Here is a 114,557-nt window from a genome sequence, read left to right on the forward strand (position 1 = left end):
CTGGGCTGGATCAACGACCACGACCTCAAAGCCCGCGCCCGCAAATTCGGCAAAAACGAATACGGAAAATACCTCAAAAACCTGCTCAACCAATAGGTTTAGCCAGCGGCATCTGCTTCGGGAAGGCGATCCCAGAAAACTTCATAAATTGAATTAATCGGATTTCGTTCCTGATCCCGCAATTGAGCATTATGCCTTTCACTGGTGGTAAGGTGTCTTGCACGCTCTCCTGCACTTGCCGGCGGATCGTCAATCATGATCTGTCGAAAAAACGCATTAAAGTCAAACTGATCGGCAGAAGAGAACGGCGGCTAAAAATAACTGATCCTATTCAGTTTTCGTGGAGCGGCTCAGTCTTGCTTTGCCCAGTTACAGCCGGAATCCAGAAGCCTGTTTTACTTCACTGTAAATGGGTTTCCGCGTCTTGGCGTACTATTCTGGATGCTTCTTGTTGAATGTCCTGGCCCACCGGTCCTTGGATTCGGGAAATAATTGCCAACATCAACCCAGCCCCCTTCGGAGATAGCCACAGCGGAGACTTTTTGAGAAACTGAAAACCACGATGAGACAGAGTGTAGGCTGGCAGGCAATACGCACAGGCGTATCGCGACACAGTTGTCAGGATAAACGCAATACGATCGGAACGCCCAGCTGCGCTGAGTGCATCAAGGCTCAAAACTTGTTCTTTTACTGCATCCAAGGCAACGTCGCCGGGAATGATGAGTTCCCGCGCAACCCTATCGACTTCCGTGTCCGTCAGGGCTTCCAATTCGCGGTCAAGCGCATCAACCTCGCATGTGGCACGATGCGTATATCCATGCTTCAAAACCCATTGTGACAACCCAATTTCGCCACGGCGTACCGTTCTTGTTTTGTCATTTCGAATTTCGAGTTTGCGCCAGTACTTTACAAATTCTGGGTTTCTTAAGATGGCCGGACCAATACCAAGTGCATAAGAAGCATAATGGAAATTTCGGTGCGTCACTCGAAACTTCCACGTAATTTCCCGAAAATTCGCCGGATCGACCCGAGGCATCGCAAAGTTGGAGGTAGCTGCTGCGAAATCCACATTTAAATCGCGCGCGTCATCAAACCAAGTGCGTTTTTGTGGGACCAACCATGCGGAATCATTTAAGAGCCAAAGCCGAGTCAACTCTGGGAAACGGTTGGCCACTTCCAGTACGCCATCCCGATACCCGCCAAAGTCATATCCGAAGTTTGGACGTTCTATAATCAGTGAAGCGTGCGGGCTAAGTTCAGCAAAATCTGTCCGGCTGAGCGGCAGATTGGATACGACGATTGGGGAAATGCCTGCCTGAACCATCTGCTCCAAAGCATACAGATGGGAAGGCAAGACACCCGTTTTAGGAAAGATAAGAAATATACCGATTTCTGAACCAAATGAAACAGCACCTGGTATGCGCTTCACCTGGCGAGACAACACCCAATCGTAATACCGGCGGAGATATACATGCCGCAGAAGTTCAGCGGGTAGGTGCATGAGCTTGCGGCCCGCGCGCGCCAATTCTCGCTGAATTTTCCATAACGGTGGTAAATTCATTCACACTCATCCAAATGTCGTTTCGATTTCAGTTTCTAAGCTGACTAGGTCGTCACAAATGGGCCGAACTCTTAATCTAAGTATCAACTGATACTAAATGGTTCGAAACGCCTCTAGCACAGGCCCTTGGGTTTCAAAACCCAAAACTAGAAGGTGGATGAAGCCAACTGTGAATCAAGCCTATTACCCGGCTTTCTGACCGGTTGAGTGAAGTGGTCCCGGAAAACTGGACAGTCGGCTAAGGTGTATCCCAAACTTTTGAAGGGATGCGAGAATGGCGAAGCGCCGGAAGTTTACAGACCAGTTTAAGGCCAAGGTGGCGTTGGAGGCGCTGCGTAGCAGACAAACTCCGCAGCAATGTCGGGCTGCTCTGAAACCCATTTTCCGGCCATTTTTGTCTAGAGTTTTCCGCAACGAGTCCTTGGCTGGGAGAAGGGCGGAGGCGATGAAAGCAGCGAGAATTACAGGCGCGCAGAAGGCGTTTGTTTTGAAGCAGGTTGAAGACGGCAAGACGGTTTCTGAAGTGTGCCGTGAGGCCGGGATCAGCTCTGCGACCTGCTTCAACTGGAAGAAAAGTATGCGGGTATGTTGCCATCTGACATGCGTCGCCTGCGTGAACTGGAAGACGAGAACAGCCGTTTGAAACGGATCGTGGCCGATTTGACCCTGGACCGTGAGATGTTGCAGGACGTTATCAAGCGAAAGCTCTTAGGTTGGATCGGAAGCGCGAGCTTATCGACGGTGTTCGGGAAGACTGGCGGGTGTCTGTCAGGCGCGCCTGCAAGGTGTTGCGGTTCGACAGATCGGCCGACCAGTATGTTTCCCGCCGCACCTATCCGGCCGTCTTGAAACGGCGCATCAAAGAGATTTGCGTGACCCGTGCGCTCCTCGACCGGCTCACACATCTCTGCGACATTGTCGAGACCGGCAATGAAAGCTGACGCTTTCAAAACCGCAAATAGCGCGGGCCCAAAAACCTACGCAAACCCAACGCAGCTGCTTGAAATGGAGACTGTGCTGAGCTGGGCCCGCTCAGAACCGAAGGGGTCAATTTAGGATGTTGATTGAAAGAATCGCTGAGTTAGATCTTGTTTAGAATGCCGAAGCACTCCTCACTTGGGGTGACCGCGTTTTGCGGGTCTAGCGTGACGCGTCAAGACTATTCAATTAGAGAGGGCAAGGCCATAGACGTCTTGGTGGTTGTCCCACGCGTGGTTTTTGAACCGCACCACCTGCAAACCAACTTCCTCAACCGCAGCTCGCACCCAAGCTTCCGAGCAGATTGAAATGCCGTAGCTGGTCGCATTTGGATAGTCACGATAGCCGTAACCGGTCGCAAAATAATCCATACACATGGCGTTCTCTTCCTCTGCCTCAATTCCGTAAACAGACGCGCCGCGTCGCATGACGCGACCCGCTACCAAAGCTCCATGCGTCGTGACAACCGCCCGACCCCTTGCAGTAAGGTGGCGCGCGACAAAGCCGAAAAAGGCCTTGGTGGTATCGGCATCCAAATGGGTTATCAGAGACCCCACCCAAATCAGGTCGAACGCCATTCCAAAATTCAGTGTGGAAAAGTCAGTCGATGACAGGAGCATCTTTGTTCCGAAATTTGCCTTACAGAAGCGTGCGCCGTCCTCATTTAGATCTGCGACAAAAACCTCACTAGAAGGATAGTTCGCCACTAGGTATCGCGTGACACGACCGTGACCGCAAGGTAAATCAAGTATCTTTTCAGGTTGCAATTCGCCCAAAGTGACCTGAATTTCATTGAATGCGTTTGCGCCACAGGAAAAGTAGTGGGCATTGTCGCCTAGATACATTTCATCATTTTTGGAAATCTCTTGTGAAACAGTGGCCATGTGGTCTTTCCGCATTACATCCGAAGATTGAGTTCAAAGAGGTTCGGATTACATTCCAAGAAATGCTTCAGTTAAGAGTTGAGTGCCAAAAACTCTCTAGAATGTAAAGGCGCGCGCAGAGGTTTGGCAAATTGCATCAATCGAATGGCAAGGTTTCGATGAAGCCATTTGTCATCCGTAAAGTTAGAAGTGCGGTCGTCGGTGCCACTTAGTGTCGGTAAGTATGATCGCGTGCAAAAAACAGACCTTTTGACCCAGCCCCCGGCAGTCAGGCCATTGAGGTGTTAGAAATCCATCCAAGAAAAGGATGGACCATGAAACGAAGATTTAGTGATGAGCAGATCATTGGGATGATCAAAGAGTATGAGGCAGGCGTGAAAGCGCAGGAGCTTTGTCGCAGATACGGCATCAGTGATGCGACCTTCTATAAGTACAAAGCAAAGTTTGGCGGCATGAACGTGTCTGATGCCTAGAAGCTGCAGGCGCTGGCAGAAGAGAGCAACAAGCTGAAGCGCATGTTGGCGGATGCGATGCTGGACAATGCAGCCCTAAGGGATCTCGCGACAAAAAACTACTGACGCCTGATGTGATGCGACGAGCCGTGCGCGATGTGATGGATCGGTATGGCTTGTCTGAGCGTTGGGCGTGTGAATTGGCTGATATGCATAGGTCAGTCTTTCAGTATCAGAAGCGGGATCAGGGCGATGGTGCGATACGCAAAAGGCTGCACGAACTGGCGAATGAACGTCGTCGGTTCGGCTATCGTCGTTTGGGCATCTTGTTGGCCAGGGAAGGTTTTGAGGTGAACCACAAGAAGCTGTTCCGGCTCTATCGCGAAGAAGGGTTGGCTGTGCGTCGTAGACGGTCTCCTCTGCAGGGTGGTTTGTCGCAAAATCACGTAGAGACCTGAGAACCGACTATGATCACCTGCTGTGCTATTTGATGGCCGCGCAGGCAATCATAGCCTCTTTATCAACATCATTCCTAATGTGTTACGGGACCGAATTCATTGCGCAGATGGTATGGGGCTGGATCGCGGCGGTCGGGGCGAATACGGCCTACATCAAACCGGGATCACCATAGGAGAACGAATACTGCGAAAGCTTCAACGCACGGTTCCGCTACAAGCTGTTGACTGGTGAAATCTTCTACAGCTTGTAGGAAACCCAAATCCTGATCGAGCATTGGCACGTCCACTACAACACCGTCAGGCCGCATAGCGCATTGAGGTATCGTCCGCCTGCGCCGAAAAGCACCTTACTGATGGACCAAAGGCCAACATTGCACTAACAATCAAACCGGACCACCCGGTGGAGGCACGCCAGGTTATGCTTCGCGATCATCTGATAATTTGGCGATATCCAGCTGACCAGTTCAGTTTGGGAGGACACAGACCTCAAAAAGCTTGATCCAGAGGAACAATCAAGTATGACAACCGTGGATCAGCGACCACATGAAGGAAGTTGTTTGAATATCCAACGTGGTCGTAACCACTTCGGACGAACTGGATAACCAAAAGTTGAGGTAGTCATAAGTGTTCAGGGCTGGCTCCACCATTTAGGGGACACAGCTGGCCAACTTACACTCTATTGCATAAGCAGATCTCTGAATGTCAAAAAATAAATCCAGTGAAACAAGCGGTCCCCACACTTTGCGGGATTTGGATGCCGAGAATGCACAAGCTTCGCGCAATGAGATTCTCGCAGAACTGTCGCGAACAGCTGCGGAACTTGAATACCTGCGCACTACGTCTAAGGAAAGCCAACATCTTTTTTATGAATTGGCCGAGGCACGGGACAAGCCCTGGGAATCGCTGAAGCATAAACAAGTAAGCAAGTTTCTTTATTGGCTTGCCAGACAGGAGTCTTTGTTTTCCGAACGCCGCCGAGAGCGTTTTTTGTCCTCGGCCAAAAAACGCGATCCCAAGCGCTCAATACATCATTTGGTTGAGATGGGCGCACTCGAAAGTTCAGACGGAGGCGGCAGCTTTGCACGCACCAAAAACCAAGATAGCCCTTCGAGGGGTTCGACCCTAGCTAAAGTGACCAATCGGAAACATGACAGCACCGTTATGGTTGTGAGCCATGATGCCACTCGGACAGGTGCTCCAATACTTGCTTTGAACCTCGTTAAAGAGCTTGGCAAAAACCACAATGTTATATCCGTCACCCTTGGTGGTGGCGAACTTGCTAATGAGTTTCGAGCCGAGAGCGTCGAGTTTTTCGAACTTAACCGTAGGTCCATAAAACAAGCTGAAATTACAAAGAGGATTGTAGAGATTTGCGCTAAGAATGGTGTAAGGGCCGGATTCGTCAACAGTGTTGAATCCAGATCCACCCTTCCCGGTCTCAGGGCGGCAGGCATTCCGTCGGTCGCCCTACTGCATGAATTTGCCACCTACATTCGGCCTACAACCGCATTCTCTGATGTCCTCGTCAACGCGGACCATGTCGTGTTCTCCGCGGACATAACTTTGGACAATGTGCTTTCCGAACTTGGGGTGGAAAGGCCGGTGAATGTCCATATTTTGCCTCAGGGCAAGTGTAGTAGCCAATCGGCCGACGAAGCGCCCAACAAGATCGAAACGGCCTGGTTAGACAGTGTGCTTAGACCTGGCGGAGCAGCGGACGAAACCTTTGTCGTTATCGGTGCGGGTACGATTGAAACGCGCAAGGGGATTGATCTGTTCGTTGAAGTGGCCAATAGGGTCATTCGGGGTCCCGGAGGTGGACGCTTCCGGTTCGTTTGGTTCGGACACGGCTACGATCCGGTTCTTGACACACAGCGTTCGGCCTACTTGGCGGATCAGATCGAACGGGCAGGGATTCAATCGCAAGTGCAAATCGTGCGCTCAACGACAGAGATTGAACACGTCTACAAAACCGCGGATCTGTTGTTGCTTTCGTCACGTCTCGACCCACTTCCGAACGTGGCTATCGATATGCTTGTTGCGAACAAGCCTATGGTTTGCTTTGAGCGCACGACGGGCATAGCCGACCTGTTAGAGTCCGCGGGCTTGAAAGAGGCCTGTATAGCTAGCTTCCTTGACACGACAGAGATGGCCGAAAAGATTGTTGCGTTGGCTCATGATGCTGACCTTCTTGCGGACGTACTGGCACGAAGCCAGAAGTTGGCGCGCGAAACCTTCGATTTTGCGGCATACACCCATCGGCTGGAGAACCTAGTCGTTAGGGGGGGGTGTAAATCGGAAAACATTATCAGGGATGCGAAGCGGTTGAAAACGTCGGGCGCGTTCCGACAGGACTTCTTCAGTAATCCACTTAAAGAGAAGACGACCGAGGATCAGGACATTAAGAACTACCTGAATTCAAATGTGAGCGGTGCACCTTCACGGAAACCTGTGCCAGGCTTCAATCCTCTGATCTACGCGGAGGAACACGGATGGAAATTGTCCAACGACCCCTTCATTTCCTATATTGACGAAGGCTGTCCGGAAGGGCGCTGGAAGTCCGAAGTCATAAATGAGACTAGCGGCATCGACCCGGATGTGTTGCGTACGACAAAAGTGGCCCTTCACATCCACGCATTTTTCCCAGATGAAGTCGGAAACATCTTAACGCGCTTGTCTGCGAACCAAGTAAAACCCAGCTTGTTCGTAAGCGCACCGCAAAGCCAGTTAGAGCTGGTTAAAGACGTTATAAGCCCTTACAACGAGCAGGTTGTCGCTCTGCGAGCTGTCCCGAATAGAGGTCGAGATATTGCGCCGTTTCTTACTGAATTCGGTCAGGAGATGGCGGCGGATTTCGACATTATTGGGCATCTGCACACGAAAAAATCTGGGGATGTTCAGGATCGAAAGGTCGTTGCGAACTGGGTCGAATTCCTAATGCAAAATACCGTAGGCGGTAAGATCGACCCGACAATGCTCGACCGGATTGTGACGACTATGGCAAAGCAGCCGGAGGTCGGCATAGTTTATCCTGACGATCCCAATCTTCTCGGTTGGGCGAAAAACAAGGCTATTGCCGGTCACATCGCACAACGACTAGGGATAACAAAACTTCCGCAGCATATTAACTACCCGATGGGTACTATGTTCTGGGCGCGCGCGGATTTGATCGAACGATTTCTTGAGCTAAACTTGGGGTGGAACGATTATCCGGCAGAACCCTTGCCTTACGACGGCTCGTCCTTGCACGCGATTGAGCGGCTCTTTGGTGTGGCGCCAGCGAGTTTCGGTTATCGCACCGGTGTGACTAATGTGCGCGGGCTAACTCGATGAGACGCAGTTCAAAATGGATTTGGCGGGACAACCCATGAAGATCTTAGTGCTTGGTGGTTGTGGATTCATCGGCTCTCACGTGGTCGATGCCCTTCTTCGAGACGGCCATGAAATTCGAATATTCGACCGGAACGAGGAAAGCTTCCGACTGGCCTTGCCATCGGTGGAATACCGGCTCGGCGATTTCACTGACCAGGCTGCCGTGCGCGATGCCGTGGAGGGGATGGAGGCCGTGTTTCACCTCGTCTCCACCACGTTTCCGAGCACCGCGGCTCTCGATCCCAAACGGGACGTACGCGAGAATCTTCTAGGAACGCAACAACTTGTCGAAGCGATGCTGGATGCAAACGTCTCGCGACTTCTGTTCCTTTCCTCTGGCGGTACCGTTTACGGGATCACGGAAACCGTTCCCATAGACGAAACGCACCCACTTCGCCCCATCAACTCCTACGGTATCACTAAAGTCGCAATTGAAAGCTATTTGGAAATGTACCGGCGCACTCGGGGATTGTCGCCCATCATCATACGGGCGTCGAATCCGTTCGGACCTCGACAGGGCCACACTGGTGTTCAGGGCGTAGTCGCGACGTTCCTCAACCAGATCGTCAATGGCGCAGCGGTGGAGGTCTGGGGCGACGGTTCAGTAGTGCGAGACTACGTATTCGTTCGCGATCTGGCGCGCTTTTGCGCCCTTGCTGGCGCCTCCAGGAAAGAAGGTGTCTACAACGCCGGCAGCGGCCGCGGTACGTCACTTGTAGAATTGTTGGCAGCCATGGAGGATGTGACGGGACGCGCCTTCGAACGTCGCTTTAAACCGGCGCCTGCTACCGATGTGCCAGTTTCCGTCCTTGACTGTTCGGCGGCGCTTGAAACCTTCAATTGGTCTGCTGAAACAGACATGCTTACCGGACTGCAAGAGACATGGGACTGGATTATGGGCCTCAATCTAGGTTCCAAAAATTGAGAGAGCACTTCGATACATCTGCGGGTGATTGCAGGATCTCTTGTTTGCGACAGCAGTTTTTTGTTAAGGAACGCACTGTGGTTATTCACACGCCAAGACGGCACACATGAAGGAGAAGCGGAATGCCACCCAAGACTGATTTCTCCAACATCGGGTTTGCCGACTTTCAGCGTATGGCTAGTGACAGTAAACTTTCGCGCTATGAAAAAATTGGATTTCCGGACACCTATCGCGAGGGCCAAGAAGAAGAGATTTTTTTGGATATCTGCGCCAAGCTGACGAATCTTTCGGGAAAAGCCCGGAGGGTCGTTGACATAGGTCCCGGTTGCAGCGATCTGCCTTTCTTGCTTATTGACTTGTGCGCACGTAACCAACACGCCCTTTCGCTGCTGGATGGCAAAGAGATGCTTTCCCAACTACCCGACAGTGAAGATATTCAAAAAATCGATACACTCTTCCCCAACTGCCCAAGCTTTCTTGCGGAGGAAAAAGGGCGAATCGACGCGATCCTGTGTTACAGTGTTCTTCATTATGTATTCGAAGAAGGGTCCGTTTTTAGGTTCCTGGATGAGGCCCTCAGTCTGCTGGCGCCGGGTGGTCAACTGCTGATCGGTGACATTCCTAACATCTCGAAGCGCAAGAGGTTCTTTGCAAGCGACACCGGTGCAGACTTTCACCGGGCTTTCATGAAAACGGACGATGCACCTGATGTTCGGTTCAACGTGTCGAACCCTGGACAAATTGACGATGCTGCCATCTTTGGCTTGCTCCAGCGGGCAAGGAGCGCTGGTTTTGACGCCTATGTCGTGCCGCAGAGCCCAAAACTCCCTATGGCAAACCGGCGTGAAGACATCTTAATTGTGCGGCCTTAGAAGCGGGAGAGTGCGAGCATGGACAAGACATCGGAAGTGGTTATTCTGGGCGACCATGCCTTCGCGGAAGTCGCCTATGAATGCTTTACACACGATTCGGAATTTGAGGTGAAAGGTTTCGCAGTTGAAGAGGCATACCTTACTTCAGAAACAAAGTTCGGGCTACCCGTGGTTCCTATCGAGAAGATCGAAGATTATTTCGACCCCGAGCGCGTGCATTTCTACGCTGCGCTGGTTTACACGCAGCTCAATCGCCTCAGAACGCGCCTTTACGAGGTCGCAAAGGCAAAGCACTTCAAACCCGCGTCCTATATCTCGAGCCGTGCATCGGTTTGGCACAACGTTACTCTCGGTGAACACTGCTTCGTTTTCGAAGACAACACGATCCAGCCATTCGTACAGATCGGCGACAATGTCGTGTTGTGGAGCGGCAACCACATTGGGCATCACAGCAGGATCCGCGACAATTGCTTCGTGTCTTCCCACGTTGTGATCTCTGGATTCTGCGACATCGGTGAAAACTCATTCCTCGGCGTGAACGCTTCGCTTGCGAACAATCTCACGATTGGCGAGGATAATTGGATCGGTCCGGGTGTCACACTTCTTCAGAACACAGAATCAAACCAGCTTTTCAAGGGTGAACAGCCGGACCCCTCACGTGTAACGCCTAAGCGTATGTTTAAGGTGCGGTCTTGATTTGGAACAAACGTGGCATCGTCTGGGCCCCCACTAAACAGCTTGGTGGCTACACTCACGGGATGGGTCCATCGCCTTTCCGAATAGACGAAGACACACTGCGTGTCTTCGTCACTGTGCTCGATTCCAAAGGCCGCGGGCACATTCAATATGTCGATGTTTTGGCGGAGGACCCTACCCGCGTGGTTGCGCAATCGGACGGCCCGGTCCTCGGTCCCGGTATTCCCGGATCTTTCGACGACAACGGCATCATGGCGCTAAGTCCGGTGCGTGCGCCATGCGGCCGTATCTTTCTCTACTACGCCGGGTTTGAGATCTGCCATCACATCCGCTATCGCATCATGACCGGCCTCGCTATAAGCGAAGACAATGGAAAGACGTTTCAGCGTTATTCGAACACACCCATCCTCGATCGCTCGGATGAGGAGCTGTACTTTCGCGGCGGTCCGTTCGTGCTTCTGAACGATGGAAAATTTCGCATGTGGTATGTCGCGGGAAGCCGTTGGATCGACGTGGCTGGAAAACAGATGCCGGTCTACGACTTGCGCTATGCGGAGTCGGACGACGGCATGACCTGGCCCTCTCGGGGCTACGTGTCGATGGCACTGACCAACGTCGACGAACACGGGTTCGGCCGTCCTTGGGTGGTTAAGCGCGGGCCAGACGACTATCAGCTCTTCTATTCAATTCGCCGTACTTCGCTTGGCGCCTACCGCCTTGGCTATGCGGAATCCAGCGACGGACTTTCGTGGACGCGCAAAGATACGGAGATGGGTCTTGATGTCACGCCGGGTGGTTTCGACGGAAAAGCAATCATGTATTCGGCTGTGGTCGAAGCGCAGGGCCGGACCTGGTGTTTCTACAACGGCGACGGCTTCGGTGCCGCTGGTTTTGCGGTAGCGGAACTTGCTGAATGACCCTAGTGATTAAACCCTTTTCATTGGATGATAGCCCACTTTGGGACGCATTTTGCCATGTTGCTGTTAACGCGACGCTGCTGCACAGCCGTCGCTTCTTGTCCTACCACGGCGACAGGTTCGAGGATCTTTCGCTCCTCCTTTATGACAAAGACCAGCTTCGCGCGATACTTCCCGCGGCACGCGCACCGAACGATGCGACGCTTGTGGTCAGTCATCCCGGCGCAACTTATGGCGGGTTCGTTCACGCCGGACAACTTGCTGGAGAAAACGCGATTGACGCTTTTCATGCAGTTGCGGCACACTACCGAAGCGTCGGATGTGACCGATTGCTCTACAAGCCGGTGCCTCACATCTATGCCCAGTCACCCGCGGCAGACGATCTCTATGCGCTGTTCCGTCTAGGGGCGGAACGCCAGCGCTGCGATCTCTCCAGCACTATTGACCTATCGTTTCGTAGACCCGTCTCCAGTCGACGCAAAAGGTCCTTAGAAAAGGCGCGACGCGTCGTGAGTGTCAGTGCAGATATTGCGAAGCTGGACGCGTTATGGGATGTGGTAGAAGACAATCTCGCACGCAAACACAAGACGCGACCGGTGCACTCCCGTACCGAGATCAAGGATCTCGCGACACGGTTCCCGGATGAAATTAAGCTACGAACAGCACACATAGGCGACAAAATCGTCGCAGGAACCCTTTTGTTCGCTTCGCGACAGGTCTGGCACGCGCAATATATCGCCTCGAGCGAAGACGGATATGCTGTGTCCGCTCTCGATGCGGTATTCGATACCTCCATCAAAGATGCCAAATCGGCTGGCGTGCGATACTTCGATTTCGGTTCAAGCAACGAGGACCATGGTCGTGTCCTTAACGCCGGACTTTACCGATTCAAGACAGAATTCGGTGGCGGAGGGGTTGCTCATGAGTTCTACATGGTTCAACTAGACTCCCTATGAAGCCAAACGTCTCTGACCTAAAAATTCTAGAACTGCCTAAGCGTTCCGATGTCCGAGGCAATCTGACCTTTATTGAATCCGAAAGGCATGTGCCTTTCGACATCCGGCGCGTCTTCTATCTCTACGACGTACCCACTGCTGAAAGTCGTGGTGCACATGCTCATCGCGCACTGCATCAGTTTCTTATTTGCCTCTCGGGAAGTTTTGATGTTGAAGCCGATGACGGTGTTACAAAACGAACCATTCACTTGAATAGGCCATGGCTTGGCCTGCATGTCCCACCGATGATCTGGGCCTCCGAGGTGAATTTCGATGCGGGGTCCGTCTGTCTTGTGCTCACTTCAGACTATTACGACGAGGCTGATTACATCCGGGACTACGACACATTCCTTGCCCTCAAAAGAGCTTTGCAATGAAGGTTCCTTTCCTCGACCTCGGCGAGGCCTATCGCACCTTGCAGTCGGACATCAATGAAGCTGTCACTCGTGTTCTGGCATCAGGTTGGTATGTCCTTGGCGAAGAAGTTGATCACTTCGAAACCGCCTTTGCAGCTTACTGCGGTTCGGCGCATGCCGTCGGTCTAGCAAGTGGTCTGGACGCCTTACATCTTGGGTTGCGCGCACTGGGTATCGGTGAAGGCGACGAGGTGATCGTGCCTTCAAATGGGTACATCGCGACGTGGCTTGGCGTCAGCATTGCTGGCGCTACACCTGTACCGGTGGAGCCAGACATGGCAACACACAATATCGACCCAAGCCGTATTGAAGCAGCGATCACGCCCCGTACACGCGCTATCGTGGCGTTGCACCTTTACGGCCTACCTGCCGACCTCGAGCAGATAATGGGTATTGCGCGCCGATACAATCTGAGCGTTGTTGAAGATGCCGCGCAGGCACACGGTGCGCGATATCGAGGAGAAAAGATCGGACAACACGGCGACGTTGTCGCGTGGAGCTTCTATCCAAGCAAAAATCTTGGCGCTCTGGGCGATGCTGGGGCGGTAACGACAAATGACGCCGATGTTGCTGAACGCATCCGTATTCTACGCAATTACGGGTCGCAAGAGCGATACGTGAACAAGGTCCGCGGCATCAACAGCCGGCTCGACCCGATCCAGGCGGCTGTTCTGAAAGTCAAACTTGATCACCTTGACGCCTGGAATGCGCATCGCTCCAAGATTGCAGCACTCTACCGGGAGCGGCTTGCCAATGTACCCGGTGTGATCCTGCCGATTGAGCCCGAGGGTTGCCAATCGGCTTGGCACCTTTTTGTAGTGCGGGTCCAGCAGCGACAGCGGCTGAAAGAGGCGCTGAACAAGACAGGCATCGGCACACAAGTCCATTACCCGATTCCGCCGCATATGCAGGAGGCCTATGCTGATCTGGGATTTACACCAGACAACTTTCCAGTCGCGCGTCGGCTAGCCGACGAAGTGCTAAGCCTTCCTTGTGGCCCACAGATGCCCCTTGAGGCAGTCGACATGGTTTCCGAACGAATTCTTAAGGTTATCAAGTCATCATGAGAGGTACGGCTCTGCCAGAATTGGCCACGCTGCAAAATCAGATTCGCAACGCGCTCGCCATCAGAGATATTGCTTCTGCGCTCGACAGTGTTCGATGGTTCGTCGATTCAATTCTAACTAATCCACGCGCAATAACCCGTGTATTGGGAAGTGAAGAACTGGATGCGCTCTGCCAGGACATCGCGGAAGAAATCAAATGCAGCGTCCCGCGAAATGCGGCAGATCGTTCGGGCACGGTTATCATCGCCTCCGAGCTTTCTAGGGCCGGCGGCCACGAACAGGTTATGGCGGACATCGTGAATCTAAACCTGTTCGACTCGCCGGTCACAATATTGCTGACGGACTGCTTTGACCGGGCCGATGCCGCAATTGCGGAGGAATTCGCGGCATTCAACCAGGTGGAGGTGACTACTGTGCAGGGCGTGGATAGTGCCGCGCGCTTGGATAGTGTTTGTAAATACCTTTGTGACAAGGCCCCGGAAAATCTTCTTCTCTTCTTCCATCATCAGGATACCATCGGGTTTTGCGCCGCATTGGCTGCTGGTATCCCCAATACCATCTTCGTCCACCATGCAGATCATCACCTCAGTCTTGGTGTGACTTGCAAGCAGTTTCGACACGTCGATCTCGCTAATATGGCATTTGAGAATTGTCACCACGATTTTGGGATCACAGATAATATCTACTGGCCCCTGATCCTGCGCAATGATGTAGGTGTGCAAAATAGGGAGTTCAACAAAAACCATTGCTGGAGAAGTTGTTCCGTCGGACGAGCGGACAAATTTGCAGCAAATGGCTACGCCTTCGACTACGCATCGCTTCTGCCAAAAATCCTCAAGGCCACGGGCGGAACCCACGTTCATATCGGACCCTTGTCAACCAATCTCAGTAGCTCCATCGAAAAGAGTTTTGTAGAGAATGGTGTGCCACTTGATCGGGTAAAGTTTATTTCCTACGCGCCTTCTGTCGCGCAGGCTTTGATCGACGAAAATGTCGACGTTTTTCTTGGTTCTTTTCCAACAGGTGGCGGGAAATCAACAATTGAGGCTATGGCCGCAGGCATCCCCCTATTGATGCATCAGAATTATCGCCACCGCATGTTTTGCGGAGCTGACGTGGCCTATCCAGGCGCACTGACTTGGCAAACGGAAGAAGAGCTTTTTGAGGTACTCGCTGGCCTATCTCCAGAAATTCTATCGGATCATGCCAGTCGGTCACGTGCGTGTTTCGAACGAAACCATTCCAGTGATGCACTCGTTTCTGCTATTAAGAGCCAGAATTGTGTGCCGCCGCCCCTGATTGAACACCCTGTGAATCAATTGTTCTTTTTTCTAGACGAAGAGCGTGATTGGCGTGCGTCTGAGGAGAGCAGGCTCGTTGCCGAAAACAAGGTGTTGGCCCTTGAAGCAGAGGTTGCCGAACTTGAAGCAGAGGTTGCCGAACTTGAGGGCAGACTTGCAGGTCTTGAAGAGAAGCTCACGTCACCCCGTAAACTGAGTCGAGAACTGGCTCGTCAGCTCAATCGGCGGCTGCATGGCAAGAGACTGAGGTGAAGTTTGATCTGACTAGGGGTGGGGAATGACCTGCGCCCCGAAGCTTCCCTCGTTCTGATGTAGAGTTTCCCGCATTTTCTCTGCATGACGGGCTGGTATCGTCATGTGAGTTTGCCAGCGTTGCCGGTGGGATGTTCCCGATGACGCTGTACGGTCGTTCTTCGTTGTAGTATCTACGCCATTCCTCCATCTTTTCGCAAGCATCCGACAGCGACAGGAACCAATGCGTTTTCAGGCATTCGGCCCTAAACTTTAAGTTGAACGCTTCGATGAAGGCATTGTCGGTCGGTTTGCCAGGGCGGGAGAAGTCGAGCGTGACGCCGTTATGGTAAGCCCACAAGTCCATGAACTCGCTGCCGTAGCACCTTCGGAATGTCGTTGATTTAGAGGCTATGATCGCCTGCGCAGCCCTCAAATAGCGCAGCAGGTGATCATAGCCGGGTCTCAGGTCCCTACAGTGGTTTTGCACAACCACACCGCAAGGGAGACCGACTATGACCAAGAACACTATTGCACAGGCTGAGCCTGTTTTGGTGGCGTTTGATATCGCAAAGGCGCGCCATGAAGTTTTGATCGCCGTTCCAGGCAAGAAGCGCCGCCGCCGATTGACCGTGTTGAACCAGCTCGACGACTTCAACCGATTGATCGCCACACTGTCGGAGTATGACCATCCTGTCCGCGCAGCTTTTGAGGCCACGGGTAATTACCATCGCGCCTTAGCATACCGGCTCGGCGCTGCTGGTTTCGACGTGAAGTTGGTTTCGTCAGTTGCATTGGCCCGCACCCGGGAGGCTCTGAACAACAGTTGGGACAAGAACGACCCGAAGGATGCGCAGGTCATCTTGCACATGATGCAAATCGGGAACGAGCAGTTCTATCACGATCCACTGTTGTGCGGCACAAACGATCTTCAGGAACTGTCCAAAACGCACGACATCGTTTCCCGCTCGAAGACCGAGTTGTGGCATCGCATCTTGACCCACTATCTGCCTTTGTATTGGCCCGAGGCTGAACGCTTTCACCGCAGTTCGCGCAGTGATTGGTTCTTTGCCTTCCTGGAGCGTTATCCATCACCACACTTCATCTCAGCTATAGATCAAGAGACATTCATTGCCGATGCATGGGAGGTTGTCGGCCGCAAGGTCTCAAAAGAGCGTTTGCTTGCAGATATTTATAAGACGGCCAAGTCCTCTGTGGGCCTGCCCATTGCACCGGACTCTGATGCCGCTCGGATGTTCAGGCTCGTTCTCGCTGAGGGGCGCAACCTGATTGCCCAGCGTAATGAGATCGAGGGCCGCGCTGTCGAACTACTCAAGGACAACAAGGACTATCTGCTGCTGACATCCATCCCGGGAATCGGGCCGATCAATGCGCTGACTATCCTGGCAGAAGCTGGTGATCTGCGACGCTTTCAACATCACCGACAATTCTTGAAGTTCTGCGGTATGGACCTTGCAACCGTCCAGTCCGGGACCTTCCGAGGCCAAACCAAGCTGTCAAAGTATGGCAATGCCCGGCTACGACGGACACTCTGGATAGCTGGCCAGGTGGCCATCATGCAAAATACCAACAGCTTCCGTGATAAGTTTGAGCGTTACATCGCCAAGGATCGGCAAAATACCCATTTACGCCGCAAGGCGTATACCGCAATCGCCGCAAAGATGGCCCGCACCGTGCATGGGATCATCAAACGCGGCGAACCCTATCGTCCCTTCTTTGAGGGATGATCGACGGCAGAAGGACCTTTCTCTGTGCGTGCCGTAGAGGCGGGCTTTCGACCTCGTAGATAATGTTCAGGCCTTCTGCTCAACGACCCGAAGATCTCGTCTTAAGGACGGTGAGAGCCGCAAAAGCGTACTCTGTGTTTGTTATGGGAGAGACATGTTGTTGACCAAAATGCCGAACTGACACACATTCAAACGTGCTGGAACGTTTCAGCATGCCAATGACTTGATGCCAAATCAGCCAATCATTCCGAACATAGGACGTTATCCACTCGTACCGTCGCTGGGAAGCCAATCTGCCGACACACCCGATCCAGTGTGGCAACAACGTCTTCACCCTTGTAGCTGAACCTTGGGTCGATTACGGGTGAGGCGCGCGAGAATGTATCGACCACGGTCAGGACGCGAAGTTTACGGCCAGTCGCAAGCTGGTCATGGACGAAGTCCACGGCCCAGACATCATTGGGCCTCACGGCATCCGAGCGATCCTCCCTCAGTTTTGCCTTCACCCGCCGTTTTGGCGATTTGTTCCGCAATTGCAGCCCCATCTCGCGGTAAATCCTGTAGACCTTCTTGACGTTGATCGGCCAACCCTCGCAGCGCAACACCTTGCAGGCGCGCCTGACAGACACCCGCCAGTCTTCCCGAACACCGTCGATAAGCTCGCGCTTCCGATCCAACCTAAGAGCTTTCGCTTGATAACGTCCTGCAACATCTCACGGTCCAGGGTCAAATCGGCCACGATCCGTTTCAAACGGTTGTTCTCGTCTTCCAGTTCACGCAGGCGACGCATGTCAGATGGCAACATACCCGCATACTTTTCTTCCAGTTGAAGCAGGTCGCAGAGCTGATCCCGGCCTCACGGCACACTTCAGCAACCGTCTTGCCGTCTTCAACCTGCTTCAAAACAAACGCCTTCTGCGCGCCTGTAATTCTCGCTGCTTTCATCGCCTCCGCCCTTCTCCCAGCCAAGGACTCGTTGCGGAAAACTCTAATCAAAAATGGCCGGAAAATGGGTTTCAGAGCAAAAGGTCTATCCCGGTTGGTGGGCCACTTTCAGGAGGCTACTCCAAACCCTGACGACGGACACGGCACGAAAATTGATGGAATACGGAACGCGAAAATGCCTTAGGCGAGGTCGGGGAATCTACTGATCATCACCCAGCGCATTGGCCAATTTGGATTGCAAACAATAACTTGACGATGCCTATTGGACCACTTAGGTGAGGCAGATCTGGCTTGCTAGAAAAGTCTTTCCAGGGAAAGACGAATTAAAACTAGTTCAATATCATCGATTTTGTGAACTGACGACGAACGGACAAGCATTGGAACCGCAAGTTACAATTATCAGTGTAACCTACAACAGCGTCAGCACTCTTCCTCAGATGCTGGCGTCGGTTCCCGATGGTGTTCCCATAGTGTTAGTCGATAATGGCTCGGACGATTTAGAAGAGCTAGAGCGGCTCGCACAACTCAAGAACGCCAAACTCATTCTAAACGACCAGAACGTGGGGTTTGGGGTAGGGTGTAACCAGGGTGCGGCCGGGGTCGAGACCGAGTTCTTGTTGTTTTTGAACCCAGATGCGCGCTTGTTGAAGGGAAGCTTGGAGAAGTTGCTGGCGGGTGCAGACCGGCACAAAACTGCCTCAGCGTTCAATCCGGCATTTACCCAAAAGTCTGGCAAAGGGTTGCTGAAACGATCCAGCGTATTGCTACCACGTAAAAAATGGTTGCGCAGTATTGAAGCCGACACTGATCTGCAGGTTCCTATATTGTCCGGCGCAGCATTGCTTGTGCGCCGGTCTGCTTTCGAGAAGGTCGGTGGATTCGACGCAAATATCTTTTTATACCATGAAGATGACGACATCTGTCTGCGCTTGGATGAACAAGTGGGGCCTTTGTTTTTCCTTCCCGAAGCTGAAGTAACCCATATTGGGGGCGAGTCTTCTCCTAGAAGCCCAAAGGTTGCCGCCATCAAAGCCTGGCACATGGGGCGCTCGCGTGTTTACGCTGCACGCAAACACAAACGTCCAGCTCCTTTTTTGCATGCGTTTTTGAGCGCCTTGCTGCAGGCAGTTTCACCTTTGGTTTTGTTTTCAGAACGAAAACGCGCCAAACAAATGGCTTTCTTGCGAGCTGTATGGTCGACGCGGTACACGTCTTCATAGAATTTGGGCAAACAGCACGAGTGAAAATGAGCGGCTTTGTTTCATGCCTTCCAACCCCAAATTGACCTCTGGCCTTTGGGCTAGATTTTTTTGCAAACAACCAACATAAATCTGCAAAAAGCGTAAGCCGCGCCATTTTCAAAGCCCACATATTCACCACGGTTTTAAGGAAATATGAGATTTTACTGTTGTTTTTGGTTGATTTTGTGGAATAATGTGGAATTTATGACAATACTTGAGAGCAGATGCAGCAAGGCTCATTCCGGACAAAAAACGAATACCGAAGTACTTGTGTTTGGGTTACTCGCATGCCGATATCTCCAAGGATTTTCTAAACTGTCGCTCCCCAGATCTACACCTCATCACGACACAGGATAGAATCGAATGCTGAATCCAAGGACCTCACAGGCTGACGAAAGCACCGACCTGCTGTCTCATGCGGTAAAGATAGCCGACTTGGCCAGCGAAGCGGCGCGGGGGTATTTTCGTGGCGCGCTGGGGGTTGAGTTCAAATCGGATGAAAGCCCGGTGACACAGGCCGACAGGGGTGTTGAAGCGCAGGTACGCTCCTATCTTGGGCAGCATTTCCCCGATCACGGCATTTTTGGCGAAGAACATGGGTTCGAGGGGAAGGATTGCCGCGAGGTTTGGATCATCGACCCGATTGATGGAACCCGGTCATTTCTGTCAGGGCATCCGTTGTTTGGGTTTCTGTTGGGTCATCTGGTTGACGGCAAACCGGATATCGGCGTGATCGGCATGCCAGCGATAAATGAAGTATTTACCGGCGCCGTTGGTCAGGGCGCCACGTTGAATGGCCGTGAGATCACGACTTCGGCCCAGACGCGGCTGGATCAGTCCATTCTTTTCGTAAACGAAGGGGACAAGATCTATCGCGATCATCCGACGTTATTCGACAGGCTGATGCATTCTGGACAGACCAGACGGTTCGCCTATGATTGCTACCCCCATGCCCTGCTGGCGGCGGGCCATGTGGATGCTGTGATCGACTATGATCTACAGCCCTATGATTACCTGCCAGTGCTGGCCGTGGTTGAAGCTGCGGGTGGGGTGATGACAGATTGGCAGGGTCGGCCGCTTGACCTGAGTTCGGACGGCGGGGTGATTTCAGCGGCTACACCCGAGCTGCACGGGGAAATGCTGGACATGGTAAACGGGTAAGATCATGGCGATTGTAAGCTTTCTCATCAGCCTGGCCGGAGCCACGATGCTACTGCTTTATGCAGTGCGGATGGTCCGCACGGGGATCGAGCGCAGCTATGGGGCTTCGTTCCAGCGCCTCATGACGGGCCAAAGCCATTACGCGCAGGCGTCAATGGTCGGCGTTTTAATGGCGGTGGTTCTACAAAGCTCGGCGGCAGTTGCCCTTTTGACATCGGGTTTTGCTGCCGGAGGGTTCCTGACCTTTCCCACCGGTCTTGCAATCGTGCTGGGCGCTGATCTCGGTTCGGCGCTGATCATTCAGGTTTTGTCATTCCAGCTGGGTTGGCTGATACCGTTGCTACTGGCGGTTGGCGGGTATCTCTTTGTCAAGACCGAGGCCAAGAAGCCCCGGCAATTGGGGCGCATCCTGATGGGGATTGCGTTCATCCTGATCTCATTGCGCTTTTTGCGCGAAGCCATGGACCCGATCCGGGACAGTGCCTTCTTGCCTGCCGTCGCCGAGTATCTGGCGCGCGACTATATTACAGCGTTTCTGGTTGGCGGCGCGCTGGCCTTTGTCATGCATTCCTCGGTCGCGGCGATCCTGATGTGTGTGACGCTGGTTCAGATCGGCGCAATCCCGTTTGCCGCCGGGCTCTCGCTGGTATTGGGGGCCAACTTCGGTTCAGCCTTTATACCTGTTTGGCTGAGCAGGGGGATGGAAATGCCTGCCAGGCGCATACCCTTTGCCAACCTGGCCTTGCGCGGCAGCTGGGCGATAATCACCCTTTTCGCGGTGACTGCGGCACTGCGTGCCGGTGTTCTGGGGGATTTGCAGGGCGGGCAGATGCTGGTCAATGCGCATCTTGCGTTCAATGCCTCGTTGCTGCTGCTGGCACTGCCGTTCTGCGGGCGTTTGCGCGCGCCTTTCGAGCAGTTTTTTCCGGATCCGAAATCTGCGAACGCGCTGGCCCAGCCAGGTCGCCCGGCCAGCGCGCTGGACGTGCGCACTGCCGGCAGCCCGTCTCAGGCGCTGTCCAGTCTCAAGCGTGAACTGCTGCGGATGAGCGATCTGGTCGAGTCGATGTTCCGCCCGTCACTGGAATTGTATCGCAGCGGAGACAAGGACCAGATACGCGCCGTAAGGGACATGGACGAGGAGGTGAACGACTGCCTGTCGGGTATTCGAAAATTCGTGGCCGCCATTCCCGAAGAGACGTTCGGAAAGCGGAACGCAAAAGTGGCGCGCGACCTGATGGAATACGCAATCCGGCTGGAAACCGCGGGCGACGTTGTTGCCAAGCGGCTGACTGTCCTGGCGGGCGACATGCGGAAGAAAGGCGCTTCATTTTCGAAAGAGGGTTGGTCGGAACTGGTTGAGATGCACGAAGGCATCCTCGCCAACCTCAAACTGGCCTCAAACGTTCTGATCTCGGATGATCTGGAAAGCGCCCGCCTGCTGAGCCTTGAGAAAACCGAAATCAAACGGGCTGAGCGCGACAGCCGCAAACGCCACCTCAGACGTTTGCAGCATGGCAGTACGGAAAGCTTTGAGACCAGCGACATCCACCTCGAAACTTTGCGCGCTTTCCGGGAATTCAACAGCCACATCGCCGCTGTGGCCTATCCGATCCTCTATCGGAACGGGCAATTGCTTGAAACCCGACTGATCGAAGAAATGCCACGCAAAGAGCAGGGCGAGGACACAGAGGTCTAGGCTAACAGCACCGGCAAAGGTCGGTTTCGTACGGATACGGTCTGTTACAGATTGTAACCGCTCGGGCTGGTTCTTGCCGCTTTTGCGTATGGCCACGCTGGACGCGAGATTAGAATAGGGTAGCGTGTCGGCAATTGGTTCCGGGGGCTGTCCGTGTTGCGTTTCTTAATCTTCATTCTGTGCCTGGTCTTGCTGGCGGCATGTGTTGATCGCACCGTATCCGAAACGCTTCCATCCGCCTTGGAAATCGGAACTCCGGAAACAGTTTTTGCCGCCACGACACGTGCACGCGAGCCCGATGGCGCGTATGGATTCCGCCGCGCAGAACGCCTGCAGTTTCTGGAAACCACCGTTTCGATACCACCGCGACGTTCACCGGGAAGCCTTAAATTCTCATACGCAAACCCTGACCCGAGAAAGCAGTTCGTACTGGCAGAGATAAATCAGCTAAGCGGGCCGCAACAGCTAAAGGACAGGCTGATTGGAGCTGACGAAGTCACGATTTTTGTGCATGGCTATAACTCCACTCAGACAGAGACATTGTTCCGGGCCGCTCAGCTGTCGCACGATATCGGTATACCCGGTCAGATCCTTGTCTATTCATGGCCCAGCCGCGCGACGGGCTATGGTTATGCCTATGATCTGGACAGCATGTTGTTTGCCCGTGATGGGCTGGAAGAAACCATTCGTCTTCTCAAGTCGATGGGCATCAGGCGGGTGGCCCTTGTGGCGCATTCAATGGGCGGCGCGCTGGCTATGGAGATGATACGGCAAACCGAACTGAAACAGCCGGGCTGGGCAAAGCGAAATCTGGAAGGCCTTATTCTGATCTCGCCCGATCTGGATGTGGATGTTTTTCGGTCGCAGATGAACAGTATTAAAAATCCTCCTGATCCTTTTGTCCTGATGGTGTCCAAGAAAGACAAGGTCCTGAACGTCTCCGGCCGCCTGAGGGGAACCGCAGATGGCGAAAGGTTGGGCAATATCGGATCGGCCGAGAAGCTGTCTGAATATCCGATAGAAATCGTGGATACGACCGCCTTCAACGGCGATGCGGAATCTTCCCATTTTGTGGCCGCCACGTCGCCAGCGCTGTTGACAATCCTTCGCTCCGTGCGCCGGGTCAGCGAAACCTTTGGGCGCGAAGACCGGCGCGGGATTGACATCCTCGTACCACCGAACCAGCGCAATCCGGTTGGCGCCACAGAAATCGTGCTGACTGAAACCGGTCAGGCCCAGGTAAGCAATCCGTGACGCGGGTTTCCCTGCACCGGTTTCTTGTGGACAACGCGACTTGGCTTGCGACCGGCGTTTTGCTGACATTTTTGTCCAGCTTCGGGCAAACCTTTTTCATCTCGGTCTTTGCTGGTGAAATCCGCTCTGAATTTGGCCTCAGCCACGGCGCATGGGGCGGGCTGTACACGTTGGGCACGACCCTGTCTGCAATCGTGATGATCTGGGCCGGAGGGTTGACGGATATCTTCCGCGTACGGGTTTTGGGCCCAATGGTGCTGGCGGGGCTTGCATTGGCCGCCATTGCAATGGCGCTGAACACCTGGCTGCTGCTGTTGCCATTGGTGATCTTTCTGCTGCGGTTATTTGGGCAGGGGATGAGCACGCATCTTGCCGTGGTCGCAATGGCGCGCTGGTTCACGGTTACGCGGGGCAAAGCGCTTTCCATCGCGTCCACCGGCTATGCGCTTGGCGAGGCGTTGCTGCCGCTGATCTTTGTTGGTGCCATGGTCTATCTGGACTGGCGTTGGCTGTGGGTTGCCGCGGCGGGCATCACGGCGCTGGGTATTCCGATCCTGATGCGGCTGCTGCGCGAGGAGAGAACCCCGCAAAGCCTTGCCAACGCGTTTTCAGCATCGGGAATGCAGGGAAAACACTGGACCCGCCGGGACGCTCTGTTCCATCCTCTTTTCTGGCTCATGGTGCCATCAGTGCTTGGGCCATCCGCATTCATCACCGCATTTTTCTTCCATCAGGTTTATCTGGCTGATGTGAAGGGGTGGCAGCATATCCAACTGGTGGCCCTGTTCCCGATCTTTACCGGAATATCTCTGTTTTCCATGTTTGTCGCAGGATGGGCGCTGGATAAATGGGGAACCGCCCGGATCATGCCCTACTACCAGCTTCCGATCGCACTTGGGTTCGTCATTCTGGGCATGACAAACTCGATCAGCGGCGCAACCCTAGGGCTGGTCTTCCTGGCTTTGACCGTTGGGGCAAACAGCACATTGCCCAGCGCATTCTGGGCCGAATTCTACGGAACCCGACATATCGGTGCGATCAAGGCGATGGCCGCGGCTGTCATGGTTCTTGGATCAGCCATAGGTCCCGGCCTGACTGGCGTCCTGATTGACCTTGGCATTTCGCTGAATACGCAGTTCATCTGGATTGGCGTATTCTTTGTGCTGGTATGCATTCTGGTCCAAACCGGCATTTCCCGCTCCCGGCGGGATCTTTAGCGCACTCGCCTGAGATAGACGTAATAGGCGCCGTCGCCGCCATGGCTGATATGCGCGGGTGTGATCTGCATCACCGCCTGCGCCAACGGCGGTATGGACAGCCAGTGCGGCACCTGATTGCGTAGAACGCCGCGCGGGGTGGGGATCGGGCCAGGTTCGTCGCGGTCCTTGCCTTTGCCAGTTACCACCAGAACCAGTCGCTTACCTTGTGCCTGTGCGTTCAGGATAAAACGGATCAACGCAGGATGGGCCGTATCAACCCGCATACCGTGAAGGTCCAGCTTGCCTTCGGGCTTAAGCTTACCGCGCTTCATCCGGCCAAAAGCCTTGATATCCATCTGAACAGGCGCGGCGCGCAGCGCATCCGTCACCGATGGCTTCAGATCTTTTGGATTTGGTTTCGGTTGAAGGTTCTGACCAAGCTCAAACACCTCAAACCGGGGTTTTGGTGTTTTTCTGGGTCTGGGTTTCGGCAGTGTGGTCGGATGGACGGTCTGCGGACTGTCCGGATGCAGCCGCTCGGCCTGTTTGGTGACCTTGCGCCAAAGCTCGATCTCATCGGTTGTCAGTTTGCGCCGGGTCATCAGAATTCATCCGGCAACAGGGCATAGGCGCGTTGAATGGGCAGCAACAGAACCATCCGACCCGGATCTTTCAGTTTGCCCGCAGCCTGCCCGGCCTCTTCACCGGTTCCGAAAAAGATGTCGGCCCGTTGCGCACCTTTGATCGCCGCGCCTGTGTCCTGCGCAATCATAAGCCGTCGCAACGGTTTTTCACCGTCCTTTTCCACCCAAACAGGTGCGCCCAATGGTGTATAGGCGGGGTCCGCCGCAATCGAGCGCATCGTCGTGATCGACCGGTTCATTGCCCCCAAAGGTCCAAATTCAGGAGCAACGCGTGAGACTTCGCGAAAGAAAACGTATGACGGGTTGTGAAGCAGCAACTCGGCACCGGCCTCGGGGTTCTTGCGCACCCAGGCGCGGATCATCTGGGCGCTGACCTCATGCGCACCCAGAACCCCACGTCGCACCAGTTCAACACCGATCGACCGATAGGGGTGACCATTCGCGCCACCATATCCAACCCGCAGCGCACCGCCATCCGACAATCGAATACGGCCCGAGCCCTGAATTTGCAGAAAGAACAGCTCGACAGGGTCGTCGACCCAGGCGATCTCTAGCCCGCGGCCCTGCATCACATCACCGGTGAGGATGTCACGACGGCTCAGCCATGGTCCTTCGGCACGGGCTTCGGGCGGCATCTTGTAGATCGGGTATTTGAAACGATCTGTCCGGGTGCGCGCGCCGTCAAGCTCGGGTTCAAAATAGCCGGTAAAAAGGCCTTCTTTGTCATCTTCGACCAGAACAGGGCGGAAGAATAACTCGAAAAAGGCGCGGGCGGCATCCGGTTCATATGTTCTGGCCACACCACACAAGGCGCGCCAATCCGGATCATCCAGATCACCGCACGTGTTCAGAAAAACGGAAAGGGCCGCGCCGTGATCATCTTCGGCCCAGCCCCGCAGATCGTCAAACGACAGTATGGATCGCGTTGCCTCGGCTTCGGCAGCGCTGGCGATGGTCATTGCACCCACCAGAAAAAGCGACCGAAGCGTTGCAATCATGCGTCCGTGGCGACAAGCAGCCAGTTCGGATCGTCCTTGCCCATGACCCGAGCAAAGGTCCAGCTGTCTTTCTGGCGCTTCACGGAATTCGGGTTGCCTTCGACGATATCGCCTCCGCGATCCCGAACGACCGAGGTCAGCTCCCCCACGAACTTCATTGTGATTTCGGCCTGGTTCGTATCCTTGTCGAATTTCACATCCGTCAGGGTGGTTTCCCGTACGCCGATGAATTCAGCCTCGATGGTCAGGCCCTGATCTTCGCGCGCTGCCACGACCGAAACGAAAGTCTCGAACACTTCTTCCGACAGGAAAGGCTGGATTTCATCCAGATTACCCCTTTCAAACCCCATCACAATCATCTCATACGCACCGCGCGCACCCTGAACGAACTCACTGACCGAAAAACCGGGCTCGACCCGTTTCATCGCAGCCAGTGTTTGCGCCTGTTCGCTGTCTTCGGCGACATGGTCGGTAATGTCATGATCCGGGCCGCCATCGATCACCTCGAAACCGCGGCGCGATTTATGGGCTTCAGGCTGTTGCTGCACAGGCGGTTTTTCAAATCCTTCACGCGTGCCCAATACGCTTTTGAGGCGCAGGATCAGGAAAATGGCAATTCCGGCCAGGACCAGGAGCTGGATCATAGGGTTGTCGCTCATTTCATTCTCTTTTCAACGCCGCGACTTTGTATACACGGCCTCATGCCACTATGTAGGTGACAGTGAGTGGCAAGTCCACAGCCCGGCCTAAGGGAAAGGATAACGCAAATGTATCTGTTCTTGGCATTTTTGTTGGTGCCCATAATCGAAATCGCGCTGTTTATTCAGATTGGTGGTTTGATTGGGTTGTGGCCGACACTTGCCATCGTAGTGCTGACCGCGGTTCTGGGCACGGTTTTGGTGCGGACACAAGGTCGCATGGCGCTTGGACAGCTGCAACGGTCCTTTGCCGAATTGGACGATCCAACCGAACCGCTGGCCCATGGGGCAATGATCCTGTTGTCGGGCGCTTTGTTGCTGACACCAGGCTTTTTCACTGATGCCGTTGGTTTTGCGTTGTTAGTTCCCGGTGTCCGCATCGCCGTGTTCCGGTATCTGAAATCCAAGGTTACCGTGACCCAGTTCCAGATGGGGCCGGGCCCCGGATATCAAACCCGGGGGAACCCGTTCGATCAGGGCGATATCATCGATGGGGAATTTACCGAAGTTCGGCCAAAAAAAGACCCCTCGAAGCCTTCGAAATGGGTGGAAGGCCCCCACCAGCATTGAGGTGCCGCGCCCAACTTGCTAAGCAGTGGCGAATTTCATTTTTGGAGTAGATCCATGGCCGAAGAAAACGCTGCAGAAAACACTGCGGCCCAAGCCGCCCCGCAGGTTCAGATGCGTGTTCTGGGGCAGTTCATCCGCGATATGTCCTTTGAAAACGTGATGGCGCAAAAGGGCGTTTCCGGAGACGTACAACCCGAAATCGCCGTTCAGGTGAATCTGGACGCCAAAAAACGCGCGGCGGACCATCAGTTCGAAGTTTCGATCAAGTTGAACCTGACATCCAAAGCCAAAGGCATGGATGACATTCTGTTCCTGTGCGAACTGGACTATTGCGGCATGTTCCATGTGGAAGGTGTGCCAGAAGATCAGCTGCACCCGTTCCTGATGATCGAATGCCCGCGCATGTTGTTCCCGTTCCTGCGCCGCATCGTCAGCGACATCACCCGCGATGGCGGCTTCCCGCCGGTCAACCTGGACAATATCGATTTCGTTGCGCTCTATCGCAATGAATTGATGCGCCGTCAGGCCGAACAGGCCCAAAAAGCCGACGCGTAAGGTTTTAACCCGCGCCTGTCCGGATCAGGCGCGGGTCCACAAGGCGTTCTCGCCCAGTTTTTCCACGAAAGCTTCATGTGCTGCGCGCTCATCCTCGGTGATCCGGGATGGCAATGGTGTGCTGCGCGGTGTGGCTCGCCAATCATCGCTGCCACCATCCACAGAAGATGCGGATGTCGACAGTCCAAAATCAGGCTGCCGTCCACCGATCAATTCCAGGTAAACCTCGGCCAGAATTTCCGAGTCGAGCAACGCGCCGTGCAGCACACGGTTCGAGTTGTCGATATTGAATCGACGGCACAGCGCATCCAGTGATGCTGGCGAACCGGGGAACCGTTTACGGGCAATTGCCAGTGTATCCAACGCCTGCTCCATCGGGATAAGCGGGGCGCCCATCCATTTCAGCTCGGCATTCAGGAACTTCATGTCGAATGAGGCGTTGTGGATTACCAACCGCGCATCGCCAACAAATTCGCGAAACCCGTGGCCAACCTTTGCAAAGACCGGCTTGTCTTTCAGCGTCACTTCGCCTTTTTCCGGCGGGCGCGGGGTTTCCAGCAGATCGGGACCTATACCATGCACGCCAAACGCTTCTTCCGGCATCGAGCGTTCGGGGTTGATATAGACGTGATAGGTTTCACCGGTGGCAACGTGGTTCCACAGCTCAACGGCGCCGATTTCCACGATCCGATCCCCGCTTTCGGGGTCAAACCCGGTGGTTTCGGTATCCAGTACAATCTCACGCATGTGCCATCCCCGCCCGTATCTGCCTGACTACATCCTGCACCTGCGCGCGGGCGTGGTCCAGAGTATCGGTCACGATCACAAAATCCGACCGTGCGCATTTTTCGTCGTTCGGCATCTGCTTGGCGCGGATTTGCTCGAACTGCGCCTCGGTCATTGTTCCGCGTTCCATGACGCGCCGTTTTTGGTCTTCGGCCGGGATAGAAACACAGGCCACCGCATCCATTGCTGCATCGCCGCCCGTTTCAAACAAAAGTGGAATATCGAACACCAAAATGTCGCTTGTTGCGCTTTCGCGAAATTCTGCGCGGTCAGCAGCGACAAGTGGATGCACAATCGCCTCAATCGTTTTCAAGGTGACCGGGTCATCCGCGATGATCCGTTTCAACGCGTCTCGGCTAACCACCCTATCTCGTATCGCATCGGGAAAGGCTGCCCGCATTGGTTCAACCGCTGCTCCACCAAGGGCATACAGCCGATGCACCGCCGCATCCGCATCCCACAATGCGCACCCTTCTTCAACGAACATTTGCGCTGTGGTACTTTTCCCCATACCGATTGAGCCTGTCAGGCCAAGCGCAAAACTCATGCCAGGGCCGCCGCGCGCGTATCTGCGTCTACCTCGGGGCGGACACCAAACCAGCGTTCAAATCCGGGAACGGCCTGATGCAGCAACATCCCCAGACCATCGACCGTGGTGCATCCGGCCTCCTCGGCGGTTTGCAGCAAGCGGGTTTTCAACGGGGCATAAACCAGGTCCGTTACCACGGCACCGGGCTGCAACCCGTCCAACGGCACGCGAAGCTCTGGCTGGCCCTGCATCCCCAATGAAGTTGTGTTGACCACCAGTTCAGCATTTTCAATGACATTCCCCGCCTGAACCCAATCGATAACTCGAATGCGTTGGCCGAATTCTTCCTTCAGATGATCCGCGCGGGCGCGTGTCCGGTTGGTCAACAGGATTTCCGGCACCCCGGCATCAGACAAAGCCTGCAATACGGCACGGGCAGCACCCCCGGCACCAAACACAACCGCCGGGCCATCTTTCGCATTCCAGTCAGGCGCGCCGCTGCGCAGGTTTTCCATAAACCCGTACCCGTCGGTGTTATCTGCGTGGATCGAACCATCAGTTCGGAACACCAGCGTATTTGCAGCACCGATCACGGTTGCACGGTCAGAAACGTGATCTGCGATCTTCAACGCGGCTTCTTTGTGCGGAACGGTCACGTTGGCCCCGACAAAGCCTGCTTTGGGCAGGGTTCGCAGCACAGTCTCCAGATCCGCAGAGGCGACGTCCATCGGGATATAATGCCCGGCAAGCCCATAGGTCTTTAACCAATGGCCGTGCAGCTTGGGTGAGCGCGAATGCCCGATGGGATGCCCAATCACTCCGGCCAAAGGAACCCGGTTGTCTGTCATTGCTCGATCACCCCTTTGACAGCCAGAAAGTTGAGAAGCTCTAACAGGGGCATACCCAAAACGTTAAAATAGTCGCCGTCAATGGTGGCGAACAGGCGGACGCCTTCTTCTTCCAGCTTGTAGCCTCCGACGGCATGGCGAATGCTGTCCCAGTTCCGCACAACATAGTCTTTCAGATATGCATCAGAACTGGCCCGCATCCGCAAACGCACCTGCCCTACATGCCGCCAGATCGGTTCACCATCCTGATAGATCACAGCTGCTGACAAAAGCATGTGCCGCTTGCCGCGCATGGCTTTCAGTTGGGCCAGCGCCTGATCCGGGGTTTCGGGCTTTGACAGCAGCTGCCCTTCGAAATCCAGCACCTGATCACACCCGATCACCATGGCACCGGGGTTCTTGTCACTGACCTTACGCGCTTTGATCTCGGCCAGCGTATCGGCAATATCGCGTGGTGAGGCATTTTCCGCCAGCAACGCCCGTTTGACCGCCTCCTCATCCACGCGCGCCGTTTGAACTGCAAACTGCACACCTGCGTTCTTGAGCAATTGCGCGCGAATAACAGATCCCGAAGCCAGAAGAATGGGGACAGACATGTGGAAAACCCCGTGTGCAAATCGATAAGAGTTCTGGGGTGTTTTGTATGGTTTTCCGGTTGACACGCAACCCCGGGAATTTTGTGGCAAAGATCCCCGAGTCGCTCAAATCTCATCCTGTCAGGACAAGGATAACTCCAACTCTTGGGATAACAGATGTATCCAGTGATACCCATCGGTTTATCCACAGATCAGATTTACCTGATCCATCTTAAATTAATGATTTATAACAATTTTTCGTACTATCAACAGAATCACTGGCGATCTCAGATATTCTGTCCCCCTGGGGAAAACGCTAGGGTAAAAAAGTAATCCACGGATTTCTGGCACCCTACAAAACCATCATCCTTTTTCTTTTCTTATTTTTTTATTAGGGAGGGTTCCGAACAACGTTCGGAGCCGGCATGACAGACCTTCTTTTCACGATTTACCCGTGGGTGAAGTCATTACATATCATGGCCGTGATCTCATGGATGGCGGGCTTGTTCTATTTGCCCAGACTGTTTGTCTATCACGTCGAAAAAGCGCAGGCTGTAGAGGGAGCGCAAGACATCTTCTTTGAAATGGAAGACAAGTTGCTGCGGGTGATCATGCGCCCCGCGATGGTCGTAACCTGGGTATGCGGGCTGATCATGGTGTTCACACCGGGGATCGTCGGATGGGATTTTGCATGGCCCTGGGTAAAAGGCGCGGGCGTGATCGCGATGACCTGGTTCCACCATTGGCTTATGGCCCGAAGGAAGGATTTTCTGGCAGGCCAGAATAAGCTCACTGGGCGGCAGTATCGCATGATGAACGAGGTTCCGACCATTCTGATGGTAGCTATCGTTCTGGCGGTCATTCTGAAGTTCTGAACGCCTGTTTGACTCCGAACGGCGCTGCGCTTATGTAGATCACAACACGCCCGTCCGGGCGGCGTATTTTCCGTACTGAAATTCCACTTCAAGCCGCGTTCTCAGCGGTGAAGGTATGTATCATGTCCAATGAATCCCTGAATCTGGCCGACCTGAAAGCCAAAAGTCCCAAAGACCTTCTGGCAATGGCCGAAGAGCTGGAGATCGAAAACGCCTCGACCATGCGTAAGGGCGAGATGATGTTCCAGATTCTGCGCGAACGTGCCGATGATGGCTGGACCGTCGGCGGTGATGGCGTACTGGAAGTACTACAAGACGGGTTCGGCTTTCTGCGCTCGCCCGAAGCGAACTATCTGCCGGGTCCCGATGATATTTATGTCTCGCCCGATATGATCCGTCTGCACTCATTGCGGACCGGGGACACGGTTGAGGGTGAGATCAAGGCGCCGGACGAGAATGAGCGTTATTTCGCACTGACCAAAGTCACCATGATCAACTTTGAAGATCCCGAAAAGGCCAAGCACAAGATCCTGTTCGACAACCTGACGCCTCTGTACCCGGATGAGCGTCTGAAGATGGAAATCGAAGACCCCACCATCAAGGACAAGTCGGCGCGTGTGATCGATCTGGTTGCGCCGATCGGTAAAGGTCAGCGTTCACTGATCGTGGCACCGCCGCGGACCGGTAAAACCGTGATCCTGCAGAACATCGCGCATTCGATCGAACAGAACCATCCGGAGTGTTACCTGATCGTCCTGCTGATCGACGAACGCCCGGAAGAAGTGACCGACATGCAGCGCTCGGTTAAGGGTGAAGTTGTGTCGTCTACCTTCGATGAGCCCGCGACGCGTCACGTGGCCGTGTCGGAGATGGTCATCGAAAAAGCCAAGCGTTTGGTCGAACATAAACGAGATGTTGTTATTCTTCTCGACTCGATCACAAGACTTGGTAGGGCCTTTAACACAGTGGTCCCGTCCTCGGGTAAAGTTCTGACCGGTGGTGTGGACGCAAACGCTCTGCAACGGCCCAAGCGATTCTTCGGTGCGGCGCGGAACATTGAAGAAGGTGGTTCGCTGACCATCATCGCTACCGCACTGATCGATACCGGCAGCCGGATGGACGAGGTAATCTTCGAAGAATTCAAAGGTACTGGTAACTCGGAAATCGTTCTGGACCGTAAGATTGCAGACAAACGCGTGTTCCCGGCGATCGACATCCTCAAATCGGGAACTCGGAAAGAGGACCTGCTGGTCGAAAAGGGCGATCTGGCCAAGACCTTTGTTCTGCGCCGTATCCTCAATCCGATGGGCACCACCGACGCAATCGAGTTCCTGTTGTCGAAGTTGAAACAGACGAAGACAAATGGTGAGTTCTTCGATTCGATGAACGCCTGACACAGGTCTTAGACCCCAGCGAGGCCTTCGAATGGATACGATATTCGCCTTGGCCAGCGCGCAAGGCAAAGCAGGGGTGGCGGTCATTCGCCTCTCTGGCCCCGAAGCACATTCCGCAGCCGCATGTCTGAGCGGCGCGGAACTGCCCAAACGTGGAATGGTCTTGCGCACTCTGCGGGACCAAGATGGATCACGACTGGATGATGGTCTGGTTCTGACCTTTCAGGCACCGGCAAGTTTCACCGGTGAAGACGTGGCAGAACTTCAGATCCACGGCAGCACGGCCTCGGTCAATGCGGTTCTGCGCTGTTTGTCGAACACCGATGGGCTGCGACTGGCGGACCCGGGTGAGTTCACACGCCGGGCCCTTGAAAATGGCAAGATGGATCTGACACAGGTCGAAGGCCTGGCAGATCTAATTGACGCGGAAACCGAGGCGCAGCGTAAGCAGGCCCAGACCATTCTGGCTGGTGAGCTTGGCACGCTGGCCGAGCGGTGGCGGCGCGATTTGATCCGCGCGGCATCGTTGCTGGAAGCTGTCATAGATTTCGCTGATGAAGACGTCCCCACCGACGTCACACCGGAAGTCCGCACTTTGACAAGCGGAGTTCTGGCAGATCTTCTTCGAGAAGCAGACGGGGTGAGGATCGCCGAGCGTATTCGTACCGGATTTGAAGTGGCTATTGTCGGTCTTCCCAATGCAGGAAAATCAACACTGCTGAACGCGCTTGCGGGGCGCGAGGCTGCGATTACCTCGGAATACGCAGGCACAACCCGGGACGTGATCGAGGTTCGAATGGATTTGGCGGGCTTGCCCGTGACATTACTGGATACGGCCGGGTTGCGGGATACTGAAGATCACGTCGAAAACCTAGGGATCGAGCTGGCTCGAAAACGGGCAGATGCAGCCGACCTGCGTGTTTTTCTGGCCGAAGCACCGGAAGATCTGGGTGTGGCCATGCAGGATGGCGATATCCATGTTTTGCCTAAAGCAGACCTGAGGGAAGGTAGGACTGAGGGTGTTTCGGGAAAGACAGGACAGGGGATTGATGCGCTTGTCGACCAGATTTCGTGGGTATTAAGAGAAAGAACCACTACAAATGGTATAGCCACGCGTGAGCGCCATCGTGCTGCGATGAACAAGGCATCGGATTCACTTACTGCTGCGACCACGGTTCTGGAATCAGGCCCGGACCTGTATGATATCGCTGCGGAGGAGTTAAGAACCGCTATACGGGCGCTTGAATCTCTGGTCGGCAGAATAGATGTCGAGACACTGTTGGATGAAATCTTCTCCAGCTTTTGTTTGGGAAAATAAGGATTGTTTCACGTGAAACATTCAAACTTTGATGTCATCGTGGTTGGGGCCGGCCATGCCGGTACGGAAGCCGCGCATGCTGCTGCCAGGATGGGTGTGAAAACCGCTTTGGTGACTTTATCTGCGACTGATATCGGCGTCATGTCCTGCAACCCGGCCATCGGTGGGTTGGGAAAAGGACATCTGGTACGAGAGATTGACGCGCTAGATGGCGTAATGGGCCGTGTTGCTGACCAGGCTGGTATTCAGTTTCGACTGTTAAACCGGCGAAAAGGTCCGGCTGTTCAGGGTCCCAGAACGCAGGCTGATCGCGCCTTGTACCGGGCGGCGATGCAAAACGAAATCAGCAATCAGGAAAACCTGTCCGTTATAGTTGGGGAGGTTGTAGACTTTCTGATGAACGGACACCGTGTCGCCGGTGTCGTGCTCGGAGATGGGTCGGAAATTCACGCGAAAGCCGTTGTTCTGACTTCCGGAACCTTTCTGCGCGGCGTCATCCATATCGGCGACGTGTCACAGGCTGGCGGACGGATGGGAGATCGCCCGTCCATAAAACTGGCCGAGAGGTTGGATAGCTATAACCTTCCGTTGGGACGCTTGAAAACCGGCACACCGCCGCGTCTGGATGGGCGCACGATCGACTGGTCGGGTTTGGGAAAACAGAACGGGGATGAGGATCCGACCTTGTTTTCTTTCCTGTCAATATCGGTTGTCGCGCCTCAGATCTCCTGCGGTATTACACATACCAATGCAAAGACGCATGAAATCATCGAAGCAAACCTCTCAAAATCGGCGATGTATGGCGGCCATATCGATGGCATAGGTCCAAGATACTGCCCTTCGATCGAAGACAAGATTGTGCGCTTTGCAGATAAGGACTCGCATCAGGTTTTCCTTGAGCCCGAAGGCGTAAATGACCACACGATTTATCCCAACGGTATTTCAACGTCACTGCCTCAGGACGTGCAATTGGAATATGTTCGGTCGATCAAAGGGCTTGAAAAAGCGGATATTCTGCAACCGGGCTATGCGATTGAATATGATTATGTGGACCCACGTGTCTTAACTGCGTCCTTGTCACTACCCGACGTTCCGGGACTATATCTGGCAGGGCAGATCAACGGGACCACAGGATATGAGGAGGCAGCGGCACAAGGGATGGTTGCTGGTCTCAACGCGGCGCTGGACGTTCAGGGCCGCGAACCGGTCTTTTTCACAAGATCAGACAGCTATATTGGCGTAATGATAGACGACCTGACGACTCGTGGTGTGGCAGAGCCCTATCGAATGTTTACCTCTAGGGCTGAATTCCGTCTGTCTTTGCGCGCAGACAATGCCGATCAACGGTTGACGCCGATTGGGTTGGAACTTGGCTGCGTCGGAGAGAAGCGTCAGGCGCATTTTGAAAAGAAAATGAGCCAGCTTGATGCGGCGAAATCCAAGCTGACCGCACGCACATACACACCAAAGGAAGTTCTTTCAGCCGGGATCAACGTCAACCAGGATGGAAACCGCCGAGATGGAATGGCGATTCTGGCATTTCCGGATACATCCTTCGAGGACTTGATCCCTCTGATACCTGATCTACAAGATGTAGACTTGGCGATCCGGCTTCAAATCGAACGCGACGCGCTTTACGCAAACTATATCGATCGGCAAAAGCGCGATGTCGAGGCCATGAAGCGGGATGAATCCTATGTTATCCCACGTGAGTTTGACTATTTTAGCTTGGACGGGCTGTCTTCTGAGATGAAGCAAAAACTGTCGCAGGCCAAGCCATCAAACATAGCGCAAGCAAGCCGTGTCGAAGGCGTTACTCCTGCTGCGCTGACCCTTGTCCTGGCGAAATTGCGCCGGGATCAACGAGCACGCCAGGCATGACGGTCGATTATTCCAAGTTTGATGGCTTGAATGTTTCACGTGAAACATTTGAGCGTCTGAAAATCTATGTTGATCTGATGAACCGCTGGAACCCCAGGATAAATCTTGTTTCACGCAATAGTCTGGAATTCATCTGGGACCGACATATTCTGGATTCTGTCCAGGTTTTTCGATGCGCTGAAACGTTTGACACCTGGGTGGACCTTGGCAGTGGCGGCGGGTTCCCCGGAATGGTGTGCGCCATCATTTCTGCCGAGGAGGTTCCGGCCGCCAGTTTCTCTCTTGTGGAGAGCGACCAGAGAAAATCGGCTTTTCTTCGTAACGTCGCCCGTGAATGTGGCGTGTCGTGTAAAGTGATTACCAAGCGGATCGAGGAGGTTGACCCCCTGGGCGCAAACATCGTTTCGGCGCGTGCGCTGGCGGATCTGCGTACACTGTTATCATTTTGTGACAGGCATTTAGGTGAAAATGGGACCGCGCTGTTGCCCAAAGGTGCAAGCTGGAAAAAAGAGCTGGAAGAGGCGCGTGAGGAATGGAATTTCGATGCTGAGGCCATTACAAGTTTAACTGAACCTCAAGCCGTTATCCTTAAGATCAAAGGAGTATCACGTGGTTGATCTGTCTCGACCGTCCGGACCCCGGATAATAGCGGTTGCCAATCAGAAGGGCGGAGTAGGGAAAACAACCACAGCAATCAACTTGGCGGCAGGGTTAGCCGAAGCTGGTTGCAGGGTATTGGTGGTTGACCTTGATCCACAGGGGAATGCATCCACCGGATTAGGGGTCGAAGATCGGGATTGGACCACTTATGACCTCATCCTGGACGACGCGCCTTTGGAGGCAGTGGTTCAGGAGACGGAGATTGAAAACCTTTTGGTTGTCCCTGCAACGGTTGACCTGAGTTCGGCGGATATCGAGCTGATTTCCAACGAAAAACGCAGCTATTTACTGCACGACGCGCTGCGTCAGACGGCGGTAGATGCGTTTGAACTGGATTTCATCCTGATTGATTGCCCGCCGTCACTGAACCTCTTGACGGTAAATGCGATGGTTGCCGCCCATTCTGTCCTTGTGCCGCTGCAAAGTGAGTTCTTTGCATTGGAGGGTCTTTCGCAATTGATGTTGACGATCCGGGAGGTCCGGCAAACTGCGAATCCAGACCTGAGAATCGAAGGTGTTGTGTTGACCATGTATGACAACCGCAACAACTTGTCCCGTCAGGTCGAAAAGGATGCGCGTGACAATTTGGGCGAGATGGTTTTTAAGACGAAGATACCCAGGAATGTGCGGGTCAGCGAGGCGCCATCCTATGCGCTGCCGGTATTGCAGTATGACTCGGGATCACTTGGTGCGATGGCGTATCGGCATCTGGCCCGTGAGATTATGCATAAGAACAACAAGACCGCAGCATGAGCGGTGGTGAGGAGGCCGACATGAGCACCAGGAAAGCGAAATCCAGAGGGTTGGGCCGGGGATTATCCGCACTCATGGCGGACGTTAATCCAGAGGCGGGTAACCGGGTATCATCTGACGCGCGCAGACCTGACCTTAAAGTTCCGATTGAAAAGCTGAAGGCAAACCCCAATCAGCCGCGACGTACGTTCCAGCCCGAACAACTGGATGAGCTTGCCGCGTCGGTCCGGGAAAAAGGTATTATCCAACCATTGATCGTACGTCCAACAGGGGCCGGAGAATACGAGATTGTCGCTGGTGAACGCCGGTGGCGGGCGGCTCAGATGGCGCAGCTGCACGAGATCCCGGTGATTGTGCGCGAATTCGATGATACCGAGGTACTGGAAGTTGCGATCATCGAAAACATCCAGCGCGCTGATCTGAACGCGGTGGAAGAGGCCGCCGGCTACAGGCAGTTGATGGATCGTTTTGGGCACACGCAGGAAAAGCTTGCCGAGGCATTGGGGAAAAGCCGCAGCCATATTGCGAACCTGTTGCGGCTTTTGTCTCTGCCAATTGACGTGCAAACTCTTGTTATTGAAGGGAAATTGTCGGCTGGTCATGCGCGCGCACTGATTACGGCGGAAAATCCCTCGGAATTGGCAAAGCAGATCGTCAAGGATGGCCTGTCTGTGCGCGCGACCGAGGCGTTGGTCAAGAAACAGCAGCAGGGCGACACTGCACGACCTGCTCCCAGATCCAGGAATCTGGATGCCGGTAAAGATGCTGATACGCGCGCGCTGGAAAAAGACCTGTCCGCTATTTTGGCCATGAAAGTCTCAATCAACCACAAGGCGGGAACGGAATCCGGTCAGGTTGTTCTGACATATGAAAACCTGGATCAGCTTGACGATCTTTGTGCAAAGCTCAGCCGCTAGGGCGTGTCCAGATAAATATAAGGACGCCGCCCAGAACAATGACCTGAAGGATCAGCACGAAGGGCGGAACGGATAAGAGCAAAGACACTCCGAAAACGGCGGCGATCGATAAGGTTGCTGCCTTTTTTGCGGCCGGACGTATTGCACCCGAACTCTGCCAATCCAGTATCATTGGCCCGAAAATCCGGTGCGACAGAAGCCAGTTGTGCAACCGTGAGGAGGATCGCGCAAAGAAAAACGCTGCCAGCAACAAAAATGGAACTGTTGGAAGAAGAGGCAGTACAACCCCAATTGCGGCCATCGCAACGCAAAGCAATCCCAGCCCCGCCCAAAGATACTGCATATCTAGCCCATCAATTCCCGGATTACAGCATTCAGCACGGCGCGCCCCGCTGGTGTTGCTCTGAGTCTGTTGTTATCACGTTCAATCATGTTAATGCCGACCAGATGGTCTACGGATTCGTCTGAAAGTGGACGGCCTGACAAGGCTGCCCACCTACCTATATCTAGTCCTTCTGAAATCCTCATACCCATCATAAGGTATTCGTTCGCCTGTTCTTTAGGTGAAAGGACATAGCGCTTCTTTTCTCCGTCACCCTTCGTGGCGGCGTCAAGCCAACGTTGCGGATTCAATTGAGTCTCGGTCGCGTGTTTTTGACCATCCACAGTAATCCGCCCATGAGCGCCGGGGCCAATGCCGACATAATCTCCGTAACGCCAATAGACCAGATTGTGCTGCGACTCTGCACCGGGGCGGGCGTGATTGGACACCTCATAGGCGGGCAGGCCGTGTTTCTCGCAAATCTCTTGTGTTGCAAGGTACATGTCGGCCGCACTGTCATCCTCGGGCAAGCCGCGCAGTTTTCCGACAGCATAACGATCGGCAAAAGCGGTGCCATCTTCGATTGTCAGTTGATACAGCGACAAGTGATCCACGGCCATGGACAAAGCGTCGTTCAACTCGGCCCGCCAGGCATCCAGCGTTTGGTGCTGTCTGGCATAGATCAGGTCAAAGCTGACCCGTTCAAAACAATCACGGGCGATGTCAAAGGCGGCGCGTGCCTCGGCCACAGTGTGAATCCGCCCCAAGCGGCGCAGGTCTTCGTCGTTGAGCGCCTGCACGCCCATCGATATCCGGTTGACACCTGCATCACGATAGGCCGCGAACCGCCCGGCCTCGACCGATCCGGGATTTGCCTCCAGCGTGATTTCCATGGTGTTGGAGGGGCGCCAGAGCGCACGGGCCTCACCGATCACGGCAGCAACGGTTTCCGGGTCCATCAGCGACGGGGTTCCACCGCCGAAAAAGATCGTGTTCAGCACCCGATCCGGGGTTTCGACGGCCGAGCGCCGCAATTCGCTCAGATAGGCGGTAAGCCATTGTTTTTGATCAATATTATTGGAAACGTGGCTGTTGAAGTCGCAATAGGGGCATTTGGCCTCGCAAAAGGGCCAATGCACGTACAGGCCAAAGCCCCCGCTGCGCCAATCATCCGCCAAAGCAGCCTTTCACGAACTTCTCAACCGCGCGACCGCGATGGCTGATCTTGTTCTTTTCCCAGCGATCCATCTCGGCAAAGGTAATGTCGTATCCTTCGGGAACAAACATCGGATCGTAACCGAATCCACCTGCGCCGCGGATGGGCCAGACCAAATGACCGGGGGCAACGCCCTCAAACACCTCATCATGCCCATCAGGCCAGGCCAGTACCAGTGTGCTTCGGAATTGCGCTGTGCGGGGATGGGGGGCGTTCTTTGCCTCAAGCTCAGAATGGGCGCGGGTCATCGCCATCAGGAAGTCGCGCCCATTGGCGGTTTCGGCCCAATCAGCGGTATAAATGCCCGGCGCGCCATTCAGGGCGTCGATGGTGATTCCGGAATCGTCTGACAGGGCAGGCAGCCCGGTTGCTTTTGCAGCGGCGTGGGCCTTGATCCGGGCGTTGCCGACAAAGGTGTCCTCGGTCTCTTCCGGTTCGGGCAGGCCCATGTCCGCCGCACCCACAACCGTCACGCCAAAAGGCTCGAGGAGATGCGCCATCTCCTCAAGCTTGCCTTTGTTGTGGGTCGCGACCAACAGCCTGTCGCTGTCAAACTTACGGGTCATGTGGTGGCGGCTTTCTGGGCTGCGGCCAGCTCGGCAACGCCTTTTTCCGCCAGATCCATCAGCTGATCCATCTGGGCGCGGCTGAATACAGAACCTTCGGCACTCATCTGAACCTCGATCAGTTTGCCTGACCCGGTCATGATAAAGTTGCCGTCGACACCGGCCTCGCTGTCTTCCGGATAGTCAAGGTCCAGCACAGGCTGGCCCGCATAAATACCGCATGACACGGCGGCGACCGGATCAACCAGCGGATCTGAAATCACGTCACCTGCCTTCATCAGCTTGTTGACGGCCAATCGCAGCGCAACCCAGCCGCCGGTGATCGAGGCACAGCGGGTGCCGCCATCAGCCTGGATCACATCGCAATCAACGGTGATCTGCCGTTCGCCAAGTGCAACCCGGTCGACGCCTGCCCGCAGGGCGCGGCCGATCAGGCGTTGGATTTCCACTGTCCGCCCGCCTTGCTTGCCCGAGGCCGCTTCACGCCGCATCCGGGTGTTGGTGGCGCGGGGCAGCATACCGTATTCGGCGGTGACCCAGCCTAGCCCCGAACCCTTGATGAAAGGGGGTACCCGATCTTCGATCGTGGCGGTGCACAGCACATGGGTGTCGCCCATCTTGATCAGGCAGGAACCTTCGGCATGTTTGGTGAACCCCGTTTCAATTGAAACGGCGCGCATTTCACTTAAGTCTCTTCCAGAGGGTCGCATGGGAAATCCTTTGTTTGCTGGGTTGGGGATACCGCCCCGCAGCGTTACGATGCAACCCCGATTGACCTTTCATTTGCCTGCTATTTAATGATGAACCAGCAGGGGAAAACGCATGAGTGAAGCGAGCAAAATTCTGGACGAGATGAACGACCGGTCACGCGAGGTGTTCCGGTTGATCGTCGAAAGTTATCTGGAAAGCGGAGAGCCGGTTGGAAGCCGCACCCTGACACGTACCCTGTCTGAAAAAGTCAGTGCCGCAACCGTGCGCAACGTGATGCAGGACCTGGAGTTTCTGGGCCTTCTGGACAGCCCGCATATCAGCGCGGGCCGGGTACCGACGCAGCAAGGTTTGCGGATGTTCGTGGACGGTTTGCTTGAGGTTGGCGATCTGGGCGTCGACGACAAGCAAAAACTGGAAGAGACTTTAGGCTCTAACACGGGTGATGTTGGCGGAATGTTGGATCGGGTCGGGTCAGCTCTGTCACACGTGACACAAGGTGCGTCGCTGGTTCTTACGCCTAAGCATGAAGCCGAAATAAAACATATCGAATTTGTCTCTTTGGGGCATGACAAGGCTTTGGTGGTGCTGGTTTTTTCTGACGGCCATGTCGAAAACCGCCTGTTCACACCACCGCCCGGCCAGACGCCCAGTTCGATGCGCGAGGCTGCGAATTTTCTGAATGCGCTGATTGAGGGGCGCACACTCAGTGAAGTGCGCCGTCAGATGCAGAAACAGATTCAGGCACGCAAGCAGGAAATAGATGCGCTGGCGCGCGAGCTGGTCGAAAGCGGGCTGGCGGCCTGGGACGGAGACGGAGCCGACTCGGCCCGTTTGATCGTGCGGGGGCGGGCGAATCTGTTGAACGAACCCGGTCAGGCCGGAGAGTTGGAGCGTATTCGCAGCCTGTTTGATGATCTGGAGCGCAAGCGCGACATCGCGGATTTCCTCGAATTGACGGAAGGTGGCGAGGGTGTGCGCATTTTTATTGGGTCTGAGAACAAACTTTTCTCACTTTCGGGTTCCTCTTTGGTGGTGTCTCCATATATGAACGCTGATCGAAAGATAATCGGTGCGGTCGGGGTCATCGGGCCCACGCGTCTGAATTATGGACGGATCGTGCCGATCGTGGATTATACGGCGCAACTGGTCGGCAAGCTGATATCCGACCGGAGCTAGAGGGTAAGAGATGGCAGAGCCCAAGAACGAAGATTTTCTGGACGATATCATGGCGGCAGAAGCGGAAGAGCTGGCCGAGGAGTTTGCTGAGATCAGCGACGAGGCGTTGGAGCTGGACGAGCTGCGCGCTGAGCGGGATGCGTATAAAGACAAATTCATGCGCGCGCTTGCCGACGCCGAGAACGCGCGCAAACGCGGCGACAAAGCGCGCCGCGATGCCGAACAGTATGGCGGCTCTAAGCTGGCCCGCGATATGCTGCCTGTATACGACAACATGAAGCGCGCGCTTGAGGCCGCGACCGACGAGCAGAAAGAAGTTGCCGCCGGACTGCTGGAAGGCGTCGAACTGACCATGCGTGCCCTCAAGGACGTCTTCCAGAAGCACGGGATCGAAGTGATTACACCCGAGGTTGGCGACCGGTTTGATCCGAATGTGCATGAGGCAATGTTCGAGGCCCCGGTGCCGGGCACACGGGCAGGGGACATTATTCAGGTATCCGCCGAAGGATTCATGCTGCACGACCGCCTGTTGCGTCCGGCTCAGGTCGGGGTCTCTTCAACGCCAGCAAGCTGATTGGCTTTTCAAAGCCAAGCCTTCGGCGAGAGTATTTTTGAAAAGATGAAGGGCGGTCAGGATCTGGCCGCCTCTTTCAGTTTGTAGATGAGATCCAGCGCCTCACGCGGGGTCAGTTCGTCGGGCAGGACACCCTCAAGCATCTGGGTTACCGGCGAGGTTTTTGGTGCGGGCGGGGGTGGCGGCGCGGCTGCCGAGAACAGCGGCAGGTCGTCAATCAGCGCTTTTTGCTTGCCGCCTTCGCGTTCGGTTTTTTCAAGCTGCTCCAGAACCACCCGGGCACGTTCAACGACAGAAGCCGGCAAACCGGCCAGTTGCGCAACCTGCACCCCATATGACCGGTCAGCTGCGCCCTTGTGAACCTCGTGCAGGAAGATGACTTCGCCTTCCCACTCTTTGACCGCTACGGTGGCGTTATCGACACCTTCGAGTTTGCCGGCCAAAGCCGTAAGCTCATGATAATGCGTGGCAAACAATGCGCGACATTTGTTGGTCGCGTGCAGGTGTTCCAATGTGGCCCAGGCGATGGACAGGCCGTCATAGGTGGCGGTACCGCGACCGATTTCGTCCAGGATCACCAATGCACGGTCATCGGCCTGATTCAGAATGGCGGCGGTTTCGACCATCTCGACCATAAAGGTCGACCGCCCCCGCGCCAGATCGTCCGAGGCTCCGACGCGGCTGAACAGCTGGCTGACGACGCCAATATGCGCCTCTTCGGCCGGAACGTAGCTGCCCATTTGGGCAAGCAGTGCAATCAGGGCGTTCTGGCGCAGAAAGGTTGATTTACCGGCCATGTTCGGACCGGTCAATAACCATATCGCCGCGCCGTCTTGGACACTCAGGTCGCAATCATTGGAAATGAACGCATCGCTGCTTTGCTGTCGGAGGGCGTGTTCCACAACTGGGTGTCGACCGCCCTGCACATTGAATGCGCGAGAGGCGTCAACCCTTGGATGGCACCAGTTTTCACCCCGTGCAAGATCAGCTAAAGCGGTCGACAGGTCCAGTTCGGCAAGCCCGCGGGCGGCTTGATTCAATCGGGCAGCAAGGTCCAGTATCGCGCCAGAAAGCCTTTGATAGAGCCGCTTTTCAATATCCAGCGCTAGATTCCCTGCGTTCAGGATACGGGTTTCGATCTCAGACAGTTCGACGGTTGTAAACCGCACCTGATTGGCTGTCGTCTGGCGATGGATATAGGTTTCGCTAAAGGGTGGGTTCAGCATCTTTTCGGCATGGGTTGCCGTGGTTTCGATGAAATAGCCCAGCACGTTGTTATGCTTGATTTTCAGCGAGGTGATGCCGGTGTGTTCGACGTATTTCTGCTGAAACCCGGCAATGACCGAGCGACCTTCGTCACGCAGGGTGCGGGCCTCGTCCAGTTCAGCGTCAAAACCTGGCGCGATAAAGCCTCCGTCGCGAGTCAGAAGCGGGGGTTCGGCCACCAGCGCCTCGTCCAGTAAAGTCAGCAAGTCATCGAAACCAACGAGGTTCTGAAGCGCGGTTGCCAGCAACACCGGCAAATCCTGATCCGCGCAGATTTCGGCAATCGTGACTGCCTGTGTCAAACCATTGCGAATGGCTGTCAGATCACGAGGTCCGCCGCGCTCGAGCGACAAACGCGACAGGGCGCGGTCCAGATCCGGGGTTTTGCGCAAGGCTTCGCGCAGATCAGACGCGATCAGGCTGTCACCAGCGGCGAAACTGACGGCGTCAAGCCGGGCATGGATCACATCCAGATTACGAGAAGGGCTTGAAAGCCGCTGTTCCAGCAATCGGGCGCCACCGGGGGTAACGGTTCGGTCAACGACAGAAAGAAGCGATCCTGCGCGCCCGCCGGACAGGGAGCGGGTCAGCTCCAGATTGCGACGTGTGGCGGCGTCGATCTGAACGACGCGATCCTCAAATTCTTTCAGCGGCGTTTGCAGCAGGGGCAGTTTGCCCTTTTGCGTAATCTCCAGATAGTCGATCAGCGCGCCCATTGCGGACACTTCGGCGCGGCCGAAATTTCCGAACGCGTCCAAGGCGCCCACGTGAAACAGCCCGCAGATGCGCTTTTCCGCCGCCGTGCTGTCGAAGCTGGCGCGCCCGACCGGGGTCAGTGAAATCCCCAGATCAAGCAGCGTTTCGTTCAGATTTTCCTGCGCGCCATCGGCCACGATCAGTTCGGAGGGCGCAAGTCGGGCAAGCTCAGGACTGAGCCGGACCGAGGTCAGGGGCATCACGTGAAACGCGCCCGTCGAAATATCAGCCCAGGCAATCGCGGCCTCGTCCCGGACCTCGGCATAGGCAGCCAGAAAGTTGTGCCGGCGCGCCTCAAGCAATGCGTCCTCGGTCAGTGTTCCGGGCGTAACCAGTCGCACGACATCGCGCTTTACGACCGATTTAGAGCCTCGTTTCTTTGCTTCAGCCGGGCTTTCCATCTGTTCGCAGACCGCAACGCGAAAACCCTTGCGGATCAGGGTCAGAAGGTATCCTTCGGCCGAATGCACCGGCACGCCGCACATCGGGATGTCTTCGTCATTGTGCTTGCCGCGCTTGGTCAGGGCGATGTCCAACGCCTCGGCAGCGTTGACGGCATCCTCGAAGAACATCTCATAGAAATCACCCATGCGATAAAACAGCAGGGCATCCGCGTGGGCCTCTTTGATTTCGAGGTATTGCGCCATCATTGGCGTGACTGTGGACAAAAGCGGCCCCCTTCTGGCGTTTTCCGGTCGTGACCTTACAAACCCGGCCCCTGCAGCGAAAGGCGAAAAGTATTCCCGTTGAGGCGCGCGCCCGCCTGCGCTATGAGGCGTCAGCCCTGAAGTCATGGAACCGACATTTAAGATGCCCAAAGCGAAGATCACCAAAGAAGAGGCATTGGCCTTTCACCTGGACCCCACCCCCGGCAAGTGGGAGGTGCAGGCCACCGTCCCCATGACAACGCAGCGTGATCTGTCGCTGGCCTACAGTCCGGGTGTGGCCGTTCCCTGCGAGGCTATCGCAGAAAACCCGGAAACGGCTTATGACTATACCAACAAGGGCAACCTGGTGGCCGTAATCTCGAACGGAACCGCAGTGCTGGGCCTTGGTAACCTTGGCGCGCTGGGCTCGAAACCGGTCATGGAAGGCAAATCGGTCCTGTTCAAACGGTTCGCCGACGTGAACTCGATCGATATCGAGCTGGACACCGAAGACCCGGATGAATTCTGCCGCGCGGTGCGCCTGATGGGGCCGACCTTTGGTGGCATCAATCTGGAAGACATCAAGGCGCCCGAGTGTTTCATCATCGAACAGCGCCTGAAGGAAGAGATGGACATCCCCGTCTTTCACGATGACCAGCACGGTACGGCTGTGATCTGCGCGGCCGGGCTGATCAACGCGCTGCATATCTCGGGCAAGAAGATCGAGGACGTGAAAATCGTTCTGAATGGCGCGGGTGCGGCGGGAATTGCCTGTATCGAACTGCTCAAGGCAATGGGTGCGCGGCACGAAAACTGCATCGTCTGCGATACAAAGGGCGTGATCTATCAGGGCCGGACCGAAGGCATGAACCAGTGGAAATCAGCCCACGCGATCACAACCGACCTGCGCACATTGGAAGACGCGATGAAGGGTGCCGATGTGTTCCTGGGTGTTTCGGTGAAAGGCGCCGTGACGCAGGATATGGTTGCCAGCATGGCCGACAATCCTGTCATCTTTGCGATGGCCAACCCCGACCCCGAGATCACTCCGGAAGAAGCGCACGAGGTTCGCGTGGATGCGATCGTTGCCACCGGACGCAGCGATTACCCAAACCAGGTGAATAACGTTCTGGGCTTCCCCTACCTGTTCCGTGGTGCGTTGGACATTCATGCCCGCGCCATCAATGATGAGATGAAGATCGCCTGTGCCCACGCACTTGCCAATCTGGCGCGCGAGGATGTGCCGGATGAGGTCGCCATGGCCTATGGCAAGTCGCTGACCTTTGGGCGGGACTATATCATTCCCACCCCATTCGACCCGCGTTTGATCCATCGCATCCCACCGGCCGTTGCAAGGGCGGGGATGGACACCGGTGCCGCGCGCCGTCCGATCATCGATATGGACGCGTATGAGCTGAGCCTGAAATCCCGGATGGACCCGACCGCCAGTATCCTGCGCGGTTTGAATGCCCGTGCGCGTCAGGCGCAAAGCCGGATGATTTTCGCCGAAGGCGACGATCCCCGGGTATTGCGCGCTGCGGTCATGTATCAGCGGTCAGGTTTCGGTAAGGCGCTTGTGGTGGGTCGGCCAGACGATGTTAAGACCAAACTGGAAGCCACGGGCCTGGGCGACGCTGTGCGTGAAATCGAGGTCGTGAATGCCGCCAATACCACGCATCTCGAAACCTATTCGAACTTCCTGTATCAGCGCCTGCAGCGTAAGGGGTTTGACCGCAAAGACATTCACCGTTTGGCTGCACGGGACCGCCATGTGTTTTCTTCGCTGATGCTGGCCCATGGGCATGGTGATGGTCTGGTCACTGGCGCAACCCGCAAGTCCGCGCATGTGCTCGACCGGATCAACCATGTGTTTGATGCAGATGCGGCTAACGGTGCCGCCGGTGTGACAGCTTTGCTGCATAAAGGCCGGATTGTCCTGATTGGCGACACTTTGGTACATGAATGGCCCGACGAAAACGATCTGGCGAATATTGCCGAGCGTTCGGCCGCAGTTGCCCGGCATATGGGGCTGGAGCCGCGCGTGGCTTTTGTCAGCTTCTCAACCTTTGGCTATCCGGTGTCAGAACGTGCTGAAAAGATGCACCGTGCCCCGGCTGTTCTGGATCGGCGCGGCGTCGACTTTGAATACGAGGGTGAAATGACGGTGGACGTCGCCCTGAACGTCGAACAACAAGCGGCCTATCCGTTCTCGCGCCTGACCGGTCCGGCGAATATCCTGATCGTTCCGGCCCGGCATTCGGCATCAATCTCGACCAAGCTGATGCAGGAAATGGGTGGAGCGACCGTGATCGGCCCGATCCTGTCAGGCATCGACAAGCCGATCCAGATCTGCTCGACCGTATCGACTGCGAACGATATTCTGAACATGGCCATTCTGGCCTCTTGCGACATCGGATAAGTCATGACGATCTGGAATCTCGGCTCGATCAACGCGGATATGGTCTATGACCTGCCGCATTTGCCTGCGCCGGGGGAAACTCTGGCCGCCCGCGGGCTGGATCGGTTCCTGGGCGGCAAGGGGGCCAACATGTCGGTGGCCGCTGCGCGTGCGGGATCGCGCGTCAGCCATATTGGTGCCGTGGGGCCCGATGGGCGCTGGGCCAAGGATCGACTGACAGAATATGGTGTGGATACGCGCCATATCTCTGAGGTGGATGTTCCCACGGGCCACGCCATCATTGCGGTGGATGCCGAGGGTGAAAACCTGATTATCCTGTATCCAGGGGCCAATCATGCATTGAAACCCGCCCATCTGGGGCAGGCGCTGGCCTCGGCAAACACCGGTGATCTTCTGATCTTGCAGAATGAAACCAATGCCCAGGTCGAAGCGGCGCAGCTGGGGCGCAAGCTTGGCTTGACCGTCTGTTATGCCGCAGCCCCGTTTCAGGCACAGGCTGTGCAGGGCGTTCTGCCCTATCTGGATTTCCTGATCCTGAATGAGGTGGAGGCCGAGCAACTGCGTCAGGAAACCGGTCTGAGCATCGCTGATCTGCCCGTTCGGCATGTCATTGTTACCCTCGGCTCAAAAGGCGCGAGGTACTTGCAGCAGGGCAACGATCCGGTCGAGTTTCCCGCGCATAAGGTGCGGGCGGTGGATACCACAGGGGCAGGCGACACCTTCACCGGCTACGTGCTGGCAGGCATGGATCGCGGAATGCCAATGGAACAGGCCATATTGCAGGCAAACCGCGCCGCAGCCCTGATGGTCATGCGGCACGGAACGGCGGATGTCATTCCCGATCTGAAAGAAGTACGTGAGGCATCCTTTGACTAGGAGCCTGCAAATGGCGCATCCCCACCCCAAAGCTGCTTGACGCGCGCGTCACGACCACAGGCTTTGCGATACGCCTTGTAGGCGTTGTGCTGGCGCTTTGGTCCAAAACGGGTAAGGACCAGTTTGTTGCCTTTGTAATAATCCTGATGATACGCCTCGGCGGGGTAAAAGGGTCCTGCGCTTAGAACCGGGGTGACAATGGTCTGCCCCAGCGCTTGCTGCGCGTCTACTTTGGCTTGTTCTGCCAACACCTTTTCGCCTTTGTTAGAGACGAAAATCGCAGTTCGATAGCTGTCGCCCCGGTCGCAGAACTGGCCACCTGCGTCTGTCGGGTCAACCGAGCGGAAAAACATGTTCAGAAGTGACGCGCGAGAGACGCGCGCCGGATCGAACGTGATCTGAACCGCCTCGTAGTGTCCGGTTCCCCCTTTTGAAACCTGATCATATGTCGGGTCCGCAGATGTACCGCCGGTGTACCCCGACACCGCCCCGATTACGCCGGGCACGGATTCGAAATCGGATTCCACGCACCAGAAACACCCGCCAGCCACCGTCAGCGTTTCGGTTCCCGCAGCCGGGGCAGGCAGTGCGCGCAACAGTGCGGCCAATGCAATCAGTGTAAACAGAAGGGCTGGTCTGACGGTTTCGAAATAAGCAGTCCGCATCATGACAGGTCTCCTTTTTAGGTGAGATTGACGCGGGTTCGACCCCCTTGCAATTGCCTGTCATGCAATGTCACGCGCTGGTGAGACGAGTTTATCGTCTGCGATCACGTGTAGACGGCCCACTTGAAGGGTGGGCGAAACCACAGTTCATTTGCCCCAGATCATGCGCGACAGGTATCCCGATGCGGAATCGCGGTACACCGCGGGGGAACCGCTGGTCTGGCTGGACTCGGGCCAAAGGCCAACTTTGAGGCAAATTCAGCCCAGCAGTTGCCCCAGCTTCATCGCAACACCGATATTGCCCGAGATCTTGAGCTTGCCCAAAGCAACGCCAGTCATCGGGTTCAGCTTTCCGGTCAACAGCTTGGTCAGGTTCTCCTGCGAAATACGGATTGTGCAATCCGTGTCCCGATCCTGCGTCGTTGCCCGGTTTTCTGCCAGAACAATCACACCGTCCGCGCCGCAATCGAATTTGAGCGAGCCATCAAAGCTTTTGCCGCTCAGCCCTTTTTGAATTCCATCGGCGATGTCCTGAAGCATTCGGGTTCCTTTCACGGTTTCAGAATGCGTAATGCGTCAGGTGCCGAACAGGCAAGGCTGACCCAACTAGAACTTCTGATCACGATGCGCCGAGGATCTGAACCGTCCGGTCACAAGGCTTGCCGCCATAAAAGGCATCCAGAACAGCACGAAACTCGGGCGGAGCATCTGCCACAGACGAAAACAATGTCATCGAAGATCGCAGCTTTTTCGCGTCAATCCCACCCAGAATGTCGCGGGCATCGCGCCCTGTGTGCAGCAACATCAACGAGGCCGTCTGCCTAAGTCGGTCACGCAGTTCCGGGTGGTTCAGATAGCGTGTCGCCTCGTCCAGATCTTCAATGCCGTAAAGCTGCGCCATATGGGACTGGCCCAGCGCGGCCAGTTGCGGAAACACGAACCACATCCAGTGGCTGGATTTCTGCCCCTGTTCAAGTTCGCGCAGGACATCGGCCCAAACCGTGTCCTGCGCCTCGATGAACATATCGAGCTCGTCGTCGGTATCGTCTTCGTCGATCACTTGGACAGGCGCTTGTTCCGAGCAGCCAGCAGTTTCAGACGCAACGCATTCAGCTGGATAAAGCCTGCCGCATCTTTCTGATCGTACGCACCTGCATCCTCTTCGAAGGTCACATGTGCCTCAGAATACAACGAATGATCCGACCAGCGGCCCACGGTCGACGCCAGACCTTTGTACAGTTTCACACGAACGGTGCCGGTAACATGCTCTTGCGATCTGTCGATGGCGGCTTGCAGCATCTCGCGCTCGGGGCTGTACCAGAAACCGTTATAGATGAGTTCCGCATATTGCGGCATCAGCTGGTCTTTCAGGTGCATCGCGCCGCGGTCCATTGTGATGGATTCAATGCCACGATGCGCTTCCAGCAGGATGGTGCCGCCGGGTGTCTCGTAGATGCCGCGCGACTTCATGCCCACGAACCGGCCTTCGACCAGGTCCAGACGGCCAATACCGTGCTTGCCGCCATATTCGTTCAGCTTGGTCAGGATCGTGGCCGGGCTCATCGCCTCACCGTTGATGCTGACCGCGTCGCCTTTTTCAAAGCCGATCTCGATGAACTCAGGCTCATTCGGGGCGTCTTCGGGGTGGACGGTGCGCTGATAGACATAGTCGGGCGCCATATCGGCGGGGTCTTCCAGAACCTTGCCCTCGGACGAGGTATGCAGCAGGTTGGCATCAACCGAGAACGGCGCCTCACCACGCTTGTCCTTGGCAATCGGAATCTGGTTCTGCTCGGCAAATTCCAGCAGCTTGGTGCGGCTTGTCAGATCCCATTCGCGCCAGGGGGCGATCACCTTGATGTCTGGGTTCAGTGCATAGGCTGCCAGTTCGAACCGGACCTGGTCATTGCCTTTGCCGGTTGCACCATGGGCGACAGCATCAGCACCGGTTTCAGCAGCGATCTCAATCAAGCGTTTCGAGATCAGTGGCCGCGCGATAGACGTGCCCAGCAGGTACAGGCCTTCGTACTGAGCGTTGGCGCGGAACATCGGGAAGACAAAATCGCGGACAAATTCCTCGCGGATGTCTTCGATATAGATATTTTCGGGCTTGATCCCCAGCAGCTCGGCCTTTTGGCGCGCAGGCTCCAGCTCTTCGCCCTGACCCAGATCGGCGGTGAAGGTCACGACCTCACAACCATACTCGGTCTGCAGCCATTTCAGAATGATCGAGGTATCAAGGCCACCGGAATAGGCCAGAACAACTTTCTTGGGCGCGGACATCTGACTTCCCTTTATGCGTAGAACGATTGGCCCCTAGCGGGTTTTGGACGCGGGGGCAAGTTGTGAGGATTGACGCAGTACCTGAATTGGGGTGAAACGGGTGCAGAGAATAACAAGCATTGGTTGAAGGGGCGGATTCATATGTTGGGATGGCAAATATTTGTGCATTCGGTGCGGATGGTATTTGGAAACATCAAGCAGGTGCTACAGATTACGGTTGGCCCTGCTCTAATTGCGACAATCATCATCGTGGGCGTGTTCTTGGCGCTTGGTATTCCGCTTGAGGCGCTTGAAGACAACGCAGGCGCGTTGTCGCCAAGTGCAACCGCAGGTTCAGCCTTTGTCTTTGTGGTCGTTTTACTGGCGGTAATGTCCGTTACCATGTTCTGGATCGCGGTGTCATGGCACCGCTTCATCCTGTTGGAAGAGTATCCCACGGGAATACTCCCGACATTCCGTTTCGACAGGATTCTTGCCTATTTCGGTCGTTTTCTGATGTTGGGGATTTTGATGGCCATTGCGTTCCTTCCGATGGGCTTTGTTATGTCAGCACTGAGTGGCGGCTCAATCGGATTCGCGCTTGTCGCTGTTTACGCCATCTTTCTGGTCGTCTGCTATTATCGCCTGTCAATTATTCTGCCCGCGGCGGCAATAGGAAATCCCATATCGATCGGTGAGGCATGGAACAACACATCCGGGGTCAGCGGTGCAATCTTGTTGCTGCTACTCGTCGCCCTCCTGTTCCAGATTCTGGTGCAGCTGGCTCTCACCCTTCTGGCACTTATACCGGTGCTTGGCGTATTGCTGACCGTGTTCTTTGGCACGCTCATTCTGCCACTGATCAACGTCAGCATCCTGACCACGATGTACGGCGTCTTTATCGAAAAACGCCAACTCTCCTGAGCGGCGTACACATATGTATTCCTTGCCCTTATCACGCTGATGGGGCAGGGAAGCGGGCATGACCGACTTCATGACCCGCGCCCGCGCCGCCGAAGAGGCGATGCGCTCTGTCTTCCCGGCAACTCCGTTGCAGCGCAATGTCCACCTGTCCGACCGTTATGGGGCGGATATCTGGCTCAAGCGCGAAGACCTGAGCCCGGTGCGCTCCTACAAGATTCGCGGTGCGTTCAACGCAATGCGCAAGCAACAGGGGCAGGACCTGTTCGTCTGTGCCAGCGCGGGCAATCACGCGCAGGGCGTGGCCTATATGTGCCAGCATATGGGGGTCAAAGGCGTGATCTTCATGCCGGTCACGACGCCTCAGCAGAAGATCCAGAAAACGCGGATCTTTGGCGGGGATAACGTCGAGATTCATTTGATCGGTGACTATTTCGATGACACGCTCGTCGCCGCTCAGGCGTGGTGTGTACAGCAGGGCGGGTATTTCCTGTCGCCTTTTGACGATGCCGATGTGATCGAAGGACAGGCCTCGCTGGCGGTTGAAATCGAAAGGCAGATGGGCGGTGCGCCCGATCACGTTGTGCTTCCCGTTGGCGGAGGTGGAATGTCCGCCGGCGTGGCCACATGGTTCGGGGACCGCACCCATTGCCTGTTCGTCGAGCCGGCCGGAGGGGCCTGTCTGCGCGCAGCTCTGGCGGCAGGACACCCTGTTTCGCTGGACCATGTGGATACCTTTGTCGATGGCGCGGCTGTCGGGCGGATCGGTGAAAAGCCGTTCGAGTTGTTGAAATCACGTAACCTGTCGGACGTTCTGGTCCTGTCCGAGGATCGTATCTGCACCACCATGATCGAGATGCTGAATGTCGAAGGCATCGTGCTGGAACCTGCGGGGGCGCTGGCGATCGAGGCAGTCGGCGATATCCAAAGCTTTGTTCGTGGAAAGACCGTGGTCTGCCTGACATCCGGCGGCAATTTCGATTTCGAACGCCTGCCCGAGGTCAAGGAACGTGCGCAGCGGTATTCCGGTGTGAAAAAGTACTTCATCCTGCGCCTGCCGCAGCGACCCGGCGCCCTGAAGGAATTCCTGAATATTCTCGGCCCCGAGGATGATATCGCGCGGTTCGAATACATGAAGAAATCGGCGCGCAATTTCGGCTCGGTTCTGATCGGGATCGAAACCCGCAAGCCCGAAAACTTCATGCGCCTGTTTGCCCATCTGGACGACGCCGGGTTCACCTATACCGACATCACCGAGGACGAGACGCTGGCACAGTTCGTGATCTAGTTCAGGTTCTCATTCAGCTCGGCTTCAAACATGGTTTTCGAGCTGTCGAAAGCGGCCAAAAGCGCTGGCAGATCAACCTCGGCCCCTTGCCCTGCTGCGGCCTGCCGTTCCCCATCCTGGCAGAGTTTCGAGAATTGATCGAACCCCAGGCTCAATGCGCTGCCTTTCAGGAAATGCAGGTTCTGCTCCAACTCGGCCCGGTTGGTGTCGCGGCGCAGGCGGGTGATCACGTCCTGCACTTCTTCCAGAAATATCTCGACCACCTCATCGAATTCCTCGGGGCCGACTTCATCCCGCAATTGTCTGACTCTGGCCCAGTGGATCATGATGTACACCAGCTAATGAATGGTCATGGGTCTTAATAGACGCGCCCTGTAAAAAGCAGGTTAACGGGGCCACTCTTCGGCAATCGCCACTCTTCACCGGATGTTAAATCTGTCGGCGATAGGGTCGTCAAATGTGACGAAACTCATCAGAGCAAAGGGTAAATGGTGCCGGGGGCGAGTCTTGAGGAAACCAGACCTGATCTGGATTTCGGCGCGATCCGCACGGTGCTGGTCGTGGATGACAGCCGCCTGCAACGGCGCATTCTGGTGGCCTCGCTCAGGAAATGGGGGTTCGAGGTGATCGAGGCCGATACAGGCCATGCCGCTTTGGCGCTTTGCGTCGATAATCCGCCCGATCTTGTGCTGAGCGACTGGGTCATGCCGGGGATGAGCGGGCTTGAATTCTGCTGTGCCTTTCGGGCTTTGGAAACGGATCAATACAGCTATTTCATCCTTTTGACATCCAAAAGCGAAAAGCAGGAGGTCGCGCGCGGTCTGGATGCCGGGGCCGACGATTTTCTGATCAAGCCGCTTGAGGCGGACGAATTGCGCGCGCGGATTTCAGCTGGTGCGCGCATTCTGGACATGCAGCGCGAGCTCTCACAGAAGAACCGCCTGATCGAATCCGCGCTCGAGGAACTCAGGCTGGCGCATGACGCGATCGACAAGGACCTGATGCAGGCGCGGAAAATTCAGGAATCGCTGGTTCCCGAACTGACCCGGACATTCGGCAAATCGCGGGTCAGTCTGTTGCTGAAACCTTGTGGTCATATCGGCGGTGATCTGGTGGGGATGTTCTCGCCCGGGGTGAACCGGCTTGGGTTCTACAGCATCGACGTATCCGGGCATGGGATCACCTCGGCCATGATGACGGCGCGATTGGGGGGGTATCTGTCCAGCAAGCATTTCGATCAGAACGTCGCAATGGAGCGGAGGTTCGACAAGTTTTACGCACTTCTGCCACCGAAACATGTGGCTGAAACGCTCAATTCTCGGCTGATGGCCGATGAAGGTATCGAAGAGTATTTTACGATGATCTACGCCATCGTCGACCTGCGCAACGGGCATCTGAAAATGGTGCAGGCCGGGCATCCGCACCCGCTGCTGCTGCGGCAGGATGGCCGCGCCGAGTTTCTTGGTGACGGAGGCTTGCCCATAGGATTGATCGAAGATGCGCGCTTTCAACAAATCGAGACGCAGATGCAGCCCGGCGACAAGCTGCTGTTGTACTCGGACGGGTTTACCGAATGCCAACTGGCTGGCGGCGGTTTGCTGGAAGAAGACGGTTTGCGTCAGATGGCGCAACAGAGCATGTCGGAAAGGGGCGGGTCAGAGTTTCTGGACGATATGTTCTGGCGTTTGACGCAAGTGATGTCACCCAAAGACGGTATCGGAGATGATGTCTCGGCCGTCTTTTTTGAGTATAACGGACCTTAAAGCGAGCCGAGGTGTATTTCGGCAAAGTGCCGGTCACCGCCATTTCCCAGTAAACAGACGGCGTCGGCGGTTTCCATCCACAGCGCTTCGTGAAACGCTTCGGTCGGCGGGCCTATGCGGCGCACGGGGCGGGCGCGATAGATCAGGCAGACCTTCTCGGCCCACAGGTCATATTCCGGCATAAAGGTGAAGCGCCGAAAGGCGCCGATCCGTCGGGGGGCCGCAATAAGCCACCCGGTCTCTTCAAAGACTTCGCGGTGCAGGGCGGTAATTGGTGATTCGCCCGGATCAATACCTCCGCCGGGCAATTGCAGGTCGGGTCCTGGCTCGGTCTGGCAGGTCAGCAAAAGGTGACTTCTGCGGGGCAAAAGTGCGTACACACCGACACGTCGCGTGTATTTCCGCCCCGGCTCTGGGGTTTCACCGAACCGCCTGATCATGTATGGCCCCTTACAACCCAATCTGTTCGACCTATATGGTGCCGGTATGCCAACCTGTGGCGCGTAAGGAAACCCCATGTCTCTTGGAACGAAAATCGCGTGGGACGATACAGTCCTGCCCTTTCAACTCGATGTATCGGATATGCGTGGCCGTGTGGCTCGTCTGGATGGTGTGCTGGATGGCATCCTCAAGCAGCATGACTACCCCGAACAGGTCGAGGCGCTGGTGGCCGAGATGGCCCTGCTGACCGCATTGATCGGGCAGACGGTTGCGCTGCGCTGGAAACTGTCGTTGCAGGTGCAATCCAAGGGGCCTGTGCGCATGATTGCGACCGACTATTACGCACCCAAGGCCGAAGGCCAGCCGGCGCAGATCCGGGCCTATGCCAGCTTTGACCGTGACCGGCTGACAGATGCGACACCCTTCGATCAGGTGGGCGAGGGCTATTTTGCCATCATGATAGATCAGGGCGAAGGCACACAGCCATATCAGGGCATCACTCCGCTGACCGGGGCCTCTCTCAGCGCCTGCGCCGAGGCCTATTTTGCACAGTCTGAACAGCTGCCTACCCGGTTCTCGCTGAGCTTTGGCAAATCGACCGAGCCCGGCGTGGATGAACACTGGCGTGCCGGGGGCATCATGTTGCAGCATATGCCCAAAGCCTCGCCATTTGCCGCCTCGGGGGAAGGCAGCGGCGAGATTCTGACTGCCAGCGATCTGGTCGACGGTGAAGAGGGCGAGAATTGGGGGCGGGTCAATATCCTGCTGGACACGGTCGAGGATCTTGAGCTGATTGGTCCCTCGATTGCGCCGACTGATTTGTTGATCCGGCTGTTCCACGAAGAACAGCCACGGGTCTATGATGCGCAGTCCGTGCAGTTTGGTTGCACCTGCTCCGAAGACCGGGTACGGCAGAGCTTGTCGATCTATTCGGCAAAGGACCTCGAAAAGATGACGACGCCCGAAGGTCAGGTCACCGCAGATTGCCAGTTCTGCGGCGCACATTATGTGCTTGATCCGTCAACGGTTGGCTTTGAAGCCGAAGACCGCAAGGGTGCTTGACCCGATTGAACAGATCCGGGCGGCGCTGCGCCGTCCCGGTCACGGGTCCAGCGACTTTGACCTGAACCCGGATACCGCCCTGCCGCCCGGGCGTCGCCTGCGCCCGGCGGGGGTTCTTGTCGCAATCTCGCTTGCAGATGACACCCCTCGGGTGATCCTGACGAAACGGTCCTCAGCCCTCAAACACCATCCGGGTCAGATCGCGTTTCCAGGCGGCAAACAGGATGAAGGGGATGCGGATGTCACGGCAACGGCCCTGCGCGAAGCACAGGAAGAGATCGGCCTGCCCGCGGACCTTCCCGAAATCCTTGGTTACCTGCCGACGCATGAAACAGTCACCTCTTTCACGGTCACACCCGTGGTGGCCGTTCTTCGAAAGGGATTTCAACCTGTTCCGGAACCCGGCGAAGTCGACGAAGTCTTTTCGACCCCCCTTGCGCATCTTTTGAATCCCAAGAATTATCTGGTTGAATCGCGCCTCTGGCGCGGTCAAAAACGCAGATATTACACAGTTCCGTACGGCCCTTATTACATATGGGGCGCGACGGCCCGCATATTGCGCGGGCTTGCAGCACGGGTGGATGAATGATGCAGATTGAGGAACTTTGGGTCAGCGAACCGGCGACCCAAAAGGTATGCGCCGCCCTGACCTCATCCGGGGCGCAGGCGCTTTTTGTGGGCGGGTGCGTGCGCAATGCGCTGCTGGGCGCGCCGGTGTCGGATATCGACATTGCCACTGACGCCCGGCCTGAACAGGTTGTCGATATGGCGCAGGCTGCGGGCCTCAAGGCTATCCCTACCGGTATCGACCATGGCACGATTACAGTGGTCAGCGCCGGTATCCCGCACGAGATCACCACTTTCCGGCGTGACGTCGAAACCGATGGTCGCCGCGCGGTCATCGCCTTTTCCGATTACGTCGAAGAAGATGCTGCGCGGCGCGACTTTACCATGAATGCACTTTATGCAAAGCCCGATGGCACTGTGTTAGACCCGCTTGGCGGGCTCCCCGACCTTCAGGCCCGGCGCGTTCGGTTCATCGGTGAGGCCGAGGACCGCATTCGCGAAGACTATCTGCGGTCACTGCGCTATTTCCGGTTTCACGCCTGGTATGGTGACCCGGATGCCGGTTTCGACCCGGATGCTCTGGCTGCCATTGGAGCCAATTTGGAAGGGCTGGCCTTGTTGTCGCGGGAACGCGTCGGGGCCGAACTGCTGAAACTGCTGGGCGCACCCGATCCGGCCCCGGCTATTGCGACGATGCGCAGCACAGGCGTATTAGCGCAATTGCTGCCGGGCGCGGATGACCGGTCACTGGCACCTCTGATCGCTTTGGAACATGCGGCAGGTGCCGAGTCGAACCCCCTGCGCCGTCTGGCGGCAATCGCGACACCCGATGACGCCGCAACCCTGCGCCTGAGCCGTTCGCAACTGCAACGCCTGACCAGAATGCGGAGCGAAGCGCAGTCAACCACCAGCGTGGCTGAACTGGGCTATCGGTATGGTGACGAAGGCGGTTTGAACAAAACCCTTTTACGGTGCGCCTTTTTTGAACAGCCCTGGTCCGAAAGCTTCAGACAGGACTTGCACGCAGGTGCAGCCGCGCGTTTCCCGATACAGGCCAGGGACCTGATCCCCGGGTATACCGGCCCGGCGCTGGGCCAGAAACTGGCCGAGCTTGAAAGCCGCTGGATCGCGTCGGGTTTTGCGCTGTCACGTGAAGACTTGCTTGCAAGCTGATGTTTAGTCTCAAAAGGGGATGACAACTTTGGCCCATTGTGGTTAGGTGCGCCCGTCACATGGATGGAGGAATGCGAATGTATTACGGGATCTGGTTCGGCTAAAGCCGGGACACTTGCCCCGTAAAGGGTGGTGTTCAGGCGCCATCTGTCTTCGCACGTCTTTTTCTTTGCTCAATCGGAGCACACTCCATGTTTCGCTATTTCGAAAACCTTGTTGACCCTTTTGTCGCCTATCATGAGGCCGACACGCCGCCGACCCGGCTATGGCCGTTCCTGCTGGACTATTCGCGCCCGTTCTACCGGGTCTTTGTCTGGGCTGCGCTGATTTCCATCATCGTCGCCGGTGTCGAAATCGGGTTGATCTATTATATGGGTCGCGTCGTCGACCTGTTGGGCGGTACCCCGACCGAGGTGTGGCAGAACCACGGGACCGAGCTGCTGTTGATCGCGGCCTTTGTCCTGTTTCTGCGCCCTTTGTTGCATCTGGTCGACGTACTGATCCTGAACAACACGATCCTACCGAACTTTGGCACTCTGATCCGCTGGCGCGCCCATAAGCACGTTCTGCGTCAGTCGGTTGGCTGGTTCGAGAATGATTTTGCCGGACGGATTGCCAACCGGATCATGCAGACACCGCCCGCGGCGGGTGAAGTGATCTTTCAGGTCTTTGACGCGATTTCCTTTTCACTTGCCTACCTAATCGGGGCGGCGATCCTGCTTTATGCTGCGGATGCGCGCCTGCTGATCCCGCTGCTGGTCTGGTTTGCGTTCTACGCGATGCTGGTGCGCTGGACTGTTCACCGTGTCGGGCCGGCGTCCAAGGCGGCATCCGATGCGCGGTCAACCGTCACGGGCCGCGTCGTGGACAGCTATACCAACATTCATTCCGTCAAGATGTTCGCCCATGGCCCGCAAGAGCTGGACTATGCCCGTGAAGCGATCGAGGAAACCCGCCGGACATTCCAGATCGAGATGCGGATTTTCACCATCATGGATGCGGTTCTGGTTACCCTGAACGGGGTGCTGATCGTAGGTGTCGTGGGCTGGGCAATTGCCCTGTGGATGCAGGGTTCCGCTTCGGTTGGCGTCGTTGCGGCAGCAACCGCGCTGACCCTGCGCCTGAACGCCATGACCGGATGGATCATGTGGGCGCTGACCAGCTTTTTCCGCCAGCTTGGTATAGTGGCCGAGGGGATGGAGACCATCGCGCAACCCATCGACCTGCTTGACGCGCGCGAAGCCAAACCCCTGCGCTTGACCAGGGGTGAGATCCGGATCCGCGATCTCTCGCACCATTACGGGCGCGAGGCCGGTGGGCTTGACCACATCAACCTGACCATTCAGCCCGGCGAAAAGGTCGGTCTCATTGGGCGGTCGGGTGCCGGGAAATCGACCCTGGTAAAGTTGCTTTTGCGGTTTTATGACGTCGAACGCGGTGCCATTCTGATCGATGATCAGAACATTGCGGGTGTCACACAGGACAGCCTGCGCAGCCATATCGGCATGGTCCAGCAAGACAGTGCGCTGCTGCACCGGTCTGTGCGTGACAACATCCTTTACGGTCGCCCGGATGCGACCGAGGCGCAGATGATTGCCGCAGCCAAACAGGCCGAAGCGCACGCGTTCATCCTTGACCTGCAAGACCCGCAGGGGCGCACCGGGTACGACGCGCATGTGGGTGAGCGGGGCGTAAAGCTGTCCGGTGGTCAGCGGCAGCGGATAACGCTGGCCCGCGTGATCCTGAAGGACGCACCAATCCTCTTGCTGGACGAGGCGACATCGGCGTTGGATTCCGAGGTCGAAGCGTCAATTCAGGAAACGCTCTACGGAATGATGCAGGGCAAGACCGTGATTGCCATCGCGCACCGGCTCAGCACCATTGCGCAAATGGACCGCATTCTGGTGATGGACGGGGGCTGCATCGTCGAAGAGGGCGCGCATTCTGATCTTCTGGCACAGGGTGGCCTTTACGCGCAGTTCTGGGCGCGGCAATCTGGCGGCTTCATGAACCCGGAGGCCGCTGAATGAAGATCGCCGATCTCATCTATCCGTTCAGGACCACTGAAACGCCCCCGCCACAGACATTGGGGGCGTTCATTCGCTGGAGCCTTTCGGGCGCCTGGCCCATGCTGTTTGTCGCCGCGTTCTTTTCGGCCCTGGCAGGCGCGATGGAGGCTGGAACAGCGTGGATTCTGGGGCGTGTGATTGATGTGGCAACATCCAGCGGGCCCGAGCACTTCATGACCGCCGGGAATATGTGGATGATCTTTGGGGCGGTGGTGTTTTTCGTGTTGCTGCGCCCGATCCTGTTTGGGCTGTCTTCGATTTCCAACAACTATATCGTGATGCCCAACATCACGCCTTTGGTGCTGGCCAAGCTGAACCGCTGGACGTTGGGCCAGTCTGTCACCTATTTCGACGATGATTTCGCCGGGCGCATTGCCCAGAAACAGATGCAGACGTCGAACGCCATGGCCTCGGTCGTGTCCGAAACGATCAGTGCGATTGTGTTTGCCTTGGCGTCACTGGTGGGCTCTTTGCTTTTGTTAGGGTCTATTCATCCTTTGGTGATGCTGCCTTTTGCGGCCTGGCTGGTGGTCTATTTCCTGCTTGTGCGCTGGTACCTGCCGCGTATTCGTATGCGCTCGGCCGCACGTGCGGGCGCGCGGGCGATGGTTTCCGGGCAGGTGGTCGACACGATCACCAACATCAAAACCGTCAAGCTATTTGCACACTCGGATTTCGAAGATCAGGCCGCGCGGCATTCAATGGTCGAGTTGCGGAAAAAATCGCTGGCATTCGGCAAGCTGTCGGCCAGTTTCCGGTTCGTCCTGATGGCGCTTGCCGGTATTCTGCCTGTTCTTCTGCTGGGGGCGACGCTGTGGTTGTGGCAGTTCGGAACGGCGACCGCCGGTGACATCGTTGCCGCTGGTGCGGTGTCGGTCCGGATTTCGCAGATGACCGGATGGGTCAGCTTCACGTTGATGGGCCTCTACGCCAATGTGGGCGAGATTGAAAACGGAATGAAGGCGCTGGCCAAACGGGACAGGGTCGAAGATGCGCGCAGCGCGAAAGATCTTGATGTGACCGAAGGGGCCATCGCGTTCGAAGATGTCAGTTTTGCATACGGCCGGGACGTCGGCGGTGTTACGGACCTGACGCTAAGTGTGAAACCGGGCGAGAAGTTGGGAATTGTCGGTGCCTCAGGGGCGGGCAAATCAACACTCGTTTCGCTTCTTCTTCGGCTCTATGACAGGGAAAACGGCGCCATTAGCATCGATGGGCAGGACGTGTCGCAAGTCACCCAAGACAGTTTGCGCCGCCAGATCGGCATGGTCACGCAGGAAACGGCGATGTTCAACCGGTCTGCCCGCGAAAACATCCTCTATGGCCGCCCGGACGCGTCCGAGGCCGAGTTGATCGAAGCGGCAATCAAGGCCGAAGCGCATGACTTCATCCTGAGCCTCAAGGACGCCCAGGGCCGCACCGGCTATGACGCTCATTTGGGCGAGCGCGGCGTAAAGCTCAGCGGCGGCCAAAGGCAACGGATCGCCCTGGCTCGCGCCATTCTCAAGGATGCGCCCATTCTGGTTCTGGACGAAGCAACTTCGGCCCTTGATTCCGAGGTCGAGGCGTCGATTCAGTCGGCGCTTCATCGGGTGATGCAGGGAAAAACCGTTCTGGCCATCGCTCACAGATTGTCGACACTCAGCGAGATGGACCGGATCATCGTTCTGGATCAGGGGCAAATCGTGGAAACCGGAACTCACGAGGATCTTTTGGATCAGGGGGGGCTTTATGCCCGGTTCTGGCATCGGCAATCTGGTGGCTTCATTCAGGCGGAAGCTGCCGAATAAGGGTTTTGTTGCACCCAAAGCCCGGATATCAGGCCCCTCATGACGCAGAAATACACAATCACCCGGCTTGGCCATCAGGGCGACGGCATCGCTGATGGGCCCGTTTACGCTCCGCGCACCCTTCCGGGTGAGATCGTTAGCGGCACCCTTGTTGATCAGGTGCTGACCGATATCCGTGTCGAAGTACCGTCTGATGACCGGGTAAAGGCCCCGTGTCGCCATTACAAAGCTTGCGGCGGCTGCCAGCTGCAACACGCCTCTGATGCGTTTGTCGCCGACTGGAAACTGAGCATTGTCCGCAACGCCCTGTCCGCGCAGGGGCTTGAGGCGCCGATGCGTCCGATACACACATCACCCGAACACTCACGCCGACGCGCCACGGTTGCCGTCAGGCGGACCAAGAAAGGCACATTGGCAGGGTTCCATGGACGTGCGTCGGATATGATCACCGAAATCCCGGATTGCCGTTTGCTCGACCCGGCCCTGATCGCCGCAATTCCTGTGGCCGAGGCGCTGGCGGTTCTGGGAGGCAGCCGCAAGGACGTCTTGGCCGTCACGCTCACCCTGTCCGAGGGCGGGATGGATGTGGCCGTCAAGGGCGGCAAGCCCTTGGATGGGCCGCTGGAACAGGCACTCGCGCAAGCGACCGAAAATCACGGTCTGGCGCGGCTCAGCTGGGATGGTGAAGTGATCGCCATGCGCCACGCTCCGGTTCAGCGCTTTGGGGCCGCTGCCGTCACGCCGCCGCCCGGTGCCTTCCTTCAGGCGACCAAGGACGGAGAACAGGCTCTATTACAGGCCGTTTCCGAGGCGACGCAGGGTGCGAAACGAATTGTTGACCTGTTTGCGGGCAGCGGCACATTCTCATTGCCTCTGGCAGAAAAAGCCGAGGTTCACGCGGTCGAAGGTGCAGCAGACATGGTGCAGGCACTGGATCAGGGCTGGCGCAGGGCGCAAGGTCTGAAACGCGTGACGACCGAGGCCCGCGACCTGTTCCGTCGTCCATTGATGCCGGACGAACTGAAATCGTTTGACGCAATCGTTCTGGACCCGCCCCGCGCCGGTGCCGATGCACAGGTGGCCGAGCTGGCACAGGCCATGCGCCCGGTGATTGCCTATGTGTCGTGCAACCCCGTCACCTTCGCGCGTGATGCAAAAATATTGGTTAACGCTGGCTACACCCTTGAATGGGTACAGGTCGTTGACCAGTTTCGATGGTCGTCACATACGGAACTTGCTGCGCGGTTTACCCTGAACGCCGCATCTTGATCAGACAGGAGAAAGCGACCCATGGGTTTCAGACAGCGTTTGCTGAACATCATCGAAGCGCCCGTGTTCGGGCAATTCATAACGGCTGTCATCATCTTTAACGCAGTGCTTTTGGGGATGGAGACGTCGCCGACGCTGATGGAAGCCGCCGGACCGCTGATCGTGATGCTGGACAAACTGTGCCTTGCGATCTTTGTGGCGGAAATCACCATGAAGCTGACCGCGACCGGACGCAGGTTTTTCACAAACGGCTGGAACAATTTCGATTTCCTGATCGTCGGCATTGCGCTTGTTCCCAGCGCCGGAGGCCTGTCGGTTCTGCGGGCCCTGCGAATCCTGCGGGTATTGCGCGTGATTTCCGTTGCGCCAAGACTGCGCCGGGTGGTCGAAGGGTTCATCTCGGCCCTGCCGGGAATGGCCAGTGTGTTCCTGCTGATGGCAATTCTGTTCTATATCGGGGCAGTGATCTCGACCAAGCTGTTCTCGGCAACCTTCCCGGATTGGTTCGGCGATCTTGGCCGGTCAGCCTATACACTGTTTCAGATCATGACGCTGGAAAGCTGGTCGATGGGGATCGTCCGCCCGGTGATGGAGGTTTATCCCTATGCCTGGCTGTTCTTCGTCCCCTTCATCATGGTCACCACCTTTGCGGTGGTGAACCTGTTGGTGGGCCTGATCGTAAATTCCATGCAGGACGCGCATCATGCCGAGGATGAGGTCAAAACAGACGCGTATCGTGATGAGGTTCTGGAACGGCTGGAAAGCATCGAACGACATCTGACCGAAAACTCAAACATCAAAAAGTGATTTCAGTTTTCGCATTTTTTGGCATAATAAGCCCCAAAAAACAAAGCAGGCAGTGAAACATGGATCGTCGAGCATTCGGATTGGGGGCGGTTGCAACGCTGGGCCTATCGGCTTGTGCATCAGCCCGTCCAAATTTTTTGACTTATAATGGCCCCGAGGTCACCTCGCTGGTGGTCAACAAGGGCGCGCGCAAACTTTATTTGTTGCACCACGAAAAAGTCCTCAAGGAATATGATGTGGATCTGGGATTTGCGCCGCAGGGCACAAAAACCAAACGCGGAGACGGTCGTACGCCCGAAGGAAGCTACCTGATCGATCGCCACAACCCCAAAAGCCGCTATCACCTGTCTATCGGGATTTCGTATCCCAACTCTCAGGACATCGCCAAGGCCAAGGCAGCAGGAGTTGATCCGGGTGGGGACATCTTCATTCACGGCCAGCCCAATCTGCGATCCGAGTTCAAGCGCGCCAAGAAAACACCGGATTGGACAGCGGGATGCATCGCGGTCAAGAATGACGAGATCGAAGAAATCTATGCGATGGTCAACCGGGGGACGCTGATCACTCTGCGCCCTTAGGAGGCATAGGCATCCACGCGCCAAACCCGAACGTTTCATAGTCGCGCTGGTAGGTCTCGGATGCCAGCGCTTCAAGCTGTTCGTCATAGATCTGATCCAGCGTATACGGAACATCCTGCGCGCACCGGCCGGGTGCAGGCGGATTGAGGTGACCTGTTGAGCGAGCCAGATCCGGCAGCGCCGTGGTCAGCTCTTCTTCCCGCAGAATCAGGTCCGGCATCAGAAAGCTGGCAATACCATCCAGCGTTCGGGACTGGCTGCACCACGTCCCGTCAACGCGGATCGGCGTCTGGCCGTTGAGGTTCATGCGCAGGAATCCGAGGAACGCCAGAAACACATCCCGATGTTGTTCGACCGAGTAATTGGTGTCGCGCACCTGCCCGGGGATCGGCAGGTCGAGGCGGTTGCGCAGGTAATTGCGGACCATCTTGTAACTGCCCGGCCCGGTATCCAGAATGTACTGGCAAAACGCCGAATGCGCCCGTGCCAGCGGGTGGCGCAACACGGTGAACTTCCGGTGTCCGGGGTGGTCTTGCATCCAGACGCGGATTTCCTTGCGGTTCCGGTTTGTGACCAGATCGTCCGTAGAACAGCCATCCATGTCGGCCATCCATTGCGCAATAACAGGCTCTATTCCGCCGCGAATGGGCAAATACATCAATGCTGATCCGGCTGCGGCAATGTATTGCGGTACTGCCGCCCCCCGGTTTGGTTCGAAACGGGAAGGCTGGTGCAATCCGAACCTGTCCAGCTTGGACAGGGCGTCTTGCATCTCATCGGGGTTGGTGACCTTCGATACGGCAGGTGCCGGGTTTTGCGGTTTCAGAGTATCATCCAGCTTGCTCAGCCGCGCCTCGACCCCCAGCCATGCGGCCAGACCGTTCAGAACGTCCAACTCGGCCAAGTCGTCATAGGTGATGAAAAAAGCGGTTTGCCCGGTCTTCTGTAAATGCCGATGCAACATGTGTTGGTGGCCGTGGACCTGATCGAGATACTCAGAAAACTCAATCCCGTCAAAAGCAACCTGTGCATCGACGCGACGCTTCACGTTCTTCAGCAGCCATTGCTGCGTGGTGCGCGCGATTTTCAGGGACAGAAAACTGTCCAGCGGATTGCGTGTGAGAATGATCTTGGCACAGCGCGGATCATTCAGCACAGGCTTCAGAATGCGCGGATCGTGGTCCTGGAAATACCGAAAACCGTTCAAGCCACCCGGTGCCGACCGGATTGCCCTCAACAGCCGCATCGGATCTGCATCGCGGTCTTCCAGCGACAGACCCAGAAGGGTATCGGACTTCAGGTTGCCGGCAAAATGCGGGTTAAAGGCTTCGCCATGACAGGAAACCCCGTCCAGCGCGTTCAGGTTGGCCTCAAGAAGGTTCGACCCTGTGCGCATGGCGGCCAGAACAACGAAGTAATCAAAATTGGCTGGCATGGGTAATTACTGCACCAGATAGGGTTTGCGATAGGGTTTCGTCTGATGGCCGAACACATCGTCCGAAGGGAAATCGCCCATCAGGTAAGGGTGCATACCCTGATTCTTGAGGTTTTGCAGGAACTTCCCGAAGCCGGACAGATCGACCATTGTGGGCGCTTCTGTCAGGTGACTGGCTTGATGCGCGCCAATCTCATCCAGGATCGCCTGCAAGGGCTCCATCGGCGCTTCAATGAAATCGGCCAGAGACCAGCTACGCATCCGCGCTTTGGTCCAGACCGAGGTCAGAACCTCAAGCTGTTTGGTTTCGATCTGTTGCAGACGCGCGGCCTCGCTCCGGATGTCCGAGAAGTTCAGGTTCGACCGGAACAGCGGAATTGCCCAGGCCCCTGTGATGACCGAGATTTGCGCATTCTTGTCCCGCGCCAGAAACCAGTTGATGTCCTGCGTGTCGCGGGGGCTGAACTGGAAACACTGGCGTTCGCCCCGTGTGTTCCAGATCAGGTTCGACAGAAAGGCCGTTGGATTGTAATCCCGCAGCAAAGCACAATCGCTGAGCGCACCGTTTGTGATGGTTTCACCCTTTGCAAATTCCGCACGCTCGGGTCCGAACAGGTGCCCGTGCACGCGTGTGCCAGTGGCCGCAGCCAGCCAATCTTCGAAGTCTTCAAACAGTTCGGAAAAGCCCTGAAATACGGAATAGGGAGACGAGGTAAGGCCGTTTTCACTGCCGTGCCGGGGAAACCGGCTTTGCATGTACAGCCCGTCACGCCCTCGCGTCCGCCGCTCGACCGCCTTGGAAAACACCCGGTCAATCTTGCCGGGATTGGGTTCGGCTGGTTTCATCGCACTGGCCTGATCGGTCAGAAACGCCTGATACAGCCGTTCCGCACGGGGCCAGATCTTGCGGGCAACAAAACAGTCTGACCGCCGTAGCAATTGCAGATGGTCGTCGTAGAAGATGTGCGGGCGGCCCTGATAGTCGAACTTGGACAGGGTCAGGGACCGGCTCTCGATATGTGTGGAATACAGCCGCGCCAATGTCTGGAAATAGCTTTCATCCGGAATCCACACATGGCGGAAGTAGCTGTCATATTGTTTGCGCTTGGGGTCCTGCAAAATGGCAGACAGTGTTTGACGGGTCAGGCACCACCACTGGCTGCCCATATGCGGAACCAAACCGTCGGGGATTTTCCGGCGAAACCCGACCGCGCGCTGAAGCTTTACATATGCGTCGAACAATCCGCGCTGTTTTCGCCAGGAAAACGGGAACCGCAGCGTAAACCGTTCATGATCCAACCCGCCGATTGTCCAGCTGACATCAGACGTTGTCGCGCTTTCGATGAAATCGACACGGGGCCGGTCGGCCAGATAATCGATCAACTCCTGAACCGGGCGCAGCGGCAGGCAGGCCCCCGACGACAGGAACACGTGGCGAGTTTCCGGAAATCGTTCCAGCATCAGTTCGGACGCGGTTTGTGAGGCGGCAACGATACCCCACCCGCCCCAGTCGCATTGGTGCCGGTCGGAAAATGCGATCCGGGGATTGTCCGAACAGGATGCAACACATCGCGCGTATTCTGCACCCGGTACTTTGCGATCCACATGGATCACAACCGGGCATCCGGCAGCGGTCCAATGGCGCGCGACCTGTTCGGCCCGGTCCAGCGAGGTATGAACCAGCATGACGATGCCCAGACCGCTCATGCCCAGTTTCCCTTTGACATCAGGCCCAGAATCTCAAGCTGTCGCCAGTTGATATAGGCCTCGGACCACTCGCACCAGAATATGGGTTTGTCTTCAAGCTGTTTGGCATAGACCTCGTATTCACCCGAACCGCCATAGTGCTGGCCGCGTTTTAATTCTTCGCGCGCCTTGTCGCCAAGGGTGTCGATCAGCTTGGCATGAAGCAACGAGCCGCTGGCCTTTTCCCCACCCCATTCGTCGTACACCTGATTCAGCCCGCGCGGCAAAAGCGAGTGGGTCGAGCTGACATAGACATACCGCCGATCCCATTTGACCAGCGGGATCTTGTTCAGTGCCGGGGCTTTGGATGGCTTGTCGCGAAAGAACACACGCGCCCGCGCGCCCCCCTGAATCCACAGGTTCTTGTAATCCGGGTTTTTGGTGATCGTGTAATTCCCCGGATCGAACCACCGCGCAATCTCAAAGGGATCCTGCCCCTCGCGATAGGTTTCGGCATCCACGGGTCCTTCGGGGTACATGTCGATCAGCATGGTGCCGAAGCTGCGTACGGCACTTCCGTCCAGCCAGTCTGTCAGGGCGCAGATCGGGCGGGTGTCGCAAAAGGGGTAGATAAAAAACTCATCCGGATCGACGCTCAGAACCCAATGTCCATGCGCGTATTTGCGCAAAAGGTAGTTCGACCAGTCCAGACCATAACTTGCACATTTGTAGCTGGTTGTCGTCCGCCAGACCGATACATCGGCTTGCTCTTTCAGGAACTCGAAACTGCCGTCATCGCTGTCATTGTCGATGAACAGAAAATGGTCGATGCCCAGTTTGCGGTAATATTCCAGAAAATAGGGCAGCCGAATTTTCTCGTTTCGCACAACGCTCATCAACAGGATATCGTCACGGCGGATGGCAGACGTGTTGTTGCTGGCGGGCTTAAGTTCGCGCCGACGTCTGAGGCAGCGCAGAATACGGCGCTTGCGCCGCAATCTCATCTTGTATGAATCAAACAGGCTCACGCGACTGCCCAACCTTTATTATAACGCGAGCTTTCCCCGAACCCGCCGCGACCGCTGGTGCGACAGGACATTGTCGGTTTATGCCACTTCTACCTCTTCTGAGGCAACTTCTTTAAATCCCGGAAGTGGTAAAGGTGCCGTTGATCCCTTTGGATTTGTTTTCAACACCAGCCGCCGTCACGCATCAGCCCCAGCTCCAGCAACTGCGACCAGCCGGTATAGCGCACCGATTGGGGGGTCCACATGTCTGGTTGATTGAGTATCTGATCGTAATACGCAGCGAACTGGTTCGGGTCATGAAAATGCTGGCGGCGCAGCTTTTCAGTTTTAGATTTTTCAATAATGTCCGGCAGAAATTTCGTGTGCAGCAGAACGCCGGACGGGGTGTCGCCGGCTGGCCCGTCATACACTGCGTTCAGGCGGCGGGGCAGGGCGGAATGGCACGAGTTTACATAGGCATATCGCCGCGACCAGCGCATCAGCAGGATCTTGTTCAGCGTCGGGGATCGCTGCTGCGTTTGGGCAAAAAAGACCCGCTCGCGTGCGCCGCCCTGAACCCATAAGTTTCCCATCGGGCTTTGCCGCTGCGCGCGATACGGGCCTGCGTCAAACCAGTTCAGCACCTTGGTCGGGTCCGTGTCCGGGTCATAGGTTTGGCCGCCCAACGGCCCCTTTGGATACAGATCCAGCATCAATGCGCCAAACCCGGCCCGCCCCTGCCGGTTCAGCCATTCTGTGAGCTCATGCAGGGAATGGCGGTCGTGCCGGGCATAAACCAGCAGCTCATCCGCGTCGACCATCAGGCACCAATGGCCATGGCCGTATCGCATCTGTAGCCAGCTGAGCCAGTCCAGCCCAAAGCGTGATCCGCGATAGCTGGACCGGGTCTGCCAAAGGGACACATCCGGTTGATCCTGCAGAAATTCAGCCGAGCCGTCATCGCTGCCGTTGTCGACGATCAGAAAATGGCTCACGCCCAGCTGGCGATAGTGGTGGAAGAACCAGGGCAAGCGGGTGATTTCATTCCGCAAGGTGGTAAAGGCCAGAATGTCGTTTCCCCGTATCCTGCTTGTCTGATCTTTCAGGCAGGTCAGTTGATGTCGGCTGCGCATCGAGCGCCAAAGAAGGCGCCGCCGTTTCCAGCGCAACCGGTATTCCTGTCGCCAACCGATATCAGGAAGTGTCTGAACCGTATTGGACGTCACCGGGGCCTCATTTCTCGTAGTGGCCGTTCTGATGCCAGCGCCAGGCATCCGCAATCATCGTCTCTAACGTTGACCTTTTCGGCTTCCACCCCAGTTCGGTTTGGGCGCGGACAGAGCCGGACACCAGCTTGGTGCAATCGCCCGCCCGTCGGGCACCAACCGAATACGGGACCGGGCGGTTGGTGACGGATTTGGAATGCTCGATCACTTCAAGCACGGAAAACCCCGAGCCGGTACCCAGATTGAAAACACGGCTTTCTTTACCCTGTTCCAACCAGCCCAGCCCCAGAACATGTGCGTCGACCAGATCACAGACATGGACATAATCGCGAATACATGTGCCGTCGGGCGTTTCGTAATCGGTGCCAAAAACGGTCAAACCCTCGCGCTTGCCATCAATCGCATCCAGCATCAGGGGGATCAGATGGGTTTCAGGCCGGTGAAACTCGCCCACTTCGCCTTCGGGATCGGCACCAGCAACGTTGAAATACCGGAAAATGACATGGCGCAGCCCATGGGCCGCTTCGAAATCCCTCAGGATGTCCTCGATCGCGCGCTTTGATGCACCATAGGCGTTCAGCGGGTGTTGGGCGGTGGCCTCGTCCAGCACCACATTGTCATGCTCGCCATAGGTGGCGCATGTGGACGAGAACACGAAATCCAGACAGCCCGCCGCAACCGCAGCCTCGATCAGCGTCAGCGATCCGGTAACATTGTTCGACCAGTACAGCCCGGGTTGCCGCATCGCGTCGCCCACCTGGCTGAGGGCCGCAAAATGCATCACCGCAACTGGCTTGTGTTTGGCAAATACCTCGTCCAGGCGTGCCCGCTCCAACAGGTCGCCCTGTTCAAACGGCCCGTATTTCACCGCATCCTGCCAGCCGGTGACTAGATTGTCGTAGGTCACGGGAACATAACCCGCCTGCGCAAGCGCCTTGCAAGCATGCGACCCGATATATCCGGCACCACCGGTCACGAGGATTGGTTTCATGAAGCGTCCTTTGGAACCAGATTGCCTGTCATCGAGATATGGAAACCGCGGGGCGTCATGGGCAAAAACCGGCTATTCCAGCCCCATCGCGGCCATCATCTCTTCGATCTTGGGCACGTCCTGCGGGTTGTTCAGCTCCCAGAATTGACGGCCCTTGGCGTCAACCTCGACGCAAAGAACCTTGCGGCCATTTTCCATGAACCTGAGCTGTTCAAGACCCTCCAGTTTTTCCAGAGGGCCCGTTGGCCAGCCCGGATAGGCCGCCAACGCGTCAGGCCGATAGGCATAGACGCCGACATGGTGAAACACCGGCGTGGGTTCATCCCCGCCAAAGGTTTCTGAGGTGAAGGGCACAACCTCTTTCGAGAAATACATCGCGCTGTTGTCGCGCGCGAATACGGCGGTTGTGCCGCCAACGCGGCCATGTTTGCGGTCGTTCAGCAGGCTGTTCAAAGCATCCCCGTCGCAACGCAGGACCGGTGTGGCCACGCCAGCATCGGGTGCCGCGCGCAGCCCTGTGATCAGGTCCTCGACAAACCAATGCGGTGTCAGAGGTGCATCGCCCTGAAGGTTGACCACGATGTCATATCCGCTGCCCAGAACCTTGTGCGCCTCGGCGCAGCGTTCGGTGCCGTTCTGGCAGTTTTCCGAGGTCATCACCACTTCAGCGCCAAAGCCTTCGGACAGTTCGCGGATGCGGTTGTCATCGGTTGCGACCACAACCCGGTCCACGCCCGCAACAGAAGTGGCCGCCCGCCAGGACCGTTCGATCAGTGTCATCGAAACGCCGGTCGCGCCGGTCAGCGGCACCAAAGGCTTGCCCGGATACCGGGTCGAGGCATAGCGGGCGGGGATGGCGATCAGAACTGACATCAGGCCTCCTTCAGCTTAACACCCGGAGCGTACGCGATAAAAAACGGGTTCGCATAGCCCTCTTTGCCATAGACAAGCGGCGCGTGATCGTCAAACCGCACAACCCGGCCTCCGGCCCCGGCCAGTACCGCGTGCCCTGCCGCCGTATCCCATTCCATCGTGCGCCCGACCCGCGGATAAAGATCCGCCTCGCCCGTCGCAACCAGACAGAACTTGAGAGACGATCCCGCGCTTTTGCTGTCCTTGACCTGATACTTGTTGATGTAATCCTCGGTGGCCTGATCCCGGTGCGACTTTGAAGCCACGACCAAAAGCGCGGAATTGTCCGGGTTAGAGACGGATATTGGGGTCAGGGTGCCGGGTGCATCCTTGTCAAACGCGCCCGTTTCCTCGACTGCCTGACCATCGGCCTGCGTATAGAACATGCGGCCCCGCGCCGGGGCATAGACCACGCCCCGTGTCGGTGTTCCGTTCTCGACCAGCGCGATGTTGACGGTGAAATCGCCACGGCGGTTGATGAATTCCTTGGTGCCATCCAGCGGATCGACGATCAGAAAGGTATCCCCTTTTTCGGAATGCGAGGCGGCCTGTTCTTCGGTGATCAGCAGGATATCGGGGAACGCCTGACGCAACCCGGCTGAAATCAGCGCATCGGCTGCCTCATCCGCTTCGGTCACAGGGCTGGAGTCTGATTTGACTTTGACGTCGAAATCGTCTGCCTCGTAGATTTCCATGATCCTGTCGCCAGCCTCAAGGGCCAGACGCCGGATGACGGGAATAAGCGCGTCGTAGGTCACAAAAATGCTCCGTTCCTGTGGTTTGTTGATCCAAACTCGTGACCGACTTATGATGCGACGGTTACCGAACGGCAAGATATTCATGCCAGGTTAGGGACGACGAGGCAGGAAAGACCCTTTTAGTGTTCTATTTCAAGCGCAATCAAACGCTGTTGGGCAGTGCACTGACGACTGCGGAACTGGTGTTCCACGCGGTGGTGCGGAACGTGCGCGCGCAGCATCCGAATGCGGTGATCGCGATCCTTCTCAACGTTGTGCAATTGCTGGTGATGATGGTCACGTTCTATCTGCTCATGTCGCTGATGGGCCGGGGCGGGGTCGCCAGGATCAGGGGCGAATTTCTGCTGTATGTCCTGTCGGGCGTGTTCCCGTTCATGTTGCACATACAATCGATTGGCGCGATTTCCGGGGTTGGGTCATCCAATAACCCGATGATGCTGCATTCGCCGATGAACGTAATGGTCACGATCCTCGCGGCGGCCTTCAGCACATTCTATAAGTTCCTGCTGGCCATGTTCATCATCCTGTTCGTCTACAGTGTCGCGGTTGCTCCGCTTGAGGTGCAGAACCCCGGCGGCGCCTTCGCAATGCTGGTGCTGGCCTGGTTTACCGGCTGCGCGGTGGGGCTTGTGTTCATGGCGTTGAAACCGTGGGCCCCGACGACCGTTTCGATGCTGACCAATATATATCGCCGTCTGAACATGGTGTTTTCCGGCAAGATGTTCATTGCGAACGCATTGGGTGGCGGGCTGTTGATGATGTTTGCCTGGAACCCGCTGTTTCATATCATCGACCAGACCCGCGGGTTCGTGTTCCGCAACTATTATCCAAGAAACACCAGTTGGGAATACGCGGCCTGGGTTGGAATCGCCCTGTTGATGATCGGTCTTATGGGTGAATTCTTTACTCGTCAGCACGTGTCGAAAAGCTGGGATGCGCGCCGCTAACGCGCCACCCGCAGCGTAAGATTTATGCGCCCGCCTTTGGGCAAAAGGCGCGAGGATCCAAACCTGATCCGATCCACGCCGTGATATGCCAGCCGCGCCGGACCGCCCATGACAACCACATCCCCCGAGCTCAGCCAGATCGACTCGGTCTTGCCGCCGCGCGTCGTGTTGCCAATCCGAAACAAGGCATCGTCGCCCAGCGAAACCGACAGGACGGGCCATGAAAAATCTGCCTCGTCCTTGTCCTGGTGCAGGCCCATTTTTGCGCCTTCCCCGTAGTAGTTGATCAAACAGCAATCGGGGGCCCGTTCGGTGCTGACCAGATCACGCCAGATATCCAGGATGGTGGCGGGGATTTCCGGCCAGTCGCCACCTTTGGGGTGCTGATCCTGATATCGGTATCCTGCATTGTCGGTCACCCAACCCAGATCACCGGCCGAGGTCATCCGAACCGACATCTCCTTGCCCGAGGGGGTAACAGGCCGGAACAGGGGCGCAGCTTTCAGAATCGGGCGCAAATCCGCGATCACCCGCGACTGGGCCGCAGGATCAAGATAACCTTTCCTGATATCGAACCCCCGCAAAACCAATCGCGCCATTCCAGAAACCCCAATCCTTTCCAATTCCTTGCCAAAAAAGGCATCAGAATCCCTAAAACCTGCGTTCTACGGTGCTTGCAGGCCTCTGGTCTCGCCCTTATATACGCCGGGACGCGCGATGGTAGTGCTGTCGCGCACATCAGGTCGGGGGCGGGATGCCGTAACGGGTCCGGTCGTCGAGACATCGCCTTGAAGAGAAAGGGATTGCAAAAATGGGAAAAGTAATCGGGATTGACCTCGGAACCACCAACTCGTGCGTGGCCATCATGGACGGTTCGCAGCCGAAGGTTATCGAAAACGCCGAAGGGGCGCGGACCACGCCCTCGATCGTCGCCTTCACTGAAGATGAGCGACTGGTCGGTCAGCCTGCAAAACGTCAGGCGGTCACCAACCCCGACAACACGATCTTTGGCGTCAAGCGCCTGATCGGTCGTCGCGTGGATGATGCCGAAGTCGAAAAAGACAAGAAGATGGTGCCGTACGCTATCGTCGATGGCGGCAATGGCGACGCGTGGGTTCAGGCCCGCGGTGAAAAGTACTCCCCAAGCCAGATCTCGGCCTTCACTCTGGGCAAGATGAAGGAAACCGCGGAAAGCTATCTGGGTGAGGAAGTGACACAAGCGGTCATCACCGTTCCGGCATACTTCAACGACGCACAGCGTCAGGCCACCAAAGACGCGGGCAAAATCGCCGGTCTGGAAGTGCTGCGGATCATCAACGAACCGACAGCTGCCGCTCTGGCCTATGGTCTGGACAAGCAGGAAACCCAAACCATCGCAGTCTATGACCTTGGTGGCGGTACCTTCGACGTGACCATTCTGGAAATTGACGACGGCCTGTTCGAGGTCAAATCGACCAACGGCGACACCTTCCTGGGTGGTGAAGACTTTGACATGCGCATCGTCAACTACCTGGCGGATGAGTTCAAAAAGGAACACGGTGTCGATCTGTCTGCTGACAAGATGGCCTTGCAGCGTCTGAAAGAAGCCGCCGAAAAAGCCAAGATCGAACTCAGCTCGACCTCGCAGACCGAAATCAACCAGCCGTTCATCTCGATGGGTTCGAATGGTCAGCCGCTGCACATGGTCATGAAACTGACCCGTGCCAAGCTGGAATCCCTGGTCAGTGATCTGATCAAGAAGTCGATGAAGCCGTGCCAGGCGGCTCTGAAGGACGCTGGTCTGTCGGCCGCTGACGTGGACGAAGTTGTTCTGGTCGGTGGTATGACCCGGATGCCGAAAGTGATCGAAGAGGTCACAAAGTTCTTTGGCAAAGAGCCGCACAAAGGTGTGAACCCGGACGAAGTGGTTGCCATGGGTGCCGCCATTCAGGCCGGTGTTCTGCAGGGCGACGTCAAGGACGTGGTTCTGCTGGACGTGACCCCGCTGTCGCTGGGCATTGAGACGCTGGGTGGCGTGTTCACCCGCCTGATCGACCGCAACACCACGATCCCGACGAAAAAGTCTCAGGTCTTCTCGACCGCCGAGGACAACCAGAACGCCGTGACCATCCGCGTGTTCCAGGGCGAGCGTGAAATGGCTGCGGACAACAAGATCCTCGGTCAGTTCAACCTCGAAGACATCCCGCCCGCGCCGCGCGGCATGCCTCAGATCGAGGTGACTTTTGACATTGACGCCAACGGCATTGTCTCGGTTTCGGCCAAGGACAAAGGCACCGGCAAGGAACAGAAGATCACCATCCAGGCATCGGGCGGTCTGTCCGACGAAGACATCGAAAAGATGGTCAAGGACGCCGAAGAGAACGCGGAAGCCGACAAGGAACGCCGCGAGCTGGTCGATGCCAAGAACCAGGCGGAAAGCCTCATCCACTCGACCGAAAAGTCGATGGAAGAGCATTCCGACAAGGTCGACCCGACCACGATCGAAGCCATCGAACTGGCCATCGCCGCACTCAAGGACGAGCTGGAAACTGACAACGCCGACAAGATCAAGTCTGGCATCCAGAACGTCACCGAAGCGGCGATGAAGCTGGGTGAGGCCATCTACAAGGCGCAGTCCGAAGAGGCCGAGGACGAGCCTGTCGCAGCAGATGCCGCACCTGGTGAAGACGATATCGTCGATGCCGAGTTCGAAGATCTGGACGACGACAAGCGTAACTAACGGGTAACCGGGCCAATGTAGGCCGGTCCGGATGCCGGGCCGGCCTATTTACGTTGAGGCAGAAGGAAATACTGATGTCAAAACGCGACTATTACGAAGTGCTCGGCGTGTCCAAGGGCGCTTCGGCGGATGAGATCAAGAAAGGCTTTCGCACGAAAGCCAAAGAGCTGCATCCGGACCGCAACAAGGACAATCCGGATGCCGAGGCGCAGTTCAAGGAAGCCAACGAGGCTTATGACGTGCTGCGCGATGCCGACAAAAAGGCGGCCTATGACCGCTTTGGCCATGCGGCGTTCGAAAACGGCATGGGCGGCGGTGGCCGGCCTGGTGGCGGCTTTGGGCAGGGCGATTTCTCCAGCGCGTTCTCGGATGTGTTCGACGACCTGTTCGGCGACTTCATGGGCGGGCAACGTGGTGGCGGCGGCCGACGCGCCGCGCGCGGCTCGGACCTGCGCTATAACCTGCGCGTATCGCTGGAAGAGGCGTTCTCGGGCCAGCAGAAAACCATCAATGTACCGACAGCCGTGGCCTGTTCCTCCTGCGAAGGAACCGGTGCAGAGGGCGGGGTCGAGCCGACAACCTGCCCCACCTGTTCCGGCATGGGCAAGGTGCGGGCGCAACAGGGTTTCTTTACGGTCGAACGAACCTGCCCCACCTGCTCGGGTCTGGGTCAGATCATCAAGAACCCCTGCAAATCCTGTAAGGGTGCAGGCCGCGTCGAAAAAGATCGCGCCTTGTCGGTCAACATTCCCGCTGGTGTCGAAACCGGTACCCGTATTCGTCTGGCAGGTGAAGGCGAGGCCGGAATGCGCGGTGGCCCTCCGGGCGATCTCTACATCTTTGTGGAAGTGTCTGATCACAAATTGTTCGAACGCGACAGCGTGAACCTCTATTGCCGTGTACCGGTCAGCATGGCCAAGGCTGCGCTGGGCGGATCGATCGAGGTTCCGACAATCGATGGCGGGCGTGGGCGGGTACAGATCCCGGCAGGCAGCCAGTCGGGCCGGCAAATGCGCCTGCGCGGCAAAGGCATGCCCGCACTGCGCGGCGGCAGTGTTGGCGACATGTTCATCGAACTGGCGGTTGAAACCCCGGTCAACCTGACCAGCCGCCAAAAAGAACTGCTGCGTGAATTTGATGATCTGGGCGAAGACAACCACCCGGAATCAAAAAGCTTTTTCTCATCCGTCAAATCCTTCTGGGACGGCATGAAAAGCTGACAACCAGGGTTACCCGGGGGCTCTGCCCCCGCCGCCCGCTTCGGGCGCCTCCCCCGGGATATTTCCGGCCAGATGAAGCAGGGATCCTTTATTCATCTGGCTCCAAATATCCCGGAGCGCGAGGCAGAGCCTCGCAAAACACTCCCTAAAGACATTCAATTGGCCTTATCAGATGAGCAAAAGTGGCAACGCATTTGCCAAATTGGCTCTTGATTTCGACCGTCGACCCTGAAATTGTCCGCGACAACCGTTGGGGTGCCCGTATCAGGGCTGAGAGGCGCAACCGCGCTAACCCATCGAACCTGATCCGGGCAATTCCGGCGTAGGGAACGGTCTTATGAACACAGACGTTTTCCCTACCTCGTTGCCCAAAGAAGATGGAGCAACGATATGGCGGCAATTGCCCTGACCATTGCGGGGTCTGACAGCGGCGGAGGCGCCGGGATTCAGGCCGATCTGAAAGCGATGTCGGCGTTGGGTGTATTCGGCGCAAGCGTCATTACCGCCATTACGGCGCAGAACACGCAAGCCGTCACTGCGGTGCATGGGGTTCCGCTGGATGTCATTGCCGCTCAAATCCATGCTGTGCTGAGCGATCTGGACGTGAAGGCAATTAAGATCGGTATGCTTGCGACGCCAGAGATCATTCACACAGTGGCCCGAGGCCTGGAAGCGTTCAAAGGCCCCGTTGTTCTTGATCCTGTCATGATCGCAAAATCCGGAGATGCGCTGTTGGCGCAGGAAGCGGTCCGGACGCTGCGTGAAGTGATGGTGCCAGCAGCGACTGTGCTGACGCCCAATCTGCCGGAAGCGGCATGTTTGTTGGATGCGACACCGGCGCAATCACCGGACGAGATGGCCGCACAAGGCCAGACCCTTTGCGATCTGGGCGCGGGCGCGGTCTTGATGAAGGGCGGGCATGGGTCGGGCGATACCTGCCGCGATCTGTTGGTCGACCCCTCAGGTATCGTGGCCACGTTTCAGGCCCCGCGTCAGAACACAAAAAACACCCACGGAACCGGCTGCACCCTGTCGTCGTCGATCGCTGCCGGTCTGGCCAGGGGCCTGCCGCTGAGAGATGCGGTCGCGCAGGCGCATGATTATCTGCAAGGGGCCATCGCGCGGGCGGATGAGTTGAAGATTGGTGCCGGGCACGGTCCTGTGCACCATTTCCACCGGCTCTGGCCCGCATGACACTCTGGTCGGTCATAGGTGCGGGCGTAGCGGGTCTGGCCGTGGCCAGCGAGCTTGTGTCACGCGGCGCAAGGGTGCAGGTTTTTGATCCGGGCGGCCCGCCCGGCCCGCATGGGTGTTCCTGGTGGGCCGGGGGGATGCTGGCCCCCTGGTGTGAATACGAAAACGCAGAAGAACCGGTTCTGCGGCTGGGGCAGGAAGCAATCGAATGGTGGGCGCCGCGAACGCAGGTAAACAGACGTGGAACCCTTGTAGTTGCCAACGCGCGTGACCTGCCTGACCTGCGCCGGTTCGCACGCCGGACCGAAGGGTTCAGCGAGGTTGATCGCGCGAAAATACTTGAATTAGAGCCTGATCTGAGCAAGTTCGGCAAAGCTCTGTATTTTGAAAACGAAGCTCACCTTGATCCTCGTCAGGCATTGCGCGATCTGCATCGTCACCTGCAAGGCGCAGGCGTGGAATTCCACCGAAAGCTGGCGCCGGCGCAACTGGACAACGCCATAGACTGCCGGGGCCTGCACGCGCGCGAATATCTGCACGACCTGCGCGGCGTGAAAGGTGAGATGCTGGTTCTTCGTTGCCCCGATGTGACCCTTTCGCGTCCGGTGCGGTTGTTGCACCCGCGGATGCCGCTTTACATCGTACCGCGCGGGGATGGCGTCTACATGCTGGGCGCAACCATGATCGAGTCCGAGGACAGCAGCCGCATCACCGCGCGTTCGATGCTGGAACTGCTCAGCGCGGCCTATGCCGTGAACCCGGCCTTTGGCGAGGCCGAGGTGCTGGAGATCGGCGTCGACCTGCGCCCTGCATTCCCGGACAACCTGCCGCGTATCCGGCGCTTGGGCCAGACAATCTATGCCAATGGGCTGTATCGCCACGGTTATCTGCTGGCCCCTGCATTGGCGCGGGGTGTCGCTGATCTGGCATTGGACAACACACATTCGGAGATGGTTGATGAAGATCGTGCTTAACGGCGAGACACGGGACGTGCGTGCCGAAACCCTGTCGGATCTGTTGCTGGAATGCGGCTTCTCGGGCCGTGTGGCCACCGCCGTGAACGAAGATTTCGTGCCGTCAAGCCTGCGTATTGCGCACAAACTGACCGACGGCGACCGGGTCGAAGTGGTCGCACCAATGCAGGGGGGCTGAGGATGCGAATGTTCTACGGCATCGAACTGCCCAACCCGCTGATGCTGGGCACGGCGCAATATCCAAGCCCGGCCATTCTGGAACAGGCGTTTCGCGAAAGCGGTGCAGCGGTTGCAACGGTATCGCTGCGGCGGGAAACCGGCGCGGGGCAGACATTCTGGCAGATGATCCGCGAACTGGGTGTTCTGATCCTGCCAAATACGGCTGGCTGTCATACGGTGAAAGAGGCGGTGACCACAGCCCATATGGCGCGCGAAGTATTTGACACCAAATGGATCAAGCTGGAACTGATCGGCCACACCGACAGTCTGCAGCCGGATGTGTTCCAGCTGGTCGAGGCCGCGCGCATCCTGACCGAAGACGGGTTTGAGGTGTTTCCCTACACAACCGATGATCTGATCGTGGGCGAACGCCTGCTCGAAGCGGGATGTGAAGTGCTGATGCCGTGGGGGGCGCCCATCGGGTCTGGGCGAGGGCTGAACAACGAATACGCCCTGCGGTCGATGCGGGCCGAGTTTCCTGAAACGCCGCTGGTGGTGGATGCCGGGATCGGCCTGCCCAGCCACGCGGCCCACGCGATGGAACTGGGCTATGACGCCGTTCTGCTGAACACCGCTGTGGCCCGTGCCGGTGATCCCGTTTTGATGGCCAAGGCGATGGCGCAGGCAATCCATGCCGGACAACTGGCCCATCAGGCAGACCCGATCGAGGCGCGTGATATGGCCGAACCTTCGACCCCTGTTGTTGGAAAGGCATTCCTGTCATGACGCTGGGCCGTTTCTATCCGATCTTCGATCACGCGGACTGGCTGCGGCGGATGCTGCCCTTGGGTGTAAAGCTGGTGCAGCTGCGTATCAAGGATCAGCCGGATGAGGCGGTGCGCGGTCAGATTGCCGCCTCGCGCGATCTGTGCCGGGACTATGGGGCGGTTCTGGTGATCAACGATTACTGGCAACACGCCATCGATCTGGGTTGCGACTGGGTTCATCTGGGGCAAGAGGATCTGGATGATGCTGACCTGAAAGCCATCCGAAAAGCGGGTCTAAAGCTAGGGGTTTCCACTCATGACGATGACGAGCTTGAGCGGGTTTTGGCCATGGATCCCGATTACGTGGCGTTGGGCCCGGTCTATCCGACCATCCTGAAAAAGATGAAATGGCATCAGCAGGGCCTGCCCCGCGTGACCGAATGGAAGGCGCGGGTTGGCGACATTCCTCTGGTTGGCATTGGCGGCATGAGCGTCGAGCGCGCAGCAGGGGTGCTGGCAGCCGGGGCCGATATCGTCTCGGCCGTCACGGACATCACGCTGAACACCGACCCCGAAGCGCGGGTGCGTGCTTGGATCGAGGCCACGAGATGAGCCGCTATGCCCGCCAGACGCTGCTGCCCGAGGTTGGGGCTGAAGGACAGGCCCGCCTGACTGCGGCCCGTGTTCTGGTGGTCGGCGCAGGTGGTCTGGCCGCGCCGCTGCTGCCGCTATTGGCCGGGGCCGGGGTGGGGCATATCACAATTGTCGATGGTGACATCGTCGATCTGTCGAACCTGCATCGCCAGACATTGTTTTCAGAAGAAGATTGCGGGCTGTCAAAGGCCGAACGCGCCGCTGACCGATGCCGTGCGTTGAATGTCGAAATCGATGTGATTGCCAGGAAACAGGCTCTAACAGGGGAAAATGCACCCGATCTGGTGTCGCAGGCGGATATTATCCTGGATTGTGCCGACAGCTATGCGGTCAGTTATATGCTGTCGGATACCTGTTTGGCACAAGGCAAGCCACTGATCAGCGCCTCGGTACTGGGCCTTTCAGGTTATGTGGGCGGGTTTTGCGGTGGCGCGCCTTCTCTGCGTGCCGTTTTCCCCGATGCGCCGGATAGCGGCGCAAGCTGCGCCACGGCGGGTGTTCTGGGTCCCGTTGTCGGTGTGATCGGGTCCATGCAGGCGCAGATGGCGCTGAACCTGATCTTGCGGCTTGACCCATCACCCCTGGGGCAGATGGTGCAATATGATGCGCGAACCCTGCGCAGCACCGGGTTTCGTTTTGATGAAGCGCCGGAACCGAACAGCTGTTTCCGCTTTCTCTCTGCCAGCCAGTTGCGAGACACGGACCAGATTGTCGAACTGCGTGACCCGAACGAAGCTCCGGTTCCGGCCCACCCGGATGCGACGCGCATTTCACCCGAAGAAGTACAAGATATAGACCCAAACAAGGGGAAACGCCTCGCCCTTTGCTGTGCCACCGGGCTGCGCGCATGGCGCGCTGCCGAGAAAATCCAACCGATTTGGCCGGGCGAGATTGTCCTCGTCGCGGCTTCAACCTCCTGAGAAAAGGAAACGTGAGATATGAAAAAGCTGATGACAGCCTTTGCCCTTCTGGCCGCCGCGCCAGCCTGGGCCGAAGACAAGATGACCGTCCTGCTGGACTGGTTTATCAACCCCGACCACGGGCCCATCATCGTGGCACAGGAAAACGGCTATTTCACCGAGCAGGGATTGCAGGTCGAAGTCGTTGCCCCCGCTGACCCATCCGCACCACCGCGTCTGGTGGCAGCCGGTCAGGCGGATTTGGCAGTATCCTATCAGCCGCAACTGCATTTGCAGATTCACGAAGGGCTGCCGCTGAAACGGGTCGGCACGCTGGTCGCAACGCCCCTGAACTGCCTGCTGGTTCTGAAGGACGGCCCGATCAAATCGCCCGCTGACCTCAAGGGAAAGAAAATCGGTTTTTCCGTCGCCGGTGTGGAAGAAGCCATCCTCAGCACCGTGCTTGGCAAATACGACGTCGCGCTGGATGATGTTGAGATGATCAACGTGAATTTCTCACTCTCGCCCTCGCTGATGACCGGTCAGGTGGACGCGGTGATTGGCGCCTATCGCAACTTCGAACTGAACCAGATGGATATCGAAGGCCGCCCCGGCACCTGTTTCTATATCGAGGAAGAGGGCGTGCCGTCTTATGACGAACTGATCTATGTCGCCAACCCCGATACGATGGACAAAGACAAGATCGCCCGTTTCCTGGCCGCGACCGAAAAAGCGACTCAGTACATCGTCAACAACCCGGAAAAAAGCTGGGAGGTCTTCTCGGCCACCTCGCCCGAGCTGCAGGACGAGTTGAACGCGCGCGCATGGGTCGACACGCTGCCTCGCTTTGCCCTGCGTCCCGCCGGGTTTGACGCTGGCCGTTATGCCCGGTTCGAAGCATTCCTGAACGACAGCGGCATGATCGACACTGTCCTGCCCGTCAGCGACATTGCCATCGACGTCACCGCGCAATGAGCGATTATGGCAAAGCCTTTGCGCTGATGCGCGATGCGGCGCAGGGGCCGTGGCGGGATTACACCCGCCACGCTTTTGTCGAAGCACTGAAAGACGGCACCCTGCCACGCCCGGTGTTCCTGCACTATCTGCGTCAGGATTATGTGTTCCTGATCCACTTCTCGCGCGCCTGGGCGCTGGCCGTGGTGAAATCGGAAACACATGCTGAAATGCTGGCGGCGTCGCGTACCGTGAACGGCCTGATCAGCGAAGAGATGAAGCTGCATATCGGCATTTGCGAAGCAGAAGGCATCTCGCAGGCAGAGCTGTTTGCGACGCTGGAACGGCCCGAAAATCTGGCCTATACCCGCTTTGTCCTCGAGGCGGGCTATAGCGGCGATCTGCTGGATCTTCTGGCAGCACTTGTACCCTGCGTCATGGGATATGGTGAGATTGGCACCCGCCTGTCTGCGGAGGCAACATCAACATCCTATCGCGGCTGGATCGATACCTACGCGGACGAGGGCTATCAGAACGCCTGCGCCGCCGTGGGCGAGTTGCTGGATTCGGCTCTAACAAGGCGGATCGGGGCGGATTTCCAATCTTCACCCCGTTGGGATCGTCTGTGCCGGACGTTCCGCACGGCCACGGAATTGGAGGTCAATTTCTGGCAGATGGGTCTGACCCCATGACCCCGGCGCCCGATCTGACCATCAGCGGCACTGCCACGATCGACGGCGCGATTCTGTTCGCACCGCTGACCCTGACGCTTGACGCCGGGGCGTGGACCTGTCTGCTGGGCGGATCGGGTGTTGGCAAAACTACGGTCTTGCGGCTGATTGCCGGGCTGGAAACCGGGGCTGAATTCTCGGGCCGGATCACCGCCAGCGATGGCCAGCCGGTTTCAGACCGGGTCGCTTATATGGCGCAGGACGACCTGTTGCTGCCTTGGGCGAGTGTTGCGCAGAACGTCTCGTTGGGCGCGCGGCTGCGGGGCGAGAAAGTTGACCTTGACCGGCGCGACCGCCTGATCGAGCGGATGCGGTTGCAGGACCATATGACCAAGAAACCGCCCGAGCTTTCGGGTGGGCAGCGCCAGCGCGTGGCACTGGCCCGCACCCTGATGGAAGACCGGCCGATTGTGTTGCTAGATGAACCCTTTTCCGCCCTTGATGCCCGAACCCGTGCCGATATGCAGGATCTGGCCGCCGAGGCGCTGAAAGGCCGCACTGTCCTTCTGGTAACCCACGATCCGGGCGAGGCCGCGCGTCTGGGGCAATCCATCGTCGTCATGACACAGCACGGGCTGACACCGTGCGACCCGCCGGTTGCTCCAGCCCCGCGCAGCGTGGATGATCTGCAGACGCTGGAAACACAAGGCGCGCTTTTACGGCTGCTGCGGGAGGGCGGGGTATGAAGTCCCTCTCTGTTCTGGCAGCAACCCTGTTTGCCCTTGCCATCTGGCAGGGGATCGTGACCCTGACCGGATTGCCAAAGTTCATCCTGCCCGGCCCTGCGGTGGTTGCTGAAACCTGGTGGCAGAACCGCTGGCTGATTGCAGAACATGCCTGGATCACAGCCATTGAGGTCATTATCGGTCTTGCCTGCGGCACGTTGCTGGGCGTTGTCACCGCATTGCAGCTGGCCAATTCCCGTGTCGCACGGGTTCTGGTGCAGCCAATGCTGGTGTTCACGCAGGCCTTGCCGGTCTTTGCACTGGCCCCGTTGCTGACCCTGTGGCTGGGCTATGGCCTGTTGTCAAAGGTCGCGATGGCGGTCCTGATCATCTACTTCCCGATCACGTCGTCCTTCTTTGACGGTTTGATGCGAACACCGCAGGGGTATCTGGACCTTGCGCGCACGATGCAGGCGGGCAAGCGCGCTGTGTTGTGGCACATCCGTATCCCTGCGGCGTTGCCGTCTTTGGCCTCGGGGATGCGGCTTGCGGCGGTGTATGCACCGATCGGTGCCGTGATCGGTGAATGGGTCGGTTCATCGCAAGGTCTGGGGTATCTGATGCTGCTGGCCAATGGCCGCGCCAAGACGGACCTGATGTTTGCGGCGATGCTGACGCTGGGCGTGTTTTCGATCCTTCTGCACATGATTGTCCGCCGCGCCACCGCGCGTATGGCAGGAGAGGTGCGTTAACCTTTCGGAAAGTGATTCTGCGACAGGGTAAACGCATGACACAGGACGCCTTTGCCGAAGCCCCCATGCTGTTTGATACGGACGAAGCGCCAGCGCAGCCGCTGCCGAATGGTCGGTTACCCTCCTACATCAAAGACCATCGCAAGCGGCTGCGCGAACGGTTCATGGCGGGCGGGTCCGCAGCGATCCCGGATTATGAGTTGCTGGAGCTGGTTTTGTTCCGGTCCATCCCCCGGCAGGATGTGAAACCGTTGGCGCGCGCATTGATGAATGCCTTTGGCGATTTCAACCGCGTGTTGACCGCGCCCGAAGAACGGCTGCGTCAGATCAAGGGCGTTGGTGACACGGTCATCACCGATCTGAAAATCCTCGAAGCCTGCGCGCATCGGATGGCACGGGCGCGGGTGATGCAGCGGCACGTGATATCCAGCTGGGACGCGCTGCTGGATTATTGCCACACGACAATGGCGCATCGCGAGACCGAGCAATTTCGCGTTTTCTATCTGGATCGCAAGAACGTCCTGATCGCGGATGAGGAACAGGCCAAAGGCACTGTGGATCACGTGCCGGTCTATCCGCGCGAAGTGGCGAAACGGGCGCTGGAACTGAATGCCTCGGCCCTGATCCTGGTGCATAATCACCCATCCGGTGATCCGACCCCGTCACAGTCGGATATTGATATGACCAACCGCATTCAGGATGCGTGTTCCGCCCTGGGGCTGACCCTGCATGACCACCTGATCATCGGCAAATCGACCGAGCTCAGCTTTCGCTCCGAAGGGTATCTCTAGCGGTTACTGCACCCAAATCTCGACACGCCGGTTGACCTTGCGGCCCCATTCGGTGTCATCGCAGGCCATGGGCATCGCTTCGCCAAATCCTTCGGCGGTAACCGTGATACTGTCAGGGATCGGGGCTTCAAGCGCGGCGATAACCGCGTTCCGCACGGTTTGCGCGCGCCGCAGGGCGATTCGGGCATTTGAAACGGCACCCCCGTCCCCATCGCTGAAGCCTGCAAACACCACCTTGCGCGCCTGCAACGTACCCGCGTCCAGCATTTGCGCCAGTTGCTGAATATTCGCGCGTGACTGCGCGTCCGGACGGGACGATCCGGGCTCGAACCGGACCGACAGGGACAGACGCGACAGGGGGCGCAAGGTCTCGATCATGCGTTGCAACTCCTCCAGTCCGACCTCAGCTCCGCCGGTGACGACCGCATTGGCAAGCCGGTCCCCCTGCACGCCAACCGGCAGGGTTTCAGCCGATTGATCCACATATCCTGCGTCACGTATGGCCATCTGCGCCTCGGGGCTTTGGCTATAGGCCAGAAACTGCCGCGCAATCCGGGGCAGGCGACGTTCCGGCAGATACAGGAACATAGGCATATTCAGCGGGTAATCTTCGGTCTTGATCGACTGGCGGGTCGCGGCCAGCGGATGCCCGCACCCGCCGGTCAACGGCAAAGCGCGGGTGCCATGGGCCGATGCCTTGCTGGCGACCCCGATGGAAAACGGATCCTTTGCCACGGCCGCGGTCAGGTCATGTATGCGATTGTGGCGGATCGCCGTATCGGTCAGGTCCACACCGGCGGTTTTCAGAATCTGATCCTCGACCGCCTGCGCCAGACCCGACCCGGCCTCTGGCACATGCAGTGCAATAGGGGCATCCGGCCCACCCAGCTGCGCCCAGTTGCTGATCTCTCCGGACAGAATACGAGCCATATCTGCCAGAGAAACCTGCCGCATCACGCTGTCGGGGGCCACGACCGGGACCATGGCATCCAGTGCAATGACCCGTGATCGCCGCGTGCGTTTCAGATCGCCCAACCCCGCAGCTTCGGCAGCCTCCCGCTCGGCCTCGCGCATCTCGCGCAGAGCCATCACGATATCCGCCCGGTCTGCGATCAGATCACTGAACCCGCGATCCGTGGTGCCCACGTCAAAGAAAAACCGTGCCAGCGGGGCCGACCGGCCCGCCTGATGCAGCTCGTAAACAAAGGTGTCCTCATCCACGCGGGCGGGGGTCGCGGTCAGGTCTTCCTGACGGGCAAATCCGATGATCAGGGCGGGCAGCACCGTTTCAGCCATCACCGATGATCCGGAAAACTGCACTTCGGCGACGAAATCGATCAGGTTGGGGCAGGCGGGCCCCTCGCACGTGACGCCCGAACCATCCACGGTCAACGTCCCGAATTGCGTATCGACGCGATAGAACTCACCGTCAAAGCTCAGCAGATTGCCGGTCACTTCGACCTTGCCATCATGCGAGGTCAATGTGATGTCCTGCCCAAAAGCACCGGTCGCCACCGTCACGGAAAACAGCGCAGCCACCGCCACACGGAAAAATGTCATAAGAGGTTCAAGCCTGCCTGCGGATTACTTTGCCGCGATTGTCAGGTCTGAGAGCAGATTATTCAACACCAGAAACTCGCCCGCGCGCGAACAATCCGGCAGGGTCACTGACATGTCGCGCGACCGCAGGCGGCGGTCCGACAACAACTCCAGCGACTGCACGTTCAGCGTGTGGCCGCAATTTGCATCGGTCACTTCGGCCTCGACAGTCAGGTCAATCGTGCCCGACTGTTCCGATGTACTGGCCGGGAAAGAATACACTTCGATATTCTGAGTGATCCCGGAACCGGACTGTCCCAGACGCACAACCTCTCCGGCGCCTTCTGCAGATGCGTCATCCCAGACATGGCCATCCGCACCATAGCTGGCACCAAATTCCAGCGCGTGAATCTGCAACTCGGTTTCCCCCTGCCACTGCAGGACAACACGATCGAAACCGGCGATTTCAGGGACGTGAGTGGTGGCGACGGTGCCTGTTTCATCTTCGAAAGAAAACAGGAAGATCGCGTATTCCGAAAGGGCCGGGATCGCCATGTCCAGCGCGCCGCTGACATCCGTCATCTGGCTAACAGTCAGGCCGCTATGGTGAATTTCAATCCGCTCATTCTTGTGGCACGGCGCTTTCAGCGACAGGTGCGCCAAGGCACCGGGCGCTGCTTTTGCGTGCGCGCTGATCCGGCAGTTCGATGTCTTGGGGGCAGTGGGTACAGCGCGGGGTGCCGGTGTCACATTGACCGGATCGGCATCTGACGCGGTGGCTGATGTCAGCACAATACTGTCTAGCCCCGACAGAATCGAAGACTGATCGGCAGCAGAGGCCACATCAATACCGTCCTGCGCGCGGTTCTGCTGCGCAGCTGGTCCGTTCTGCATCAGATAGCCTATGCCCAAGGCACAAGCGACCGTTCCGCACATGGTTACGTAGTTGCGAACTACAAACAAGACACCCTCCCCAGTTGAAGGAGCAGCTTGCACTCTTGCCACGAATCGCGGCCAATTTGTGGCCGCGAGACGGACTCATTGTGATCAGAGGGTGTTAACGTTAGGTCAATCTGCCGTGGCAGTGTTTGAACTTCTTGCCGGATCCGCAGGGGCACGGGTCGTTTCGCGACGGGTTACCCCAAGTCGACGGATCACTCTCGTCAAACCCCGGCAGCGCATCGCCTGACGCCGCAGCTTCGGCCTTGGCCTCGGCCTGACTTGCGGCCTTGTCCACGGCCTGCTGTGCCTGTGCTTGTTGCGCCGCCATCTGCGCCAGCATTTCCTTTTGCTCTTCTTCGGTCAGTGGACGCACGCGCGACAATTGCTGTGTCACGGTTTCCCGCAAACCGTCCAGCATGGATTCGAACAGCTGGAAGCTTTCGTTCTTGTATTCGTTCAGCGGATCGCGCTGGGCATAGCCGCGGAAACCCACGACCGAGCGCAGATGTTCCAGCGTCAGCAGATGCTCGCGCCATTTGCTGTCGATGGTCTGCAACAGCACCTGCTTTTCGATGTTGCGCATGTTTTCGGGACCAAAGGCAACCGCCTTCTGGGCCATCATCTCATCAGCGGCCTTGATCAGGCGCTCGCGCACCTGCTCGTCATCCACACCTTCTTCGGCAGCCCAGTCCTGAACCGGGGCATCGATGGTCAGCTTGTCCTTGATCGCCGCATGCAGACCGTCGGTATCCCACTGTTCCGCATAGGATTTCGGTGGCATGTATTCGTCAATCAGATCGTCAATCACCTGCTCGCGCATATCCGAGACGATCTCGGACAGGTCATTGGCCGACATGATCTCGCGACGCTGGCTAAAGATCACCTTGCGCTGATCGTTCATAACATCGTCGAATTTCAGAACGTTCTTGCGCATGTCAAAGTTGCGGCCCTCGACCTTGGACTGCGCGCGTTCCAGCGACTTGTTCACCCAGGGGTGAATGATCGCCTCGCCTTCTTTCATGCCCAGCGTGGTCAGCACCTTGTCCAACCTTTCCGAGCCAAAGATGCGCATCAGGTCGTCTTCAAGGCTCAGGTAGAACACGGTACGACCCGGATCGCCCTGACGGCCCGAACGGCCGCGCAGCTGGTTGTCGATGCGGCGGCTTTCGTGGCGTTCGGACGCCATCACGTAAAGGCCACCTGCGGCCAGAACCTTTTCTTTTTCTTCCGCGTGGCGCGCCTCTTCAGCTGCGCGCAGCTCCGACGGATCGGCCTCGGGCTTGTCCGCCATCGCTTGCAGCACCTTCATCTCGACATTGCCACCCAGCTGAATGTCGGTGCCGCGACCGGCCATGTTGGTGGCGATGGTCACCGCGCCCAGACGGCCCGCATCGGCGACGATCTGCGCCTCCTGCTCGTGCTGGCGGGCGTTCAGAACGTTATGGGCGATGCCTTCCTTGGTCAGCATCTGGCTCAGCAGTTCCGATTTCTCGATCGACGTGGTCCCCAGCAGAACCGGCTGGCCCTTTTCCTGGGCTTTCTTGGTCTCTTCGATCATCGCGCCATATTTTTCCATGGCGGTGCGATAGACCTGATCATCCTCGTCCACACGGGCAATCGGCTTGTTGGTCGGAACCTCGACGACGCCCAGGCCGTAAATCTCGGCAAATTCCTCGGCTTCGGTCAGGGCGGTCCCGGTCATGCCGCCCAGCTTGTCGTAAAGGCGGAAATAGTTCTGGAAGGTCACACTGGCCAGCGTCACGTTCTCAGGCTGAATCTGCACGTTTTCCTTGGCTTCGATGGCCTGATGCAGGCCCTCGGACAGGCGGCGGCCCGGCATCATGCGGCCCGTGAATTCGTCGATCAGAACGACATTGCCGTCGCGCACGATGTAATCCTTGTCGCGCTGGAACAGCTTGTGCGCGCGCAGACCCTGATTCACGTGATGCACAACGGTCGTGCTTTCCGGGTCATACAGCGAATGGCCTTCGGGAATCAGGCCGGCAGCCAACAGTTGCTGCTCCAGAAACTCGTTACCCTCATCCGTGAAGGTCACGTTGCGGGCCTTTTCGTCCAGCGTGTAGTGTTCGTCGGTCAGGCTCGGGATCAGCGCATCGATGGCGGTATACAGGTCCGAGCGGTCCTGCGCCGGGCCCGAGATGATCAGCGGCGTCCGCGCCTCGTCGATCAGGATCGAATCGACCTCGTCCACAATCGCGAAATTGTGGTGCTTCTGGTAAACCTGTTCCAGATCGGCCTTCATATTGTCGCGCAGATAGTCAAAACCCAGCTCGTTGTTGGTGGCATAGGTGATGTCGCAGGAATAGGCGGCCAGTTTTTCCGCGTCAGGCTGGCCCGACCAGATCACGCCGGTGGTCATGCCCACGGCAGCAAACACCTTGCCCATCCATTCCGCGTCGCGCTTGGCCAGGTATTCGTTCACCGTGACCACATGCACGCCCTTGCCGGTCAGCGCGTTCAGATACGCCGGTAGGGTCGCGACCAGTGTCTTGCCCTCACCCGTCTTCATTTCCGAGATGTTGCCCTGATGCAGGAAAACACCGCCCATCAGCTGCACGTCAAAGGCGCGCAGCCCCAGCGCGCGGCGGGCACCTTCGCGCACGTTGGCAAAGGCTTCGGGCAGCAGATCGTCAAGACTTTCGCCATCCAGCGCGCGTTTGCGCAGGTCTTCTGTCTTGTCGATCAGGCCCTGATCGGACATTTTCTCGAACTCGGGTTCCAGCGCGTTGATCTTCTCGATCAGGGGGCGGGTCGCCTTGATCTTGCGGTCGTTCGGTGTTCCGAACACCTTTTTGGCGAGCGTTCCGAGTCCCAGCATGTTCACTCCAGCGGATCTGTTCTTGTCTTGGTTTTTGACAGGCTTGCCCACCTTGCGCGCAACCCATAGATACGGGGGGTGAAAGGCGGCCCTGTCCAAGGCTTCAAAGCGATGTAAGCGGCAGGTTCCAGAGTGTCAACGCTGCGCCCTGCCGCGGCAAGGAAATAGGATGATTCAATGCCCAAAGGCCTCACTTTTCTGCCATCGCTGGCTCTGACCGCCATGATGGCCCTGCCGCTGGCCGCCGAAACCCAGCCGGATGCATCCACCGTGGTGGCGCGTGTGAACGGGGATGAGATCACTTTGGGTCACGTGATCGCAACCGTTGCCGCCCTGCCGCCGCAATACCAGCAGGCCGAAGATGACGTATTGTTCGACTTCGTGCTGGAACAGCTGATCCAGCAGCAACTGCTGGGGCAACAGCAGGACGGGCTGAACAAACTGAACACGCTGCGGCTGAAAAATGAAGAACGCTCCCTTCTGGCGGTTCAGACCGTCACAGCCCTGACCGATACCGTTGTCACGGACGAGGCCATTCAGGCGGCCTACGACGCGCAGTACAACGATTTCGCGGGTGAAGACGAATTCGATGCCAGCCACATTCTGGTCGAGACCGAAGAACAGGCCAACGACCTCATGGCGCAGCTTGATGACGGCGCCGATTTCGCCGAACTCGCGCGCGCGCACTCCACCGGTCCGTCCGGCCCCAATGGCGGCGCGCTGGGCTGGTTCGGCAAGGGCCAGATGGTACCGGAATTCGAAACAGCCGTGGTCGCGCTTGAAAAAGGGCAGGTGTCTGATCCGGTTCAGACGCAGTTTGGCTGGCATGTGGTCAAGCTGAACGACAAGCGCAAAACCGAAGCGCCCGCGCTGGATGCCGTGCGCGAAGAGCTTGCACAGACCGTTCAGCAGAACGCCATTCAGGCGCGCATCGATGAACTGACACAGCAGGCGCAGATCGACCGCCCCGCTCTGGAAGGTGCCGGACCCGAAGTCCTGCGCCAGCTGGACCTGATTCAGGAGTAATCCCCGTGGCCAAGATCACCAAGGTTTCGCCGCTGGCGCCAGCGTCCTTCCCTGATTTGCCTGCAATTGACGGTGTGCGGTTCGCCACCGTCGCGGCGGGTGTGCGCTATCAGGGCCGCACCGATGTCATGCTGGCCGTGCTGGACCCGGGCACATCTGTGGCCGGGGTCTTTACCCGTTCAGCCACGCGAGCCGCCCCGGTTCTGGATTGTCAGGACAAGATCGGCGGGCCCAGCGATGGCCCGGCGGCGATCCTGGTGAATTCGGGTAATGCCAATGCCTTTACCGGGCATTATGGTCAGACCTCGGTGGCCGAGGTGACGCAGGCCATCTCGAAGGCGACAGGTGTTCCGGTCGAGCGGGTCTTTACCTCCTCAACCGGCGTCATCGGTGAGCCGCTGGCGCATGACCGCATCATTGCCAAGCTTGAAACGCTGAAGGCGGGTCTCAGCCGTCACGCGATCGAAGACGCCGCACGCGCGATCATGACCACCGACACCTTCCCGAAAGGGGCCGTGGCGCAGGTCGAAATTGATGGCAAAACAGTCTCTATTGCGGGGATTGCCAAGGGATCCGGCATGATTGCGCCAGATATGGCGACCATGCTGGTCTATATCTTCACCGACGCGCAGGTCGAACAATCGGCGTTGCAGGCGATGCTGGGGGCGCAGACAGACCGGACGTTCAACTGCATCACCGTGGACAGCGATACATCCACCTCGGACAGCCTGCTGCTGTGCGCCACCGGCGCTTCGGGTGTGGACGCCACCGGCAATGCGGCCTTCGCCGAGGCGCTGGAGGCTGTGATGCTGGATCTGGCCCAGCAAGTCGTGCGCGATGGCGAAGGTGCCACGAAATTCGTCGAAATCCGCGTGACAGGGGCCGCAACAGACGCTGACGCCAAGACCCATGGCCTTGCCATCGCCAACTCTCCGCTGGTCAAAACCGCCATCGCGGGCGAAGACCCGAACTGGGGTCGTATCGTCATGGCCATCGGCAAATCCGGTGCCGCGGCGGATCGCGACCTGCTGAGCATTTCCTTCGGCGACATACTTGTGGCCGAAAAGGGCTGGGTCAGCCCCGATTACAGCGAAGACGCCGCCGCCGCCTATATGAAAGGTCAGGATCTGGTCATCGCCGTAGGTCTGGGTCTGGGCGCGGGCAAATCCACCGTCTGGACCTGCGATCTGACGCACGGATATATCGAGATCAACGCGGATTACCGCTCGTGAAAACCGTGTTGGTTTCAGCTGTCGCCCTGATCGACATCGAGGGCCGGGTGCTGGTGGCCCAACGCCCCGAGGGTAAATCCATGGCCGGTCTTTGGGAGTTTCCCGGCGGCAAGATCGAACCCGGCGAAACCCCCGAGGCCGCCTTGATCCGCGAATTGCACGAGGAGCTGGGCATCGATACCTGGGCCTCGTGCCTCGCCCCCCTGACCTTTGCCAGCCACAGCTATGACGATTTCCACCTGCTCATGCCGCTGTTCGCCTGCCGCAAATGGCAGGGTATCCCGCAGTCGAAAGAGGGGCAGGCGCTGAAATGGGTCCGCGCAAATGACCTGCGCAATTACCCCATGCCGGCCGCGGATGTGCCCCTGATCCCGATCCTGCGGGATTGGTTGTAAGGGCTCAAGGGGCGTCAGGCGCAAACGGCCCGGATTTCAGCTTGGCGGACTTGTTTGCCGATTTGTGGTAGTGTTCGAGTGCTTTCTCAATAGTGAAGAAGTACCTCGTTATGATTGCAAGTCGAGTTGGAAAGCTTTGGGGGTCCAGGATTGTTTTGATTTTGGCCTTTTTTGTTTTGGTGGTTCATGGTGCCAAAGCAGATGATGCGAAGACTGCGATAACGGTCATGATCGAAGAACAGGCCCGAATTGACCGCTACGTCGAACTCGATTTTGCGCGGCAGGATCTTTTGTTTCACCAGACGAGCACGATCCTGGCCCTATACGGTGATTACAACTCCTACACCAAATCTGACGGCACTCAGGCCAATGGCTCTGACATGACGCGCTTCAGAAATCGGGTCACTGAATACGTGCCCGCTGCCATTGTGGATTTCCGCCGAAAGTCCCAAAGAGACAAATCAATTTCAGAGGATGAGGCAAGCAAGGTGGAAGCCGCCGAAGCCCTGATGGAAGAGATGCTTTTGGCCGCAGGCGAAATCATTGAACTTTGCGACGCCAACAAGCCCTATGAGGCAAGTCTCGTTTACCGCGATAAGACAATGCCCTTGAACACGAAACTTTTAGGGTTGCTGTACACGTTGCGCTCAACATCTGTTGGTCGTTTTAAAAAAGCAGCATTAAAAGCTAAGTATCAGTAACCGCGCCAACCTGCCGAAAGTCGAATTCTGTTTGCCAGTACGCCATCCCTGTTGAACACGGGACCTGTTTGGTATGGCAATAGCTTGGGACGATCGGGTTCCTCATGAAAGTCTGCATTTGTACATAGTGTACAAAACGTAACATCACCCCTCTGCACCTGTTACAATTTGTAAGAATTGAGAAAACATCAGGAAAAAGTTGACGCTGATCGTGCGGGTGTCCCAAATCGGGGCACTGGCATCCGGGGGCTTTCCCGGATCCGCCATTTCCGGCTTTGAGGAGGCCGGATGGGGAGGAGAAAAAGATTGGCTCAGACGCAGTCGGGCGCCGAAGGGTTGCATTCCCTTCCGGCGCTTCTACACCGCAACGCGACCCAGTTCGGGGATGCCCCGGCCTATCGGGAAAAAGAATTTGGGATCTGGCAATGCTGGACCTGGGCTGAAGCGGCCAAAGAAATTCGCGCGCTCGCCCTTGGATTTCTTGAAATTGGTGTCGAGCGCGGTGACCACATTGCCGTGATCGGACGCAACCGGCCAGCACATTACTGGACCATGGTCGCGGCACAGATGGTCGGTGCAATTCCGGTGCCTCTGTATCAGGACGCAGTCGCCGAAGAGATGACCTATGTGATGGAACATTGCGGCGCGAAATATGTCGTCTGCGGTGATCAGGAACAGGTCGACAAGGTCATCGAAATTCAGGAAAAAGTGCACCAGATCAAGCACATACTCTACACCGACAAGCGGGGGATGCGGAAATACGACCACAGCCAGATGAACGCGCTGGAAGACCTCATGGCCGAAGGTCAGGCAGGACATCAGCGGTTTGATGCAGAGCTGGACAAGCGCATCTCTGAGATCACCTATAACGACACTTGCGTCATGCTTTATACCTCGGGCACAACGGGCAAGCCCAAGGGGGTGGTTCTGTCGAACCGCAACGTGATCGAAAGCGCCAAGAACTCGGCGATCTTCGACCATTTGACCCGCGATGAAGATATCCTTTCCTACCTTCCAATGGCATGGGTCGGGGATTTCATCTTTTCCATCGGTCAGGCCTATTGGTGCGGGTTCTGCGTAAACTGCCCGGAAAGCGCCGACACGATGATGACCGATCTGCGCGAAATCGGGCCGACCTATTTCTTCGCCCCACCGCGCGTGTTTGAAAGCCAGCTGACCAATGTAATGATCCGGATGGAGGATGCGAGCAAGCTGAAGCAACGCATGTTCCATCACTTCATGGCGCATGCCAAAAAAGTGGGTGGCAAGTTGCTGGATGGCAAACCCGTCGGCTTTGGCGACCGGATGAAATACGCGCTGGGTAACCTGCTGGTCTACGGGCCGCTCAAGGATACGCTGGGTTATGGCCGGTTTCGGGTTGGCTATACAGCGGGTGAAGCGATCGGACCGGAAATCTTTGATTTCTATAGGTCTTTGGGCATCAACCTGAAACAGCTTTATGGCCAGACCGAAGCAACCGTTTTCATCACCGTACAGCCGGATGGCGAGGTTCGGGCCGATACGGTTGGTGTTCCCGCGCCGGATGTTGAGATCAAGATCGACGACAAGGGCGAGATCCACTACCGCTCGCCCGGCGTGTTTGTCGAATATTACAACAACCCGGATTCCACGGCATCGACCAAAGATGCCGAAGGCTGGGTGGCAACGGGTGATGCCGGATTTATCGAGGAAAGCAGCGGCCACCTGCGGATCATCGACCGCGCCAAGGACGTGGGCAAAATGGCCGACGGGTCCATGTTCGCGCCGAAATATGTCGAGAACAAGCTGAAATTCTACCCCGATATTCTCGAGGTCGTTCTGTTCGGAAACGGCAAGGACCGCTGCGTGGCGTTCATCAATATCGACCTGACAGCGGTCGGCAACTGGGCGGAACGTAACAACGTGGCCTATGCGTCCTATCAGGAACTGGCGGGGCATCCGCGTGTGTTAGAGACGATCAAGGCGCATGTGGAAGAGGTCAACAAATCGGTAGCAGCTGATGAAATGCTGTCCGGTTGCCAGGTGCATCGCTTTGTCGTTCTGCACAAGGAACTGGACGCTGATGATGGTGAGATGACGCGCACCCGGAAAGTGCGGCGCGGGTTTGTCGAAGAGAAGTTCCACGACATCATTGCGGCGCTTTATGACGGGTCCGAAAGCGTGTCAACCAAGACCGAAGTGACCTATGAAGATGGGCGCAAGGGAGCGATCAGCGCGACGCTGAAAATCGTGGATGCGCCGGTTGTACCGGTTGCGCAACATAAGGTGGCAGCGGAATGAGGGCCGCCATAGCACCGCGCGACCTGCGGCCATCACCCCGCCCGCCATCCCGTTTATGCGCAAGTCAGGGAGTGACTGATGCTGGATAACGCCGAAGGATATGTCACCGAAGACGGTCGCAAGATCGGCGGCGTGGTGATGGAAATGAAGAACATCACCCTGCGCTTTGGCGGCGTCGTGGCGATCAAGGATATCTCGTTCGATATTCGCGAGGGTGAGATTCGCGCCATCATCGGGCCGAACGGGGCCGGGAAATCGTCGATGCTGAACGTTATCTCGGGGTTCTATGTCCCGCAGGAGGGCGAGGTCTGGTTCCACGGATCAAAACGCCCGCCCATGCGCCCCTTTGAGGTGGCGCAGCAGGGAATCGCGCGGACGTTCCAGAACATCGCCCTGTTCGAGGGGATGAGTGTTTTGGACAACGTCATGACCGGGCGCTTGAACTTCATGCAGACCAACATCCTCCAGCAGGCGTGGTGGAAGGGAAAGGCCGAGGCGGAAGAGGTTGAAAACCGTGAGGCGGTCGAGAAGATCATCGATTTCCTTGAAATCCAACACATCCGCAAGACACCCGTTGCGCGCCTGCCTTATGGCCTGAAAAAACGCGTCGAACTGGCCCGCGCACTGGCGGCAGAACCAAAGCTCTTGCTGCTGGATGAACCGATGGCGGGCATGAACGTCGAAGAGAAAGAGGACATGAGCCGCTTTATCCTCGACGTGAATGACGAATTCGGCACCACCATCGCCCTGATCGAACACGATATGGGCGTGGTGATGGACCTGAGCGACCGCGTGGTCGTGATGGATTACGGCAAAAAGATTGGTGACGGTACACCCGACGAGGTGCGCAACAATCAGGAAGTCATCGACGCCTATCTGGGGGTCAGCCATGACTGAGACCAAAGCAGATATCCGGGGAGGCACATATGCCTGAGCAGTTAATCTTTGCCACGGAGGTCATCCTTAACGGTCTGATGGCCGGGGTGCTTTATGCGCTGGTCGCGCTGGGCTTTGTGCTTATCTACAAGGCATCCGGGATTTTCAATTATGCGCAAGGGGTTATGGCCCTGTTTGCGGCGATGACGCTGGTCGGGATCATGAACGGGCAGGTGCCTTTCGCGCATTTGATCAACGCGACCTTCGGCACTCATGTCTATAACTTCGGCTGGAACATCCCCGCCCTGCTGGCGATCATCCTGACAATGGGCGTGATGGTTCTGCTGGCCTGGTGTGTGCAGCGCTTTGTCATGCGGCATCTGGTTGGGCAGGAGCCGATCATCCTGTTCATGGCCACGATCGGTCTGGCCTATTTCCTTGAAGGCGTGGCCGACCTGATGTGGGGATCCGAGATCAAGACGCTGGATGTGGGTCTGCCGCAGGGCATCAACCTGTGGATCGACGAGGTCACCTTTAACATCTTCGGCTATGGCTTCTTCATCGACAACCTCGACATCGTGGCAACCGTGATTGCGGCGCTTCTGGTGGCGGCACTGGTGGCCTTCAGCCAGTACACAAAGCAGGGCCGGGCCATGCGCGCGGTGGCGGATGACCATCAGGCAGCGCTTTCGGTCGGGATCTCGCTCAACTTCATCTGGGTCATGGTCTGGTCGGTGGCCGGGTTCGTGGCGCTGGTCGCGGGGATCATGTGGGGCACCAAATCGGGCGTGCAGTTCTCGCTGTCGCTGATCGCGCTCAAGGCGCTGCCGGTGCTGATGCTGGGCGGGTTCACCTCGATCCCCGGTGCCATCGTCGGCGGTCTGATCATCGGAGTGGGCGAGAAACTGTTCGAATTCTCGATTGGCCCGCTGGTCGGCGGCGCGACCGAGAACTGGTTCGCCTATGTGCTGGCGCTGATCTTTCTGGTGTTTAGACCGCAGGGTCTGTTCGGCGAGAAGATCATCGAGAGGGTGTAACGCATGACCAAACTCATCGCCATCATCAACGTGATCGCATGGGCGGGGTTCTGGGCCTTTGGATATATCGCGCTGACCTCGAATGACCTGACCGACAGCCAGCTGACGATTGCCGCAATCCTGGCCTTTGCCGGGCTGATCATGGGTGTTCTGGCCTACCTGAAACTGGTGCGCGCCTCTGAGGCGAGCGGATATGCCAAAGGGTCCAGCCAGCTGGACGCCGCGACCCGGAACCGGGCGCAGGAAGAATGGGGAAAGTAACAGATGTTCTATCGTGAGGCCGGAGATTTCAAAACCTCCTACGTGGATGACAGCCAGACTTTCCCGATCAAGTTCGACCGGTACCGGTACTATGTCGTTTTGGCGGTGGCGTTCGGGATCATTCCGTTCATCATCAACGACTATTGGGCAAACGCCCTGCTGCTGCCCTTTCTGATCTATGCCATCGCGGCGATCGGACTGAACATACTTGTGGGCTATTGCGGGCAGGTCAGCCTTGGTACAGGCGGTTTCATGGCTGTCGGCGCTTATGCCTGCTACAAGTTGATGACCGCATTTCCAGACGTCAGCATGTTCATTCATGTCCTGCTGGCTGGAGGTATCACCGCGATTGTAGGCGTTTTGTTTGGCCTGCCTTCCCTGCGGATCAAAGGGTTCTATCTGGCGGTGGCGACGCTTGCGGCACAGTTCTTTCTGGTGTGGCTCTTCAACCGGGTGCCGTGGTTCTACAACTACTCGGCCTCGGGTCAGATCAACGCGCCAGAACGTGACGTGTTCGGCATTATCATCTCGGGCCCGAACGCCCCGGCTTGGGCGACCTACCTGTTCTGTCTGATCTTCCTGACCGCCAGCGCGATTATTGCGCGCAACCTGACCCGCGGCACGACCGGGCGGACATGGATGGCGATCCGCGACATGGATATCGCCGCGGAAATCATCGGGGTGAACCCGTTGAAGGCCAAGATCAGCGCTTTCGCTGTCAGCTCGTTCTTTGTGGGCATCGCAGGGGCCTTGTTCTTTGCCGTCTATCTTGGCGCGGTCGAGGTGGGCGAAGCATTCGGCATTCAGAAGTCGTTTCTGGTGCTGTTCATGGTGATTATCGGCGGGTTAGGCTCGATTTTCGGGTCTTTTGCCGGGGCGGCGTTCCTGGTGCTGCTGCCGGTTCTGCTCAAACTGGTTGGCGTCGATCTTCTGGGTTGGCCGACCGATATCGTTGCCCATCTTCAGCTCGTGATTGTAGGCGCGCTGATCATCATGTTCCTGATCCTCGAGCCCCACGGTCTGGCCCAGTTGTGGCGCGTGGCGAAAGAGAAACTCAGACTCTGGCCGTTCCCGCACTGAGGGCTGGCCCAATCATAAAGACGGGTGATCAAGCCCGAACTCAATATCGGATCAATCAAGGGAGGAGACACCCGATGAACAAGAAACTGGCAACTGTGGCGCTGAGCGCCCTGATGGCGGCAGGACCTGCGATGGCGGATCTTGTGTTCCCGTCGCTCAGTTATCGAACCGGGCCCTATGCGGCCGGTGGTATTCCATTCGCGGATGGTTACGCCGACTATTTCACGCTTCTGAACGAGCGGGACGGTGGTATTGGCGGTGTACCCGCAAACGTGATCGAATGCGAAACCGGGTATAACACCGAAAAAGGCGTGGAATGCTACGAATCCACCAAAGGTGAAGGCGCGCTGGTGTATCAGCCGCTGTCGACCGGTATTACCTATCAGCTGATCCCCAAAGTGACCGCCGACGGCATTCCACTGCACACGATGGGGTATGGCCGGACCTCGGCTGCGAACGGCAAAGTGTTCAGCCACGTGTTCAACTATCCGGCCAACTACTGGAATGGTGCGTCCGGTGCGATCAACTATCTGTTGGAGGAAAATAGCGGTGACCTGAGCGGCAAGAAGATTGCGCTGGTCTATCACAACTCGGCCTATGGCAAGGAACCGATCCGGACATTGGAAACTCTGGCCGAAAAGCATGGGTATGAGCTGTCCCTGCTGCCGGTTGATCACCCGGGCCAGGAGCAGAAGTCGCAATGGCTGCAAATTCGCCGCGAAAAGCCTGACTATGTCATCATGTGGGGCTGGGGCGTCATGAACCAGGTTGCGGTTCAGGAAGCGGCCAACATCCGTTTCCCGATGGAAAACTTCATCGGTGTCTGGTGGTCGGGCGCGGAATTCGACGTTGAGCCTGCTGGCGAAAAAGCGACCGGTTACAAGGCGCTGACCTTTACCGGCCTTGGTATGGACTATCCTGTCTATGACGACCTGAAAAAGTACGTCGTTGACTCGGGCAAGGCTGCGGGTGCCGGCGATCAGCTGGGTACAGTTCAGTACAACCGTGGGCTTTATGCCGCCATGCTGGCAGCCGAGGCTGTGAAAACGGCGCAGGCGATGCACGGAACCGCTGATATCGACGCGTCGATGATGCGCGATGGCATGGAAGCACTGGAAATGACCAACGCCAAGATGGAAGCGCTTGGTATGTCCGGGTTCGGCCCTGAATTCTCGGTCTCTTGCGAAAACCACGGCGGCCCCGGTCTTGTCGGTGTTGTTCAGTGGGATGCGGCGACTGGCGCCTGGAACCCCGTACAGGACTTCAAACCGACAGATGCCGAAGTTATCGGCGCGTTGATCGAAGAAGATTCCGGTGCCTACGCAACCGAAAACAGCATCTCGCCACGTTGCGAGTAAGGCATGGTACGCCACGGATGTGATCCGGGGCGTTCAGACAACCGGAGCGGCGGGTTACCTGCCGCTCCTCACGAACAGCCCCGGAACGGGCAGGCATGAGGAAACGCGCTGATGCTGGATGCGGCACAAACCACTGACGTGCAGGCGGAAACCCTGCTTGAGGTCAATAATATCGAGGTGATCTACAACCACGTGATCCTCGTGTTGAAAGGCGTCAGCCTGAGCGTTCCAAAGGGCGGCATCACAGCGTTGTTGGGCGGCAATGGTGCGGGCAAGACAACCACGCTCAAGGCCGTTTCGAACCTGCTGCATTCCGAACGCGGAGAAGTCACCAAAGGTTCGATCAAGTATCGCGGCCAGAACGTGCATGAAAGCGATCCGGCCGATCTGGTTGAAAAGGGTGTCATTCAGGTGATGGAAGGTCGCCATTGTTTCGAGCACCTGACCGTCGAAGAAAACTTGCTGACCGGTGCTTATACCCGAAGAGACGGGGCGGCTGCGGTCCAGCAGGATCTTGAGATGGTTTACGCATATTTCCCCCGGCTCAAGGAACGCCGCCGGTCGCAGGCAGGCTATACTTCGGGTGGTGAACAGCAGATGGTTGCCATGGGGCGGGCGTTGATGTCGCGGCCCGAGACGATTTTGCTGGACGAACCCTCAATGGGTCTTGCTCCGCAGTTGGTCGAAGAGATTTTCAGTATCGTGAAGGACCTCAACGAAAAAGAGGGCGTGTCCTTTCTGCTGGCAGAGCAGAACACCAACGTCGCCCTGCGCTTTGCGCATTACGGCTATATTCTTGAATCCGGGCGTGTCGTGATGGATGGCCCGGCCGCTGACCTGCGCGAAAACCCGGATGTGAAAGAGTTTTATCTGGGTATGTCCGACGAGGGCCGCAAAAGCTTTCGTGATGTGCGGTCCTATCGTCGTCGCAAAAGGTGGCTGTGAGCGGATGGAGGATATGGCGATGACCTATTTCGACGCACTCGAAACACGCTCGGCAGACGAACGCGCCTCAGATCAGGCCGGGGCACTTGTGGAGCAGATCAAACGCGCGATGTCGGCCCCTGGATTTGCGTCGCATTTGTCAGAATCAGACACTAATAAGGTAAAGTCAGCAGAAGATTTGCCGACATTGCCCGTTCTGCGGAAATCGGATTTGACCCGGGCACAGGCCAAACGCCCCCCGTTTGGCGGATTTACGGTAAAACCCGCGCGGCATTTCCATCATGTGTTCCAGTCGCCCGGGCCGATCTATGAGCCGGGCAGCACTGATCACGACTGGTGGCGCATGGGCCGTTTCCTGAATGCCGCGGGTGTTGGCGCAGGGGACATCGTCCAGAACTGTTTTGGGTATCATCTGACGCCGGCCGGTATGATCTTTGAAAATGGCGCACGGGCTGTTGGCGCGGCTGTTCTGCCCGCAGGGACCGGACAAACCGAGTTGCAGGTGACTGCCGCCCGCGATGTTGGCTGTACGGCCTATGCAGGTACGCCGGATTACCTGAAGGTCATTCTGGACAAAGCCGACGAGATGGGCGTTTCACTACATTTCTCGAAAGCCGCCGTTGGCGGAGGCGCTTTGTTCCCGTCTTTGCGACAGGAATATGCCGACCGGGGTATCTCGTGCCTGCAATGTTACGCGACAGCGGATCTGGGCAATATTGCTTATGAAAGCGCCGCGATCGACGGGATGATCATCGACGAGCACGTGATTGTCGAGATTGTGACACCTGGAACCGGAACTCCGGTGGCACCGGGTGAGGTGGGCGAGGTTGTGGTGACCTCTCTCAACCCAGATTACCCGCTGATCCGCTTTGCGACGGGCGACCTGTCCGCCGTAATGCCGGGGATTTCCCCCTGCGGTCGCACGAACACCCGGATCAAAGGTTGGATGGGGCGTGCAGATCAGACGACCAAGATCAAAGGTATGTTCGTGCGTCCGGAACAGGTTGCCGCTTTGGTCGACAAGCATGAAGAGATCGTCAAGGCTCGAGTCATCGCCACCCGTCAGGGCGAGATGGATTCGATGACTGTCCAGATCGAAAGCACAGGCGGGGATGATACGGCATATGCCAGATCGGTGGCCGAAGTGCTGAAACTGAAAGGCGCAATCGAAGTCGTGGCCCCCGGCTCGCTGCCCAAAGACGGGTTGGTGATCGAGGATCAGCGCGTCTACGAATAGCAGTGAAAAACAGGTCTGCGGCAGTTTGTGCCGCAGATTTGTTGACCGACGCACTGGTGTTTCCGAGCATTTTGGTCGATTAAAGGCAGACCCTAAGCCTTTGCCAATCAAAAGCCGGGATGATGACCCAGATCGACTATTCAGAAAACGGATCACGCAATCGCGGTGTACGCGGCACACGGCTGTTGGCCGCTGTCGCCTATCTTGTGGCTGCCGCGTGCCTGTTGCCCATGGTGGCCGTGGTTCTGGCAGCGGTGACTGGGGGGACAGATACGATCTCGCACCTGATGGGGACGGTGCTGCCCAGCTATACCGTGACGACCCTGATCCTTGTGGTGCTGGTCGCGGTGGGTACGTTCAGTATCGGCACGGGCGCTGCCTGGTTGGTGACGATGACCCGCTTTCCGGGCGTCAGGATCCTTGAGATCGCGCTGGTCTTGCCCTTGGCCTTTCCGGCATACGTGCTTGCCTATGCATACACCTTTATTCTGGATCATCCGGGTATCGTTCAAAGCACTTTGCGGGATGTAACAGGCTGGGGGCCGCGCGACTACTGGTTCCCTGAAATCCGCTCGACCGGGGGCGCTGCGGTGATGCTGATTCTGGTGCTGTACCCCTATGTCTACCTGCTGGCGCGGGCTGCGTTCCTGCAACAAAGTGCTTCGGCGTTTCTGGCTGCTCGGGCGCTGGGCAACAATCCATGGCTGGCGTTTCGGCGCGTCTCGCTGCCGATGGCGCGCCCGGCAATCGCCGGTGGTGTGCTACTGGCCATCATGGAAACCATCGCCGATTTCGGAACCGTGTCTTATTTCGGTGTGCAGACCTTTGCGACCGGGATTTACACCAGCTGGTTCTCCATGGCCGACCGAGCGGCGGCGGCGCAGCTGGCCTGGTGCCTGCTTGTCTTTGCGCTGATCATGGCTGTGGCCGAGCGCACCCAGCGCGGTAAGGCAAAATACTATCAGGCCGGAAAGAAACATGCTGCCCAACCGGCGGAACAACTGACCGGTCTTCGCGCCGCCGCAGCATTCTTGTTATGTACGATACCCGTTATCTTCGGGTTTCTGCTGCCCGTTATCATACTGGTCGAGATGGGTTTGGAATCGGAACAGAACTTGCTGTCGCGGCGCTATATCGGTTTCATCCAGAACTCGCTGATCCTCGCCGGAACGGCTGCAGTTGTCACTGTCTTTGCGGCGATCTGTGTCGGGTTCTTTCAACGCCTGAGACCCGGGCGCGCGTCGTCTGCGACGGCCTATATGGCGCGGCTGGGATATGCCGTGCCCGGTGGCGTCATTGCAGTCGGCTTGATTGTACCTTTCGCCAGCTTTGACAACGCGTTGGATGCCTGGATGCGGCAGACCTTCGATGTATCGACTGGGTTGTTGGTGACAGGTTCGATCTGGTTGCTGGTCGCCGCTTACATGGTGCGATTCCTTGCCGCCGCGCTCAGCGCCTATGAGGGGGGGCAAAGCACGGTTCATGCCAATATGGATGCCGCGGCCCGCTCGCTGGGGCAAACACCGCTGGGAACATTGCGGCGCGTTCACCTGCCCATTCTGACACCGTCGCTGCTGACCGCGCTGTTGATCGTCTTTGTTGATGTGATGAAGGAATTGCCTGCCACCTTGATCATGCGCCCGTTCAACTTCGACACACTAGCCGTACAGGCGTACAGGCTTGCCTCGGATGAGAGGCTTGAGGGCGCCGCTGTGCCGTCGCTGGTCATTCTGGCGGTCGGCCTGCTGCCGGTAATACTGATTTGCCGTCAGGTTGGTCGGCGGTAACACTTGTGTTGTAAATGCCGGGCAACAGCGCATCAGGCTTGATTCAAACACGATTTCCGGCAAGGCTGGAGGTATGAATATGCAGCCTCCCAACCGGTTTTCGGCAAACGCAGCGCAGATGCCCGTGGCCTTTGACCGGCATGAGATGTCGCAAATCCTGTCCGTTTATGGACGGATGGTCGCCGCTGGAGAGTGGCGAGACTATGGTATCTCAAACCTGCGCGATATGGCGGTGTTCTCGATCTTCCGGCGCACCGCAGAGCACCCGATCTACCGCGTCGAAAAACACCCGCGCCTGAAGTCCCGGCAGGGTATGTACTCAGTCATAGGTATGGATGGCCGTATCCTGAAACGCGGCCATGATCTGCGAGCCGTCCTGCGGGTGCTGGAACGCAAGCTCATCCGGGCCGTAAACCTGGATTAGAGCCTTTTTCGCGCTGTAACAGGCCCGTCACCCTGATCCTGAATGCGCTGAGTCGCCCGGTCCATCGGTTCGTACACAACCGCCATATGGCTGGCGTTAGCGTGTAAAATCATGTTGTCGCCCGAAACCCAGGCCACGTGCCCTTTCCAGAACAGCAAATCCCCACGCTGCGCAGGTGATTCAGCTGACAGGACAGCGCCCAAGGCTTGTTCCTGATCGCCGCTATCGCCGGGGCAGGGAATACCGCAGGCCAGCAACGCGGCCTGAACAAGCCCCGAGCAATCGATACCGAACCGGCTGTTTCCGCCCCACAGATAAGGCGTACCCAGAAACAACTCGGCCACGGCAACCGGATCGTGCGGTTTTTCTGTAATTGCGGCCGTGTGAACCTTTGGGACAAAACCCAATTCGGTCTGCACAAACCGATCCGTTTCGGCAGTTGCATGGATTTTACTTCCGAAACTCAGAGAAACGAGATCGCGGCTTTTGATTTCAGGGGCCACGTAGGCATGTGTTGCGGGCGCATTGATCCAATGCGTTGCAGGCATATCCTCGGACAGGTGGTCTGTTTCCAGCCAACCAGCATATCCGTCTTTTTCCGCGACGATCCTGCTCCACCCGTCGTTGTTTTCTGCGACGTGAACCGTGTCCCCCAACAGCAACTGCCGGTCACGCGGTCCGTCAGGAACACGCAACAGGTCGACGACCGGTTTGGATACGCGGCGCTTGGTCATAACCCCAATACCTCCGGTAATGCCGACAGCACTGCGCGTGTTCCCTGACCCAGACCGCCTTTTGTGCGGCCGGGTTCATTGCTGGGTTGCCACGCGTAGATGTCAAAATGGACATAGCGGCTGGACCCTACGAACCGGCGCAGAAACAGCGCGGCGGTGATAGACCCGGCAAACCCGCCCGAGGGGGCATTGTCCAGATCGGCAATGCCGGGTTCGATCATCGCCTCGTAGGGTGTGTGAAACGGCATTCTCCAGACCGGATCGGCAGACGTTTTGGCCGCTTGTGCCAAGGCCATCGCGCAGCTTTCGTCGTCGGTGTAAAACGGGGCCAGATCAGGGCCCACGGCCACGCGCGCCGCACCGGTCAGCGTCGCCATCGAGATCACCAGATCGGGATTCCCTTCATCCGCCAAAGTCAGCGCATCAGCCAGAACCAGACGCCCTTCGGCGTCGGTGTTGTTGATTTCGACGGTCAGACCCTTGCGTGAGGTCAGGATATCACCGGGGCGGAAGGCATTGCCTGATACCGCGTTTTCAACGGCCGGGATCAGAACTCGCAGTTGTAGCGGAAGGTCCAGCGTCATGATCATCCGAGCCAGTCCCAACACATTGGCCGCGCCACCCATGTCTTTTTTCATCAGGCCCATGGAAGCGCCCGGTTTCAAATTCAGCCCGCCGGTATCGAAACATACACCTTTGCCCACCAGTGTCAGTCTGGGGCCACTGGTGCCCCAGGTCAGCTCGATCAGCCGGGGGGCCTGTTCCGCGGCCCGCCCTACCGTGTGAATCATGGGAAAGTTCTGGTCCAGCAGCGCTTGGCCGATTATCACCTTGCAAGACGCACCGAATTCATTTGCCAGAACCTCGACCGCTTGCTGCAACTGATCCGGTCCCATGTCCGAAGTGGGCGTGTTGACCAGATCGCGCGTCAGAGCTTCGGCATTTGCCATGGCTTCAATACGGGTGGCGTTGATGCCATCAGGTGCAATCAACGCCGCTGACCCTCCGGTCTGGGATGCGTATCGATCAAAGGCATAGCCAGTCATCAGCCAGCCAAGACACTCCATCTCCAACAAATCCGCAGGAATGCCCGAAGCAAGGCTGTAGGTTCCTTCCGGCAACGCCAAAGCCGCTGCGGCAAGAGGGAACCGTTTGCGCGCGCGTTTGTCTTCGGTTCCGTAACCAGCCAGCGCGAATTCAATTGCGCCGTTCGTGGCTGGCACAAGCAGGACCTGCCCCAGTGCACCGGAAAACCCGTTTGCTGCGACCCAGGATTGCACGCGCTCGGGCTGATCCAGAAGCCAGCCGTCCAAATCCGGCTGCGCGATCACATGAAGCGGTACGGAAGGGTCAGAGGATGGGGCGAAGGACAGTGTCATGGGCGCCTCGACAGATTGTTTCTGTGCACAGACTAGCCGCGCATATTCTGCCCGCAACCCCTGTCAGACGGAAAGGTCCTGTTGATCCCAGACGGCTGTCAATGACCGCTCCCCAACGCGGATCAGACGTCCCAGCGTCGCGCCCGCTGCTACCGCGTCGCCGGAATCGACGGCCTGTGCCACGTCCCCTGCAACCCTGGCCAGAACCGTCATCCCGACCTGTTCGGAAATCGCGACCAGGGACCTTGCGCATTTGCGCAGTTCGACCCATTCGCGCTGACGCCAAAAGCGTTCGCAGTTCGACAGGCGCACGGCCAGTTCTTCGATGGTGCGGCACAGCACATCCAGCGCGTTCTTGTCGCCCAGTTGACGGTAAAGGCCACTTAGTTGGTCCGAATCCAGACGGACGGATTCCTTGTGTTCAAGCGTGATAATTTTTTCCACCACATTCACCCTAATTCTGACGCCCCCACAGCGCAGGTTTGATACTGGTGGCAAATTCCTTTGCAAAACCTTGCAGAGAAACCGGATAATTACTCGAATTTTCCTAGAATTCAGTTTAGAGGATCGGTCAGCGACAAGAACGGGGACACCGTAATGGAATTTGCCAAACCTTTGCCGAGCTATCTGGTCACGCGGTATCACGGCTGGAAAGCGACCACATATTCAGAAAACCAGGTCTGGTTCAAGCGGCTGGCAGATGAAGGGCAGCGGCCCCGGGCGATGGTGATTTCCTGCTGCGACAGCCGGGTCCATGTGACCTCGATGTTCGGTGCCGATCAGGGCGATTTCTTTATCCACCGCAATATCGCCAATCTGGTGCCACCCTATGCGCCGGACGGTGATCATCACGGTACCAGCGCAGCAATCGAGTATGCCGTCACTTCTCTCAAGGTTGCGCATCTGATGGTTCTTGGCCATTCGCAATGCGGTGGTGTTCAGGGCTGTATCGACATGTGCAAGGGTCAGGCGCCGCAACTGGACGCAAAAGAAAGCTTTGTCGGTCGCTGGATGGACATTCTGAAACCAAAATTCGAACTTGTCGCTGATATCGAAGACAGCCTCGAACAAGCCCGGCAGCTGGAACGCCAGTCGGTTGTCGCGTCGCTTGAAAACCTGATGACGTTCCCGTTCATCTCGTCAGCGGTCGAAAAAGGCACTCTGAGCCTGCACGGGTTGTGGACCGATATAGGCGCTGGCGGGTTAGAGAGTTTCGACCCAATACAGAAGAAATTTGTCCCGGTGTGACGACGGTTCATAGTGAATAGTTGATGCGGAATATGGCTCTGATTCAGGGTCGTTTTTTCGTATGCTCCACACATGACGTTTGATTTTGGAGCTTGCTATGAAGATACTTAAACGAATTCTCGCAGGGTTGTGCCTTCTTGTTTTACTGTTCGTCGCTGTCTCATACGTGTTGCCCGGCAAGGCGGAAGTGTCCCGCAGCATCACCATCGATGCCCCGGCCGCAGTGATCTTTCCGTTTGTGAATTCCATGCAAGCGACCGAGAAATGGTCACCCTGGCTGTCACGCGATCCGGAGACGAAACTAAGCTACAGTGGCCCCGATGAAGGCGTCGGTAACAAGTTGAACTGGAGCTCGGATCACGCACAGGTCGGCACGGGGTCGCAGGAAATCGTCGAAAGCGTGGAAAATCAACTGGTCAAAACAGATCTGGACTTTGGGCAGATGGGCACGGCGTCGGCTTCGTTCACCCTGACACCCGATGGTGACGCGACCAATGTGACTTGGGGGTTCGAATCCGATCTGGGGCTCAATCCCATGTCCCGCTGGATGGGGGTGATGATGGATAAATGGGTTGGTGGCGATTACGAGCGGGGGTTGAATAATCTGAAAGCGCTGATCGAAAATAACACCTAGACCCTTCTTGGGATTGCGACATTCGATCTGGTATGCCCACCAAAGCGGCGGGGAACTTGCGGATCAATCCAAACGAAACCGCGCGAATTTGCCGAAATGGTCGGATCCCATGAACGGGCGCAGCTCAACCGTTCCGGTTGTTCCTTTCGGGAACAAAAGGTTGTCGATCGGCAAGGGTAAGTGCCAGCTGCCAAGATTATGAGTATTCAGGACGGCCCCAAAACTCTGGTTGTCTGCTGCCGCTGCGATCCGCCGAACGCTTGCACCCCAGGGAACCATGTTGAAATCTCCGGCAATCAGAACCGGGCCATCCAATTTTGCGATGCGTTCTGCAATGATCCGGCTTTGGGTTGATTGGTCGTAGGGAAAAGGCCACTTCAGGTGGATCGATACGATCCAGACCAAAGACCCATCCGGGGCCTTGACCTGCAATCCGACAAGACCATGGCCTTTCAGGCAGAACCCGGAACCTTCGACAATCGGAAGAGTTGTCAGGATGGCAACGTTTTGTTCGGGACGAAACTCACAGATCACCTTTTCGGGGTAATGCTCGAACAGATTGCTCATGTATTCGCGGTTGTGACTTGAGACTTCCTGCAACGTTACGATCTGAGCATCGGATGCAATGATGTCGTCGGCCAGCGAATACCGCGGCCAAGCCCGCCTCATGAGGTTCTTTTGATACAGCGTCAGGCACGGGCCGTCGCAGGCCTTGGGCGGGGCGGCGAAACTGGTTGCGATTGATCCGACGGCAACAGCGGCAAAGGCCAGGGTCACCAAAGCAAGGTATCTGGCGCGCATATACAGCAGGATCGCGGCACACGGCAAAAGCAGAACGCCGGCTTGCGGACGGAAAAGCGCAAAGGAGTCTCCCGCCGCCAGGAATTGCCCGGTAAACCCGATGAGGATAAGCCCAATCAGAATGCCTGCACATCCTATGATCAGGTATCTGCCAATTCTGCGTTTGGTCGAAGTTCCCATGCTCTGCCTCTGATGCCGTGTGCAGGGCACCACCTGTTGTCTTTAATGACCCATCCGTCGCGTTCAGGTCCGTGTTTAGCTGGCAAGCACGCCTGAATTTGTCAACAGGTCGGGCATCTTCACCGAGTTTGCGGAAGTCTTTTGCACCAGTCCGTATTGGTGCCCCTATGGATTCGGCAGATGGCCCAGAATGCGCTGGTTGCGGGAAAGGGTGATCAAAAGTAGATCATTTCTGAAGTATGAGGGTCAGCTTTAGTATCGCAATCTACAACATGCTGCATTGGGCTTGAATGTTTGCTAACGTGAGGCAAACCGGGATCACATTGCCATGGATGCAAACAAAGCGCAGGCTGATTATTGGGCTTCTCCTGCAGGGTTGAAATGGATTGAACACGAGCATGCCCTTGATACCGCGATGGCCGGTATGTTGAACATGATGCTCGCTACGACCAACATCCTTCCAACAGACCGCATCATCGACATAGGGTGCGGGACGGGGGCAAGCACCCTTGAATCGGCCCAGCGCGTGCCGGATGGCGATGTGCTTGGGGTGGACATTTCGGAGGCCCTTCTTGGTCGTGCTGCCAGTAGAGCAAAGGCAGAAGGAATTCGAAACGCCACCTTCCTCTTGGCCGATGCCCAAACGCATGATTTTTCAGCCCATCCTTTTGATCTTCTGGTGTCCCGATTAGGCATGAGCTTCTTCGCCGATCCGGTTGCAGCCCTTGGAAATCTATCCAATGCGCTGAACACTCGCGGGAAAATGGTATTTGTTTGCTGGGCTTCTGTGGCCAAAAACCCTTGGTTCGAGATTCCGAAACAAGCGGCTGAAGAAAGGTTTGGGCCTCAGCCAAAAGGGAATCCCAATGCGCCCGGACCGTCTGCTTTTCAGGATTGCAATCGCGTAGCTGACTTGATGAAACGGGCAGGCTTATCCAATGTCGAAGCCCGTCCGGTAGACATTCTACTTACACCTCCAGGCGGAGTTGCGGGTGCGGCGCGGGCTGCCAGCAAGGTCGGCCCAGCGGCTCGCATAATGAAATCCCACAAAGGGAGCGAAGCCGACGAAGTGGCGATTGAACATGCCGTGAAGGTAAACTTCGAACAGTTTGATAAAGGAGGCAACGTCCGGGTACCTGCCGTAGTTAATCTATTTTCTTGTTCACGGTGACGTAGGTGTTGGGAAGCCCGTCTTTCAAAACCCTCGCTCATTGGCGGCACAGGCCGGAAACTTGACGAATGGTACAAAAAAACCCGCTGAACATGCAGCGGGTTTCTTTGTTTCCTGTCCAAAGAAGCTGTTTGTCAGCCCTTGTTCAGAACCTCACGGCCCAGCAGCTCGGCGATCTGAACCGCGTTCAGGGCGGCGCCCTTGCGCAGGTTGTCGCTGACGCACCACAGGTTCAGGCCGTTCTCGATGGTCGAATCCTGGCGGATGCGGCTGATGAATGTGGCAAAGTCGCCTGCGCATTCGATGGGCGAGACGTAGCCACCCGCTTCGCGCTTGTCGATCACCATGATGCCTGGCGCTTCGCGCAGGATATCGCGGGCTTCGTCTTCGTCCAGGAATTCCTCGAACTCGATGTTCACGGCCTCGGAATGGCCGACGAAGACCGGAACGCGGACGCAGGTGGCCGTAACCTTGATCGACGGGTCGACGATCTTCTTGGTCTCGACAACCATCTTCCACTCTTCCTTGGTCGAGCCGTCTTCCATGAAAACGTCGATTTGCGGAATGACGTTGAAGGCGATCTGCTTCTGGAACTTTTTCGGCTCAACTTCGGTGGTAGGGTTGTAGATGGCCTTGGTCTGATCCCAAAGCTCATCCATACCTTCCTTGCCGGCACCCGAAACCGACTGATAGGTCGACACAACAACGCGCTTGATCTTGGCGCGGTCATGCAGCGGCTTCAGCGCGACAACCATCTGCGCGGTCGAGCAGTTGGGGTTGGCGATGATGTTCTTGTTCTTATAGTCGTGGATCGCCTGCGGGTTACATTCCGGCACGATCAGCGGAATGTCCGGGTCATAGCGATAGAGCGACGAGTTATCGATCACCACACAACCCGCGGCCGCTGCCTTGGGGGCATAGACCTTGGTCGCCTCGGACCCCACTGCAAACAGCGCCATGTCCCAGCCGGTGAAATCGAACGTGTCCAGATCTTTGGTCGTAAGGGTCTTGTCGCCAAAGCTTACTTCGGTACCCAGCGAGCGACGGCTTGCCAGGGCGGCAAGTTCATCAACCGGGAACTGGCGTTCAGCCAGAATGTTCAGCATTTCGCGGCCCACGTTGCCCGTGGCGCCGACGACTACGACGCGATAGCCCATTTCATGTCTCCAAAGTTAAGGACGCGCGTTCATAGCTGCGTTGCGGCGAAGAAAAAAGGGCTATCAGCGGGGTTTTCAACGACTGATGCCAAATTCAAGCGGTTCAATCGTTCAAAAGTCGTTCATAAAGCGCAACCAGCGCCTTTGCTTCGCCCTGAATGTCGAAATGCTGCTCGACATGGGCCCGGGATGCCTGGCCTGCTTGTGACAGGGAATCATTACTTTTCAGCATTTGCGCAATCGCCTCGACCAAGGCAGGAACGTCATCGGGGGTCACCACTTTGCCAAAGGACGGA

The 114,557-nt window shown here is 57.0% G+C and carries 110 protein-coding genes, 4 pseudogenes and 1 riboswitch (1 of these 115 running past the window's edge); of the genes and pseudogenes, 74 read left to right on the forward strand and 40 right to left on the reverse strand.

Annotated elements, in window-relative coordinates; translation table 11 throughout:
- Nucleotides 1-98: 98 nt before the first annotated feature.
- Both I9188_RS12075 and I9188_RS12080 read right to left on the reverse strand, forming a co-directional pair.
- Nucleotides 99-257: a hypothetical protein gene (locus I9188_RS12075; protein WP_209599622.1), complete on the reverse strand. Its 159-nt coding sequence runs from the start codon at nucleotides 255-257 to the stop codon at nucleotides 99-101.
- Between the two features lie 143 nt (nucleotides 258-400).
- Entirely contained in the window at nucleotides 401-1,561 is a 1,161-nt protein-coding gene (locus tag I9188_RS12080) for a rhamnan synthesis F family protein (RefSeq protein WP_209508318.1), read from the reverse strand.
- A 445-nt stretch (nucleotides 1,562-2,006) separates the two neighbouring features.
- On the opposite strand from I9188_RS12080, the pseudogene I9188_RS20225 reads away from it, so the two are divergent.
- Nucleotides 2,007-2,442: pseudogene (locus tag I9188_RS20225) on the forward strand (transposase); the annotation flags it as partial.
- Between the two features lie 282 nt (nucleotides 2,443-2,724).
- Here I9188_RS20225 and I9188_RS12095 read toward each other — a convergent pair.
- Nucleotides 2,725-3,423, reverse strand: a complete 699-nt coding sequence (locus tag I9188_RS12095) for a class I SAM-dependent methyltransferase (RefSeq protein ID WP_209508297.1) — start codon at nucleotides 3,421-3,423, stop codon at nucleotides 2,725-2,727.
- 314 nt (nucleotides 3,424-3,737) lie between these two features.
- Here I9188_RS12095 and I9188_RS12100 point away from each other — a divergent pair, with 314 nt between their 5' ends.
- From I9188_RS12100 to I9188_RS12155, 12 genes and pseudogenes are all read left to right on the forward strand, one after another.
- Nucleotides 3,738-3,896 carry a transposase gene (locus I9188_RS12100; protein ID WP_209508298.1) on the forward strand — a complete coding sequence of 53 codons (159 nt, stop codon included), beginning with the start codon at nucleotides 3,738-3,740 and terminating at the stop codon, nucleotides 3,894-3,896.
- A 116-nt stretch (nucleotides 3,897-4,012) separates the two neighbouring features.
- Nucleotides 4,013-4,333, forward strand: a complete 321-nt coding sequence (locus I9188_RS12105; protein WP_209508299.1) for an IS3 family transposase — start codon at nucleotides 4,013-4,015, stop codon at nucleotides 4,331-4,333.
- An 86-nt stretch (nucleotides 4,334-4,419) separates the two neighbouring features.
- Nucleotides 4,420-4,713 (forward strand): annotated as a pseudogene (locus I9188_RS12110) (transposase); the annotation flags it as partial.
- A gap of 319 nt (nucleotides 4,714-5,032) precedes the next feature.
- On the forward strand, nucleotides 5,033-7,666 hold the full coding sequence (locus I9188_RS12115; RefSeq protein ID WP_209508300.1) for a rhamnan synthesis F family protein: 2,634 nt from the start codon (nucleotides 5,033-5,035) through the stop codon (nucleotides 7,664-7,666).
- Nucleotides 7,667-7,700: 34 nt separating this feature from the next.
- The gene (locus I9188_RS12120; RefSeq protein WP_209508301.1) at nucleotides 7,701-8,630 is read left to right on the forward strand and encodes an NAD-dependent epimerase/dehydratase family protein; all 930 of its coding nucleotides are present in this window, start codon (nucleotides 7,701-7,703) and stop codon (nucleotides 8,628-8,630) included.
- Nucleotides 8,631-8,752: 122 nt separating this feature from the next.
- Nucleotides 8,753-9,502 (forward strand): class I SAM-dependent methyltransferase, encoded by a 750-nt coding sequence (locus I9188_RS12125; RefSeq protein WP_209508302.1) that lies wholly within the window; start codon nucleotides 8,753-8,755, stop codon nucleotides 9,500-9,502.
- 18 nt (nucleotides 9,503-9,520) lie between these two features.
- On the forward strand, nucleotides 9,521-10,198 hold the full coding sequence (locus I9188_RS12130; RefSeq protein ID WP_209508303.1) for an acetyltransferase: 678 nt from the start codon (nucleotides 9,521-9,523) through the stop codon (nucleotides 10,196-10,198).
- Complete coding sequence (locus I9188_RS12135) at nucleotides 10,195-11,115, forward strand: hypothetical protein (protein ID WP_209599010.1); 921 nt, start codon at nucleotides 10,195-10,197, stop codon at nucleotides 11,113-11,115. The genes I9188_RS12130 and I9188_RS12135 overlap by 4 nt, the downstream gene beginning before the upstream one ends.
- A complete protein-coding gene (locus I9188_RS12140; RefSeq protein ID WP_209599009.1) occupies nucleotides 11,112-12,071 on the forward strand; it encodes a GNAT family N-acetyltransferase in 960 nt (319 codons plus the stop codon). Before I9188_RS12135 ends, I9188_RS12140 begins: the two co-directional genes overlap by 4 nt.
- Complete coding sequence (locus I9188_RS12145; protein ID WP_209599008.1) at nucleotides 12,068-12,487, forward strand: FdtA/QdtA family cupin domain-containing protein; 420 nt, start codon at nucleotides 12,068-12,070, stop codon at nucleotides 12,485-12,487. The genes I9188_RS12140 and I9188_RS12145 overlap by 4 nt, the downstream gene beginning before the upstream one ends.
- Nucleotides 12,484-13,593: a DegT/DnrJ/EryC1/StrS family aminotransferase gene (locus I9188_RS12150; protein WP_209599007.1), complete on the forward strand. Its 1,110-nt coding sequence runs from the start codon at nucleotides 12,484-12,486 to the stop codon at nucleotides 13,591-13,593. The genes I9188_RS12145 and I9188_RS12150 overlap by 4 nt, the downstream gene beginning before the upstream one ends.
- A gap of 20 nt (nucleotides 13,594-13,613) precedes the next feature.
- Nucleotides 13,614-15,146, forward strand: a complete 1,533-nt coding sequence (locus tag I9188_RS12155; RefSeq protein ID WP_209599625.1) for a glycosyltransferase — start codon at nucleotides 13,614-13,616, stop codon at nucleotides 15,144-15,146.
- Between the two features lie 121 nt (nucleotides 15,147-15,267).
- Here the strand turns inward: I9188_RS12155 and I9188_RS12160 are convergent.
- Nucleotides 15,268-15,501, reverse strand: a pseudogene (locus tag I9188_RS12160) (transposase); the annotation flags it as partial.
- Between the two features lie 139 nt (nucleotides 15,502-15,640).
- Between I9188_RS12160 and I9188_RS12165 the strand changes: the two are divergent.
- Nucleotides 15,641-16,873, forward strand: coding sequence for an IS110 family transposase (locus I9188_RS12165; protein WP_209508321.1), 1,233 nt, complete (start codon nucleotides 15,641-15,643; stop codon nucleotides 16,871-16,873).
- 263 nt (nucleotides 16,874-17,136) lie between these two features.
- Here the strand turns inward: I9188_RS12165 and I9188_RS12170 are convergent.
- Nucleotides 17,137-17,818 (reverse strand): annotated as a pseudogene (locus I9188_RS12170) (transposase); the annotation flags it as partial.
- A gap of 275 nt (nucleotides 17,819-18,093) precedes the next feature.
- Between I9188_RS12170 and I9188_RS12175 the strand changes: the two are divergent.
- From I9188_RS12175 to I9188_RS12195, 5 genes are all read left to right on the forward strand, one after another.
- Nucleotides 18,094-19,038, forward strand: a complete 945-nt coding sequence (locus I9188_RS12175) for a glycosyltransferase family 2 protein (protein ID WP_348540336.1) — start codon at nucleotides 18,094-18,096, stop codon at nucleotides 19,036-19,038.
- Nucleotides 19,039-19,422: 384 nt separating this feature from the next.
- Nucleotides 19,423-20,220 (forward strand): inositol monophosphatase family protein, encoded by a 798-nt coding sequence (locus I9188_RS12180; protein WP_209506864.1) that lies wholly within the window; start codon nucleotides 19,423-19,425, stop codon nucleotides 20,218-20,220.
- A gap of 4 nt (nucleotides 20,221-20,224) precedes the next feature.
- A complete protein-coding gene (locus I9188_RS12185; protein WP_209506865.1) occupies nucleotides 20,225-21,919 on the forward strand; it encodes a Na/Pi cotransporter family protein in 1,695 nt (564 codons plus the stop codon).
- Between the two features lie 153 nt (nucleotides 21,920-22,072).
- Nucleotides 22,073-23,173, forward strand: coding sequence for an alpha/beta fold hydrolase (locus I9188_RS12190; RefSeq protein WP_209506866.1), 1,101 nt, complete (start codon nucleotides 22,073-22,075; stop codon nucleotides 23,171-23,173).
- Nucleotides 23,170-24,390, forward strand: a complete 1,221-nt coding sequence (locus I9188_RS12195; protein ID WP_209506867.1) for an MFS transporter — start codon at nucleotides 23,170-23,172, stop codon at nucleotides 24,388-24,390. The genes I9188_RS12190 and I9188_RS12195 overlap by 4 nt, the downstream gene beginning before the upstream one ends.
- Here the strand turns inward: I9188_RS12195 and I9188_RS12200 are convergent.
- From I9188_RS12200 to I9188_RS12210, 3 genes are read right to left on the reverse strand one after another with little or no spacing between them, the layout of a single operon-like run.
- The gene (locus I9188_RS12200; RefSeq protein ID WP_209506868.1) at nucleotides 24,387-24,974 is read right to left on the reverse strand and encodes a Smr/MutS family protein; all 588 of its coding nucleotides are present in this window, start codon (nucleotides 24,972-24,974) and stop codon (nucleotides 24,387-24,389) included. The two genes, I9188_RS12195 and I9188_RS12200, sit on opposite strands and share 4 nt — an antisense overlap.
- Nucleotides 24,974-26,014, reverse strand: a complete 1,041-nt coding sequence (locus tag I9188_RS12205; protein ID WP_209599626.1) for a murein transglycosylase A — start codon at nucleotides 26,012-26,014, stop codon at nucleotides 24,974-24,976. The genes I9188_RS12200 and I9188_RS12205 overlap by 1 nt, the downstream gene beginning before the upstream one ends.
- Nucleotides 26,011-26,673, reverse strand: a complete 663-nt coding sequence (locus I9188_RS12210) for a Tim44/TimA family putative adaptor protein (protein ID WP_209506870.1) — start codon at nucleotides 26,671-26,673, stop codon at nucleotides 26,011-26,013. The genes I9188_RS12205 and I9188_RS12210 overlap by 4 nt, the downstream gene beginning before the upstream one ends.
- A 108-nt stretch (nucleotides 26,674-26,781) precedes the next feature.
- On the opposite strand from I9188_RS12210, the gene I9188_RS12215 reads away from it, so the two are divergent.
- Both I9188_RS12215 and secB read left to right on the forward strand, forming a co-directional pair.
- Complete coding sequence (locus I9188_RS12215; protein ID WP_209506871.1) at nucleotides 26,782-27,282, forward strand: FxsA family protein; 501 nt, start codon at nucleotides 26,782-26,784, stop codon at nucleotides 27,280-27,282.
- Nucleotides 27,283-27,336: 54 nt separating this feature from the next.
- The gene (secB, locus tag I9188_RS12220) at nucleotides 27,337-27,837 is read left to right on the forward strand and encodes a protein-export chaperone SecB (protein ID WP_209506872.1); all 501 of its coding nucleotides are present in this window, start codon (nucleotides 27,337-27,339) and stop codon (nucleotides 27,835-27,837) included.
- A 24-nt stretch (nucleotides 27,838-27,861) separates the two neighbouring features.
- On the opposite strand, the gene dnaQ is transcribed toward secB, so the two are convergent.
- From dnaQ to I9188_RS12240, 4 genes are read right to left on the reverse strand one after another with little or no spacing between them, the layout of a single operon-like run.
- Nucleotides 27,862-28,584 (reverse strand): DNA polymerase III subunit epsilon, encoded by a 723-nt coding sequence (gene dnaQ, locus I9188_RS12225; protein ID WP_209506873.1) that lies wholly within the window; start codon nucleotides 28,582-28,584, stop codon nucleotides 27,862-27,864.
- Nucleotides 28,577-29,170 (reverse strand): dephospho-CoA kinase, encoded by a 594-nt coding sequence (gene coaE / locus I9188_RS12230; protein WP_209506874.1) that lies wholly within the window; start codon nucleotides 29,168-29,170, stop codon nucleotides 28,577-28,579. The genes dnaQ and coaE overlap by 8 nt, the downstream gene beginning before the upstream one ends.
- Nucleotides 29,167-30,000, reverse strand: coding sequence for a shikimate dehydrogenase (locus I9188_RS12235; protein ID WP_209506875.1), 834 nt, complete (start codon nucleotides 29,998-30,000; stop codon nucleotides 29,167-29,169). Before I9188_RS12235 ends, coaE begins: the two co-directional genes overlap by 4 nt.
- The gene (locus I9188_RS12240; protein ID WP_209506876.1) at nucleotides 29,997-30,596 is read right to left on the reverse strand and encodes a nucleoside triphosphate pyrophosphatase; all 600 of its coding nucleotides are present in this window, start codon (nucleotides 30,594-30,596) and stop codon (nucleotides 29,997-29,999) included. Before I9188_RS12240 ends, I9188_RS12235 begins: the two co-directional genes overlap by 4 nt.
- Before the next feature lie 404 nt (nucleotides 30,597-31,000).
- Here I9188_RS12240 and I9188_RS12245 point away from each other — a divergent pair, with 404 nt between their 5' ends.
- The 7 genes from I9188_RS12245 to I9188_RS12275 all read left to right on the forward strand — a co-directional run bounded on the left by I9188_RS12245 (nucleotide 31,001) and on the right by I9188_RS12275 (nucleotide 38,373).
- Complete coding sequence (locus tag I9188_RS12245) at nucleotides 31,001-31,450, forward strand: CopD family protein (protein ID WP_209506877.1); 450 nt, start codon at nucleotides 31,001-31,003, stop codon at nucleotides 31,448-31,450.
- A gap of 122 nt (nucleotides 31,451-31,572) precedes the next feature.
- Entirely contained in the window at nucleotides 31,573-32,844 is a 1,272-nt protein-coding gene (gene rho, locus I9188_RS12250; RefSeq protein WP_209506878.1) for a transcription termination factor Rho, read from the forward strand.
- 31 nt (nucleotides 32,845-32,875) lie between these two features.
- Entirely contained in the window at nucleotides 32,876-34,162 is a 1,287-nt protein-coding gene (gene mnmE / locus I9188_RS12255; RefSeq protein WP_209506879.1) for a tRNA uridine-5-carboxymethylaminomethyl(34) synthesis GTPase MnmE, read from the forward strand.
- Nucleotides 34,163-34,174: 12 nt separating this feature from the next.
- Complete coding sequence (gene mnmG / locus I9188_RS12260; RefSeq protein WP_209506880.1) at nucleotides 34,175-36,043, forward strand: tRNA uridine-5-carboxymethylaminomethyl(34) synthesis enzyme MnmG; 1,869 nt, start codon at nucleotides 34,175-34,177, stop codon at nucleotides 36,041-36,043.
- Nucleotides 36,040-36,660, forward strand: coding sequence for a 16S rRNA (guanine(527)-N(7))-methyltransferase RsmG (gene rsmG, locus I9188_RS12265; RefSeq protein WP_209506881.1), 621 nt, complete (start codon nucleotides 36,040-36,042; stop codon nucleotides 36,658-36,660). Before mnmG ends, rsmG begins: the two co-directional genes overlap by 4 nt.
- Nucleotides 36,653-37,456, forward strand: a complete 804-nt coding sequence (locus I9188_RS12270) for an AAA family ATPase (RefSeq protein WP_209506882.1) — start codon at nucleotides 36,653-36,655, stop codon at nucleotides 37,454-37,456. Before rsmG ends, I9188_RS12270 begins: the two co-directional genes overlap by 8 nt.
- Before the next feature lie 20 nt (nucleotides 37,457-37,476).
- Entirely contained in the window at nucleotides 37,477-38,373 is an 897-nt protein-coding gene (locus tag I9188_RS12275) for a ParB/RepB/Spo0J family partition protein (protein ID WP_209506883.1), read from the forward strand.
- Here the strand turns inward: I9188_RS12275 and I9188_RS12280 are convergent.
- The 4 genes from I9188_RS12280 to rph are packed head-to-tail and all read right to left on the reverse strand — an operon-like array spanning nucleotide 38,363 to nucleotide 41,187.
- Nucleotides 38,363-38,716: a YbaN family protein gene (locus I9188_RS12280; RefSeq protein ID WP_209506884.1), complete on the reverse strand. Its 354-nt coding sequence runs from the start codon at nucleotides 38,714-38,716 to the stop codon at nucleotides 38,363-38,365. The two genes, I9188_RS12275 and I9188_RS12280, sit on opposite strands and share 11 nt — an antisense overlap.
- 2 nt (nucleotides 38,717-38,718) lie before the next feature.
- Nucleotides 38,719-39,873, reverse strand: coding sequence for a radical SAM family heme chaperone HemW (hemW, locus tag I9188_RS12285; protein ID WP_209506885.1), 1,155 nt, complete (start codon nucleotides 39,871-39,873; stop codon nucleotides 38,719-38,721).
- On the reverse strand, nucleotides 39,863-40,477 hold the full coding sequence (gene rdgB, locus I9188_RS12290; RefSeq protein WP_209506886.1) for an RdgB/HAM1 family non-canonical purine NTP pyrophosphatase: 615 nt from the start codon (nucleotides 40,475-40,477) through the stop codon (nucleotides 39,863-39,865). The genes hemW and rdgB overlap by 11 nt, the downstream gene beginning before the upstream one ends.
- Nucleotides 40,474-41,187 (reverse strand): ribonuclease PH, encoded by a 714-nt coding sequence (rph, locus tag I9188_RS12295; protein ID WP_209506887.1) that lies wholly within the window; start codon nucleotides 41,185-41,187, stop codon nucleotides 40,474-40,476. Before rph ends, rdgB begins: the two co-directional genes overlap by 4 nt.
- A gap of 112 nt (nucleotides 41,188-41,299) precedes the next feature.
- Between rph and hrcA the strand changes: the two genes are divergently transcribed.
- Together hrcA and I9188_RS12305 are read left to right on the forward strand one after the other, a co-directional pair.
- Complete coding sequence (gene hrcA / locus I9188_RS12300) at nucleotides 41,300-42,364, forward strand: heat-inducible transcriptional repressor HrcA (RefSeq protein ID WP_209506888.1); 1,065 nt, start codon at nucleotides 41,300-41,302, stop codon at nucleotides 42,362-42,364.
- Between the two features lie 10 nt (nucleotides 42,365-42,374).
- Nucleotides 42,375-42,938, forward strand: a complete 564-nt coding sequence (locus I9188_RS12305) for a nucleotide exchange factor GrpE (RefSeq protein WP_209506889.1) — start codon at nucleotides 42,375-42,377, stop codon at nucleotides 42,936-42,938.
- Nucleotides 42,939-42,994: 56 nt separating this feature from the next.
- Here I9188_RS12305 and mutS read toward each other — a convergent pair whose 3' ends face one another.
- Complete coding sequence (gene mutS, locus I9188_RS12310) at nucleotides 42,995-45,610, reverse strand: DNA mismatch repair protein MutS (RefSeq protein ID WP_209507008.1); 2,616 nt, start codon at nucleotides 45,608-45,610, stop codon at nucleotides 42,995-42,997.
- A gap of 160 nt (nucleotides 45,611-45,770) precedes the next feature.
- Here mutS and I9188_RS12315 point away from each other — a divergent pair, with 160 nt between their 5' ends.
- Both I9188_RS12315 and I9188_RS12320 read left to right on the forward strand, forming a co-directional pair.
- Entirely contained in the window at nucleotides 45,771-48,026 is a 2,256-nt protein-coding gene (locus I9188_RS12315) for an NADP-dependent malic enzyme (protein WP_209506890.1), read from the forward strand.
- 3 nt (nucleotides 48,027-48,029) lie between these two features.
- The gene (locus I9188_RS12320) at nucleotides 48,030-48,902 is read left to right on the forward strand and encodes a ribokinase (protein WP_209506891.1); all 873 of its coding nucleotides are present in this window, start codon (nucleotides 48,030-48,032) and stop codon (nucleotides 48,900-48,902) included.
- Here I9188_RS12320 and msrA read toward each other — a convergent pair.
- From msrA to I9188_RS12340, 4 genes are all read right to left on the reverse strand, one after another.
- A complete protein-coding gene (gene msrA / locus I9188_RS12325; RefSeq protein WP_209506892.1) occupies nucleotides 48,899-49,570 on the reverse strand; it encodes a peptide-methionine (S)-S-oxide reductase MsrA in 672 nt (223 codons plus the stop codon). The genes I9188_RS12320 and msrA overlap by 4 nt on opposite strands.
- 255 nt (nucleotides 49,571-49,825) lie before the next feature.
- Nucleotides 49,826-50,107, reverse strand: a complete 282-nt coding sequence (locus I9188_RS12330) for an SCP2 sterol-binding domain-containing protein (RefSeq protein ID WP_209506893.1) — start codon at nucleotides 50,105-50,107, stop codon at nucleotides 49,826-49,828.
- Nucleotides 50,108-50,186: 79 nt separating this feature from the next.
- Complete coding sequence (locus I9188_RS12335; RefSeq protein ID WP_209507009.1) at nucleotides 50,187-50,591, reverse strand: DUF1810 domain-containing protein; 405 nt, start codon at nucleotides 50,589-50,591, stop codon at nucleotides 50,187-50,189.
- Between the two features lie 32 nt (nucleotides 50,592-50,623).
- Nucleotides 50,624-51,850 carry an argininosuccinate synthase gene (locus I9188_RS12340; protein WP_209506894.1) on the reverse strand — a complete coding sequence of 409 codons (1,227 nt, stop codon included), beginning with the start codon at nucleotides 51,848-51,850 and terminating at the stop codon, nucleotides 50,624-50,626.
- Between the two features lie 201 nt (nucleotides 51,851-52,051).
- Between I9188_RS12340 and I9188_RS12345 the strand changes: the two genes are divergently transcribed.
- Nucleotides 52,052-52,753 (forward strand): hypothetical protein, encoded by a 702-nt coding sequence (locus I9188_RS12345; protein WP_348540337.1) that lies wholly within the window; start codon nucleotides 52,052-52,054, stop codon nucleotides 52,751-52,753.
- A gap of 58 nt (nucleotides 52,754-52,811) precedes the next feature.
- Nucleotides 52,812-54,038, forward strand: a complete 1,227-nt coding sequence (gene ilvA / locus I9188_RS12350; RefSeq protein WP_209506896.1) for a threonine ammonia-lyase IlvA — start codon at nucleotides 52,812-52,814, stop codon at nucleotides 54,036-54,038.
- Here ilvA and I9188_RS12355 read toward each other — a convergent pair.
- Nucleotides 54,035-54,364 (reverse strand): Hpt domain-containing protein, encoded by a 330-nt coding sequence (locus tag I9188_RS12355; protein WP_209506897.1) that lies wholly within the window; start codon nucleotides 54,362-54,364, stop codon nucleotides 54,035-54,037. The genes ilvA and I9188_RS12355 overlap by 4 nt on opposite strands.
- 162 nt (nucleotides 54,365-54,526) lie before the next feature.
- Here I9188_RS12355 and I9188_RS12360 point away from each other — a divergent pair, with 162 nt between their 5' ends.
- On the forward strand, nucleotides 54,527-55,801 hold the full coding sequence (locus tag I9188_RS12360) for a fused response regulator/phosphatase (protein ID WP_209506898.1): 1,275 nt from the start codon (nucleotides 54,527-54,529) through the stop codon (nucleotides 55,799-55,801).
- Here the strand turns inward: I9188_RS12360 and I9188_RS12365 are convergent.
- On the reverse strand, nucleotides 55,798-56,241 hold the full coding sequence (locus I9188_RS12365) for an NUDIX hydrolase (protein WP_209506899.1): 444 nt from the start codon (nucleotides 56,239-56,241) through the stop codon (nucleotides 55,798-55,800). The genes I9188_RS12360 and I9188_RS12365 overlap by 4 nt on opposite strands.
- A 76-nt stretch (nucleotides 56,242-56,317) precedes the next feature.
- On the opposite strand from I9188_RS12365, the gene I9188_RS12370 reads away from it, so the two are divergent.
- The 8 genes from I9188_RS12370 to I9188_RS12405 all read left to right on the forward strand — a co-directional run bounded on the left by I9188_RS12370 (nucleotide 56,318) and on the right by I9188_RS12405 (nucleotide 65,557).
- Nucleotides 56,318-57,304, forward strand: a complete 987-nt coding sequence (locus I9188_RS12370; RefSeq protein WP_209506900.1) for an Hsp33 family molecular chaperone HslO — start codon at nucleotides 56,318-56,320, stop codon at nucleotides 57,302-57,304.
- On the forward strand, nucleotides 57,297-57,893 hold the full coding sequence (locus tag I9188_RS12375) for a CoA pyrophosphatase (protein WP_348540338.1): 597 nt from the start codon (nucleotides 57,297-57,299) through the stop codon (nucleotides 57,891-57,893). The genes I9188_RS12370 and I9188_RS12375 overlap by 8 nt, the downstream gene beginning before the upstream one ends.
- The gene (locus I9188_RS12380) at nucleotides 57,890-59,044 is read left to right on the forward strand and encodes a CCA tRNA nucleotidyltransferase (RefSeq protein ID WP_209506902.1); all 1,155 of its coding nucleotides are present in this window, start codon (nucleotides 57,890-57,892) and stop codon (nucleotides 59,042-59,044) included. Before I9188_RS12375 ends, I9188_RS12380 begins: the two co-directional genes overlap by 4 nt.
- 191 nt (nucleotides 59,045-59,235) lie before the next feature.
- On the forward strand, nucleotides 59,236-61,074 hold the full coding sequence (locus I9188_RS12385) for an ABC transporter ATP-binding protein (protein WP_209506903.1): 1,839 nt from the start codon (nucleotides 59,236-59,238) through the stop codon (nucleotides 61,072-61,074).
- Entirely contained in the window at nucleotides 61,071-62,903 is a 1,833-nt protein-coding gene (locus I9188_RS12390; RefSeq protein WP_209506904.1) for an ABC transporter ATP-binding protein, read from the forward strand. Before I9188_RS12385 ends, I9188_RS12390 begins: the two co-directional genes overlap by 4 nt.
- Nucleotides 62,904-62,942: 39 nt before the next feature.
- Complete coding sequence (locus I9188_RS12395) at nucleotides 62,943-64,172, forward strand: RsmD family RNA methyltransferase (protein ID WP_209506905.1); 1,230 nt, start codon at nucleotides 62,943-62,945, stop codon at nucleotides 64,170-64,172.
- A gap of 21 nt (nucleotides 64,173-64,193) precedes the next feature.
- Complete coding sequence (locus I9188_RS12400) at nucleotides 64,194-64,979, forward strand: ion transporter (protein ID WP_209506906.1); 786 nt, start codon at nucleotides 64,194-64,196, stop codon at nucleotides 64,977-64,979.
- Nucleotides 64,980-65,038: 59 nt separating this feature from the next.
- Nucleotides 65,039-65,557 carry a L,D-transpeptidase family protein gene (locus I9188_RS12405; RefSeq protein ID WP_209506907.1) on the forward strand — a complete coding sequence of 173 codons (519 nt, stop codon included), beginning with the start codon at nucleotides 65,039-65,041 and terminating at the stop codon, nucleotides 65,555-65,557.
- Here I9188_RS12405 and I9188_RS12410 read toward each other — a convergent pair.
- The 7 genes from I9188_RS12410 to cysQ form a co-directional block, all read right to left on the reverse strand.
- Nucleotides 65,541-66,992, reverse strand: coding sequence for a nodulation protein NodH (locus I9188_RS12410; RefSeq protein ID WP_209506908.1), 1,452 nt, complete (start codon nucleotides 66,990-66,992; stop codon nucleotides 65,541-65,543). The genes I9188_RS12405 and I9188_RS12410 overlap by 17 nt on opposite strands.
- 6 nt (nucleotides 66,993-66,998) lie before the next feature.
- Nucleotides 66,999-68,699, reverse strand: coding sequence for a beta-1,6-N-acetylglucosaminyltransferase (locus I9188_RS12415; protein ID WP_209506909.1), 1,701 nt, complete (start codon nucleotides 68,697-68,699; stop codon nucleotides 66,999-67,001).
- Nucleotides 68,696-69,682, reverse strand: coding sequence for a glycosyltransferase family 2 protein (locus tag I9188_RS12420; protein WP_209507010.1), 987 nt, complete (start codon nucleotides 69,680-69,682; stop codon nucleotides 68,696-68,698). The genes I9188_RS12415 and I9188_RS12420 overlap by 4 nt, the downstream gene beginning before the upstream one ends.
- A 185-nt stretch (nucleotides 69,683-69,867) precedes the next feature.
- Nucleotides 69,868-70,818, reverse strand: a complete 951-nt coding sequence (locus tag I9188_RS12425; protein WP_245220622.1) for a glycosyltransferase family 2 protein — start codon at nucleotides 70,816-70,818, stop codon at nucleotides 69,868-69,870.
- Between the two features lie 100 nt (nucleotides 70,819-70,918).
- Nucleotides 70,919-71,902: a UDP-glucose 4-epimerase GalE gene (gene galE, locus I9188_RS12430; RefSeq protein ID WP_209506911.1), complete on the reverse strand. Its 984-nt coding sequence runs from the start codon at nucleotides 71,900-71,902 to the stop codon at nucleotides 70,919-70,921.
- 72 nt (nucleotides 71,903-71,974) lie between these two features.
- A complete protein-coding gene (locus I9188_RS12435; protein ID WP_209506912.1) occupies nucleotides 71,975-72,775 on the reverse strand; it encodes a manno-octulosonate cytidylyltransferase in 801 nt (266 codons plus the stop codon).
- Nucleotides 72,775-73,572, reverse strand: a complete 798-nt coding sequence (cysQ, locus tag I9188_RS12440; protein ID WP_209506913.1) for a 3'(2'),5'-bisphosphate nucleotidase CysQ — start codon at nucleotides 73,570-73,572, stop codon at nucleotides 72,775-72,777. The genes I9188_RS12435 and cysQ overlap by 1 nt, the downstream gene beginning before the upstream one ends.
- A 122-nt stretch (nucleotides 73,573-73,694) precedes the next feature.
- On the opposite strand from cysQ, the gene I9188_RS12445 reads away from it, so the two are divergent.
- A complete protein-coding gene (locus tag I9188_RS12445) occupies nucleotides 73,695-74,519 on the forward strand; it encodes an ABC transporter permease (RefSeq protein ID WP_209506914.1) in 825 nt (274 codons plus the stop codon).
- Here I9188_RS12445 and I9188_RS12450 read toward each other — a convergent pair.
- Nucleotides 74,516-75,118 (reverse strand): alpha-ketoglutarate-dependent dioxygenase AlkB, encoded by a 603-nt coding sequence (locus I9188_RS12450; protein WP_209506915.1) that lies wholly within the window; start codon nucleotides 75,116-75,118, stop codon nucleotides 74,516-74,518. The two genes, I9188_RS12445 and I9188_RS12450, sit on opposite strands and share 4 nt — an antisense overlap.
- 212 nt (nucleotides 75,119-75,330) lie before the next feature.
- Between I9188_RS12450 and dnaK the strand changes: the two genes are divergently transcribed.
- The 13 genes from dnaK (at nucleotide 75,331) to radC (ending at nucleotide 86,998) form a co-directional block, all read left to right on the forward strand.
- Nucleotides 75,331-77,238: a molecular chaperone DnaK gene (gene dnaK, locus I9188_RS12455; RefSeq protein ID WP_209506916.1), complete on the forward strand. Its 1,908-nt coding sequence runs from the start codon at nucleotides 75,331-75,333 to the stop codon at nucleotides 77,236-77,238.
- A 74-nt stretch (nucleotides 77,239-77,312) separates the two neighbouring features.
- Nucleotides 77,313-78,458 carry a molecular chaperone DnaJ gene (dnaJ, locus tag I9188_RS12460; protein WP_209506917.1) on the forward strand — a complete coding sequence of 382 codons (1,146 nt, stop codon included), beginning with the start codon at nucleotides 77,313-77,315 and terminating at the stop codon, nucleotides 78,456-78,458.
- Between the two features lie 241 nt (nucleotides 78,459-78,699).
- A riboswitch (TPP riboswitch) is annotated at nucleotides 78,700-78,804 on the forward strand.
- Between the two features lie 44 nt (nucleotides 78,805-78,848).
- Nucleotides 78,849-79,652 carry a bifunctional hydroxymethylpyrimidine kinase/phosphomethylpyrimidine kinase gene (thiD, locus tag I9188_RS12465; RefSeq protein ID WP_209506918.1) on the forward strand — a complete coding sequence of 268 codons (804 nt, stop codon included), beginning with the start codon at nucleotides 78,849-78,851 and terminating at the stop codon, nucleotides 79,650-79,652.
- A complete protein-coding gene (locus I9188_RS12470) occupies nucleotides 79,649-80,626 on the forward strand; it encodes an FAD-dependent oxidoreductase (protein WP_209506919.1) in 978 nt (325 codons plus the stop codon). Before thiD ends, I9188_RS12470 begins: the two co-directional genes overlap by 4 nt.
- Nucleotides 80,610-80,804, forward strand: coding sequence for a sulfur carrier protein ThiS (thiS, locus tag I9188_RS12475; RefSeq protein ID WP_209506920.1), 195 nt, complete (start codon nucleotides 80,610-80,612; stop codon nucleotides 80,802-80,804). The genes I9188_RS12470 and thiS overlap by 17 nt, the downstream gene beginning before the upstream one ends.
- Nucleotides 80,805-80,806: 2 nt before the next feature.
- On the forward strand, nucleotides 80,807-81,571 hold the full coding sequence (locus I9188_RS12480) for a thiazole synthase (RefSeq protein ID WP_209506921.1): 765 nt from the start codon (nucleotides 80,807-80,809) through the stop codon (nucleotides 81,569-81,571).
- Nucleotides 81,568-82,164 (forward strand): thiamine phosphate synthase, encoded by a 597-nt coding sequence (locus I9188_RS12485; RefSeq protein ID WP_209506922.1) that lies wholly within the window; start codon nucleotides 81,568-81,570, stop codon nucleotides 82,162-82,164. Before I9188_RS12480 ends, I9188_RS12485 begins: the two co-directional genes overlap by 4 nt.
- Complete coding sequence (locus I9188_RS12490; protein WP_209506923.1) at nucleotides 82,161-83,126, forward strand: ThiF family adenylyltransferase; 966 nt, start codon at nucleotides 82,161-82,163, stop codon at nucleotides 83,124-83,126. The genes I9188_RS12485 and I9188_RS12490 overlap by 4 nt, the downstream gene beginning before the upstream one ends.
- 18 nt (nucleotides 83,127-83,144) lie before the next feature.
- Complete coding sequence (locus I9188_RS12495) at nucleotides 83,145-84,080, forward strand: ABC transporter substrate-binding protein (protein ID WP_209506924.1); 936 nt, start codon at nucleotides 83,145-83,147, stop codon at nucleotides 84,078-84,080.
- Entirely contained in the window at nucleotides 84,077-84,751 is a 675-nt protein-coding gene (gene tenA / locus I9188_RS12500; RefSeq protein ID WP_209506925.1) for a thiaminase II, read from the forward strand. Before I9188_RS12495 ends, tenA begins: the two co-directional genes overlap by 4 nt.
- On the forward strand, nucleotides 84,748-85,476 hold the full coding sequence (locus tag I9188_RS12505) for an ATP-binding cassette domain-containing protein (RefSeq protein WP_209506926.1): 729 nt from the start codon (nucleotides 84,748-84,750) through the stop codon (nucleotides 85,474-85,476). Before tenA ends, I9188_RS12505 begins: the two co-directional genes overlap by 4 nt.
- Nucleotides 85,473-86,207, forward strand: coding sequence for an ABC transporter permease (locus tag I9188_RS12510; protein WP_209506927.1), 735 nt, complete (start codon nucleotides 85,473-85,475; stop codon nucleotides 86,205-86,207). Before I9188_RS12505 ends, I9188_RS12510 begins: the two co-directional genes overlap by 4 nt.
- 35 nt (nucleotides 86,208-86,242) lie before the next feature.
- Entirely contained in the window at nucleotides 86,243-86,998 is a 756-nt protein-coding gene (radC, locus tag I9188_RS12515) for a DNA repair protein RadC (protein ID WP_209506928.1), read from the forward strand.
- 3 nt (nucleotides 86,999-87,001) lie between these two features.
- On the opposite strand, the gene I9188_RS12520 is transcribed toward radC, so the two are convergent.
- The 3 genes from I9188_RS12520 to secA all read right to left on the reverse strand — a co-directional run bounded on the left by I9188_RS12520 (nucleotide 87,002) and on the right by secA (nucleotide 92,318).
- Nucleotides 87,002-88,558 (reverse strand): phosphate ABC transporter substrate-binding/OmpA family protein, encoded by a 1,557-nt coding sequence (locus I9188_RS12520; RefSeq protein WP_209506929.1) that lies wholly within the window; start codon nucleotides 88,556-88,558, stop codon nucleotides 87,002-87,004.
- A gap of 24 nt (nucleotides 88,559-88,582) precedes the next feature.
- Entirely contained in the window at nucleotides 88,583-89,500 is a 918-nt protein-coding gene (locus I9188_RS12525) for a hypothetical protein (RefSeq protein WP_209506930.1), read from the reverse strand.
- A 100-nt stretch (nucleotides 89,501-89,600) separates the two neighbouring features.
- Nucleotides 89,601-92,318, reverse strand: a complete 2,718-nt coding sequence (gene secA, locus I9188_RS12530; protein ID WP_209506931.1) for a preprotein translocase subunit SecA — start codon at nucleotides 92,316-92,318, stop codon at nucleotides 89,601-89,603.
- A gap of 177 nt (nucleotides 92,319-92,495) precedes the next feature.
- Between secA and I9188_RS12535 the strand changes: the two genes are divergently transcribed.
- The 14 genes from I9188_RS12535 (at nucleotide 92,496) to I9188_RS12600 (ending at nucleotide 106,957) form a co-directional block, all read left to right on the forward strand.
- Entirely contained in the window at nucleotides 92,496-93,344 is an 849-nt protein-coding gene (locus I9188_RS12535) for a peptidylprolyl isomerase (RefSeq protein WP_209506932.1), read from the forward strand.
- 5 nt (nucleotides 93,345-93,349) lie between these two features.
- Entirely contained in the window at nucleotides 93,350-94,576 is a 1,227-nt protein-coding gene (gene argJ, locus I9188_RS12540) for a bifunctional glutamate N-acetyltransferase/amino-acid acetyltransferase ArgJ (protein WP_209506933.1), read from the forward strand.
- Entirely contained in the window at nucleotides 94,573-94,971 is a 399-nt protein-coding gene (mutT, locus tag I9188_RS12545) for an 8-oxo-dGTP diphosphatase MutT (RefSeq protein ID WP_209506934.1), read from the forward strand. The genes argJ and mutT overlap by 4 nt, the downstream gene beginning before the upstream one ends.
- Nucleotides 94,972-95,063: 92 nt before the next feature.
- On the forward strand, nucleotides 95,064-95,672 hold the full coding sequence (locus I9188_RS12550; RefSeq protein ID WP_209599627.1) for a hypothetical protein: 609 nt from the start codon (nucleotides 95,064-95,066) through the stop codon (nucleotides 95,670-95,672).
- Between the two features lie 288 nt (nucleotides 95,673-95,960).
- Complete coding sequence (locus I9188_RS12555; protein WP_209506936.1) at nucleotides 95,961-97,952, forward strand: AMP-binding protein; 1,992 nt, start codon at nucleotides 95,961-95,963, stop codon at nucleotides 97,950-97,952.
- Nucleotides 97,953-98,030: 78 nt separating this feature from the next.
- Nucleotides 98,031-98,849 carry an ABC transporter ATP-binding protein gene (locus I9188_RS12560; protein ID WP_209506937.1) on the forward strand — a complete coding sequence of 273 codons (819 nt, stop codon included), beginning with the start codon at nucleotides 98,031-98,033 and terminating at the stop codon, nucleotides 98,847-98,849.
- A gap of 29 nt (nucleotides 98,850-98,878) precedes the next feature.
- A complete protein-coding gene (locus I9188_RS12565) occupies nucleotides 98,879-99,865 on the forward strand; it encodes a branched-chain amino acid ABC transporter permease (RefSeq protein ID WP_209506938.1) in 987 nt (328 codons plus the stop codon).
- Between the two features lie 3 nt (nucleotides 99,866-99,868).
- Nucleotides 99,869-100,126, forward strand: a complete 258-nt coding sequence (locus I9188_RS12570) for a hypothetical protein (protein WP_209506939.1) — start codon at nucleotides 99,869-99,871, stop codon at nucleotides 100,124-100,126.
- A gap of 3 nt (nucleotides 100,127-100,129) precedes the next feature.
- Entirely contained in the window at nucleotides 100,130-101,206 is a 1,077-nt protein-coding gene (locus I9188_RS12575; protein WP_209598953.1) for a branched-chain amino acid ABC transporter permease, read from the forward strand.
- A gap of 74 nt (nucleotides 101,207-101,280) precedes the next feature.
- Entirely contained in the window at nucleotides 101,281-102,564 is a 1,284-nt protein-coding gene (locus tag I9188_RS12580) for an ABC transporter substrate-binding protein (protein ID WP_209506941.1), read from the forward strand.
- Nucleotides 102,565-102,675: 111 nt separating this feature from the next.
- Complete coding sequence (locus tag I9188_RS12585) at nucleotides 102,676-103,509, forward strand: ABC transporter ATP-binding protein (RefSeq protein ID WP_209506942.1); 834 nt, start codon at nucleotides 102,676-102,678, stop codon at nucleotides 103,507-103,509.
- A gap of 19 nt (nucleotides 103,510-103,528) precedes the next feature.
- Nucleotides 103,529-104,746 (forward strand): phenylacetate--CoA ligase family protein, encoded by a 1,218-nt coding sequence (locus tag I9188_RS12590; RefSeq protein ID WP_209507011.1) that lies wholly within the window; start codon nucleotides 103,529-103,531, stop codon nucleotides 104,744-104,746.
- 122 nt (nucleotides 104,747-104,868) lie between these two features.
- Nucleotides 104,869-106,533, forward strand: a complete 1,665-nt coding sequence (locus I9188_RS12595) for an iron ABC transporter permease (RefSeq protein WP_209506943.1) — start codon at nucleotides 104,869-104,871, stop codon at nucleotides 106,531-106,533.
- Nucleotides 106,534-106,606: 73 nt separating this feature from the next.
- Nucleotides 106,607-106,957 (forward strand): DUF2794 domain-containing protein, encoded by a 351-nt coding sequence (locus I9188_RS12600; RefSeq protein WP_209506944.1) that lies wholly within the window; start codon nucleotides 106,607-106,609, stop codon nucleotides 106,955-106,957.
- Here I9188_RS12600 and I9188_RS12605 read toward each other — a convergent pair.
- From I9188_RS12605 to I9188_RS12615, 3 genes are all read right to left on the reverse strand, one after another.
- Nucleotides 106,954-107,691: a C40 family peptidase gene (locus I9188_RS12605; protein WP_209506945.1), complete on the reverse strand. Its 738-nt coding sequence runs from the start codon at nucleotides 107,689-107,691 to the stop codon at nucleotides 106,954-106,956. The two genes, I9188_RS12600 and I9188_RS12605, sit on opposite strands and share 4 nt — an antisense overlap.
- Complete coding sequence (locus tag I9188_RS12610; protein WP_209506946.1) at nucleotides 107,688-109,070, reverse strand: leucyl aminopeptidase family protein; 1,383 nt, start codon at nucleotides 109,068-109,070, stop codon at nucleotides 107,688-107,690. Before I9188_RS12610 ends, I9188_RS12605 begins: the two co-directional genes overlap by 4 nt.
- Before the next feature lie 63 nt (nucleotides 109,071-109,133).
- Entirely contained in the window at nucleotides 109,134-109,523 is a 390-nt protein-coding gene (locus I9188_RS12615; RefSeq protein WP_209507012.1) for a hypothetical protein, read from the reverse strand.
- A gap of 144 nt (nucleotides 109,524-109,667) precedes the next feature.
- Between I9188_RS12615 and I9188_RS12620 the strand changes: the two genes are divergently transcribed.
- Nucleotides 109,668-110,318 (forward strand): carbonic anhydrase, encoded by a 651-nt coding sequence (locus tag I9188_RS12620; RefSeq protein ID WP_209506947.1) that lies wholly within the window; start codon nucleotides 109,668-109,670, stop codon nucleotides 110,316-110,318.
- A 97-nt stretch (nucleotides 110,319-110,415) separates the two neighbouring features.
- Nucleotides 110,416-110,952, forward strand: coding sequence for an SRPBCC family protein (locus I9188_RS12625; RefSeq protein WP_209506948.1), 537 nt, complete (start codon nucleotides 110,416-110,418; stop codon nucleotides 110,950-110,952).
- A gap of 63 nt (nucleotides 110,953-111,015) precedes the next feature.
- On the opposite strand, the gene I9188_RS12630 is transcribed toward I9188_RS12625, so the two are convergent.
- On the reverse strand, nucleotides 111,016-111,933 hold the full coding sequence (locus I9188_RS12630) for an endonuclease/exonuclease/phosphatase family protein (protein ID WP_209506949.1): 918 nt from the start codon (nucleotides 111,931-111,933) through the stop codon (nucleotides 111,016-111,018).
- Between the two features lie 328 nt (nucleotides 111,934-112,261).
- On the opposite strand from I9188_RS12630, the gene I9188_RS12635 reads away from it, so the two are divergent.
- Nucleotides 112,262-113,104, forward strand: a complete 843-nt coding sequence (locus I9188_RS12635) for a class I SAM-dependent methyltransferase (RefSeq protein WP_209506950.1) — start codon at nucleotides 112,262-112,264, stop codon at nucleotides 113,102-113,104.
- A gap of 134 nt (nucleotides 113,105-113,238) precedes the next feature.
- Here I9188_RS12635 and I9188_RS12640 read toward each other — a convergent pair whose 3' ends face one another.
- Both I9188_RS12640 and I9188_RS12645 read right to left on the reverse strand, forming a co-directional pair.
- Nucleotides 113,239-114,261: an aspartate-semialdehyde dehydrogenase gene (locus tag I9188_RS12640; RefSeq protein ID WP_209506951.1), complete on the reverse strand. Its 1,023-nt coding sequence runs from the start codon at nucleotides 114,259-114,261 to the stop codon at nucleotides 113,239-113,241.
- 103 nt (nucleotides 114,262-114,364) lie between these two features.
- Nucleotides 114,365-114,557, reverse strand: partial view of a glycosyltransferase family 4 protein gene (locus tag I9188_RS12645; RefSeq protein WP_209506952.1) — the final stretch only. Its footprint extends 839 nt past the window's final position; 193 of the gene's 1,032 nt are visible here — the last part of the coding sequence; its start codon lies off the right edge, out of view; its stop codon occupies nucleotides 114,365-114,367.

The sequence above is a fragment of the Ruegeria sp. HKCCSA071 genome, from assembly GCF_017872555.1.
Taxonomy (GTDB): domain Bacteria; phylum Pseudomonadota; class Alphaproteobacteria; order Rhodobacterales; family Rhodobacteraceae; genus Ruegeria.

Bases quoted from the DNA above. Each gene is read 5' to 3' on its own strand.
- rdgB (WP_209506886.1), bottom strand. From the start codon at position 40,477: ATGACCCGTAAGTTTGACAGCGACAGGCTGTTGGTCGCGACCCACAAC.
- I9188_RS12240 (WP_209506876.1), bottom strand. From the start codon at position 30,596: ATGTCTGTCCCCATTCTTCTGGCTTCGGGATCTGTTATTCGCGCGCAA.
- I9188_RS12145 (WP_209599008.1), top strand. From the start codon at position 12,068: ATGAAGCCAAACGTCTCTGACCTAAAAATTCTAGAACTGCCTAAGCGT.
- I9188_RS12625 (WP_209506948.1), top strand. From the start codon at position 110,416: ATGAAGATACTTAAACGAATTCTCGCAGGGTTGTGCCTTCTTGTTTTA.
- I9188_RS12340 (WP_209506894.1), bottom strand. From the start codon at position 51,850: ATGTCCGCGCCCAAGAAAGTTGTTCTGGCCTATTCCGGTGGCCTTGAT.
- I9188_RS12435 (WP_209506912.1), bottom strand. From the start codon at position 72,775: ATGTCAGTTCTGATCGCCATCCCCGCCCGCTATGCCTCGACCCGGTAT.
- I9188_RS12275 (WP_209506883.1), top strand. From the start codon at position 37,477: ATGAGCACCAGGAAAGCGAAATCCAGAGGGTTGGGCCGGGGATTATCC.
- I9188_RS12215 (WP_209506871.1), top strand. From the start codon at position 26,782: ATGTATCTGTTCTTGGCATTTTTGTTGGTGCCCATAATCGAAATCGCG.
- I9188_RS12390 (WP_209506904.1), top strand. From the start codon at position 61,071: ATGAAGATCGCCGATCTCATCTATCCGTTCAGGACCACTGAAACGCCC.
- I9188_RS12575 (WP_209598953.1), top strand. From the start codon at position 100,130: ATGTTCTATCGTGAGGCCGGAGATTTCAAAACCTCCTACGTGGATGAC.
- I9188_RS12635 (WP_209506950.1), top strand. From the start codon at position 112,262: ATGGATGCAAACAAAGCGCAGGCTGATTATTGGGCTTCTCCTGCAGGG.
- I9188_RS12535 (WP_209506932.1), top strand. From the start codon at position 92,496: ATGCCCAAAGGCCTCACTTTTCTGCCATCGCTGGCTCTGACCGCCATG.
- I9188_RS12585 (WP_209506942.1), top strand. From the start codon at position 102,676: ATGCTGGATGCGGCACAAACCACTGACGTGCAGGCGGAAACCCTGCTT.
- I9188_RS12385 (WP_209506903.1), top strand. From the start codon at position 59,236: ATGTTTCGCTATTTCGAAAACCTTGTTGACCCTTTTGTCGCCTATCAT.
- I9188_RS12115 (WP_209508300.1), top strand. From the start codon at position 5,033: ATGTCAAAAAATAAATCCAGTGAAACAAGCGGTCCCCACACTTTGCGG.
- I9188_RS12560 (WP_209506937.1), top strand. From the start codon at position 98,031: ATGCTGGATAACGCCGAAGGATATGTCACCGAAGACGGTCGCAAGATC.
- I9188_RS12600 (WP_209506944.1), top strand. From the start codon at position 106,607: ATGAATATGCAGCCTCCCAACCGGTTTTCGGCAAACGCAGCGCAGATG.
- I9188_RS12610 (WP_209506946.1), bottom strand. From the start codon at position 109,070: ATGACACTGTCCTTCGCCCCATCCTCTGACCCTTCCGTACCGCTTCAT.
- I9188_RS12410 (WP_209506908.1), bottom strand. From the start codon at position 66,992: ATGCCAGCCAATTTTGATTACTTCGTTGTTCTGGCCGCCATGCGCACA.
- mutS (WP_209507008.1), bottom strand. From the start codon at position 45,610: ATGATGGCGCAATACCTCGAAATCAAAGAGGCCCACGCGGATGCCCTG.
- dnaJ (WP_209506917.1), top strand. From the start codon at position 77,313: ATGTCAAAACGCGACTATTACGAAGTGCTCGGCGTGTCCAAGGGCGCT.
- I9188_RS12210 (WP_209506870.1), bottom strand. From the start codon at position 26,673: ATGAGCGACAACCCTATGATCCAGCTCCTGGTCCTGGCCGGAATTGCC.
- I9188_RS12480 (WP_209506921.1), top strand. From the start codon at position 80,807: ATGCGAATGTTCTACGGCATCGAACTGCCCAACCCGCTGATGCTGGGC.
- I9188_RS12400 (WP_209506906.1), top strand. From the start codon at position 64,194: ATGGGTTTCAGACAGCGTTTGCTGAACATCATCGAAGCGCCCGTGTTC.
- I9188_RS12305 (WP_209506889.1), top strand. From the start codon at position 42,375: ATGGCAGAGCCCAAGAACGAAGATTTTCTGGACGATATCATGGCGGCA.
- I9188_RS12370 (WP_209506900.1), top strand. From the start codon at position 56,318: ATGTCTCTTGGAACGAAAATCGCGTGGGACGATACAGTCCTGCCCTTT.
- I9188_RS12100 (WP_209508298.1), top strand. From the start codon at position 3,738: ATGAAACGAAGATTTAGTGATGAGCAGATCATTGGGATGATCAAAGAG.
- I9188_RS12570 (WP_209506939.1), top strand. From the start codon at position 99,869: ATGACCAAACTCATCGCCATCATCAACGTGATCGCATGGGCGGGGTTC.
- thiD (WP_209506918.1), top strand. From the start codon at position 78,849: ATGGCGGCAATTGCCCTGACCATTGCGGGGTCTGACAGCGGCGGAGGC.
- I9188_RS12555 (WP_209506936.1), top strand. From the start codon at position 95,961: ATGGGGAGGAGAAAAAGATTGGCTCAGACGCAGTCGGGCGCCGAAGGG.
- I9188_RS12335 (WP_209507009.1), bottom strand. From the start codon at position 50,591: ATGTTCATCGAGGCGCAGGACACGGTTTGGGCCGATGTCCTGCGCGAA.
- dnaK (WP_209506916.1), top strand. From the start codon at position 75,331: ATGGGAAAAGTAATCGGGATTGACCTCGGAACCACCAACTCGTGCGTG.
- I9188_RS12165 (WP_209508321.1), top strand. From the start codon at position 15,641: ATGACCAAGAACACTATTGCACAGGCTGAGCCTGTTTTGGTGGCGTTT.
- I9188_RS12105 (WP_209508299.1), top strand. From the start codon at position 4,013: ATGCGACGAGCCGTGCGCGATGTGATGGATCGGTATGGCTTGTCTGAG.
- dnaQ (WP_209506873.1), bottom strand. From the start codon at position 28,584: ATGCGTGAGATTGTACTGGATACCGAAACCACCGGGTTTGACCCCGAA.
- coaE (WP_209506874.1), bottom strand. From the start codon at position 29,170: ATGAGTTTTGCGCTTGGCCTGACAGGCTCAATCGGTATGGGGAAAAGT.
- I9188_RS12075 (WP_209599622.1), bottom strand. From the start codon at position 257: ATGATTGACGATCCGCCGGCAAGTGCAGGAGAGCGTGCAAGACACCTT.
- tenA (WP_209506925.1), top strand. From the start codon at position 84,077: ATGAGCGATTATGGCAAAGCCTTTGCGCTGATGCGCGATGCGGCGCAG.
- rph (WP_209506887.1), bottom strand. From the start codon at position 41,187: ATGCGACCCTCTGGAAGAGACTTAAGTGAAATGCGCGCCGTTTCAATT.
- I9188_RS12490 (WP_209506923.1), top strand. From the start codon at position 82,161: ATGAGCCGCTATGCCCGCCAGACGCTGCTGCCCGAGGTTGGGGCTGAA.
- msrA (WP_209506892.1), bottom strand. From the start codon at position 49,570: ATGATGCGGACTGCTTATTTCGAAACCGTCAGACCAGCCCTTCTGTTT.
- thiS (WP_209506920.1), top strand. From the start codon at position 80,610: ATGAAGATCGTGCTTAACGGCGAGACACGGGACGTGCGTGCCGAAACC.
- I9188_RS12450 (WP_209506915.1), bottom strand. From the start codon at position 75,118: ATGGCGCGATTGGTTTTGCGGGGGTTCGATATCAGGAAAGGTTATCTT.
- I9188_RS12420 (WP_209507010.1), bottom strand. From the start codon at position 69,682: ATGAGATTGCGGCGCAAGCGCCGTATTCTGCGCTGCCTCAGACGTCGG.
- I9188_RS12130 (WP_209508303.1), top strand. From the start codon at position 9,521: ATGGACAAGACATCGGAAGTGGTTATTCTGGGCGACCATGCCTTCGCG.
- I9188_RS12415 (WP_209506909.1), bottom strand. From the start codon at position 68,699: ATGAGCGGTCTGGGCATCGTCATGCTGGTTCATACCTCGCTGGACCGG.
- galE (WP_209506911.1), bottom strand. From the start codon at position 71,902: ATGAAACCAATCCTCGTGACCGGTGGTGCCGGATATATCGGGTCGCAT.
- I9188_RS12595 (WP_209506943.1), top strand. From the start codon at position 104,869: ATGACCCAGATCGACTATTCAGAAAACGGATCACGCAATCGCGGTGTA.
- I9188_RS12235 (WP_209506875.1), bottom strand. From the start codon at position 30,000: ATGACAGACAACCGGGTTCCTTTGGCCGGAGTGATTGGGCATCCCATC.
- I9188_RS12590 (WP_209507011.1), top strand. From the start codon at position 103,529: ATGACCTATTTCGACGCACTCGAAACACGCTCGGCAGACGAACGCGCC.
- I9188_RS12485 (WP_209506922.1), top strand. From the start codon at position 81,568: ATGACGCTGGGCCGTTTCTATCCGATCTTCGATCACGCGGACTGGCTG.
- I9188_RS12580 (WP_209506941.1), top strand. From the start codon at position 101,281: ATGAACAAGAAACTGGCAACTGTGGCGCTGAGCGCCCTGATGGCGGCA.
- I9188_RS12355 (WP_209506897.1), bottom strand. From the start codon at position 54,364: ATGATCCACTGGGCCAGAGTCAGACAATTGCGGGATGAAGTCGGCCCC.
- mnmE (WP_209506879.1), top strand. From the start codon at position 32,876: ATGGATACGATATTCGCCTTGGCCAGCGCGCAAGGCAAAGCAGGGGTG.
- I9188_RS12200 (WP_209506868.1), bottom strand. From the start codon at position 24,974: ATGACCCGGCGCAAACTGACAACCGATGAGATCGAGCTTTGGCGCAAG.
- I9188_RS12280 (WP_209506884.1), bottom strand. From the start codon at position 38,716: ATGCAGTATCTTTGGGCGGGGCTGGGATTGCTTTGCGTTGCGATGGCC.
- I9188_RS12180 (WP_209506864.1), top strand. From the start codon at position 19,423: ATGCTGAATCCAAGGACCTCACAGGCTGACGAAAGCACCGACCTGCTG.
- radC (WP_209506928.1), top strand. From the start codon at position 86,243: ATGACACAGGACGCCTTTGCCGAAGCCCCCATGCTGTTTGATACGGAC.
- ilvA (WP_209506896.1), top strand. From the start codon at position 52,812: ATGACCGACTTCATGACCCGCGCCCGCGCCGCCGAAGAGGCGATGCGC.
- I9188_RS12620 (WP_209506947.1), top strand. From the start codon at position 109,668: ATGGAATTTGCCAAACCTTTGCCGAGCTATCTGGTCACGCGGTATCAC.
- I9188_RS12470 (WP_209506919.1), top strand. From the start codon at position 79,649: ATGACACTCTGGTCGGTCATAGGTGCGGGCGTAGCGGGTCTGGCCGTG.
- I9188_RS12205 (WP_209599626.1), bottom strand. From the start codon at position 26,014: ATGATTGCAACGCTTCGGTCGCTTTTTCTGGTGGGTGCAATGACCATC.
- I9188_RS12520 (WP_209506929.1), bottom strand. From the start codon at position 88,558: ATGACATTTTTCCGTGTGGCGGTGGCTGCGCTGTTTTCCGTGACGGTG.
- I9188_RS12245 (WP_209506877.1), top strand. From the start codon at position 31,001: ATGACAGACCTTCTTTTCACGATTTACCCGTGGGTGAAGTCATTACAT.
- hrcA (WP_209506888.1), top strand. From the start codon at position 41,300: ATGAGTGAAGCGAGCAAAATTCTGGACGAGATGAACGACCGGTCACGC.
- I9188_RS12565 (WP_209506938.1), top strand. From the start codon at position 98,879: ATGCCTGAGCAGTTAATCTTTGCCACGGAGGTCATCCTTAACGGTCTG.
- I9188_RS12605 (WP_209506945.1), bottom strand. From the start codon at position 107,691: ATGACCAAGCGCCGCGTATCCAAACCGGTCGTCGACCTGTTGCGTGTT.
- I9188_RS12640 (WP_209506951.1), bottom strand. From the start codon at position 114,261: ATGGGCTATCGCGTCGTAGTCGTCGGCGCCACGGGCAACGTGGGCCGC.
- I9188_RS12185 (WP_209506865.1), top strand. From the start codon at position 20,225: ATGGCGATTGTAAGCTTTCTCATCAGCCTGGCCGGAGCCACGATGCTA.
- I9188_RS12495 (WP_209506924.1), top strand. From the start codon at position 83,145: ATGAAAAAGCTGATGACAGCCTTTGCCCTTCTGGCCGCCGCGCCAGCC.
- I9188_RS12365 (WP_209506899.1), bottom strand. From the start codon at position 56,241: ATGATCAGGCGGTTCGGTGAAACCCCAGAGCCGGGGCGGAAATACACG.
- I9188_RS12630 (WP_209506949.1), bottom strand. From the start codon at position 111,933: ATGGGAACTTCGACCAAACGCAGAATTGGCAGATACCTGATCATAGGA.
- rho (WP_209506878.1), top strand. From the start codon at position 31,573: ATGTCCAATGAATCCCTGAATCTGGCCGACCTGAAAGCCAAAAGTCCC.
- I9188_RS12315 (WP_209506890.1), top strand. From the start codon at position 45,771: ATGCCCAAAGCGAAGATCACCAAAGAAGAGGCATTGGCCTTTCACCTG.
- I9188_RS12505 (WP_209506926.1), top strand. From the start codon at position 84,748: ATGACCCCGGCGCCCGATCTGACCATCAGCGGCACTGCCACGATCGAC.
- I9188_RS12395 (WP_209506905.1), top strand. From the start codon at position 62,943: ATGACGCAGAAATACACAATCACCCGGCTTGGCCATCAGGGCGACGGC.
- I9188_RS12360 (WP_209506898.1), top strand. From the start codon at position 54,527: ATGGTGCCGGGGGCGAGTCTTGAGGAAACCAGACCTGATCTGGATTTC.
- I9188_RS12405 (WP_209506907.1), top strand. From the start codon at position 65,039: ATGGATCGTCGAGCATTCGGATTGGGGGCGGTTGCAACGCTGGGCCTA.
- secA (WP_209506931.1), bottom strand. From the start codon at position 92,318: ATGCTGGGACTCGGAACGCTCGCCAAAAAGGTGTTCGGAACACCGAAC.
- I9188_RS12330 (WP_209506893.1), bottom strand. From the start codon at position 50,107: ATGCTTCAGGACATCGCCGATGGAATTCAAAAAGGGCTGAGCGGCAAA.
- I9188_RS12320 (WP_209506891.1), top strand. From the start codon at position 48,030: ATGACGATCTGGAATCTCGGCTCGATCAACGCGGATATGGTCTATGAC.
- I9188_RS12510 (WP_209506927.1), top strand. From the start codon at position 85,473: ATGAAGTCCCTCTCTGTTCTGGCAGCAACCCTGTTTGCCCTTGCCATC.
- I9188_RS12425 (WP_245220622.1), bottom strand. From the start codon at position 70,818: ATGCGCAGCCGACATCAACTGACCTGCCTGAAAGATCAGACAAGCAGG.
- I9188_RS12120 (WP_209508301.1), top strand. From the start codon at position 7,701: ATGAAGATCTTAGTGCTTGGTGGTTGTGGATTCATCGGCTCTCACGTG.
- I9188_RS12080 (WP_209508318.1), bottom strand. From the start codon at position 1,561: ATGAATTTACCACCGTTATGGAAAATTCAGCGAGAATTGGCGCGCGCG.
- I9188_RS12140 (WP_209599009.1), top strand. From the start codon at position 11,112: ATGACCCTAGTGATTAAACCCTTTTCATTGGATGATAGCCCACTTTGG.
- I9188_RS12150 (WP_209599007.1), top strand. From the start codon at position 12,484: ATGAAGGTTCCTTTCCTCGACCTCGGCGAGGCCTATCGCACCTTGCAG.
- rsmG (WP_209506881.1), top strand. From the start codon at position 36,040: ATGACGGTCGATTATTCCAAGTTTGATGGCTTGAATGTTTCACGTGAA.
- I9188_RS12380 (WP_209506902.1), top strand. From the start codon at position 57,890: ATGATGCAGATTGAGGAACTTTGGGTCAGCGAACCGGCGACCCAAAAG.
- I9188_RS12125 (WP_209508302.1), top strand. From the start codon at position 8,753: ATGCCACCCAAGACTGATTTCTCCAACATCGGGTTTGCCGACTTTCAG.
- secB (WP_209506872.1), top strand. From the start codon at position 27,337: ATGGCCGAAGAAAACGCTGCAGAAAACACTGCGGCCCAAGCCGCCCCG.
- I9188_RS12095 (WP_209508297.1), bottom strand. From the start codon at position 3,423: ATGGCCACTGTTTCACAAGAGATTTCCAAAAATGATGAAATGTATCTA.